This window comes from Mucilaginibacter sp. RCC_168, from assembly GCF_041355315.1.
In the GTDB taxonomy this organism is placed as follows: Bacteria; Bacteroidota; Bacteroidia; order Sphingobacteriales; family Sphingobacteriaceae; genus Mucilaginibacter.
On record NZ_JBFUPN010000001.1, the window covers coordinates 57,672 to 173,014 of the forward strand.

At 42.3% G+C, this 115,343-nt stretch carries 98 protein-coding genes and 1 riboswitch (2 of these 99 cut by a window edge); of the genes, 35 read left to right on the forward strand and 63 right to left on the reverse strand.

Translation table 11 applies throughout. The annotated features are described in order from the left end of the window. From AB6735_RS00245 to rpsT, 10 genes are all read right to left on the reverse strand, one after another. Nucleotides 1–1,655: the 5' portion of a carboxypeptidase regulatory-like domain-containing protein gene (locus AB6735_RS00245; RefSeq protein WP_370993789.1), read on the reverse strand. It extends 1,657 nt beyond the left edge of the window; the window shows 1,655 of its 3,312 coding nt (coding positions 1–1,655); its start codon is at nt 1,653–1,655; the stop codon falls past the left edge of the window. 102 nt (nt 1,656–1,757) lie between these two features. After that, nucleotides 1,758–2,300, reverse strand: a complete 543-nt coding sequence (locus AB6735_RS00250; protein WP_370993790.1) for a DUF962 domain-containing protein — start codon at nt 2,298–2,300, stop codon at nt 1,758–1,760. A gap of 207 nt (nt 2,301–2,507) precedes the next feature. Then, nucleotides 2,508–4,073, reverse strand: a complete 1,566-nt coding sequence (rny, locus tag AB6735_RS00255; protein WP_370993791.1) for a ribonuclease Y — start codon at nt 4,071–4,073, stop codon at nt 2,508–2,510. Nucleotides 4,074–4,307: 234 nt separating this feature from the next. Further along, the gene (locus AB6735_RS00260) at nt 4,308–4,598 is read right to left on the reverse strand and encodes a cell division protein ZapA (RefSeq protein ID WP_172336454.1); all 291 of its coding nucleotides are present in this window, start codon (nt 4,596–4,598) and stop codon (nt 4,308–4,310) included. A gap of 20 nt (nt 4,599–4,618) precedes the next feature. Further along, nucleotides 4,619–4,909: a hypothetical protein gene (locus AB6735_RS00265; protein ID WP_090473158.1), complete on the reverse strand. Its 291-nt coding sequence runs from the start codon at nt 4,907–4,909 to the stop codon at nt 4,619–4,621. 142 nt (nt 4,910–5,051) lie between these two features. Then, a complete protein-coding gene (pheT, locus tag AB6735_RS00270; protein ID WP_370993792.1) occupies nt 5,052–7,451 on the reverse strand; it encodes a phenylalanine--tRNA ligase subunit beta in 2,400 nt (799 codons plus the stop codon). A 124-nt stretch (nt 7,452–7,575) separates the two neighbouring features. Continuing rightward, nucleotides 7,576–8,244, reverse strand: coding sequence for an SGNH/GDSL hydrolase family protein (locus AB6735_RS00275; RefSeq protein ID WP_370993793.1), 669 nt, complete (start codon nt 8,242–8,244; stop codon nt 7,576–7,578). Between the two features lie 107 nt (nt 8,245–8,351). Continuing rightward, entirely contained in the window at nt 8,352–9,050 is a 699-nt protein-coding gene (radC, locus tag AB6735_RS00280) for a DNA repair protein RadC (RefSeq protein WP_370993794.1), read from the reverse strand. 59 nt (nt 9,051–9,109) lie between these two features. Further along, nucleotides 9,110–9,517, reverse strand: a complete 408-nt coding sequence (locus AB6735_RS00285; protein WP_370993796.1) for a hypothetical protein — start codon at nt 9,515–9,517, stop codon at nt 9,110–9,112. Nucleotides 9,518–9,718: 201 nt separating this feature from the next. Next, on the reverse strand, nt 9,719–9,973 hold the full coding sequence (gene rpsT, locus AB6735_RS00290; protein WP_090529771.1) for a 30S ribosomal protein S20: 255 nt from the start codon (nt 9,971–9,973) through the stop codon (nt 9,719–9,721). 115 nt (nt 9,974–10,088) lie between these two features. Between rpsT and AB6735_RS00295 the strand changes: the two genes are divergently transcribed. Together AB6735_RS00295 and AB6735_RS00300 are read left to right on the forward strand one after the other, a co-directional pair. Next, the gene (locus AB6735_RS00295; protein ID WP_370993798.1) at nt 10,089–10,295 is read left to right on the forward strand and encodes a hypothetical protein; all 207 of its coding nucleotides are present in this window, start codon (nt 10,089–10,091) and stop codon (nt 10,293–10,295) included. A 98-nt stretch (nt 10,296–10,393) separates the two neighbouring features. Further along, nucleotides 10,394–11,359 (forward strand): zinc dependent phospholipase C family protein, encoded by a 966-nt coding sequence (locus tag AB6735_RS00300; RefSeq protein ID WP_370993799.1) that lies wholly within the window; start codon nt 10,394–10,396, stop codon nt 11,357–11,359. A 155-nt stretch (nt 11,360–11,514) separates the two neighbouring features. Here the strand turns inward: AB6735_RS00300 and AB6735_RS00305 are convergent, their stop codons facing one another. The 11 genes from AB6735_RS00305 to AB6735_RS00355 form a co-directional block, all read right to left on the reverse strand. Continuing rightward, nucleotides 11,515–12,168, reverse strand: coding sequence for a VTT domain-containing protein (locus AB6735_RS00305; RefSeq protein WP_370993800.1), 654 nt, complete (start codon nt 12,166–12,168; stop codon nt 11,515–11,517). Nucleotides 12,169–12,314: 146 nt separating this feature from the next. Then, a complete protein-coding gene (locus AB6735_RS00310) occupies nt 12,315–13,061 on the reverse strand; it encodes a DUF4397 domain-containing protein (protein ID WP_370993801.1) in 747 nt (248 codons plus the stop codon). Between the two features lie 10 nt (nt 13,062–13,071). Further along, complete coding sequence (locus tag AB6735_RS00315; protein ID WP_370993802.1) at nt 13,072–13,776, reverse strand: DUF4397 domain-containing protein; 705 nt, start codon at nt 13,774–13,776, stop codon at nt 13,072–13,074. A 190-nt stretch (nt 13,777–13,966) separates the two neighbouring features. Then, on the reverse strand, nt 13,967–15,091 hold the full coding sequence (dnaN, locus tag AB6735_RS00320) for a DNA polymerase III subunit beta (RefSeq protein WP_076374842.1): 1,125 nt from the start codon (nt 15,089–15,091) through the stop codon (nt 13,967–13,969). A gap of 145 nt (nt 15,092–15,236) precedes the next feature. Further along, nucleotides 15,237–17,633 carry a gliding motility-associated ABC transporter substrate-binding protein GldG gene (gldG, locus tag AB6735_RS00325; protein ID WP_370993803.1) on the reverse strand — a complete coding sequence of 799 codons (2,397 nt, stop codon included), beginning with the start codon at nt 17,631–17,633 and terminating at the stop codon, nt 15,237–15,239. A 189-nt stretch (nt 17,634–17,822) separates the two neighbouring features. Continuing rightward, nucleotides 17,823–18,179 carry a nuclear transport factor 2 family protein gene (locus AB6735_RS00330; protein WP_370993804.1) on the reverse strand — a complete coding sequence of 119 codons (357 nt, stop codon included), beginning with the start codon at nt 18,177–18,179 and terminating at the stop codon, nt 17,823–17,825. Nucleotides 18,180–18,456: 277 nt separating this feature from the next. After that, nucleotides 18,457–18,963 (reverse strand): outer membrane beta-barrel protein, encoded by a 507-nt coding sequence (locus tag AB6735_RS00335; protein ID WP_370993805.1) that lies wholly within the window; start codon nt 18,961–18,963, stop codon nt 18,457–18,459. Between the two features lie 188 nt (nt 18,964–19,151). After that, on the reverse strand, nt 19,152–19,688 hold the full coding sequence (locus AB6735_RS00340; protein WP_370993806.1) for a hypothetical protein: 537 nt from the start codon (nt 19,686–19,688) through the stop codon (nt 19,152–19,154). A gap of 168 nt (nt 19,689–19,856) precedes the next feature. After that, the gene (locus tag AB6735_RS00345) at nt 19,857–20,378 is read right to left on the reverse strand and encodes a hypothetical protein (protein WP_370993807.1); all 522 of its coding nucleotides are present in this window, start codon (nt 20,376–20,378) and stop codon (nt 19,857–19,859) included. Between the two features lie 342 nt (nt 20,379–20,720). Continuing rightward, nucleotides 20,721–21,431: an ATP-binding cassette domain-containing protein gene (locus AB6735_RS00350; RefSeq protein ID WP_370993808.1), complete on the reverse strand. Its 711-nt coding sequence runs from the start codon at nt 21,429–21,431 to the stop codon at nt 20,721–20,723. A gap of 95 nt (nt 21,432–21,526) precedes the next feature. Continuing rightward, nucleotides 21,527–22,192, reverse strand: coding sequence for a flavodoxin reductase (locus AB6735_RS00355; RefSeq protein WP_370993809.1), 666 nt, complete (start codon nt 22,190–22,192; stop codon nt 21,527–21,529). Between the two features lie 149 nt (nt 22,193–22,341). Here AB6735_RS00355 and AB6735_RS00360 point away from each other — a divergent pair, with 149 nt between their 5' ends. Both AB6735_RS00360 and AB6735_RS00365 read left to right on the forward strand, forming a co-directional pair. Then, nucleotides 22,342–23,823 carry a glycine--tRNA ligase gene (locus tag AB6735_RS00360; RefSeq protein WP_370993810.1) on the forward strand — a complete coding sequence of 494 codons (1,482 nt, stop codon included), beginning with the start codon at nt 22,342–22,344 and terminating at the stop codon, nt 23,821–23,823. Nucleotides 23,824–24,173: 350 nt separating this feature from the next. Next, nucleotides 24,174–24,755 carry a hypothetical protein gene (locus AB6735_RS00365; protein WP_370993811.1) on the forward strand — a complete coding sequence of 194 codons (582 nt, stop codon included), beginning with the start codon at nt 24,174–24,176 and terminating at the stop codon, nt 24,753–24,755. 115 nt (nt 24,756–24,870) lie between these two features. Here the strand turns inward: AB6735_RS00365 and AB6735_RS00370 are convergent, their stop codons facing one another. The 4 genes from AB6735_RS00370 to AB6735_RS00385 form a co-directional block, all read right to left on the reverse strand. After that, complete coding sequence (locus AB6735_RS00370; RefSeq protein WP_370993812.1) at nt 24,871–26,208, reverse strand: M16 family metallopeptidase; 1,338 nt, start codon at nt 26,206–26,208, stop codon at nt 24,871–24,873. Between the two features lie 14 nt (nt 26,209–26,222). Continuing rightward, the gene (locus tag AB6735_RS00375; protein ID WP_370993813.1) at nt 26,223–27,602 is read right to left on the reverse strand and encodes a M16 family metallopeptidase; all 1,380 of its coding nucleotides are present in this window, start codon (nt 27,600–27,602) and stop codon (nt 26,223–26,225) included. Nucleotides 27,603–27,754: 152 nt separating this feature from the next. Then, entirely contained in the window at nt 27,755–28,450 is a 696-nt protein-coding gene (locus AB6735_RS00380) for a hypothetical protein (RefSeq protein WP_370993814.1), read from the reverse strand. 140 nt (nt 28,451–28,590) lie between these two features. Beyond that, entirely contained in the window at nt 28,591–30,435 is a 1,845-nt protein-coding gene (locus tag AB6735_RS00385; RefSeq protein WP_370993816.1) for a UbiD family decarboxylase, read from the reverse strand. 191 nt (nt 30,436–30,626) lie between these two features. Here AB6735_RS00385 and AB6735_RS00390 point away from each other — a divergent pair, with 191 nt between their 5' ends. The 3 genes from AB6735_RS00390 to AB6735_RS00400 all read left to right on the forward strand — a co-directional run bounded on the left by AB6735_RS00390 (nt 30,627) and on the right by AB6735_RS00400 (nt 32,230). Then, on the forward strand, nt 30,627–31,463 hold the full coding sequence (locus tag AB6735_RS00390; protein ID WP_370994048.1) for a sulfite exporter TauE/SafE family protein: 837 nt from the start codon (nt 30,627–30,629) through the stop codon (nt 31,461–31,463). Nucleotides 31,464–31,574: 111 nt separating this feature from the next. Further along, a complete protein-coding gene (locus tag AB6735_RS00395) occupies nt 31,575–31,955 on the forward strand; it encodes a DUF1634 domain-containing protein (protein WP_370993817.1) in 381 nt (126 codons plus the stop codon). A 59-nt stretch (nt 31,956–32,014) separates the two neighbouring features. Then, a complete protein-coding gene (locus AB6735_RS00400; RefSeq protein WP_370993819.1) occupies nt 32,015–32,230 on the forward strand; it encodes a KTSC domain-containing protein in 216 nt (71 codons plus the stop codon). 3 nt (nt 32,231–32,233) lie between these two features. Here AB6735_RS00400 and AB6735_RS00405 read toward each other — a convergent pair whose 3' ends face one another. Then, the gene (locus AB6735_RS00405; RefSeq protein ID WP_370993821.1) at nt 32,234–34,687 is read right to left on the reverse strand and encodes an outer membrane beta-barrel protein; all 2,454 of its coding nucleotides are present in this window, start codon (nt 34,685–34,687) and stop codon (nt 32,234–32,236) included. A gap of 268 nt (nt 34,688–34,955) precedes the next feature. Here AB6735_RS00405 and AB6735_RS00410 point away from each other — a divergent pair, with 268 nt between their 5' ends. Then, nucleotides 34,956–36,275, forward strand: a complete 1,320-nt coding sequence (locus AB6735_RS00410; RefSeq protein WP_370993822.1) for a serine aminopeptidase domain-containing protein — start codon at nt 34,956–34,958, stop codon at nt 36,273–36,275. Nucleotides 36,276–36,693: 418 nt separating this feature from the next. On the opposite strand, the gene AB6735_RS00415 is transcribed toward AB6735_RS00410, so the two are convergent. Beyond that, on the reverse strand, nt 36,694–37,173 hold the full coding sequence (locus AB6735_RS00415; RefSeq protein ID WP_370993824.1) for a DinB family protein: 480 nt from the start codon (nt 37,171–37,173) through the stop codon (nt 36,694–36,696). A 272-nt stretch (nt 37,174–37,445) separates the two neighbouring features. Here AB6735_RS00415 and AB6735_RS00420 point away from each other — a divergent pair, with 272 nt between their 5' ends. Beyond that, nucleotides 37,446–39,239 carry a DUF885 domain-containing protein gene (locus AB6735_RS00420; protein ID WP_370993825.1) on the forward strand — a complete coding sequence of 598 codons (1,794 nt, stop codon included), beginning with the start codon at nt 37,446–37,448 and terminating at the stop codon, nt 39,237–39,239. Nucleotides 39,240–39,494: 255 nt separating this feature from the next. Here the strand turns inward: AB6735_RS00420 and AB6735_RS00425 are convergent, their stop codons facing one another. Continuing rightward, nucleotides 39,495–39,752 (reverse strand): hypothetical protein, encoded by a 258-nt coding sequence (locus AB6735_RS00425; RefSeq protein ID WP_370993827.1) that lies wholly within the window; start codon nt 39,750–39,752, stop codon nt 39,495–39,497. Nucleotides 39,753–39,906: 154 nt separating this feature from the next. Here AB6735_RS00425 and AB6735_RS00430 point away from each other — a divergent pair, with 154 nt between their 5' ends. Continuing rightward, nucleotides 39,907–40,827 carry a DUF6263 family protein gene (locus tag AB6735_RS00430; RefSeq protein WP_370993828.1) on the forward strand — a complete coding sequence of 307 codons (921 nt, stop codon included), beginning with the start codon at nt 39,907–39,909 and terminating at the stop codon, nt 40,825–40,827. A 477-nt stretch (nt 40,828–41,304) separates the two neighbouring features. On the opposite strand, the gene AB6735_RS00435 is transcribed toward AB6735_RS00430, so the two are convergent. Then, nucleotides 41,305–41,664, reverse strand: coding sequence for a hypothetical protein (locus tag AB6735_RS00435; RefSeq protein WP_370993830.1), 360 nt, complete (start codon nt 41,662–41,664; stop codon nt 41,305–41,307). An 8-nt stretch (nt 41,665–41,672) separates the two neighbouring features. After that, on the reverse strand, nt 41,673–42,290 hold the full coding sequence (locus AB6735_RS00440) for a TNT domain-containing protein (protein WP_370993831.1): 618 nt from the start codon (nt 42,288–42,290) through the stop codon (nt 41,673–41,675). Between the two features lie 478 nt (nt 42,291–42,768). Here AB6735_RS00440 and ligA point away from each other — a divergent pair, with 478 nt between their 5' ends. The 3 genes from ligA (at nt 42,769) to dapA (ending at nt 48,400) form a co-directional block, all read left to right on the forward strand. Beyond that, complete coding sequence (gene ligA, locus AB6735_RS00445) at nt 42,769–44,784, forward strand: NAD-dependent DNA ligase LigA (protein WP_370993833.1); 2,016 nt, start codon at nt 42,769–42,771, stop codon at nt 44,782–44,784. Nucleotides 44,785–44,911: 127 nt separating this feature from the next. Further along, nucleotides 44,912–47,368 carry a DUF5686 and carboxypeptidase regulatory-like domain-containing protein gene (locus AB6735_RS00450; protein WP_370993835.1) on the forward strand — a complete coding sequence of 819 codons (2,457 nt, stop codon included), beginning with the start codon at nt 44,912–44,914 and terminating at the stop codon, nt 47,366–47,368. Between the two features lie 153 nt (nt 47,369–47,521). Then, on the forward strand, nt 47,522–48,400 hold the full coding sequence (gene dapA / locus AB6735_RS00455; RefSeq protein ID WP_370993836.1) for a 4-hydroxy-tetrahydrodipicolinate synthase: 879 nt from the start codon (nt 47,522–47,524) through the stop codon (nt 48,398–48,400). 77 nt (nt 48,401–48,477) lie between these two features. Here the strand turns inward: dapA and AB6735_RS00460 are convergent, their stop codons facing one another. From AB6735_RS00460 to AB6735_RS00470, 3 genes are all read right to left on the reverse strand, one after another. Further along, entirely contained in the window at nt 48,478–48,657 is a 180-nt protein-coding gene (locus tag AB6735_RS00460; RefSeq protein WP_022830046.1) for a histone H1-like protein, read from the reverse strand. Nucleotides 48,658–48,967: 310 nt separating this feature from the next. Beyond that, nucleotides 48,968–50,401, reverse strand: coding sequence for a glycoside hydrolase family 125 protein (locus AB6735_RS00465; protein ID WP_370993838.1), 1,434 nt, complete (start codon nt 50,399–50,401; stop codon nt 48,968–48,970). A gap of 250 nt (nt 50,402–50,651) precedes the next feature. Further along, on the reverse strand, nt 50,652–52,388 hold the full coding sequence (locus AB6735_RS00470; RefSeq protein WP_370993840.1) for a phospho-sugar mutase: 1,737 nt from the start codon (nt 52,386–52,388) through the stop codon (nt 50,652–50,654). Between the two features lie 155 nt (nt 52,389–52,543). Here AB6735_RS00470 and AB6735_RS00475 point away from each other — a divergent pair, with 155 nt between their 5' ends. After that, nucleotides 52,544–53,071, forward strand: a complete 528-nt coding sequence (locus AB6735_RS00475; RefSeq protein WP_370993841.1) for a hypothetical protein — start codon at nt 52,544–52,546, stop codon at nt 53,069–53,071. A gap of 20 nt (nt 53,072–53,091) precedes the next feature. Here AB6735_RS00475 and AB6735_RS00480 read toward each other — a convergent pair whose 3' ends face one another. Further along, on the reverse strand, nt 53,092–53,871 hold the full coding sequence (locus tag AB6735_RS00480) for a heparin lyase I family protein (protein ID WP_370993842.1): 780 nt from the start codon (nt 53,869–53,871) through the stop codon (nt 53,092–53,094). A gap of 173 nt (nt 53,872–54,044) precedes the next feature. Between AB6735_RS00480 and AB6735_RS00485 the strand changes: the two genes are divergently transcribed. After that, complete coding sequence (locus AB6735_RS00485; RefSeq protein ID WP_370993843.1) at nt 54,045–55,097, forward strand: LacI family DNA-binding transcriptional regulator; 1,053 nt, start codon at nt 54,045–54,047, stop codon at nt 55,095–55,097. A gap of 55 nt (nt 55,098–55,152) precedes the next feature. Here the strand turns inward: AB6735_RS00485 and AB6735_RS00490 are convergent, their stop codons facing one another. The 18 genes from AB6735_RS00490 to AB6735_RS00575 form a co-directional block, all read right to left on the reverse strand. Next, nucleotides 55,153–56,397, reverse strand: coding sequence for an aminotransferase class I/II-fold pyridoxal phosphate-dependent enzyme (locus AB6735_RS00490; RefSeq protein WP_370993844.1), 1,245 nt, complete (start codon nt 56,395–56,397; stop codon nt 55,153–55,155). Between the two features lie 259 nt (nt 56,398–56,656). Next, a complete protein-coding gene (ftsZ, locus tag AB6735_RS00495; protein ID WP_370993845.1) occupies nt 56,657–58,264 on the reverse strand; it encodes a cell division protein FtsZ in 1,608 nt (535 codons plus the stop codon). A gap of 216 nt (nt 58,265–58,480) precedes the next feature. Continuing rightward, on the reverse strand, nt 58,481–59,821 hold the full coding sequence (gene ftsA / locus AB6735_RS00500; protein ID WP_090473201.1) for a cell division protein FtsA: 1,341 nt from the start codon (nt 59,819–59,821) through the stop codon (nt 58,481–58,483). A gap of 4 nt (nt 59,822–59,825) precedes the next feature. Beyond that, nucleotides 59,826–60,692 (reverse strand): cell division protein FtsQ/DivIB, encoded by an 867-nt coding sequence (locus tag AB6735_RS00505; protein ID WP_370993846.1) that lies wholly within the window; start codon nt 60,690–60,692, stop codon nt 59,826–59,828. Next, a complete protein-coding gene (murC, locus tag AB6735_RS00510) occupies nt 60,685–62,043 on the reverse strand; it encodes a UDP-N-acetylmuramate--L-alanine ligase (protein ID WP_370993847.1) in 1,359 nt (452 codons plus the stop codon). Before murC ends, AB6735_RS00505 begins: the two co-directional genes overlap by 8 nt. Nucleotides 62,044–62,098: 55 nt before the next feature. After that, nucleotides 62,099–63,208, reverse strand: coding sequence for an undecaprenyldiphospho-muramoylpentapeptide beta-N-acetylglucosaminyltransferase (murG, locus tag AB6735_RS00515; RefSeq protein WP_370993848.1), 1,110 nt, complete (start codon nt 63,206–63,208; stop codon nt 62,099–62,101). 187 nt (nt 63,209–63,395) lie between these two features. Next, a complete protein-coding gene (locus tag AB6735_RS00520; RefSeq protein ID WP_370993849.1) occupies nt 63,396–64,541 on the reverse strand; it encodes an FtsW/RodA/SpoVE family cell cycle protein in 1,146 nt (381 codons plus the stop codon). A 115-nt stretch (nt 64,542–64,656) separates the two neighbouring features. Next, nucleotides 64,657–64,998, reverse strand: a complete 342-nt coding sequence (locus AB6735_RS00525) for a four helix bundle protein (protein ID WP_370993850.1) — start codon at nt 64,996–64,998, stop codon at nt 64,657–64,659. A 64-nt stretch (nt 64,999–65,062) separates the two neighbouring features. Continuing rightward, nucleotides 65,063–66,445 carry a UDP-N-acetylmuramoyl-L-alanine--D-glutamate ligase gene (murD, locus tag AB6735_RS00530; protein ID WP_370993851.1) on the reverse strand — a complete coding sequence of 461 codons (1,383 nt, stop codon included), beginning with the start codon at nt 66,443–66,445 and terminating at the stop codon, nt 65,063–65,065. A 77-nt stretch (nt 66,446–66,522) separates the two neighbouring features. Beyond that, complete coding sequence (gene mraY, locus AB6735_RS00535) at nt 66,523–67,764, reverse strand: phospho-N-acetylmuramoyl-pentapeptide-transferase (RefSeq protein ID WP_370993852.1); 1,242 nt, start codon at nt 67,762–67,764, stop codon at nt 66,523–66,525. Nucleotides 67,765–67,979: 215 nt separating this feature from the next. Continuing rightward, the gene (locus tag AB6735_RS00540; RefSeq protein ID WP_370993853.1) at nt 67,980–69,440 is read right to left on the reverse strand and encodes a UDP-N-acetylmuramoyl-L-alanyl-D-glutamate--2,6-diaminopimelate ligase; all 1,461 of its coding nucleotides are present in this window, start codon (nt 69,438–69,440) and stop codon (nt 67,980–67,982) included. Beyond that, on the reverse strand, nt 69,437–71,548 hold the full coding sequence (locus AB6735_RS00545) for a penicillin-binding protein (protein ID WP_370993854.1): 2,112 nt from the start codon (nt 71,546–71,548) through the stop codon (nt 69,437–69,439). Before AB6735_RS00545 ends, AB6735_RS00540 begins: the two co-directional genes overlap by 4 nt. Next, complete coding sequence (locus AB6735_RS00550; RefSeq protein WP_370993855.1) at nt 71,538–71,951, reverse strand: FtsL-like putative cell division protein; 414 nt, start codon at nt 71,949–71,951, stop codon at nt 71,538–71,540. Before AB6735_RS00550 ends, AB6735_RS00545 begins: the two co-directional genes overlap by 11 nt. Continuing rightward, nucleotides 71,948–72,850 carry a 16S rRNA (cytosine(1402)-N(4))-methyltransferase RsmH gene (gene rsmH, locus AB6735_RS00555; RefSeq protein ID WP_370993856.1) on the reverse strand — a complete coding sequence of 301 codons (903 nt, stop codon included), beginning with the start codon at nt 72,848–72,850 and terminating at the stop codon, nt 71,948–71,950. Before rsmH ends, AB6735_RS00550 begins: the two co-directional genes overlap by 4 nt. Beyond that, entirely contained in the window at nt 72,843–73,307 is a 465-nt protein-coding gene (locus AB6735_RS00560; protein WP_370993857.1) for a division/cell wall cluster transcriptional repressor MraZ, read from the reverse strand. The genes rsmH and AB6735_RS00560 overlap by 8 nt, the downstream gene beginning before the upstream one ends. A gap of 218 nt (nt 73,308–73,525) precedes the next feature. Beyond that, nucleotides 73,526–75,184, reverse strand: a complete 1,659-nt coding sequence (locus tag AB6735_RS00565) for a vitamin K epoxide reductase family protein (RefSeq protein ID WP_370993858.1) — start codon at nt 75,182–75,184, stop codon at nt 73,526–73,528. A 513-nt stretch (nt 75,185–75,697) separates the two neighbouring features. Beyond that, nucleotides 75,698–76,915 carry a PepSY-associated TM helix domain-containing protein gene (locus AB6735_RS00570; protein WP_370993860.1) on the reverse strand — a complete coding sequence of 406 codons (1,218 nt, stop codon included), beginning with the start codon at nt 76,913–76,915 and terminating at the stop codon, nt 75,698–75,700. A gap of 73 nt (nt 76,916–76,988) precedes the next feature. Continuing rightward, nucleotides 76,989–79,472 (reverse strand): TonB-dependent siderophore receptor, encoded by a 2,484-nt coding sequence (locus AB6735_RS00575; protein WP_370993861.1) that lies wholly within the window; start codon nt 79,470–79,472, stop codon nt 76,989–76,991. A gap of 185 nt (nt 79,473–79,657) precedes the next feature. Here AB6735_RS00575 and AB6735_RS00580 point away from each other — a divergent pair, with 185 nt between their 5' ends. Beyond that, nucleotides 79,658–80,971, forward strand: a complete 1,314-nt coding sequence (locus AB6735_RS00580; protein WP_370993862.1) for a polysaccharide deacetylase family protein — start codon at nt 79,658–79,660, stop codon at nt 80,969–80,971. Here AB6735_RS00580 and AB6735_RS00585 read toward each other — a convergent pair whose 3' ends face one another. From AB6735_RS00585 to thiD, 5 genes are all read right to left on the reverse strand, one after another. After that, the gene (locus AB6735_RS00585) at nt 80,972–81,394 is read right to left on the reverse strand and encodes a hypothetical protein (protein WP_370993863.1); all 423 of its coding nucleotides are present in this window, start codon (nt 81,392–81,394) and stop codon (nt 80,972–80,974) included. A gap of 51 nt (nt 81,395–81,445) precedes the next feature. After that, a complete protein-coding gene (locus tag AB6735_RS00590) occupies nt 81,446–81,901 on the reverse strand; it encodes a DUF2314 domain-containing protein (protein ID WP_370993864.1) in 456 nt (151 codons plus the stop codon). A 131-nt stretch (nt 81,902–82,032) separates the two neighbouring features. Further along, nucleotides 82,033–82,371: a cupin domain-containing protein gene (locus tag AB6735_RS00595; RefSeq protein WP_370993865.1), complete on the reverse strand. Its 339-nt coding sequence runs from the start codon at nt 82,369–82,371 to the stop codon at nt 82,033–82,035. Nucleotides 82,372–83,221: 850 nt separating this feature from the next. Continuing rightward, nucleotides 83,222–85,075, reverse strand: coding sequence for a CocE/NonD family hydrolase (locus AB6735_RS00600; RefSeq protein ID WP_370993866.1), 1,854 nt, complete (start codon nt 85,073–85,075; stop codon nt 83,222–83,224). 508 nt (nt 85,076–85,583) lie between these two features. Continuing rightward, the gene (gene thiD, locus AB6735_RS00605; RefSeq protein WP_370993867.1) at nt 85,584–86,426 is read right to left on the reverse strand and encodes a bifunctional hydroxymethylpyrimidine kinase/phosphomethylpyrimidine kinase; all 843 of its coding nucleotides are present in this window, start codon (nt 86,424–86,426) and stop codon (nt 85,584–85,586) included. Between the two features lie 55 nt (nt 86,427–86,481). Next, nucleotides 86,482–86,574: riboswitch (TPP riboswitch) on the reverse strand. A 411-nt stretch (nt 86,575–86,985) separates the two neighbouring features. On the opposite strand from thiD, the gene AB6735_RS00610 reads away from it, so the two are divergent. The 3 genes from AB6735_RS00610 to AB6735_RS00620 all read left to right on the forward strand — a co-directional run bounded on the left by AB6735_RS00610 (nt 86,986) and on the right by AB6735_RS00620 (nt 91,386). Further along, on the forward strand, nt 86,986–88,215 hold the full coding sequence (locus AB6735_RS00610; RefSeq protein WP_370993868.1) for an endo-beta-N-acetylglucosaminidase H: 1,230 nt from the start codon (nt 86,986–86,988) through the stop codon (nt 88,213–88,215). A 141-nt stretch (nt 88,216–88,356) separates the two neighbouring features. Beyond that, nucleotides 88,357–89,688, forward strand: coding sequence for a glycoside hydrolase family 18 (locus AB6735_RS00615; protein WP_370993869.1), 1,332 nt, complete (start codon nt 88,357–88,359; stop codon nt 89,686–89,688). A gap of 384 nt (nt 89,689–90,072) precedes the next feature. Beyond that, the gene (locus tag AB6735_RS00620) at nt 90,073–91,386 is read left to right on the forward strand and encodes a hypothetical protein (RefSeq protein WP_370993870.1); all 1,314 of its coding nucleotides are present in this window, start codon (nt 90,073–90,075) and stop codon (nt 91,384–91,386) included. A gap of 320 nt (nt 91,387–91,706) precedes the next feature. On the opposite strand, the gene AB6735_RS00625 is transcribed toward AB6735_RS00620, so the two are convergent. The 6 genes from AB6735_RS00625 to AB6735_RS00650 form a co-directional block, all read right to left on the reverse strand. After that, nucleotides 91,707–92,246: a hypothetical protein gene (locus tag AB6735_RS00625; protein WP_370993871.1), complete on the reverse strand. Its 540-nt coding sequence runs from the start codon at nt 92,244–92,246 to the stop codon at nt 91,707–91,709. Between the two features lie 91 nt (nt 92,247–92,337). After that, complete coding sequence (gene pgk / locus AB6735_RS00630) at nt 92,338–93,528, reverse strand: phosphoglycerate kinase (RefSeq protein WP_370993872.1); 1,191 nt, start codon at nt 93,526–93,528, stop codon at nt 92,338–92,340. 101 nt (nt 93,529–93,629) lie between these two features. Further along, nucleotides 93,630–94,064 (reverse strand): GNAT family N-acetyltransferase, encoded by a 435-nt coding sequence (locus AB6735_RS00635; protein WP_370993873.1) that lies wholly within the window; start codon nt 94,062–94,064, stop codon nt 93,630–93,632. A 141-nt stretch (nt 94,065–94,205) separates the two neighbouring features. After that, on the reverse strand, nt 94,206–95,246 hold the full coding sequence (gap, locus tag AB6735_RS00640) for a type I glyceraldehyde-3-phosphate dehydrogenase (RefSeq protein ID WP_370993874.1): 1,041 nt from the start codon (nt 95,244–95,246) through the stop codon (nt 94,206–94,208). A 126-nt stretch (nt 95,247–95,372) separates the two neighbouring features. Further along, nucleotides 95,373–96,476 (reverse strand): MraY family glycosyltransferase, encoded by a 1,104-nt coding sequence (locus AB6735_RS00645; protein ID WP_370993876.1) that lies wholly within the window; start codon nt 96,474–96,476, stop codon nt 95,373–95,375. Between the two features lie 98 nt (nt 96,477–96,574). After that, entirely contained in the window at nt 96,575–97,312 is a 738-nt protein-coding gene (locus AB6735_RS00650) for a glycosyltransferase family 2 protein (RefSeq protein WP_370993877.1), read from the reverse strand. Between the two features lie 103 nt (nt 97,313–97,415). On the opposite strand from AB6735_RS00650, the gene AB6735_RS00655 reads away from it, so the two are divergent. The 16 genes from AB6735_RS00655 to AB6735_RS00730 form a co-directional block, all read left to right on the forward strand. Continuing rightward, entirely contained in the window at nt 97,416–98,204 is a 789-nt protein-coding gene (locus AB6735_RS00655) for a polysaccharide biosynthesis/export family protein (RefSeq protein WP_370993878.1), read from the forward strand. Beyond that, a complete protein-coding gene (locus AB6735_RS00660) occupies nt 98,204–100,627 on the forward strand; it encodes a GumC family protein (RefSeq protein WP_370993879.1) in 2,424 nt (807 codons plus the stop codon). Before AB6735_RS00655 ends, AB6735_RS00660 begins: the two co-directional genes overlap by 1 nt. A 14-nt stretch (nt 100,628–100,641) precedes the next feature. After that, nucleotides 100,642–101,157, forward strand: coding sequence for a UpxY family transcription antiterminator (locus AB6735_RS00665; protein WP_370993880.1), 516 nt, complete (start codon nt 100,642–100,644; stop codon nt 101,155–101,157). 441 nt (nt 101,158–101,598) lie between these two features. Next, nucleotides 101,599–103,386 carry an asparagine synthase (glutamine-hydrolyzing) gene (gene asnB / locus AB6735_RS00670; protein ID WP_370993881.1) on the forward strand — a complete coding sequence of 596 codons (1,788 nt, stop codon included), beginning with the start codon at nt 101,599–101,601 and terminating at the stop codon, nt 103,384–103,386. After that, a complete protein-coding gene (locus AB6735_RS00675; RefSeq protein WP_370993882.1) occupies nt 103,379–104,500 on the forward strand; it encodes a glycosyltransferase family 4 protein in 1,122 nt (373 codons plus the stop codon). Before asnB ends, AB6735_RS00675 begins: the two co-directional genes overlap by 8 nt. Nucleotides 104,501–104,502: 2 nt before the next feature. Further along, nucleotides 104,503–105,360: an ABC transporter permease gene (locus AB6735_RS00680; RefSeq protein WP_370993883.1), complete on the forward strand. Its 858-nt coding sequence runs from the start codon at nt 104,503–104,505 to the stop codon at nt 105,358–105,360. Beyond that, nucleotides 105,360–106,622 (forward strand): ABC transporter ATP-binding protein, encoded by a 1,263-nt coding sequence (locus AB6735_RS00685; RefSeq protein WP_370993884.1) that lies wholly within the window; start codon nt 105,360–105,362, stop codon nt 106,620–106,622. Before AB6735_RS00680 ends, AB6735_RS00685 begins: the two co-directional genes overlap by 1 nt. 25 nt (nt 106,623–106,647) lie before the next feature. Beyond that, complete coding sequence (locus tag AB6735_RS00690) at nt 106,648–107,385, forward strand: hypothetical protein (RefSeq protein WP_370993885.1); 738 nt, start codon at nt 106,648–106,650, stop codon at nt 107,383–107,385. An 11-nt stretch (nt 107,386–107,396) separates the two neighbouring features. Next, complete coding sequence (locus tag AB6735_RS00695) at nt 107,397–107,963, forward strand: hypothetical protein (RefSeq protein WP_370993886.1); 567 nt, start codon at nt 107,397–107,399, stop codon at nt 107,961–107,963. Then, the gene (locus tag AB6735_RS00700; protein ID WP_370993887.1) at nt 107,960–108,835 is read left to right on the forward strand and encodes a glycosyltransferase family 2 protein; all 876 of its coding nucleotides are present in this window, start codon (nt 107,960–107,962) and stop codon (nt 108,833–108,835) included. The genes AB6735_RS00695 and AB6735_RS00700 overlap by 4 nt, the downstream gene beginning before the upstream one ends. 8 nt (nt 108,836–108,843) lie before the next feature. Beyond that, nucleotides 108,844–109,767 carry a glycosyltransferase family 2 protein gene (locus AB6735_RS00705; protein WP_370993888.1) on the forward strand — a complete coding sequence of 308 codons (924 nt, stop codon included), beginning with the start codon at nt 108,844–108,846 and terminating at the stop codon, nt 109,765–109,767. 111 nt (nt 109,768–109,878) lie between these two features. Then, nucleotides 109,879–111,267 (forward strand): MBOAT family protein, encoded by a 1,389-nt coding sequence (locus tag AB6735_RS00710; RefSeq protein ID WP_370993889.1) that lies wholly within the window; start codon nt 109,879–109,881, stop codon nt 111,265–111,267. Beyond that, nucleotides 111,267–112,421, forward strand: coding sequence for a hypothetical protein (locus AB6735_RS00715; protein ID WP_370993890.1), 1,155 nt, complete (start codon nt 111,267–111,269; stop codon nt 112,419–112,421). Before AB6735_RS00710 ends, AB6735_RS00715 begins: the two co-directional genes overlap by 1 nt. Before the next feature lie 18 nt (nt 112,422–112,439). Beyond that, nucleotides 112,440–113,654, forward strand: coding sequence for a glycosyltransferase family 4 protein (locus AB6735_RS00720; protein WP_370993891.1), 1,215 nt, complete (start codon nt 112,440–112,442; stop codon nt 113,652–113,654). Continuing rightward, on the forward strand, nt 113,654–114,565 hold the full coding sequence (locus tag AB6735_RS00725) for a glycosyltransferase (protein ID WP_370993892.1): 912 nt from the start codon (nt 113,654–113,656) through the stop codon (nt 114,563–114,565). Before AB6735_RS00720 ends, AB6735_RS00725 begins: the two co-directional genes overlap by 1 nt. After that, nucleotides 114,565–115,343: the 5' portion of a hypothetical protein gene (locus AB6735_RS00730; protein ID WP_370993893.1), read on the forward strand. The gene runs 139 nt beyond the window's last position; only the first 779 of its 918 coding nucleotides appear in the window; its start codon is at nt 114,565–114,567; the stop codon falls past the right edge of the window. Before AB6735_RS00725 ends, AB6735_RS00730 begins: the two co-directional genes overlap by 1 nt.

Here is a 115,343-nt window from a genome sequence, read left to right on the forward strand (position 1 = left end):
GCCAAAATATAATCACGGGTATTATTAGTGTAATTAAAGTTTGTACGTACACGTGCAGGATTGTTATTAATAAAATCCTCTATGCTGTTATAAGCTACACGGCCATTCCATGAGTTTACAAAGTTATAGGTAATGTTATAAAACTCATTATGTGTACCAAAGGTAAAAGTGTGCTTACCTTTTGTCCAGGTTAAGTTATCGGTAAACTCAGCAGTTTTCTGGTGCATATCAAAAATAGCAGCCTCACGGTCGGTACCCATAAATATGGTGGTACCAGGTTTACGACCAGTGATCTCGATCTGTGGTAATGACGGATCTGAGTTAGGATCACGGTAATCATGTACGTTTGAATAACCCAATACCAGGCTATTGCTCACACTGTTGGAGAATCTCGATTTTAACTCGGCCACTGTTGACGTGGAGTTGTTATGTGAAGTATAGTCGATACCGCTAAAACGGAAGTTTTGCTGATCGCGCTCCAGGTTAGTCGCTTTTGAAATAATAGTATTGTTACGAATGGTTAACTGGTTATGATCATCAATGTTCCAGTCCAAACGGTTAAAGAACTTGTTGGAGTTTGAGAAAATAGTGGTATTGTTATATGTACCAGGATCAATTCCACCTGTATATGCTTTAAATGCAGCGACAAGCTTATCACCATCCGCCTGACTTAATATATTAGGCGAGCCATTGTGATCAAGACCTCTGATCACAGGATCTTGTCTGCGGGCAATCTCTTCATTAGTGAAGAAGAATAATTTGTTTTTGATGATCGGGAAACCTAAACGGATACCTGTTTGGTAATCATGAAAATCAGATAATTTTGAACCATCACCGCCGGCAGCAGCAGCAGCATTGTTGGCGCCTACCATAAATGAGCCACGGCCAAAACCGTAAACCGAGCCGGTAAAATCGTTAGTACCGCTGCGGGTTACGGCGTTGATACTACCACCCAATACGTTACCAATTTTAATATCATAAGGAGCAACCAACACCTGGATATCCTGTATCGCATCTAATGATACCGGGCTGGTACGGGTACTGCTACCTACTTGCCCCGAAGCGTTGTTCTGACCACCTAATGATGGGCTGAAACCAATCGCGTCATTATTGATAGCACCATCCAGCGTTACGTTATTGTAACGGTAGTTGGTACCCTGGAATGAGTTGTTATTACTTTGAGGCGTATTCCTGGTCAGATCCTGCAAACTGCGGTTAATAGAAGGTTGCGTACGGATCTGGTTTTGGTTGATGCGGGTGCCCGCACCTGTTTTGGTGCCACCTGCTGAACCTGTAACCTTTACTTCCTTTAAGGTAGTTGTTTCATCGGCAAGGGCGAAGTTCAGGGTAGTACTACCCAAGCTCAGGGTAATATTTGTTCTTTCGTCTTTTTTAAATCCAACAAAAGAGGCCGAAATGGTATAAGGACCACCTGGGTTAATGTTGGTGATAGTGAAACGACCGTCGGAGTTAGTTTGGGCGCCGTAACGTGTTCCAGTACTGGTACTCAGCACAGTTACAGTTACGCCAGGCAGGGTAACGCCTTTTTGGTCGGTAACTTTTCCGCTTACTACCGAGGTTGTAATTTGCGCCTTGGCAACATTAGCAACCCCAATAATCAGCACTGATAAAAGGATAAAGTAAAGCTTTTTCATTTGTGTGTTTTTAAAACACAAAGGTTCAGCTACAATATTAACAGCATGTTAACACAGGATTATATTTAATCCTTTTTGTTAACATTAAGTAAAAGTTGTTTATCAATACTTAACAGATAACTTTTTAAGTACCAGATGGAGCAGGTAAATGGGACCGATAAGCAGGAATTTAATATCATCTAAAAATGATGGCTTTTTCCCTTCAATTTTATGTCCGATAAACTGCCCTATCCAGGATATAAAGAAGATAATGAGCGAAACCAGCCATAAGGCGGGGCCACCGGCCTGGTGCCAATGTTCCAACTGGATAATGCCATAACTAAAGCCAAATAAAATCAATAGCATAATGTAGGACAGTACCGGCGATAGTTTCAGATAATAGTAAATACTGAAGGCGATTAAAAAGGATGCCCAGTTAAATACGCCATTATAAGTGCCCAGGAATTTAAGGTAAGGGAACGGAATTGACCATACCAACCCCAGCAAGCTGAACACGATAAGCGGGATACAGATAAAATGGATAGCCTCATTGGTTTTATTATGATGACTTTCGGCGTATTTGGCAAAATAAATATCAACCGGGCGGATGGGGTTAGCATCGCCGGCGCCATGTTGCGAAGTATTTGATATATTACTGGAGGCCATAATTTAATCTAATATACGGGGAAAAGAGTCAAGAGTCAAGATTGGAGCAAGGATTTTTGGAACAAGGAACAAAGATTTTAGGAACAAGAACAATTGGAACAAAGAACAAAGATTTTGGGAACAAGGACCGAGATAAAAGCAACAAGGAGTAAGAATTCTTATTCCTTACTCCTTGTTCCTTGCTCCAAAAATCTTCGATCTCTTCCCCTACTTAGCAAATGCTACCGAGCGGGTTTCCCTGATCACGGTAACTTTGATCTGGCCTGGATAGGTCATTTCGGTTTGGATACGGTTTGAGATATCCGCTGCCAGTACTTCAGACTGTGCATCAGTTATCTTTTCGCTTTCAACCACCACACGCAGCTCACGACCGGCCTGTATAGCGAATGTTTTTTCGACACCTGGGTACGAAAGAGCTAATTCTTCCAGTTCTTTCAAACGTTTGATATAGCTTTCAACCACCTCGCGGCGTGCACCCGGACGTGCCCCGGATATCGCGTCACATGCCTGAATGATAGGTGATAACATTGAAGTCATTTCAATTTCATCGTGGTGAGCGCCTATAGCGTTGCAAACCTCAGGATGCTCTTTATACTTTTCGGCCAGTTGCATACCCAAAATAGCGTGTGGCAGCTCCGGGTTATCATCAGGTACTTTACCTATATCATGTAACAAGCCTGCACGTTTAGCCATTTTTACATTCAGGCCAAGTTCGGCAGCCATAGTGGCACAGAAGTTAGCCACCTCACGTGAGTGCTGTAACAGGTTTTGCCCATATGATGAGCGGTAACGCATCCGCCCCACCATCCGGATCAGTTCCGGGTGTAAACCATGGATACCCAGGTCTATTACTGTGCGCTCGCCTATTTCTACTATTTCTTCTTCAATTTGTTTTTTAGTTTTAGCAACCACCTCTTCAATACGCGCCGGGTGTATACGACCGTCGGTTACCAGGCGGTGCATAGCCAAACGGGCAATCTCACGCCTTACCGGGTCAAAGCCCGAAAGAATAATGGCTTCCGGCGTATCATCAACAATGATCTCGATACCGGTTGCTGCTTCCAGCGCGCGGATGTTCCTGCCTTCGCGACCAATGATGCGGCCCTTGATCTCGTCGTTCTCAATGTTAAATATCGATACCGTATTTTCAATAGCGCTTTCGGTAGCGGTACGCTGTATGGTTTGAATAACTATCTTTTTAGCTTCTTTGGTTGCAGTTAGTTTCGCCTCGTCAACAATGTCTTTGATCTGGATCATCGCTTTGGTACGGGCTTCTTCGCGCAAGGTATCTACCAATTGGTTACGTGCATCATCGGCTGATAAACCGGCAATGGTTTCCAGTTGCTGTACGTGAGCGTTTTTCAGTACTTCAACTTCTTCCTGTTTTTTAACAACAATTTCTGTTTGTTTTTCCAGGTTTTTACGGATGTTGTCCAGCTCACTTTCCTTGCGGTTCATGTTTTCCAGGCGCTGGTTTAGCGACTGTTCTTTTTGTTTCACACCGTTTTCGCGCTGGTTTATGGCGTTGTTCTTGTTAGTTACTTCCTGCTCATGCTCAGCCTTCATTTGTAAAAACTTCTCTTTGGCTTCCAGCAGTTTATTCTTCTTCAATATCTCGGCATTGTTTTCGGCATCCTTCAGGATCTTTTTCACTTTATTTTGGGCCGATGCCTCCTGGTCTTTAAATAGCTTCCGTAGCAGGAAGCGACCGATAACTATGCCCAGGCCAACGCCGAGCAATAGTCCGATTATTCCGTATAGTAATATGTCCATCTTCTTTTAGGGTGTAAGGTTATATAAATAAAAAAACCGCAACTAACTTTTAAGTATCATGTATTTAAAAACTTCATTTCGGATATTGGGGATCATGGTTACGTTAATACTATTCGAGTAACGCATGCCTCTTTGATCCGCTTAATATTGAAGCGTTAAGTTTTTAATAGTGAAACCTAAAATTTAACTGCGGTTAAATCTTAATTGTGCTCTGTATTTATGTAAGAACGTTAATTACTTTGAGAAAAATTCAGTCAGCAAATGATCCAACTGGTAAACCTTTTCGGCAATATCGGTATCTTCAACGGTGACCTTCTTTTCGGCTTTTAATGATGATGTAGCATAATGCAACACCGCCATCGAAAGCAGATCCTGCTTATCCCGTACCGCGTAGTTTTCCTGATATTCCTTTATCCGGTCATTGATCAGTTTAGCCGCCCTGCGTATTATTTCTTCTTCCTCCATGTTTACCTTTAAAGGGTAAACTCTGTCAGCAATATTTATTTTTATTGAGATTTCTCCCATTGAGCTTTTCACTTTTTGTGTTATTTTTTCAATAACACAATACACTTATCTATTTCCTGCACAAAGTCGTTAATTTTTTGCTTTATATCAAGACTTTTTTCATTTGTTTCTGAAAATGATTTTGCAAGCTTCAATACACGAAGCTTTTCTTCCAGCTCCTTTGTCTTGTTTTTGCTGGCATCAAGGGCCACTGTTAAAGCCTCGCTTTCCAGTTTTAACAGATCGTTTTCCTCCTGTAAAGCAGCGCAAAGCTCAATTAACCGTTCGGTTTTATCTACAATCTTATTTAACTGTTCTGCTACTGAGGCCATGTATATGTTAAACTCTAAATCCTAATTTCTAAACTCTAATTTCTAAAACCCAATTTCTAAATCCGAAACTCTAATTCTAAAAGTGAGATTCACGTTTATGCTTTTTATTTTAGAGTTTAGAAATTAGGATTTAGAGGTTTCTTTATTTCCTGATCTCTGCTCCGGCTTCTTTACCTAAGTTATAAATTAATTTTTGCATAATGGCATCAATCGCTTTGTCGGTAAGGGTCTTTTCGATGTCCTGAATGATGAAACTTAATGCGTATGATTTTTTACCGGCCGGCAGTTTATCTCCTTCGTAAACGTCAAATACACTAACTTCTTTTAACAGCTTGCGTTCGGTTCTCAGGGCAATTTGTTTTAACTGACCAAAAGTAACGGCTTTGTCTATCAGCATCGACAGGTCGCGCCTTACCGCCGGGAATTTAGAAACCTCCTGGTAAACGATCTTGTTTTTGCGCACTGCAGATAAAATCAGGTCGAAATTAAAGTCAGCATAAAACACTTCCTTATCTACATCAACCTTTTTCAAAGCTTCGCCGGCAACCGCGCCAAACTTAACCAGCTGTTTGCCGTTCAGCATATATTGCAGGCCATAAGCCATTTTTTTGCAGGTAGCATCTTCTACCGCATAACCGGTTATATTCAGGCGCTCCAAAATGCCATCAACAATAGCTTTCAGATTGTAGAAAGATACCGGCTTTGGTTTTTGGTTCCATTGCTCGGCAGTAGTTGCACCGGTTAAAAATACCGAGAAACGTTGTACCTCGTTATATTTATCATCCTTCACACTGTAAACCTTGCCAAACTCATAAAACTTCAAATCAGCAGCACGGCGGTTCTGGTTATAAGCAATGGCTTCCAAACCTGAGTACAGCATGGTTTGGCGCATTACATCTAGGTCGCTGCTTAGCGGGTTCAATATTTTTACGGCAGTATCCAGATTATCTGAATAAGCCGATTTGGTTAGGGAGTTTGATAGTATCTCGTTAAAACCATTGGCAGTAAGCAAGTCCGACAGTTGGTTTTGTACCGTATCCTTCTCGGCCCGTTGCGAATTATTTAACGATGCCCTGATCTGAGTTGGTATTTCGATATTGTTGTATCCGTAAATACGCAGTATCTCCTCTACCACATCCACCTCGCGGGTAACATCTACACGATACGGAGGTACCTGTAACGAAAGCGTTTCTTCCGTTTCATTAACCACCTTAATATCCAATGCCTCAATAATGGCCTTGATCTCGGGGTGCGGGATAGCTTTACCTATCAGCCTGTGGATGTTTTTATAGCTTACATCAAAAGCAAACGGCGCAACAGGTGCAGGGTAATGATCAAAAATCTCTGACGATACTTCACCACCCGCAACTTCCTGTATCAGCAAGGAGGCGCGTTTCAAGGCAAAAACGGTCATATCCGGATCAGTACCTCGTTCAAACCGGAAAGATGCGTCGGTTTTTAGGCCATGTCTTTTAGCCGTTTTACGTACCGATACCGAATTGAAATAAGCGCTCTCCAAAAAAATGCTGGTGGTTGATGCTTTAACACCCGAAGTGATACCGCCAAATACACCGGCAATACACATAGGTTCTTCGGCGTTGCCTATCATCAGGTCGTTTTCTGATAGCTTGCGGTCTACATCGTCCAGTGTTTTAAAAATGGTTCCCTCCGGATAGTTTTTCACCAGTACTTTGTTGCCTTTTATTTCGTCGGCATCAAACGCATGCAGCGGCTGCCCCAATTCATGCAGTACATAATTGGTAACATCCACAATATTATTGATAGAGCGGATGCCGATAACTGCCAACCGTTCCTTTAGCCATTTCGGTGATTCCTTTACCGTAAGGCCGGTCATGGTTAAGCCAGAATACCGCGGACTTGCCTGTTCGTTCTGTACCACAACCTCAACCGTTCTGCTGGTATTGTCAATTTTAAACGCGCTTACATCCGGCCGGGTAATAGTGAGCTTTAAAAAAGCGGCAATGTCACGGGCTGTACCCAGGTGCGAGGCGGCATCTGCACGGTTAGGTGTTAAACCTATCTCGTACATATAATCGTCGTTCACCTTAAAATAGTCTTTAGCCAAAGTACCAACCGGGGCATCGGCATCCAATACCATAATACCATCATGACTGGTGCCTAATCCTATTTCGTCCTCGGCACAGATCATCCCTTCGGATACTTCGCCGCGTATTTTTGATTTCTTGATCGCAAACGGCTCACCGGTTACCGGGTATACGGTAGTACCAACCACAGCTACTACCACTTTTTGCCCGGCCGCAACATTAGCAGCGCCGCAAACAATTTGCAGGTCTTCCGGGCCGCCTACATCAACTTTAGTTACGTGCAAGTGGTCGGAGTTGGCATGATCGGTACATTCTTTAACGTAACCGATCACCAGGCCTTCCAGTCCGCCGGGGATAGCTTGTACTTTTTCCAGGCTCTCAACCTCCAAACCGGTACCGGTAAGGATAATAGAGATTTCCTGTGGGGTTTTATCTGTATTTATAAATTCTTTAAGCCAGTTATATGAGATTTTCATTATTCAGCAATGATAATCGGCAAAGATATAAAGATTTCGGATGCCGGATTTGGGATTTGGGATTTAATTGTATTTTTTGATATGGGTAAATCACCACTATTCCATATTATGCCGGTCAATAGGTTTACAGGCCAGCGCTGAGTATATTTATCCGCTCATATATTTTCTTTGCAACCAGGTTATAGCCCGCATTATTTAAATGCAGATTATCAGAGCGTAAAGTATGGGGTGTTACGTCATTATTAAAATTCGCAATATCGAAGGGATCCTTCGTATTATATTCTGACACCAAGTAGCTTCGTATATCAATAAAATGGTCACCATAGGTAGCTGCCAGATCGGCATTTAATTCTTTAATAACATTATAATAGTTAGATCCTTTAATCTCTGTTTCCCTATCCGCGTTCAAAATACTTAATACCAAATAATGTTTATGTCTGAGCCTGGTAACCATAACATCAATGTCATCCTTTACCTTTTGGGGGTTTAAATAATTATTTCTTCCAGCCCAAATAACCACCGGGTATTTATAAAGTTTAGGCGCGCCCACCATACGATCACGTATGCCTGTACTCGTTTCCCCGCTAACCCCCTCATTAAGTACTTTTATTGATGATAGTTGCTGCAATATCATGGGGTAATTATTACCGCCTGTGCTTCCTGCGCCCTGGGTTAAACTATCGCCCCAGGTAATAATACCTTTCCCGATTTCAGCGTCAGGTATTTCTTGGGTTTTACTGCAACCACTTAGTATCAATAGCGTAGATAACAGCACACTTGTAATCAGTTTCATTGAGTTAAGGCAGGTATCCTTTTAAATGTCGCGCCTTTACGGAAGCTAACAAGATACACACGTTAAATATAATAAAACCCCGTCATCAATCAGCCAAAATCCTAAATCTAAATCACTCCTTCATCCCCAAAGCTGTAATAACCATTATCAGTTATAATCAAATGATCAAGCACATTGATATCCAGCAGGCGACCGGCAGCACTTATTTTTTTAGTGAGATCGATATCCTGGTGACTGGGTTTCAGATTGCCCGATGGATGATTATGAACTAATATGATACCACTGGCCTGTTGCTGCAGGGCCATGTAAAAGATGATCTTGGGATCAGCTACCGTGGCTGATAATCCGCCTTTGCTTACCAGTTCTTTAGCCAGCACCTTTTGTGAGCGACCAACCAGCAGGATCCAGAATTCTTCGTGGTTCAGATCCATCAAGTGGCGGCGCATAATATTATAGGCATCGCGGCTGCTGTTGATATATTCAATGGCTTTGGTTTCGGTATCGTTGCGGCGGCGACCGATCTCCAGCGCAGCAATAATGGAGATAGCTTTGGCCTCTCCTATCCCCTTAAATTTGGAAAGTTCGCTGATAGAAGCTTTACCCAGCTTGTTCAGGTCGTTTTCATAATGGTGCAGGATGCGTTTGCTTAATTCAACGGCAGTTTCGGTACGGCTGCCGGATCCGATCAGGATGGCGATCAGTTCGGCATCGGTCAGCGCACGGCGACCCTGGGTGCTCAGTTTTTCGCGCGGACGGTCTTCCTCGGCCCATGATTTAATGCTGATCTTTTCGTTGTAGTTTTCCACGGTATTAATGTATGGAAAAAAAATACCAAACAAAAAAGAGGTAGTATCTCTGTTTGAATTTATTTTACTTTTTCATAGGACGTAGTTGTTACAATAAAAACTCCTCTTTTTTTATCAATCGTAATGGCCACTTGTATTGTTTCTTTAGAATCTATCCAGGTATTATCATTTATTTTTTTGTAAGAATCAGTTGTCATCTTTCCTATAATTGAAGGCATATATTGTAAAGGCAAAACACTTATAGATTTATAACATAGATTATTCTTATACTCGAAAATTGCTTGCATACCTTGTGCAAAGACCAAGGTATCGCAATTGTCTCCTACTAATAATTTAAATTTGGGATTTGATCGGATGATATTTCGAATTTCCTCTCTCGATTTTCCGATAGTATTTTGCGCTCTCAAAAAAAAAGGAGCTAATGTTATAGTTAATAAGATAAGTAATTTTTTGATTGTGATTTTCATAATAAAAAGCCACTGGTTAGGTGGCTTAAATATATGAATAAGTTAGCCTTTTAGTCTGCTAACCTTACAATATAGCTTGTGGCCGCCTGCGAGAGATTGCTTCGTACCGCGCAATGACGCGTGTAATAATGATTTTCAAACCAAACAAAAAAGGGTCATACTATTCAGTACAACCCTTTTTATATATTTTTAGTTAAGCGATTAGCTTAAGCCATTAACAAATTTAGTAAGCTTTGATTTATTGTTCGAAGCTTTGTTTTTGTGAATAACATTCTTTTTAGCTAAACGGTCTAACATAGAGATCACTTTACCTAACAGTGCGCTTGCATCAGCTTTAGTAGTAGTGTTTCTTAATTTCTTAATAGCGTTCCTGGTTGTTTTAGCCTGGTACCTGTTACGCAGACGCTTCGCAGCGTTTGCCCTGATTCTTTTTAAAGACGATTTATGATTTGCCATTGTATAGCTTTGTTATTCTTTTTTCTATTTATTTTAAGGACTGCAAATATATGCTGATAAATTTAAATATGCAAGTGCTTTTTTATTAAAGTTTTAAAGCTTTATTTAACCAATAGTGCTGACTGAATTATTTAAGCCACGCGATGAACCTTTTGAGCTCAAAGTATTTGAAAACATGCAGGTATTTAATTTTGAGGGATTAAAACGCCGCCTGCTTTCCTCGCCATACATGCCAACCAAAGATGATACTGGATATGAGCCTATGATCAATGATCTGCAAACGCTTTTTAACAGTTATCAACAGGATGGAAGATCACTATAAATTATGACACCAGGTTTACGGGGGGAGATTGTAATAGCTAATAAAACTCAAAACTTACTACTCAAAACTTCAAAACTAAACGCCATATTTATGCCTTCATGAAGCGGCGCATTATTTTAGGTTTATCAGGCATTGGTTTAATACTGCTGTGTTCGTCATGGGGTTTCTTTGCGCATTACCGCATTAACAGGCTGGCCGTTTTTACACTCCCTAAAGGCATGGCTGGTTTTTATAAGGCCAACATCGGTTACATTACAGAACATGCCGTAAGCGCCGACAAACGCCGCTATGTAGACTCTACCGAGATCCCACATCATTTTTTTGATGCCGACCATTATGGCAAAAAGCCTTTTGCTGCTATGCCCCGCCGATGGGCCGACGCTGCGGCCAAATATTCTGCCGATACGTTGGACAAATATGGCACTGTTCCCTGGACCATTCAATACCAATATTATAAACTGGTAAGGGCATTTAAGGCCCATGACACCACGGCCATACTCAACATATCAGCCAACTTAGGTCACTACGTTGCCGATGCCCATGTGCCGCTTCACCTTACCTTAAATTATGATGGGCAATTGACCGATCAGATTGGCATACATGGCTTGTGGGAAACCCGCCTGCCGGAGTTGTTTATCAAACAATACCATCTATTTGCTGGTCGGACCCGTTATATTGATAACCCGCTTACCGAGGCATTTAAAATTTGCCAGGTATCCTTCAAAAGCGTCGATTCGGTATTGCGGTTTGAACGGATAATCAACAAAAATTTCCCGCCGGATAAAAAGTACAGCCTGGGGATGCGAGGTAAAAGAAAGCTTAATGATTACTCTGTTGCCTACAGCCATGCTTATCAGAAAATGCTGAAAGGCATGGTAGAGCGACAAATGCGGGCATCGATACTTTCTGTTGGAAGTTTCTGGTATTCGGCCTGGGTAGATGCCGGGCAGCCTGACCTGAACAAACTGATAGCGCAACCGCTAAGCCCGGAAGACCGTATTAATCTACAGCACGAAGAGGCGATGTACAAAGCTGGGAAATGTGTTTATCAAGCACCTCAATAAGTCACAATACTTGTCCGCTATTCGAAGTCTCTGACTTCGAATGATTATGCTCGTAGTCTTCAGACTACAGAAAACGATCCGGTAGTTACAAACTACCGGCATAGTGGTTCGAAGTCAGAGACTTCGAACAGCGCAGCTCGAAACTTATTCAGGCGTTATACCAACACTTTTTTGCTTCTCCTGCTTTTTATAGCCGCATAAATCGGCGGAATTATAGATATTAGGATAATAGCGACACCAACTAATGAAAAATGTTTCGCAAAGAATTCCACCTTACCCAACCATAAGCCTGCAAAAAGAAAAAGGATTATCCAGGATGCTCCTCCAATGATGTTATACAAACTATATTTTAGGAAAGGCATACGACCTACACCTGCAACAAAAGGTGCAATGGTACGAATGATTGGCATAAACCTACTAAAGATCACAGCCTTTGCACCATGCTTATCAAAAAAGGCTTTAGTTTTTAAATAATAGTCTAACTTAAGTATCTTATTGTTTTCCTTAAAAACCTTCGGTCCTAAATAGTTACCTAACAAATAATTAACCGTATTCCCTAAAAAAGCAGCAATTATTAATATGATGGTTAAAAGGTATATTTCAAGTCCGGATTTTCCACCTGCAATAAGCGCTCCGGCGGCAAACAGCAGCGAGTCGCCGGGTAAAAAGGGAGTAACCACAAAACCGGTTTCGGCAAAAATGATCGCGAACAGTATAAGATAGGTCCAGCCCCGGTAATCACTGGTGATCTGGCTCAGATGCACATCAATATGCAGTATAAAGTCGATAATGCTTTTTATTACTTCCACGGTATTTCAAATTTTGGCTAAAAATAGGAATATAAATCAGAATCAGGTATCAAGTAGTTAGTATCAAGTATCACGACTTCTTAAACACAATAGTTCGCATTTGTAAAAAATCTTGATACTTGATACTAACTACTTGATACTTACCCTTAACGATTAGTCTTAAGCAGTAAATTATTAGTAAGTACAGCCGCTCCAAATGCAACAGAGTCTGTACGGCCTACTATTCCCTGTGTATAGATAGTATACGCACGGCCATCCTGTATGGTAACGTTGGGCAACTGGAATTGAACATTATCCTGCGAGGCATTTAGGTTAATAGTAAAGTTATAATTACCCACCGGCAATTGAACATATTTTGATACCGAATCAAAGGCGATGTTTGTCCACAGCTTTGCACTGGTACCATTAGCTTTCAAATCAAGCGGGGCTGATGTCGGCGAGCAGTGCACAAACCGTACTATGCCCCGGCCTAATGGAGGAACAGTTGCCGTATCCAATAGCAAAATGGATTTTTTTATAGAACTATCGCTTTTAAAACCCGTAATAAACAAAGTATATTTTGAATTAGCTTTCAGCGTGCTATTAATAGTAATCAGATTTACCGGGGCCAGTGTTGCCGAACGCAACTGCAACGGCGGCGTTAGTGTTGATATAAAAAAATAACCTGAACCGGTTGGGTAGGTATAGGCTGTTGTACTCTCCTTGATAAAATTGAGATATAAATTTACCGGCTGTATGTCCGGACTTAAATTAATAATCTGTAACTGCGTATTCAAGCCGGTAGGATTAGCATTGGCGCCTTTGCCACATGATGATATAAATGGCAGCAGCAAAGTACCAGCGGTGATCAAAAGTAAGGAAACCAGGAAGCTGCTTTTATTAGGTTTAGTCATTAATTTTAATTTACTGATTAACTATTAAACTGGTGCTAATTGCCTGGTTGCCACCGGAACCTATAGTACCATAACCAACTACTGTATAAATTCTGCCGGTACTAACTGTCACCGTGTCCTTTCTGGCGGTGCTTATGTCAGACCCGGCCTGGTAAACACTTAAAATAAGCGAGCCTGTTGTACTTGGCGTAACATTCAAAAAATCAGTTGTTGTTTTATAAGCTATGTTACTAAACTGGGGAGTGCTTACCTGGGTAACAGGGGTTACAAAAGCAAGCACGAGAGGCCCGGCATCCGGCGAAGCATTTACAAACCTGAGCTTGGCAACTTTGCTATCGGCAACTTCTGTATCGTTAGTAAAAAAAATACTCTCCGGTGTTTGTCCGCTCACATATAATGAATATACTTTTCCCGAATCAAGCGTAAGCGGTAAAGTAAATAACGGATTAGGTGTTGAAGGGCTTGCTAACTTAATCTGATAGTTTTGCAGGCCTGCTTTTACCGTTAAATTACCCAGCGTACCGCCAGGGAAGTAGCTTGAAGTATTATTGATCCGGGTACCATTCTGGTAAAAATTAATTATATTGTTTGACGCGTTGATCACATTAACACTGGTAGTAGGCAGATACGTAGGCCTGTCATTATTTTTTTTACAGGATGCCCAGCACATCGCCGATGCTATAATAAAAGTAAAAGCTTTGATCCTGATATTCATACGAGCAAATTAGTGATTTAGTGAATTAGCGATTTAGTGAGTAAAGATATCCCAATCATTAATTCACTAAATCACTAACTAAAAATCAATCTATATAACTGCATCCCGCCATTTTTGTTATCCATGGCGAACAAAAAAGTCCGGTTTTTAAAGCCGGACTTAGTTTTGGATTTATAATTTAAGTTTACACTTAAGCATAACTATTAAGCATCACCGGCATCACCAGCATCAGCACATCTTCATTCTCATCGCCACCTTGTGGTAACAATAATCCGGCACGGTTTGGTGTCGACATTTCCAAAGATACTTCTTCGCAACTTAAATTCTTCAACATTTCTATTAAAAAACGTGCGTTGAAGCCAATTTCTATGTCCTCGCCCTCGTACTGGCAGCTTAAACGCTCATGTGCTTCGTTGGCAAAGTCAATATCTTCTGATGATATATTAAGCTCGCTGCCGCTTATTTTAAGCCTTACCTGGTGAGTGGTTTTGTTGGCATAAATAGCCACACGGTTCAATGAACCCAGGAAGGTAAGCCTGTCGATACTTAATTTATTTGGGTTTACCTGAGGTATAACTGCCTCATAATCAGGGTATCGCTCATCAATTAAACGGCATACCAGGTTAATATTGCCAAACTTAAAGAACGCGCTGGTAGAATTATACTCTACCGATACATTCACATCATCAGTTGGCAATGACGATTTTAACAAGGTTAACGCTTTTTTCGGCAATATAAAGGAGGTGGTGCTTGCTGCTTTGGCATCCTTACGACGGTAACGCACCAATTTATGCGCATCGGTAGCTACAAAGGTAAGGTGCTGGGTGCTTAACTGGCAGTATACACCGGTCATAGCCGGCCGCAACTCGTCATTACTTACCGCGAAGATGGTTTTGTTGATCGCTTCGGCTAAAACAGATGCAGGCAGGTTCACCGATGATGCGTTCTCCACTACCGGTATCTTTGGAAAATCTTCGCCATTTTCACCGCTCAGTTTGTACTTTCCGTCGCCCGCGTTTATTTCAATAGCAAACGTGGTATCATCTACAGAAAAAGCTACCGGTTGCTCCGGTAACGACTTTAGGGTCTCTAATAATATACGCGATGGTATGGCAATGCGGCCATTTTCTTTAGCCTCAACAGCCAATGACGTGGTCATGCTGGTTTGCAGATCGGTTGCAGAAATGGTTAAGTTTCCATCCTTTATCTCGAACAAAAAGTTTTCCAGTATAGGCAAAACAGTGCTATTGCTTAAAGCCCCGCTTACAGCCTGCAGTTGTTTGAGTAATGTTGATGTAGAAACAATAAATCTCATATGGGTGTATTTAATCAATCAAAAATATAAAATTTATGCCTCACCTAAATCCTCTCCAAAGGAGAGGACATTAACTTCTCTCTTTTTCACCCTCTCCTTTGGAGAGGGTAGGGTGAGGCTAAAAGTGTTACCAAAAATATAAAATTTAATGCGCATACTTCCGTTTACGGATGTAATGTTGAAAAATAGCACATATTAACACTAAAAGCAAAGGGCCAACCGTATTTACCAGCTGCCAGTACATTTTTTCGTTACGGATACGGGCGCGGTTAAGCAGGCGTATCTGGATCTCTTTGGTGCGCAGCGCTATCAGGCCCGAATCGTCGGTCATATAATCGGCAATATTCAGCAGCAAATTTTTATTGCCATAGGTTTGCTGGGTATAATGATCATAGCCTAATGGATATGGCGAGCCATCGCTGCCTACCTGGTTTTTCAAAATATCGCCATCGCTGATCACGATCATTTTAGTAGGCTCGCTTTCAGATTGTATAGTTACCTGCTCGGTTAATCCTTCGGGTAGCGGCCGGTTGCGCCAGTCGGATACAAATTTACCTTCAAGCAACACCCCTACCGTTTTTTGCGGGCTCTGAAAATCTTTAGGATTCGGTTCCTGCTCCAAAGCCTGTAACGACAGCATGTGCGGCGCGCTCATCTTTTTGTTATAAGGCGACGAAGTAAGCAGGATTGTTTTTTTAACGTCTTTGGTATCCAGCAGATCAATAGTACTGGCAAACTCACTGCTGATACCATCCAGGTTTTTCACTATTGGATGTTTAGACAGTGGAATAAATATGGGGTAAAACAACCAGGGCAGCATTTGTATCTGTGCCTGCCCGCCTACGCTGCCGGTACTCACCGGTATCTGCGAGCAGTTCATATCAGCAATCAGGTCGTAATTGATCCGCACACCGTAACGGAAAAGCTGATCGTCAAGATTAAGTTGCTTGGCAAAGGCCAGTTGTTCGCCGCCATGCCCGCGCAGGCTATCCAGTTCGGCGCTTACCTGGTCTATCGTCCACAGCACACGGCCGCCATGCATAATGTATTGGTCGAGCTTAAATTTTTCCAGTTCGGTAAACTTTTTATCGGGCTTGGGTATCACCAGCAGTTTTATTTTTTTAAGGCTGTCAAATGCGATGTTATTCAAATTTACACGCCCAACCGTAAAACCATCTTCTAAATCCTTCCTTGCATAATGGAGCTGAAGGTCGCTAAGTTCATGATGTCCTTCAGTAAAACCAATCTGGGGCTTACCCCCGCTGGTTGCTTTTTTAATGGCTGAGGAAAAGGCGTACTCCAGGTTTTGGATGGAGTTATTCAACACTTCATCGGGCGAAAGCCCTATGCGGCTCAGTAATAATTTCACGGCGATCTCTTTCCCGTTGACCGATACCAGCGCGCCCGGGAAGATCAGCTTTTGCGATACGCCGTCGTCAGTCTTTACGCTCAGATTGGTGGGTTCGATGCCTTTGGCTTCCAGGTTTTGGATAGCCTCATTTTGCTGATCGCCGGATAGATTTTTCAGGGGATCAACAAACTCAAACTGCAACTTGCGGTGACTGTAGGCCTGCAGATCGTTCAGCATATCGCGCGTAGCACCCTGCAGCCGTTTAAAACCGCCTGGTAAATTACCTCCTTGCAAATACACCGTAACTTTTACCGGTTGCTGTAAACCATCCATAATTTGCCTGCTGATGGGCGAAAGCGTATAACGTTTTTCGGTTGTAAAATCAAAACGGGTAAAAGTAATGTTTCCAAGAACAGCCACAACCAATAAGGCGGCGAGGCATCCAATCATGGTAGCCGAAAGCAGTTTCTTTTTACGCTGACGGATGATCACGAAAAGGGTAAGCCAGATAAATATACCGGTTACTACGATAAAATAAGCCAGATCGCGTGTATCCAGCACGCCTCGGCCTACGGACTGATAATACTCGGTAATACCCAGGTTTTGCAAACCAAGATCTTGTAACGACAATAGCTGACTCAACGAATCAAATCCACTGTAAAAAAAGAAACACAGGAAAACCGCCACAGTGAAAGCGATGATCTGGTTTTTGGTAATAGATGACGCGAACAGCCCGATAGCAGCGAACGCCGCACCCAATAAAAATAAACCTATATAAGAGCCAATAACCGCCCCGGTATCAATATTGCCCTGTGGCGTACCCAGTGTACTTACCGAAAAATAATAAACCAGCGTAGGCAGCAAAGCGAAAAGCACCAGCAGTACACTGGCCAGGTATTTTCCCAATACAATTTGCCAGTCGGTAAGCGGGCGGGTGAAGAGCAGCTCAAAAGTACCTTCCTTGCGTTCCTCGGCCAATGATCGCATGGTGATGGCCGGTATCAGGAACATGAACAGGTATGGCGCGGTACTGAACAGGCTTTCGAGCCCGGCATAGCCGTAATCTAAAATGCTCGAATCTGGGAATACCCATAAAAACAAACCCAGCACCAATAAAAATACACCAATGGTAACATAGGCCACCAATGAGCTGAGGTAAGAAACGATTTCTTTTTTAAGGATACTAAGCACTTTCTTGATCGGGTGTTGAGCGCCGAAATTACAATATTATTGGGCTAAAGCAAAGGGGCAGTTGCGTAATATGTCTGAATCAGAATTTACAGAATTAAAGAATTCACAGGATGAACATTGTTTGTTCTGAACCGGGATTAATGAATTTTATTTTGCTAATCCTTTAATTCTGATTCAGACAGTTTTGCCTTATTCTTTTTTATCAACTATGTATGATGTAACTATTTTCACCTGATCATTTTCCAGCTCGTAAAAATCGGCATAGTACATATTTATTTCTTCGCCGCTTTTGCCTTTGCATTGTATAAAGCCATCAACGGCGGCTTTATTACCATCAACAATGATATGATCGCGGGTTGATGAAACGATCTTGATATCTTCCATCGCGCCTAAAAATTTTTCTACTTCATCCTTCCCATTGCTAACCGTGATATTTGAACCTTTCATTGTCCATATTACGTCATCGGCAAAAAGGCTTAATATTTTATCTACGTCATTATTATCGAAAGCATCGATAACCTGTAGCACAATTTCTTTAGTTGTCATGATCATTTGATTTTGTTCATAACAAAGTTAGCCCTTATACAAAGCGGGCGGAGGGGCTCAAACTGACATTATCAGGGTGTTTTACGACAATTGATATACTGTTCCTGTACCCTTTATTGACTTATTTACTTCAACAAAACCAATGGGGAATTTTCTTAAAGTGGGTTTATATATAAACCATCATTAGTACACGCAATCAGCGTGCAGATGTTTTTCTAAAACAAAACAAAAAGTCCTGAAATGTTAGCTATTTCAGGACTCTTTTTCAATCTTGCTCTTACCGGAAACGATAAGCCAAACGCAACCCCGCCTGGCCAAGCGTACCATCTTTTGCCCATCCTTCGTAACGGAGGCCAAGCTCAAAACCTTCTCTAAAGCTATAGCCAATACCCGGCGAATAGGCAAAGGCGGTGCCGCTGACATCTCCGGTATAAAACGCGGCGCCTATTTGGCCTTCAGCAAAAAAGTTCCTGTCAAAGTAATATTTAATACCTACTTTTAAAGGAATGGCATTGATGGCAGGGCCACCGAAATCGCTGTATGCTCCTTTTGGCTGGAAAGAGTTATAACCACCTGATATGGTAAACCAGGTACTTCGCTCAATCGGAAGTTCATATTTAAGCGAGGCGCCTAATACCGAACCAAAAAAGTGATGGGCATCGCCTGTAGGTAAACCGGCTTCAAAACCGATACTGAATATTCCGTTGCTTCTGCCTCTGGATTGCGCAAAGCTTTGCATGGCTGTAACTCCAATAATGAATAAGGCTAATAGAATTTTTTTCATGATTTTTTTAGTTTGTGTGATTTCTATCAATACAGTCATGTAAACATATTGTTTGCCCCATGTTAAATAGTTGCAGCGCTTACCCGCCATAATACTCCAAATAAAGCCTATATTCTTTAGCGCCAATGCAAAAAAAGCCCGGAAATATTATTTCCGGGCTCTCCTTAAATTTTAATTGTTATTTTTTATTAGAAACGGTATGCTAAGCGCAAACCAAGCTGACCGATTGTGCCGTTGTTTGACCAGGCCTCGTAACGAACGCCTGCTTCAAAACCACCGGCAAAAGTATAACCAATGCCTGGCGAATAAACGAATAAGGTACTACTGCCACTGTTGGTACCAAAGGCCGCACCCACCTGTGCTTCACCAAAAAAGTGCCCGTCAAAATAGTATTTGGCGCCCACTTTTACAGGTATTATACCGGCAGTGCCGCCGTCACTATGAAATTGGTAACTGAAATTCGGATCGTTATAGGAGTAGTCGAAACTCTTAACGTGCAGGCTGCTATAACCGGCCGATGCTGTAATAAATAAATTATCGGCAACAGGATACTCATATTTGAGCGAACCGCCGATAATATAATCAGCATAGTTGTGAACATCGCCCACGGGCAAGCCACCCTCCAAACCAATACTAAATTTACCGCCACCTCCTGAATGGGTTTGTGCGAAAGTTGTGCAAGCTGTGCCTGCGATAATTGCTAAGGCTAATAGGATTTTTTTCATAAAATAATTTTGTAATAAGATTAATTCGGGCTTGTTTTTTTACCCGCTGTCGGTTTGTTTGACGCACACAACTGCTCAACGTTTAATACGCTAAAAAATATTTTCAATAGAAAAGCCCGGAGATAATATCCCCGGGCTTTACATCAATTTTAATTGTTAATTTTCGGATTAGAAACGGTAAGCTAAGCGCAAAGCAACCTGACTAATTGTACCATTGTGTGACCAACCTTCATAACGAACACCTGCCTCAAAGCCTCCATCAAAGGTATAACCAACACCTGGAGAGTATGCAAATGCAGTACCACCGCCGCTTTCTGTAGAAAATACAGCACCTAATTGGCCTTCAGCAAAAAAGCCATTTTCGATATAATACTTAATACCAGCTTTTACCGGAATAAAACCTTCACCGGATTTATTAACACCTAATGCTTTTAAGGCATCTTTAAATTCGCTTTTATATAAAAAGCGGGTATAACCTCCTGAAATTGTAAAAAGTGTACCTGTCGCAATAGGAAGTTCATATTTAAGAGACCCACCTATAGCGAAAGAAGATATATCTTTCGTACTACCAAGTGGAAGACCGGCGTCAACGCCGATACTGAATTTGCCGCTGTCGCCAGATTTGGTTTGCGCGAAGGTTGTGAATGCTGTGCCAGCAATAATAGCTAAGGCTAATAGAACTTTTTTCATAATTTATTAGATTGATGTTTGTTTGTTAACACAACGTTAATAGGATTTTCCTATAACGCAGTTTTTTATTGAGAATATAGACGCAGCTCTTGAGCAAACGTTACAAACTCTTTTAAATATTTTATTAAATACGTGATTTTAGCATATTAATCAATAGAATAATATGGAATACACACCCAGGGCGGCGGTGCTCTTGTATCGGCTTAATTAGTAAAATAATGTAATAATCAATAGAATAATATAGGTACTCACCTTGGGCGGCAGGGAGTTAGTATCAATTTTATTCGTCAATAAAGTAATTAGGCGGCACAAAAATAAAAGTTTATTTCAAAATAAAAAATATTAATTATCGCCGGTAAGTGATATAAATATTTGCTCCAGTGTATTATCCTTATTTTTTTGGCGGAGGGCCTGTAAGGTATCATTGGCCACAATTTTACCTTTATTAATAATAATTACTTTATTACATACGGCTTCTACCTCCTGCATAATATGGGTGGAGAGGATGATGGTTTTGGTTTTTCCCAGCTCCAGAATCAACTGCCGGATACCGATCAGTTGGTTAGGATCAAGTCCGGAGGTGGGCTCGTCCAGTATCAGTACATCAGGATTGTGGAGTATGGCTTGTGCCAGTCCCACCCTTTGGCGGTACCCTTTTGAAAGCTGACCTATTTTTTTATGCTGCTCGGGGCCCAGGCCTGTTTGTTCAATAATAGCGGCTATTCGTTTTTCGGGCTCGTGTACCTTATGAATACCGGCTATAAAGCCTAATGACTCCTTTACGTACATATCCAGATACAGCGGGTTGCTTTCGGGCAGATAACCAATACGCTTACGCACTTCCAGCGGCTGAGCGATGACATCAAAGCCACAAACCGATGCCGTACCCGATGTTTGCGGGATAAAACACGTGAGGATCTTCATGGTGGTGGATTTTCCCGCACCATTAGGGCCCAAAAAGCCCAGCACACCCGGCCCGGCACTAAAACTGATATTATCAACCGCTTTTTGCGTTCCGTAAACTTTTAACAAGGACTCAACCCGGATACTCATGGCGTAAAAATAGATTTTAGATGTGAGATTTGAGATATGAGATTTTGGTTTCTTGTCTTGATTCTTGTTTCTTGACTCTTGTCTCTCTCTTTAATCTATTTCTCAAACACAAGCGCATCGGCTTTGGCGCCTAACTTTTCTAATATACCGGTTATTTCCTGTACCATGGGGTCGGGGCCGCAAACATAAAAGTGTTTGCTGAAATCTTTGATCTCTGCTTTCAAAAAATCTTCGTTAATGCGGCGCTGATCGTGCACGCTATCTTTTTGATTGGTTATGGTAAACAATGCGTTTTCGCCCAGCATGCTTTTCAGTTCATCGGCCAGGATAATATCCTGATCAGTTTTGTTTGAGAAGAAAAGTTTGTTATCGCCTATGGCGCCTTGTTGATGAAGGTTTCTCAATATGGCTATAAATGGCGTAATACCGGCGCCACCGGCAATAAAATATCCCGGACCTTTATATTCAATAGCGCCCCAGGCCTCGCGCAATATCAGTTCGTCGCCCACTTCCAGTTCGCCCAGGTGATTAGTAACGCCGGGATGATCGCTGTATATTTTAATGGTGAATTCCAGGAAATGCTCACCGGTAAGGCAAGTAAATGTGAACGGGTTTTTCTGATTCTCCCAGGCCGGTTGATTGATGGATAGTTCTGTTGCCTGCCCGGGTGTAAATGTAAAACCATCGGGCTTTTCTACAATAAACTGTTTCACGTTGTGGGTAACGTTATGAATATCCAATATTCTAACAATTTGTTCCATAGCTATGGTCAATTAATTGGTAATAGTATAATGAAATAAGTGATGCTTTGGTTTTTAATTCAAGTAATTTAGCAAATTGATACGTATCATTTTAAGGTTTTTACCTTTCGCTTTCAGCTTTCTCCCTAAATTGTATCTTTGCAGCTATTATGAGCAAATCAACCGACGAACTTTTTAAAAATGTTATATCGCACGCCAAAGAATATGGCTTTGTTTTCCCTTCAAGCGAGATTTATGATGGCCTGAGCGCTGTTTACGATTACGGCCAGTTTGGCGCCGAATTGAAGAACAACATCAAAACCTACTGGTGGAAAGCTATGGTGCAGATGAATGATAACATTGTGGGTATTGATTCGGCCATATTTATGCACCCTAAAATATGGAAAGCCAGCGGGCACGTTGATGGTTTCAGCGACCCGATGATCGACAATAAAGATTCAAAAAAACGTTATCGTGCCGACCAGTTGCTGGAAGATAAGATAGATCGTTATGATAAGGATGGCAAAACCGACAAAGCTGAACAGTTACAGCATGATATGGATGAGGCCCTTAAAAATGAAGACCTGCCACGTTTGAAAGAGCTGATCATTGAGCATGAAATTGCGTGTCCGGTAAGTGGTACCCGCAACTGGACGGATGTTCGTCAGTTTAACCTGATGTTCAGTACCCAGATGGGCGCTGTTGCCGATGATGCTGATGTAGTTTACCTGCGCCCGGAAACCGCTCAGGGTATATTTGTAAACTACCTTAACGTACAAAAATCGGGCAGGATGAAAATCCCCTTTGGTATAGCTCAAATTGGTAAAGCTTTCCGTAACGAGGTGATTGCCCGCCAGTTCATTATCCGCATGCGTGAGTTTGAGCAAATGGAAATGCAATATTTTGTACGTCCTGGCACACAAAAGGAGTGGTTTAACCAGTGGAAAGAAACACGCCTGAAATGGCACCTGGCCCTGGGTACCGACGCCGCTAAATACCGTTACCATGAGCATACCAAGCTTGCTCATTATGCCGATGCCGCTTATGATATCGAGTTCGAATTCCCCTTCGGCTTTAAAGAGGTGGAAGGCATCCATAGCCGTACTGATTTTGACCTGAGCCAACATGAGAAATTCTCGGGCAAAAAAATGCAATATTTTGATCCTGAAGTTGATCCTGAAACTGGCAAACCATATGGTAATTATGTACCTTATGTAATTGAAACATCGATAGGCTTAGACAGGATGTTCCTGCTTACGATGATCAACGCCTACGAGGAAGAAGATTTGAGCACTGAAGAGAAACAGGATAGCCGTACCGTATTGCACCTGCACCCTTGCCTGGCACCGGTTAAAGCCGCTATTTTCCCACTCACCAAGAAAGATGGTCTGCCAGAGAAAGCCCGTGAGATCATGGATAAACTGAAGATCGACTTCAACATACAGTACGAGGAAAAAGACGCTATTGGCAAACGCTACCGCCGTCAGGATGCTATTGGTACACCTTTCTGTATCACGGTAGATCATCAGACCCTGGAAGATAACACAGTAACCATCCGCCACCGCGACAGCATGGAGCAGGAACGCGTACCTGCCGACCAGCTTGACAAGATCATCGGCGACCTGGTTAGCTGGAGAAATTTATTGAAATAAGATATTATTAATTTATTAATAACCACGAAAGCCCGCCCATGAGCGGGCTTTCGTGGTTATTAAACTGCATTATTTATTTATTCTCCAAAACGTAAACTACAGTATTATGCGTCCTGCTTATTTAATAACTGTATATCTATTAACATACATCGCAATTTATATTAATATACATATTAATGTAAATCCACTCCACTATTAAAGGGTTAAACTATCACATAACCACTTTATTATCAATATATTTCGAGCAAAAATGGTGCGTTTTTATGTATAAATATTTCCAATGGCACAGCTATTGTTAATAATTTCTTATTAAAATCAACCTGAAGTTAAAAAACTTAAAAAACAGCACTATGAAAAAGTTTACATTATTAGCCGTATTGGCATTTATTGGATTCGCCTTTACAGCAAGCGCGCAAATACAGCAAGGAAATGTTTTGATGGGTGGCGATATCGGCAACTTTTCCCTGGGCTTAAACGGCTCTAAAAATTTCACCATGGATATTACACCCAAAGCTGCATGGTTTATTAAAGACAACGTTGCCCTGGGTGCCTATGCTAAATTAAATCTTGCTACAGCTAAAGGAGCCGGTACGGATGTTGGATACGGAGTAGGTGCATTAGGCCGTTACTACACCGGATCTGATGTTGAGGTATTAAAACACGGTCGTTTTTTTGGTGAAGCTACTGTTGGGCTTGGCGGTTTCAATCCAAGTGGCCCGGGTGGTTCAACCAATGGCCTTGACTTTAGCTTTGGCCCGGGCTTTGCCTATTTCATTACGCCAAGTATCGGTTTAGAAACCTTACTGAAATACAACGGCACAGCTGGTTTTGGCAGCTTAGGCTATCAGAACAAACTGACTTTAGATTTTGGTTTCCAGATTTACCTGCCAGGCCAAAGCACCCTAAACAAAGTAAAAAGGGACGTAAAATAAAATGGTGAGTGGTGAATAGTGAGTGGTGAATAGTTGTATATTGTACATCTTGTATTCTTCATTACTCACTATTCGCCACTCACCATTCACCACTCACCATTCACCAAACTTATTCTTAATGACTTACCGGATTATCACCTTTATTTAAGGTACCATTGATATATAATACCTGGTTCACCTTTTTAGGATCGCCTTGATAAACCCAAACAATGTTATTAATATACTTACGGAAAGCATCGCTCACCTCCTCTGGTGTCAGTTTTTTAACATCATCAACCAGGGTTAACGATCTTCTCCAGTTGTTAAACAACACTTCGTTAGAGGCCATAGAAAATGCCTGTGCGCTATTGGTTTCGTTTTTATAATAAAAACTTGTAAGATAAGTAATTTTCATATTGGCAACTTCATCGGGTTTAAAACCTTCTGTTTTTATCTTATCAACCAATTTGTCAAACACGGCTATATATTTATCAGGTTGGGTGGTTGATACCGAGAACCTGGCTGTAGATGTTTGTCCAACACTAAACCAGGCCTGCGGCGCGTATGATAAACCATTATTAGTACGCACATCTAAAAAATGGCGATTGGCAAATATCCGCATAGCCACATTAAACGCGTCAAAATCAGGCGCGCCGGGCTGTGGGCCGCTGGTGATACCTTCTACATAGTTGGTAGCCAGATCGCGTGATTCGGCGTTGAATGAGTTTTTGTATACACGGAAAAATGATTTCTTAAACTCAAACGGAGGACCTTGTTTTATACCAGCCAACATCGCTTTTACTTTTGATTCAATAACTGCTTTATCCAGATCGGCCACAACCACAATAACCAGGCGCGAGCGTGTCAATATGGACTGATAATAAGCCTTGGTTTCTTCGGGAGTTAACTTAGATACGATATCTACCGTACCGGCCGGGTCTTTCGCATAATCACGATTAGCAAATGCCGTTTTATTGGCTAATTTATCAATCGCGTTATCCGGCTGAGAGTCAGCCTGTTTAATGTTATTGATCGCATCCTGTTTAATGCGGGCAAACTCCTTAGCATCAAAACGAGGTTGTGTTAATGCCTCCACATACAAAGGCCAAACGATGTCAAAATCACTTTTAATACAGTTCATCCGCATGATAGAGTAATTTTTGTTACTGCTGCCATCAACAGTAGCGCTCACTTTATCCAACTGATCTTTAAAAGCGTTTTTATCATGTTTAATGGTTCCGCATTCTGTAAGCGCTGACATGGCCATGGCTTCAATACCCATTTTATCGGCTTTGTAGTTTTGCACGCCACCTTTTATAATAGTTTGGATCTCTACAATATCATTGCCGCTTGGCTGCACAATTACCTTTACACCATCAACCGTGGTTTCGTAAGCTTTATTTTGCGCCTGTGCTGTTTTTATATTTCCTATCGCCGCTGCAATCAGCAGGGTGAATACATATTTCTTCATCATGATAAGATTTTAATTTACTTAGCTACAAAAAATGAAGCTACATTTTGTTGTTTACTTAACTCTGGTGCTATAATAATACCCGCTGCATATGGTTTACCTGCTATATAAGTGCTCACATATTTTTGAATATCGGCACGGGTTACTTTCTGGTAATTATTATCCAGGTCGGTATAATAATCAAGCGAGGTGCTGCACCACTGGTAACTCATCTGGCTTGCCAGCGTAGATGGTTTTTCTTTCCGGTGAATGCTGTTTCTCAATAAAATAGCTTTGGCATCATTTAACTGCTCATCGGTAAAATAATCTGATTTTACCCACTGGTTAACCTGGCTAAGCAATTCATCATAGCACTCTTTTAATTTACCGGGATTGGGCACCACAAAAATATCAATAGGGCCCACAAACCGACTGGTAGTATATCCCAAAGAAGCAGAGCTGGCCAGTCCTTTATCGATCAGTGATTGTTGAAATTTAGAAGAGTTTAAACCTATGATGGTCGAAAACACATCGGCAGCAATTGTTGAAGCAGAATCGGTTAAGTAAGAAGGCCCCTGCCATGAAAGCTGCATATAAGGTGTTTGCGCTATAGTACTTTCTTTGATAAAATACTCGCTTTTGGTTAAGGGCTTAAATGGCGGTATAGGATATTTCTCATGCGGATTAAAGCCACTGCTGGCCCAATCGCCAAATATGCTTTCGGCCAGGGCAAACGCGGCTTCATGCTTTACATCACCGCAGATAGTTACCAAACTGTTATTCGGGAAATAATATTTGTCTTTAATCACCATCATCTTCTCTGGTGTGGCGGTATTGATCACTTCATGGATCCCGATAGGATTTTTACGGGTGATCAGGTCGCCCCAAAGTTTTTGCTGGATACCATACCAAAGCTGGAAACCCGGATCGCTCTCGGCACGCTGAAACTCGCCGTCAACAACGGGACGTTCCTTTTTCATATCCTCCTCGCGGTATATCGGGAAGCGGATGGCCGCGTTCATAAATTTTAAGCCGGCTTTAAGGCTATCCCTGTCAAACGTAAAGAAGTAATTAACCCGTTCCACATCCGTAGTACCATTCCAAATGGCGCCCAGTTGTTGCGTACGTTTTAAAAAGGCCTCCTGGTTTGGATAATCCTTGTTGGCCTTAAAAAACATGTGCTCAAAAAGGTGTGATAAACCGCTAAATTCGGGACCTTCGGTATAGGCTCCGTTTTTTACAGCAATTTCAATGGTAGCCAGCGGCACCTTGCTGTTTTCAATAACTACTACTTCCAGGCCGTTTGGAAGTTTTTTCCAGAAATAACCTTCCGGCAATCGGGGTTGCGCAATCGCGCAGCAAACGCTAAAAACCCCAGCAACAATAAGTGCTAAAATTTTGGTAAAGTTTCGGGTCATATACTATATGTATTTTATACCTATAAATATATTCAGTAAAATCTACAAAAAGTAAAGATTATCAATATTTAACCGTGCTTTTAACTGTGCCTTAATCTTAAAGTGACTTTCGCATATATATTCCCCAGTTAAACAGCTTTAAGCCGAAAATATTAAATACCCGACTTGATACTGTTGTAGGGCAGGCCCAGATCGTCAATGGAATATTGGGTGAGTATGCTGTCTTTTAAAGTGATATAGTCGCCCCGGTGGGTCACGATGAGTTTTTCTATGCCATCCTTATTTTCACGCATGGGCACTGTTGCGGAAACCACCTTCCCGGTACGATCAAATTCAATAATGTAGACTTCTTTTTTGGGATCGTTGACCTCTGTAAAAGGAACTATCAATGTTTGATTATTATCATCGATAAACTTTCCCAGGATATTTTTTCCCTGGATCTCTTTAGGGTCGAGCTCCAGTAAATGTTTAGCTTCCTGTGCGGATAAGCCTTTAATATTTAAGCGCACCACGGCACCTTCTGGATCTTTCAGGGTATCCTGCATAGTGGTTGCAGAAGCATTGGGGTATTTGGCAATAGCGTAAAAATTATCTGGCCCTGTATTTTTATCATTATGCCCAGGCAACATGTAGCAAAGTTGCAAATTATTCAATGTTGAGCTGTCTGCTTTAATTTTAGCGGCAATATTGAGCAGATCTGCCTGACTTAAACGCGTGCCAATATTAACAGTAAGCTTACTGGCGGTATCACTTTTAACTACTCTTGATATGGTATAATGCGGTACGTCTCGTTTTTTACAGCCAAAAGCGGCCAGCGCGATTATTAAACAAAGCAGGGTGTTTTTCATAAGGGGCAAAGTTAACCGTTGATTTTGGTGATTACGTTGATTCCGCTGATTTTTTTCTGAATCATGATTTTTAGGATTAAGGGATTTCATGATTGTCAACTGCTGTTTTTTTTTAGTCATTGCTCTTTGCTCCAAAAACCTTAAATAATTCCATACAATGGCCCGCCTTTTTCACCCATTTTATCAATTAGTTTTTCTGCTTCGGGGTCTTTTTCCAGCACGGGGGCATGATGTGGTTTGATGCGGGCATCAATAATGAGCGGACCTGTGCAACCCCAATGTTTATGCTCGGTGAAACTGCCTATACCATAGATATCATGCGAGGGATTGCTGCGGGTAAAGGTTACCCAAACAAAATTGTTCACATTTTCGGCTGCAAAAGCGACGTCATCACAAAGGACGATCAAGGGCAGGCCACTAAGCTCTTCTTCCTCCTCTTTTAACCTGTATTCGATGATGCTTACTATGTTATCGATATCTTTATGGTTTACATGTTTGGGTACTTCTACCATCAACACGCCCGGTATGGCCATTTTGTAATTGTTAACGGGCCTTGGCAAATCAAACCAGGATGGCAGCTCTGTCCATAGTTCGCGTTTGATATCCCCGGCTACGGTGATGGCTACTTTACTGCCCGAGTTTAATCCGCTGCCACTATAATCCAGGGTATCAATGGTGGTACGGGTATAAAAATGCAGATCGCGGCTTAGATCTATGCGCTGCAGTATATGGTTTAAAAACGCATTGATATTATTGACATCCAATGCGGGATTATCTTCCTTTGCGGCAATCAGCAGGTATTTGGCCAGGCTTAACTGGCTTTTACCCAGGATATGATTGGCAATGGTTAATATCTCCTGTGGCTTGCGCTCCTTAATATAGGGTGTATAACGCTCGCTGCCGATAGCAAATAATAGTGGGTGCACACCAGCAGCATCAACGGCATTAACGGCGTGCAGACCAGGTATTTCTTTTGGAATAGCTGCACCGCTGATCTCATGGATCAATGCCCCAAAACTGGTATCCTCCTGCGGAGGGCGCCCTACAACTGTGAATGACCATATCGCGTCCTTACGGTGATATACGTTGTGAACCTTGAGCAATGGGAATGGATGAACCAGGCTGTAATAACCCAGATGGTCGCCAAAAGGACCTTCAGGTTTGTTGTCATGGGGCATTACCGTTCCGGTGATCACGAAATCGGCATCTGATGAGATACAGAAACCTTCATCATCATAAAAATAACGGAACCGGCGGTTGCCCAGGGCACCCGCAAAAGTCATTTCTGATAATCCTTCGGGCAGCGGCATCACCGCGGCTACAGGGTGCGATGGCGGGCCACCTATAAATATACTTACTTTTAAAGGTTGTCCTTTTGCGTTAGCTTTGGTTTGATGCACACCTATACCCCGATGGATCTGATAATGTAACCCGATCTCCTCATTAAGGATATAATCGTTACCGGCCAGCTGTATGCGGTACATACCCAGGTTGGCATTCATGATCCCCGGCTTATCCGGGTCTTCGGTATATACCTGTGGCATGGTTACAAAGGGGCCGCCATCCATAGGCCAGTTCACTATCTGGGGGATATCATTTATTTTGCAGCGACCGAAATTAACGGGCGCCCCGGCGCGTTTTTTCATGGGCAGGGCCGATAAAGCGGTAAGGGCCACGTTGGTATATTGAAATGGATGTTTGATGGCTTTTAAAGGGTCGTTCTTGAGCTCGACCAGGGTTTTGATCTTCTCCAGCGTATCCCGGAATATAAACTTAGAGCGTTCAAGCGTGCCGAATAAATTGGATACTGCCGGGAACTTACTGCCTTTTACTTTTTCAAACAGTACGGCCGGCCCCTGATTTTCGAATACCCGCAAATGGATAGCTGCCATTTGCAAATACGGATCAACTTCCTCCTTAATACGTACCAGGTGACCATTTTTCTCCAGATCGGCAATACAGGCCTGTAAACTTTTGTAACCCATGCTACGAAAGTAGCAATAATTGATTTATTCGTCCACCTGGTTCATTGGCTCATTAGTTCATTGGTCTCTTTTATAGACCAAGAAACCTTATCAAACTTGATACCAATGAACAATAACACTAATGAACCAATGAACTAACCCACCAATGAACATTTTTTTGCTACTTTCGCAATTCAAGTTGGCTGCAAATGATGTCGGTAATTGTATTAACGCTTATCCTTTTTATCGGCGCGTATTTCGCGGGTTTATTAGGTTCATTAACCGGCTTGGGTGGCGGCTTTGTTATTATTCCGCTGCTTACCCTGGTGCTTCATGTTGATATACATTACGCTATTGGCGCTTCACTGGTATCGGTAATCGCCACTTCGTCCGGTTCGGCCGCGGCTTATGTTAAAGAGGGTATCACCAACATCAGGTTGGGCATGTTTCTGGAAATTGCCACAACAGCCGGGGCTATGGTTGGCGCATTGATTGCGGTTTATATCCCCACCAACTTTATCGCTATCCTGTTCGGTATTATTCTGATCACATCGGCCATTATGTCCTTACGCAAAAAAGCCGAATTGATAAACCAGGAAAAGAACCTGCTGGCAGAAAAGCTGAAGCTCAACAGCAGCTTTCCTACAGCTGATGGCCCCGTAAACTATACCGTAAAAAATGTAGGCGGCGGCTTTTTTATGATGTGTTTTGCGGGGGTAATATCGGGACTGTTGGGTATAGGCTCGGGAGCTTTAAAAGTATTGGCTATGGATACCATCATGCGCATACCTTTTAAAGTATCAACCACTACCAGTAATTTTATGATAGGCGTTACAGCCGCCGCAAGTGCCGTTGTTTATTTACAGCGCGGGTACATTGATCCGGGTCTGTCAATGCCTGTAGCTATTGGCGTACTATTGGGCGCTTTAAGCGGATCAAAAATATTGGTGCACACCAACTCATCGGGCTGGTTACGCTGGGTGTTTGCGGTTGTGGTAAGCTTTTTGGCCGTGCAGATGATATATAACGGGCTAATGGGGAAAATATAATTTAGTTTATTGGTTCATTGGTCTTTAATAACCGGATAAGTAAAATACCATGAATTACCAATGATACTAATGAACAAGTGATACCGATGAACTAATGACACAAATGAACAAATGAGCAAGTTTAGAGATACCGACATGCAGGCCGTCATCGGCTGGATATTACGCGTAGGTGTGCTCCTGTCTATGAGTATTATTTTCATCGGGGGTATCATATATCTTTACAGGCATGGCCAAATTCCTGCGGATTACCGTACATTTAAAGGGGTGCCCGATTTTGTACATAACACCCGGGGTATACTTAACGGCATCATTACCTTTAGGGGCCGGGCTATTATACAGGCGGGTATTATTTTACTGATTGCTACTCCTATTATCAGGGTAATATTTTCGGCCATAGGTTTTGTACTCGAAAAAGACTACCTGTATACAGGTATTACCTTATTGGTTCTGCTCATTATTTTGGCCAGCATGCTTAGCGGCCATGCCGGTTAATATTGTACAAACAACAATTAATTAAAACTTTTTTCCGCCTGCATATATTATTATATATTATGCAACGGCATGTAGTTGAATCAACAGCATTAAATAGCCTGGGCTATGATCCCTCAGCTAAAATTTTAGAAGTAGAGTTTAGGGACAGCGGTGGTGTATGGCAGTATTTCGGATTTCCGATGACCGCCTATCAAAAATTCATCAATGCTGACTCCCTGGGCAATTACTTCGTCACTAAAATTAAAGGTAAATATCCAGAATTACGTGTCAGATAGCGGTTAGTTGCTATTACCCGTACGACGTTGTTCATCATCGCTGCCGGTATTATGCTTACTGGCCGATTTAACAGAGGTTTTACCGAAACGGTAAGTAAAGTTAATCATCACCCTGCGGGTTTCCCTTTTATCGATAGCGGTAAAATCAACATTTTGATACTGTACCTTATATCGAAATTTGTCGCTGTTAAAAATATCAATAACGCTTAGTTTTAAATTACCACGTTTGTTTAATACCTGTTTCCCTATGCCCGCGTTTACCCTGTATTGTTGCTTAAGCTCATTTATACCATAAAGTGTCGGCGTTTCATACATGCCCGACAGTTCTGCCGTAATAGTACTGCTCATCTTAAATTCCTGCGAAGTATTAAAAATAATATCCTGCATTCCCCGGTTGAAATTACCATATATGGCATAGGCTTTATAACGCTGATACATGGCTTCTAAGTTAAAACTACCACCCCACCAGTTATTAAATTGAACAGGGGCATAAAATGTTAGACCGTAAACGAATATCCTGCCAAAATTCCGCTTTGTTGTTATATTAACTTTTGACGAATCGTTTTGCTCATATATCGGGAAGTCATACGCATCATTGGTTATATTATAATACAAAGTGGTTATAAATTTATCGTTATAGGTATGTGCTAATTGTATGGAATTAGTATAATCCGGCTTTAGTTTAGGATTACCTGAATTATAATCGTACAGGTCGGTATAGGATAAAAACGGATTGATAGACTGATAATCCGGCCGTTCGATACCCCGGTTATAGCTTAGGTTCAGCGCATTTTTCTTATCCAGCTCATAACTAACCTGCATTTGCGGAAACAGGTTAAAATAGTCATTTTTATTGGTCACTCTATTGGTTTGATCCATTGGTATCGAAGTACCTGTGGTGTTTGTTTTTTCGGCCCTTAAGCCGGCGGTTATATCAAACTTTCCTATTTTACCCACATAATTTAAATACGCCGCGCTCACAATTTCGGTATAGATAAAACGGTTGGTATAATTTGGATCGGCTTGATAGGCATTATTTATCAGCGGGCCAAATATTAAATTATTATCACTTTGAACATGATTATATTTTACACCAGCCTCCAATCTGGAGGTTTTTGAAATCGGGTTCACATAATCCATCTTCGCTGTCCATATATGGATATCAGAAGGAGAAAGATTTTCCAGCTGCAGCGAATCACGATATTTTACGCCGGCTGGGGTATAAAAATTATTGGTTATATACTCGTTTGAGTGACGATGATAAGTTGAATAATTCACATCGGCCGACAATTTTTTGCCGCTCTTATCCAGCGTATTATTATAATTGATATTGTAATTTATAAAACTATTCCCCCTGTCAAGTGCCGATTGGGCAATGATCACCGAGTCGAGCTGCTTTTGGTTAGATATTTTTAAATCATTATTCTTCAAAAAATGATCTTTCCGTACAATCCCGCTCACCAGCACGCCTATGGTTTGTTTGGACGATATCGCATAATCAGCCCCAAATCTAAAATTATGATTTTGAGTTTTCTGGATATTATTATAATCAACATTATAATTACTTAAAACATTGTTATAAATAATATTCCGGTTAGTGTTAAGGTACCTGCTGGTTTTATTATCATCAAAGGTATAATTGCCAAAAATATTAAGCTTGGCACTGCGGTTGTTAAAAGTGATACCTGCCCGGCTTTTGTAATATTTGCCGTATCCGCCACCCAGGTTAATAGTGCCGTTGGTGCCAATATTGGTTCCTTTTTTGGAAATGATATTGATAACACCACCTCCTGAGGCATCATATTTTGCCGATGTGCTGGTAATCATCTCTATTTGGTCAATAGTACTGCTTTGCATGCTGCGCAACAAATTTACCAGATCATCGCCGGTTAAGTTGGTCGGTTTGCCATCAATAGTTATCAAAGCGGCTTGTCTGCCGCTGATCATCAGGGTTTCATTAGTGCTGTTTACATGTACGCCAGGCGACTGCCGGAGGATATCATAGGCTGAGTTTCCTTCGGCGGTGAGGCTATTCTGAACGTTCAGAACTATCTTACCAGGTTTTACTTCGATATAAGGTTTTTTAGCAACCACTTTAACCTCTTGCAGCTGATTGCTTATCCGCTTTAAAACTATATTTTCGGCTACAATATTTTGCCCTTCTAATACTTTGTATGAGCTGGAATAAACTTTACTACAACCTATGCTGGTGGCTAAAAGCAGATAGGTATCCGGGGAGATATTAGCGAATCCAAACTTACCTGCTGCATCCGCCAGGGCGGACCGTACCACTGATGAATCGGCAGCTTTCAATAAAACAACGGTAGCAGCCTCGGCGGCGTCCTTGTTTTCCATCAGAACTTTGCCCAGTATTGCCGAAGGTTTTGTTTGCGCGAAAGAAAAAAAACATATCCCGATCAAAAATATCGAGAACAAGCCTCCAAATAAAACCTTCATTAATAAGTAGTGTAGAAATTTCCTATAACCGAGACCTGATATTGTACTGCAATATAGTAAAATATATTAAATCATATAAATTACTTATTGGCGATTTTACGATACTTAAATAATAAATGTTGCTGATATCTTAATTTTTATAATTTAGTAACAAACCTGCAAGCAATATCTTTTTTAGGTGAACATCTGTACCTAATAAGTTAAAAACAATCAATTTTTATTTAATTTCGACCCACCAGACCACCATACTGTTTTGATTACCATAAACATGAAGAAAGTAAGCTTTTTTATCCTGATCATTTGTTTTTTTACGATCGGTACTATAGCGGCGGCCCAGCCGGCACCCGCTAATTATGCCATTGCCTTAAGCAAGTTTAAACGGTTGTACAACGCCGGTCAGCCTGATAGCATATTTAGTATGTTTAGCTCCGAAATGAAGACAGCTTTGCCCGCAGAGCAGTTTAAGGCTACTACCCTGCAGTTAAAATCACAGCTTGGCAACCTTACCGATGCCGATTTTGTTAAGTATGAAGCGCCGCTGGCCTATTATAAAGCTACTTTTCAGAAAGGCACCTTTTTGTTGAACCTTTCCGTAAATTCACAAACCCAGTTTACCGGTTTGCTTTTAAAGCCCTATCAGGCCCCTGCTACTGAAACCGCTAAGGTAACATCAACTCCAACTTTACCTACCGACCCATCTGTAACAGAATCGCCGGTAACGCTAAAAACTTTTTCGGGCTCTATTTCAGGCACATTGGCTATGCCAAAAAACGCTGCCGATAAAATACCGGTTGTGTTGATTATAGCCGGCTCGGGCCCAACAGACCGCGACGGCAACAGTCCAAAGCTGGGTTTAACTTGTAACGCCTATAAAATGATTGCAAATGAACTGGGTAAGAACGGTTTTGCCTCCCTGCGTTATGATAAACGCCTGGTTGGCCAAAGTGTAAGCTCGACCAAAGAGAATGAGCTACGCTTTGAGGATTATGTTGATGATGCCGTAGGCTTGATCAACATGCTCAACGACGATCAGCGTTTTTCAAAGATCATTATCCTGGGTCATAGCGAAGGATCATTAGTAGGCATGATGGCAGCTAACGGCCAGCCTGTCAAAGCTTTTATTTCTGTAGCCGGAGCAGGCGACTCGGCCGATAAGATCATGACCGAGCAGATGAAATCAAAAGGCGCCCTGATATCCGATGGCTTTAATCGCATGCTGGATAGTTTGAAAAGAGGCAAAACAACTGACAATATCGACCCTTCCCTTTATCCGTATGCCCGGCCAAGCATACAGAAATACTTGATGTCGTGGTTTAGGTATAACCCTATCCGTGAGATCAAAAAGATAAAAATACCTATCCTGATTGTTCAGGGGACAACCGATTTACAGGTAACCGTGGCCGATGCCGAAAAACTAAAAAAAGCCAAATCAGACGCTGTACTGGACATTATCCCGGGAATGAACCACGTGCTGAAAGATGCCCCGGCCGATAAGGAAAAAAACACAGCTACTTACAACGAGCCAGAACTGCCCCTGAAACCCGAATTTGTAACAGCCCTCATTAGCTTTTTAAATAAGCAGAAGTAAAATGTTAAAGTAATCGGCACCAAAACTTTCTAAACCTTAAATTTTAACAATTTCGAAACAAAAACAGGCAAAAAAACGCTTGAAAATTGATCCAAAACATCAATTTTAACACTTTTTAACAAATTCAAACACGGTTTTGATGTGTTTTAAAAACTTTAAAAAGTATTAAATAACTAATTACAAAACCGCCTGTTCTTGACCCGGTTTTTGCTCTTAAACAAACAGCCCGGTTCTCCAATAAAAGAGAGCCGGGCTGTTTGTTTATAAATTTGAGAAGAGGCAGAAATCTCAATAATATCGAATAATGAATTTCGAATGCCTAACATCGAAGATCCATTTTCATCTCTCCTACTTCATCATTCGATATTCAACATGCATAATTCGATATTCCAGTTCCCCCTTCAGGGGGTTAGGGGCTTCACCATGCGCCAAGCAGCCTTCTGATCATAATAATTTCGGCCACATGATAAGCGTTATGATCGGCAACCTGTAAAGCCTCCCGCAGGATAGTTTGCCCATCGCCATGTGGTATTTTACTATACAGATCACCGTTTTTTATTAAGCCGGCCAGTTCCTCCCGGTCAAGTTCTATTTGTTTTACCGATTGGTTCCAGGCTTCATCGCTTTGCGGCGCTGTTTCTTTGGGCCAGTAATCATTGGGCCAGTTGGGCGACTCATGGCTGCTATCCTTACTAAACTCCAGCATATCCCATTGCGCAATACGGATATGCTCCACCAGTTGCCAAATACTATAAGGCAGTTTATCGGGTTTGGCTCCTCTCAAATCGGTGGGTAAATCTTTCAGCGCACGTTTCAGGTCGGCATGGGCATTGCCCCCGTTCAGCAGATGCAGCAGTTCATCAATTAATATCTGGTGTTCTTTATCTGTTGCGTTCATTATAATTACTGAATTATTGAATTAGTGAATTAGTGATTGGGGGAACAGGAATTTCTTTTTAGAGCAAGGATTTTTGGAACAAGGAGCAAGGATTTCTTTATTCCTGTAGTCTTTGTTCTTTGCTCTTTCTGTCCTTGTTCCAAAAGTCCAAAAGTCTTTGCTCCTTGTTCCAAAAATCTTTGTTCCAGGAAAAGTAACAAATTAATCTATGGTTTGATTTATATGCCTTAAATGTTTTAAGTTTATCCTGCATTATTAAATCATTTTATCCCGTGATCATCAAAAATATATTCGTAAGGCTGGCCCTGGCCGTTATTGTTTTCCTTGTTGCCTTTACCGGCTGTAAAAAAGATATGGGCGGCGGTGGCAGCGGCGCGCTATTAGGTAAGGACGACGCGGCTTTTATTACTTATGAAAACTCCTTCCTGGAGCATTTATGGAAACTGAACCCCGACTGGGCAACTTCTGTAGGCTATCATAAGTACGATAGCTTATTGTACATTCCCAGCGAGCAAAGCCGGAGCAAAATGCTGGAGTTTGTTAAATTCCAGATAGATTCTTTGAGTCGTTTTGAGGTGAACACGCTTAATGAAAGCAACCGGATTGATTATAAAATAATGCAAAACCAACTGGATTACACCCAATGGCAAATTGAACGCCTGAAATCACACGAGTGGAATCCGGCTACTTATAATGTTATTGGCACCTTTGCTTATATGCTTAATGAGCATTATGCACCTCTTACCAAACGTTTGCGCAACTTTTATCAGCGCCTGGCTAATGTACCCGCCTATTACAAAGAAGCCCAGAAACAAATTAAAAACCCGGTTACCGAGCTTACCACGCTGGCCATTGACCAAAACCTGGGCGGACTAAGCGTGATTGAAAAGGATTTTGACGATTCGCTCAAAAAGACCGACATTCCCAAGGCTGAAAAAAAACAAATGACCGATAGAGCCGCGCTTGCTGTACAAGCCATTAAAGGTTATGCCGATTGGCTCAAGGCTTTGAAAAATGATCACCCACGCAATTTCCGTTTGGGAAAAGATCTGTATGAAGATAAATTTAAGTACGAAAATGTATCGGCCAGCAATGCGCAGCAAACCTTTAACGCGGCTATACAGCGCAAAAAATACGTACACGGTCAAATGGCTAAAATAAGCCGCGACCTGTGGCCTAAATATTTTGGCAGTAAAGCCATGCCTGGCGATACGCTAACCCTCATCAGAGCTATGATTGATACCTTATCGGCCAAACACGTGAAGCCGGATGAATTTCAGTCGGCCATTGTACAGCTGATCCCCAAGTTAAAAGATTTTGTAAAAACCAAAGACCTGGTAACGCTCGATCCTACCAAACCGCTTATTATCCGTAAAGAGCCGGGCTATATGGCCGGCGTAGCAGGCGCTTCCATGAGCGGCCCTGGCCCATATGATAAAAATGGCAATTCTTATTTTAATGTAGGCAGCCTGGCTGGCTGGAGTCCCGAAAAGGCCGAAAGCTACCTGCGCGAGTATAACCAGTATATCCTCCAGATATTATGCATCCATGAGGCTGTGCCGGGGCATTATGTACAGGGTGTTTATGCCAATAAAGCACCCAGCATTATCAAATCGGTATTTAGCAATGGTCCTTTAAATGAAGGTTGGGCGGTATACTCCGAAGAGATGATGCTGGATAACGGCTATGGCAACAACGAACCGGAAATGAGGCTGATGTGGTATAAATGGAACCTGCGCTCGGTTTGTAACACCATACTGGATTACAGTGTGCATAGCGGCGACATGACCAGAGATCAGGCCATCAAACTATTAACCGCAGAAGCGTTTCAGCAACAGGCCGAAGCTGAAGGTAAATGGAAAAGGGTAAGTGTGAGCAGTGTGCAGCTAACCAGCTACTATACCGGCTACAAGGAGATCATTGACCTGCGCGATGCCTACAAGATAAAAATGGGAGATAAATATAAACTGAAAGACTTTAACGAGAAACTTTTAAGCTACGGCGGCGCGCCTATTAAGTTTATCAAGGAGGCCATGCTGGCCAAACCCGCGGCGAGTAAGAATTGATTTTAGTCGGGAAGACGGAAAGTCAGGAAGTCGGAAAAGAGAAAAACCTTGCAATTACATGAGCTCGAAAATCAAAAAACTCGGAAGATGAGAAAACTCTCAAAACTTCCGAGCTTTTCAACACTTTCGGACTTCCTGACTTTCCGACTTCCGGACTACCCCGCCAAAAAAAGAGATAGCCCATGAATAATAAAAACTCATGGACTATGAACCATAAGCCATCACCCATGAACTATCAAATTCTTTTATGCTTTACTATGCGTAATGATTTTCGTAATGATGTATAATCTGATACTCCAGTTGGGCTAATACATTATCTTCCAGTTTACCCTGGCAGCAAACCACATTGTGCTTGCTATTGTCCAGATCAACTTCTGCAATAACTTTACCCTGATCAACCACGCGGAATCGTCCTGCTTCATTTGGTAAAACGGCTACAATGCGTTCATCATCCTTAAAATTGATCAACACATGAAACTGGTGCTGTGGTATAAATGCTATTTGCTGTAACATAAAAACCCCCTTTCCGTTGTTAAAATATACTAATGAAATATAAAGAGCATTGATTACTATAAAGTTAACGAAATTACTTTTAAATAATTGTTATGTTTTGCTGCATTTTTTGATGCAGATTTTTGTAATAACTTTAACCTGCAATAAATACACTATGAAATATCTTTTTAGTCTGCTTTTCATCGCCAGCATCAGCCTGTCGTCACAAGCGCAAAAATTAAAACTTGCCCTGCACCTGGTTAAGGGTAATACCTATAATATGGTTACCCATACCACATCGGCCATCAAGCAAACCATTAACGGGCAGGAGAATAATATTGAGATCACCATTACAGGCAGCACCTCGTTTAAGGTATTAAATGGCAATGATTCCCTGTACTATATGGAGGTTAATTATAAAAGCCTGGGCTTAAAAATGCAGCTCCCCAACGGCCCGGTAAGCTATGATTCGCAAAAGAAGGACCCGAACGATTTTATGTCGGGGATTCTGGCCGGCCTGGTAAACAAACCCTTTACAGCTACATTTACCAAAAGCGGCAGAGTTAAATCGGTGGAGAATGTAGAGAACATGATCTCGTCGGTACTGGATAGTTTTCCGCAGGTACAGGGACCACAGAAAGATCAGATCAAAAACCAGTTCCTGCAGTCGTTTGGCGCCAAAGCTATCAAAGGGAGCATTGAACTGGCCACGGCGGTTTTCCCGGAAACACCGGTGTCCAAAAACGACAAGTGGACAATCAACACCAGTCTGGAAAGCGCCATGTCGGCAAAAACAAGTACCGTTTACCAGTTAACCGATATCAGCCCCACCAGCTATGTGATCCATGGCGAAGGTACACTGGCCACCGACGCCTCTGCCGACTTTAAGCAGGTGAGCAATATGCCCATGAAATATAACATGACCGGCACCATGACCGCGGACATTAAGGCTGATAAAGTTACCGGCTGGATCAGCGAATCCAAAAGCAAACAAGTGATCAGCGGTACGGTGGATATTAAAGATAATCCAAAAGTGCCCGGGGGTGTTAGTTTCCCGATGAGTGTGGTGAATGAATCGGTAACTACGGATAAGTAATAAGCTTTTCTTTATAAATGGATGTCATGCTGATCTAGTCGAAACATAGTGGGTCTAGGCGACCAATGCATGGTGAATTAAAACGCGGGCTAAGACTCACCCCGTCTGCGCTTCGCTGGACGACCCTCTCTGCCGCTTTGCGGCAAAGAGGGTAACTCAGTATGACAAACAAGTACTAAGCCCTTCAATCTCCCTCTATGCGGCGAAGCCGGAGAGAGGGATGTCGAGCGAAGCGATGACAGGGTGAGTCGATTCTCTTGCTCCCGCGAGATTAGCGTAGCGTATCTCGTGGGCAACATGTTTAAAGCCTCCGGCTTTAGTTCAGCTGAAAGCTGAAGCGTGCATACCACGGACTGGAAGCCTGCAGCAGCGGAGGCTGTCATGCTGAGCCCGTCGAAGCATGGTGGGCAGGCCTCTACGCACGATCCTTCGACAAGCTCAGGATGACAGGCCGTTTTTTCTTGGGTCACGAGATACCTATTTAACTACCCACACGCCTTCCAGATACAGCTTATACCGTGTTGGCTGAAATTCGCCGTAGGCAAAAACAACTATCGTTTTACCTGTTTTGTAAAAATATAGTTTCAGGTTATCGCTGCCGCGATATTGATGCAAAAAGCCACTATCGGGTGTAAACCCTCCGGTTTTTACGATAGATTCAAAATCATCATCGCCAATAACGCCGCGCAGATCCTCAAAATCATGTTTAACAGCTTCATCAAATGCAATAGCGCCTTCAAAGTCTGTTTTAATGTTCGGTTTAAAGGAGCGGGATATAACGTCCTGCTCAGCTCCGTCAAAGATCAGTGATCCTATCTTCTCCTGTTTTGTGATCATGGTTGATGTTATTTAGTTTTTTTCTCCTCTGCTATATAACCTTCTTTTTTAAGGTCATTAATAATATACGGCGTTTCGTATTGGATACCTAAACCGGGTTTACCAAACCAGGGAATAATGGTGCCCCGCCTTACATTGGGTATAGGTTTCAGGATCTTATAAACACGGTAAGGCGAATTTAGTGTTTTATCGGGTAAAGCGCGCTGCGGAAAAGGCACACCGGTTTTGGATACAAATGTACCACGGTCCTGGAATACGCTGTCGGCATCAAAATAACCGCCGTAACGGTCAATTTCTATACCAGCGGGCAAGGTTACTATCTTCAAATCTACTGCGCCACGGTTTGGCGGCCAGCCGCCGTTCAGGTTGTTAGCGGTAAAAAACTGTTCCAGTTGGGCCCATTTTTCTTGTTTCCAAAGTCTCCAGGCAGTATCGGCCAAAGGTTTCTTGGTACTATCAGCAAAGTCCGATACCGATTTTACAAAGTCGGCATAGGCAATGCCCCTTACCAGGCCATTGTTTTGGTGACCTTTAGCATGATGCGGGTGATGTTTTTTGGATACCTGTGCCTGTGCAAAGAAAGGTATCAGCAAAACTGCGAGCAGCAGTAGTCTAATTTGTTTCATTTTTGTTTTGGTTTAAGTTGACTAATAATTAAATATTTAATAAATATTACACAAAACGAAACTAAATATTTATTATTAAGCAACAATTGAACTTTTTATTCATTTTTATATTTGGCCAAAACAGCGTTTATAGTTTGTAAGTAATATTGTCGCGCGGTGGACTCACCCCGTCTGCGCTACGCTGGACGACCCTCTCTACCGCTTTGCGGCAAAGAGGGTTACTTACCCATACGTCATTGCGAGGTACGAAGCAATCCCCGATTTGCAGAGCCACTCAGTATAGCATAGAGATTGCTTCGTACCTCGCAATGACGTTACTTTTTGATATTTTGTTGCCCCCTCTTTCCGCCGCAGGCGAAGAGAGGGATGTCGAGCGCAGCGATGACAGGGTGAGTCGACTGCCGCCCGACAATTTGAATTACATCCAGTTTTATAGTTTGTAAACTATGGAATAAAGTAATTTCTTAACTTCGCATCTATGTCACCAGCGGAAGCCAAAAACCAGATCAAGGCCTTAACAACCGAATTAAAACAGCACAACTACAACTACTATGTGCTGGCCATGCCTACCATTGCCGATTTTGATTTTGATAAGAAATTAGAACAGCTCAATAAGCTGGAAAAAGAATTTCCGGAGTTTGCCGATCCGGATTCGCCGACGCAAAAAGTTGGCGGCGATATTACCAAGGAGTTTGTGACTTACAGGCACCGCTGGCCCATGCTGTCATTAGGCAATACCTACAATGAACAGGAATTGCTTGATTTTGATCAGCGCATCCGCAAGGCCATTGGCGATAACTTTGAGTATGTATGCGAGCTGAAATTTGATGGCCTGTCTATGAGTTTAACTTATGAAGACGGCAAGCTGGTACGTGCCGTTACCCGAGGCGACGGCGTGCAGGGCGATGAAGTAACTGCCAACATACGCACCATTAACACCATACCCAAACGTCTGCATGAAGGTGCCGGATATCCCAGCTACTTTGATATACGCGGCGAGGTTTTTATGCACCGCAAAGCCTTTGAACGCCTCAATAACGAACGCTTAGAGAACGGAGAGGTTGCATATGCTAACCCCCGCAACTTTGCCTCGGGCACCGTTAAAATGCAGGATTCGGCCGAGGTAGCTAAACGTCCGCTGGATTGTTTCCTGTATTTTCTGTATACCGAAAAACCCGTGTTTAAAACTCACTGGGAAAGCTTGCAGGCTGTTAAAAGCTGGGGTTTTCATACCAACGAACATAGCCGCCTTTGTAGTAATATTGACGAAGTATTTGAATTTATAGCCAAATGGGATAAGGACCGGTTTGGCCTGAGCTATGATACCGATGGTATAGTGATCAAGGTAAATAATTATTCCCAGCAACAGGAGTTGGGCTTTACGGCCAAATCGCCGCGCTGGGCCATAGCCTATAAATTTAAAGCCGAACGGGTGGAAACCGAACTGCTGAGCGTAAGTTACCAGGTTGGCCGTACGGGCGCTGTTACACCGGTAGCCAATTTAAAGCCGGTATTGCTGGCCGGCACCACGGTTAAACGCGCCACACTGCACAACGCCAACGAGATCATCCGTTTGGACCTGCACGAAGGAGATACCGTTTTTGTGGAAAAAGGCGGAGAGATCATCCCGAAGATCATCAGCGTAAATCCCGAAAAAAGGGCGCAGAACGCTGTGCCCGTAGTATACCGCACCACCTGCCCGGCCTGCAATACCCCGCTGGAACGCAAAGAAGGCGAAGCTGCTTTTTACTGCCCCAATGATGAAGGCTGCCCTCCGCAAATTGTGGGTAAAATGCAGCACTTTATCGGTCGCAAGGCTATGGATATTGACGGCCTGGGTGATGAGACCATCGAAACCCTGTATTCGCGCGGGTTCATCAGCCATATCAGCGATATTTATAAGCTGCATGAGCATGCAGATGAATTAAAACAGATGGACCGCTTTGGCGACAAATCCATCACCAACATGCTGGAAGGTATCGAGAAGTCGAAACAAATGCCTTTTGAAAAAGTGCTGTTTGGCCTGGGGATCCGTTACATTGGCGAAACCGTTGCTAAAAAACTGGCCGTCCATTTTAAATCTATCGACGGACTGATGGCCGCCACCCAGGAAGAACTGGTTACCGCCGATGAAATTGGCGAGCGCATAGCCCAAAGCCTGATTGATTATTTCGCGGATGAAAAACACCGGGAAGAAATTGAAAAATTAAAAGCGCTGGGTCTGCAATTTGTTGCCGACATTAAAGAAGTAAAACTGGCCAGTGAAAAATTAAGCGGGCAAAGCTTTATCATATCCGGTGTATTCGAAAAATATTCGCGCGATGAGCTGAAGGATCTGATAGAGCAAAACGGCGGTAAAATACTGAGCAGCATATCGGCCAAGCTCAGCTACGTAGTTGCCGGTGATAACATGGGCCCCGCAAAGCTGGAGAAGGCGCAAAAGCTAAATATCCCTATCATCGGTGATGAGGAGTTACTGTCGATGATTGGTTAGATATGAGATTTGAGATTGCCGGTTAAAACACCGGCATTTCTATTTTTAATCAATTTCACATTATTTAACAAAACTGTGTTGTAACATTTAGTAATTAAGTTTCATCTTAGTACAAACTACCTGCTAAATGAAACATGCCTTACTATTTGCCCTGTTTTTATCATGGGGCGCACCTCTATTTGCCCAGCAATTTACCATCAGCGGCAAAATAACCGACGAGCAAAACAAACCCGTTCCCTTCGCATCCATCTATGTTAAAAATACATCCAAGGGCACTTCGGCCAATAGCGAAGGGGTGTATCAGCTGCAATTAAGCGCCGGTAACTACGAGCTGCAATATAAAGCAGTAGGCTATGGTCAGCAAAGCCGGCAGGTGGGTCTTAGTGGTAACCAGGTGATCAATATCTCGCTCCAAACCGAAACCTATCAGCTTAAAGCTATCTCTATACATGCTGGCGGCGAAGACCCTGCTTATGCCATCATCCGCAAGGCCATCAAAAAACGTAAAACTTATTTGACAGAAGTTAATGCTTACACCTGCGATATTTATATTAAAGGTTTGCAAAAGTTATTGGCCGCGCCCAAAAAGTTCCTGGGTTTTGATGTGCAGAAAGCTACTAACGAGGCTGGTCTCGACTCCAACCGTACAGGCATTGTTTATCTGTCAGAATCGGAATCAAAATATAGTTTTATGCGTCCCAACAAGGTACATGAGGTGCAGGTATCCTCCAAAGTATCGGGACAAAACCGGGCGTTCAGCTTTAACCGTGCATCGGATATGGCGGTTAATTTTTATGAGAATTTTGAAACCTGGGATGGCTTGAGCAACCGCCCGCTGGTATCGCCCATTGCCGATAATGCCCTGTTCTATTACAACTACAAATGGATGGGTATTTCTGTTGAGAACGGCGAAACCATCAACAAGATCCAGGTAACGCCCAAACGCGCGCATGACCCTTGCTTTGAGGGCTACATTTATATACTGGATGATAGCTGGCGCTTATCGGCCCTGCAATTGTTCATTACCAAAAAGGCCAACATCAACCTGGTTGATACCCTTAAAGTAAACCAGCAATTTTACCCTGTGAACAACAATACCGCCTGGATGCCAGCCAGTATTAAATTTGAATTTACAGGAGGTTTACTGGGCTTTAAAGTTGGCGGTTATTATATTTCGATATATAAAAATTACGACCTGGAGCCCAGCTTTGCCAAAACCAATTTCGCCGAAGTTTTGCGGATAGACAAAGGCACCAACAAAGATTCGACCTATTGGAATGAGCAGCGCCCTATCCCCCTAACCAACGAAGAAAAGACCGACTATATCAATAAGGATAAACTGGCCCGCAAACGCGAGTCGAAACAATACCTCGATTCGTTGGATAAGGCCAATAATGAGGTAAAACCCCTGGGGATATTGCTCACCGGCGTGGATGTCCGAAACCGGTATAAAAAGGAGAATTTCCATTATGATGGCCTATTAGGTTCGGCGCTTTATAATACGGTAGAAGGTCTCGCTATCAACTACGGCGTGTCATATACCAAAGTAATCGACACACTTAATAACCGTTCGCTGCTATTGGATAGTCATATCCGTTACGGTTTTTCGAATCATCTGCTCAATGGCACTGTGGGAGCAGCCATGCCTGTAGGCCAGCGGTTTACCCTTGGTATCCGCGGCGGATCTGACATTACCGACCTGAACAATCAGCAGCCGGTATCTACCCTTGTTAATTCGCTGTATACTTTGTTTGAGCGGCAAAACTATCAGAAGCTGTATCAAAAACAATTTGTATCGGCTTCACTGTCCGGTCGCGTTGTGGGCGGATGGCTGGCGAGCGCCACGGCAGAGTGGGCCAATCGCAAATCACTGGCCAACAGTACTACGTATAGTTTCTTTAGTCCGCAAAACCATCAGTTCACCTCCAACAATCCTTTGAACCCGGCACTGGATATTCCGCTGTTCCCGGAAAATCAATCGTTCAAAATAGCATTACGCACCAGCTATAATTTTAGCGATCAGTATGAAACCTATCCATCGGGCCGGCGGTATCTACCATCAAAATACCCTACTATCGGTATAAACTACACCAAAGGCATAAAAAATGTACTGGGATCTGATGTAGATTATGACCTGTTAAGCGCCGACATATCCAAATCAAACATCGATATGGGTTTCTATGGTAAAACCTCCTTTTTTATAGGCGCAGGTAAATTCCTGAATGCCAACAAACTATACTTCCCTGATTATAAACACTTTGACGGCAACCAGTTATTGGCCTACACTCCCGGCATCAACCGGTTCCTGCTGCTGGATTATTACAACTTCAGCACACCCGATAAATATGCTGAAGGTCACCTGGAGCACAATTTCATGGGCTTTATCACCAACAAGATCCCCCTCATCCGCAAATTGAAGCTGCAGGAAATTGTGGATGTAAATTACCTGTACACCCCTACGCTTAAAAATTATACCGAGCTTGGTTTCGGTCTGCAATATCTAAATATCAGGCTGATGTATGGCAAATCATTCAACAGCGGCAGCAACACCAATTCGGCTATCAGGCTGGGGGTTTCTTTTTAGTATCAAGTAGCTAGTATCAAGTATCAAGACTTTAATATAAAGCAGAGAGGTGCTAACCTTATATCAAAATGCTAAAGCCGGTCAGAGTATCTTGATACTTGATACTAGCTACTTGATACTAAAACGCTATATTAGCGTCCTTTAATTTTACTCATGAATATATTTTACGGAACAGGGGTAGCCATGGTGACCCCTTTTCAGGCGGATGGTCAAGTTGACTACGAGGGTTTAAGAAACCTTATTGAACATTTGATTGATGGCGGGGTGCAATACCTGGTATCATTAGGTACAACCGGCGAAAGCGCCACATTGAATGCCGACGAGCGAAAGCAGGTTTGGGCATTTACAGCGGAGGTTGTCAAGAAGCGCGTAAATCTGGTTGCCGGTATAGGCGGTAATAATACTCATGAGGTAGTTGAGCAAGTCAAAGAATTTGATGTTACCGGTTACGATGCCATATTATCATCAAGTCCGCACTATAACAAACCTACCCAGGAGGGTATCTATCAGCACTACAAAGCGATAGCACAGGTTGCGCCACTGCCGGTAATTTTATATAATGTACCCAGCCGTACCGGCAGCACTATAGCAGCCGAAACAACCGTACGCCTGGCCCGCGATTTTAAAAACATCATCGGCATCAAAGAGGCTTCGGGTAATTTCGACCTGTTTAACCATCTGATGCGCGATAAGCCGGAGGAGTTTTTAGTAATATCAGGCGACGATCCGGTTACGCTGCCTATGATGGCGATGGGTGCCGTTGGTGTGATATCGGTTATTGGTAATGCTTTGCCTAAACCACTGTCGGCCATGATCAGTTTATTGCTTAATAACGATTACAAAGCTGCGCAAAAAATAAACGCCAGCCTGGTTGAGTTTACCCGCTTAATGTTTGTGGAAGGTAATCCCGCAGGTGCCAAAAACGCCCTGAAACATCTGGGCGTTTGTGACGAGCATTTGCGCCTGCCATTGGTACCGGTAAGCAGCAAGATAGCCGACGCCATTAAACTGGAAACAGACAAGCTTTCCTGAAAACAAGCAAATAATCTTCAACAAAAAAGCCCGGTTATCATATAACCGGGTTTTTTATTGGAATAAGAAAAATCCTACTAAGCTTCTTTATTTTTAGCTTCCTGTACTTCCAGACGGATAGCCTGTGCCAGGTTTTTAAGATCTTGCATGCCTTTACGAACACGTGTTCCGGCAGCGCTGTTTCCTTTGTTGTAGAATTTGTCGGCGTCGGCCTCCAATGAAGCTACAAGCTCTTTTACTTCAGTAAATTTTTTCATTTAATTACTCCTTTTAAAATTATTGAGGTTTATTGTTTTAACTAAAGCTAATCTATAATGTTTTTTTTTAATTAAAAACTTTTAAAGCAAAAAAATACTGCCTTAAAAGTGGTTTTTTTCCACATTTTAAAGGATTAATGGATATTTAAGTGAACATTTATTATATTAAAAACAAAAGATAATAAAATATTTTCGATAATAATTTCAATATAAATATTTAATACAAAAAATTATTTTATATAATAATATTTTATATGATTTTAGTTGAAAAAATTCGTATTTAAATACAAATCATATATTAAAAATCGTATTAAATGATTTTCTGCAATATATCCGGATAATGCTGGTGTGTTTTGATGATCAATTCTCCAAATAAAGTGTTAGCCCAGGCAAACCATTTACGGGTAAAATCATCGGCATTATCCTTATTGAACGACTCATGCATAAAGCCCGTGCCTGCATGCGTCGTCTTTAATAACCGCAAACATTCGGTGATCTCATCTTTATGGGTAGAGGTTAAGCCACGCATAATAATAGCCATAGGCCATATATAACCTATCCCAACGTGCGGACCGCCAATGCCTTCTGCTACTTTGCCTTTAAAGAAGTAAGGATTGTTTTGGCTTAACACAAACTTACGGGTATTTTGGTACAGCAGGTCGGTAACCGGCAAAGAATCCAGGTAAGGCAATGCCAGTAAACTGGGCACGTTGGAATCGTCCATAAATAACTGATTACCGTAACCATCAACCTCAAAGGCTAATATTTTACCATACTCCGGATGCTGGGCTACAGCGTATTTTTTAAGTGCAACTTCAACTTCGGCAGCAAGGGCACGGCAGGCGGCAGATGTTCCGCTGTCGTTACCGATGGTGGCATACATTTCGGCCATTTGGTTTAAACTGGTAACAGCGAAATAATTTGACGGTATCAGAAATGGATAAATGGTGGCATCATCAGATGGGCGGAAGATAGAACAGATCAACCCTACAGGTTTAACCGGGTTACCATAACCCCTGTTAGGCGCGGTATCGCTGGCAACTTCGGTTTTTCGTTGGAAATGATAAGGACCTTTACCTTCCTTACGCTGCTGCTCCTTAAAGGTTTTCAGGATGATCTTACCGGCTTTTTGCCAGCTTTCATCAAAAAAGCTGCTGTCGCCGCTGATCTTCCAGTAATTATAAGCCAATCGTACCGGGTAACAAAGGGAGTCGATCTCCCATTTGCGCTCGTGCAGTTCCGGCTTCATATCGGTATTGTCGGTATCCCACTCGCTGCCGGTTGGCCCCTGGTTAAAGGCATTGGCATAGGGATCTATCTGCACACACTTAGCCTGACGGCTCAATACGCCCTGTATCAGCTTTTTAAGCGCTGTGTCGGTCTTGATCAGTGGCAAATATGGCCAAACCTGTGCGGATGAATCGCGCATCCACATGGCGTTAATATCGCCGGTAATTACAAAGGTATCGGACTTACCACCGGCTTCGGAATAGTTTACGGTAGTATCCAGGGTATTGGGATAGCAGTTTTCAAACAGCCAGGCCAGTTCGGGATCTTTAATATCTTTTTTCACCTTTTGAATAAGGGCCTCAACCGCCTTACTGGTAAATTTACGATCGGCCAGTTTAGGGCGTTTACTTTCAAACGCGGGCAAAGTGCTGGCAAATAATGAAGGTGTAACACCCAGGGTAATACCCGCGGCGGCTACGCCGTTCAGTTTGATAAAATGTCTTCTGGTGAGCATAAAGATTTTTTAATGGTAGCCGTAAAAATATAAAAGCCTTTGGTTATCCGAAAGACATTGGGATTTTATTTTAAAAGGTTTTAGCAACATCCCCCTCTACGTCATTGTGAGCGATAGCGTGGCAATCCCCGATAAGCAGAGCCGCTCTGTATTTTAGGGATTGCCACGCTATCGCTCGCAATGACGCGTTTGATAGAAACAACAAAGGCGCCTGTCGGCGCCTTTGTTGTTTCATATGTTTTTACCAGGATTAAACTCCCAGATCTTTCATAATGGTATCGATCTTTGCTTCCAGTTGCTGGTCGGTTTCATGGTAAGCAGCTTTGCTGGCCAGCTTTCCATTTACGCTGCAATAGAACTTGATCTTAGGTTCGGTACCTGATGGACGGGCAGATATAATGCTTCCGTCTTCGGTGATGAATTGCAATACATCTGATTTTGGCAATTCCAGCGCTTTGGTGGTATTGCTGTTCAAATCAGTTTCTATGCCTTTTTCATAATCTTTCAGGGTGATCACCTTTGATCCGCCTAAGGTAGCCGGCGGATTGTTCCTGAATTTATCCATCATCGCCACAATTTCTTCGGCACCGGTTTTACCTTTTTTGGTGATCGAGATCAGTTTTTCTTTATAGAAACCATACTGGATATAGGTATCAATAAGAGCTTCAAACAAACTGCTTCCCTGATCTTTATAAAAGGCGGTCATTTCGGCAATAAACGCGCTGGATACAATGGCATCCTTATCACGTACCAGCTCCCCTATCAGGTAGCCATAGCTTTCTTCGCCGCCACCAATAAAGGTTTCCTTGCCTTGTAATTTGGTCATCAGCTCGCCAATATATTTAAACCCTGTAAGTGTATTATAATAGGTCACATTTTTGGCTTTGGCAATCGCCTCAATCAGGTTGGAGGTTACAATGGTTTTAACGATGTACTCCTTGCCGGTAAGCTTGCCTTTATCCTGCCATGCGGTCAGCAAGTAATTGATGAGCAAACTGCCGGTTTGGTTACCGTTAAGCAGTATAAATTCGTTCTGATCATTTTTTACGGCGATACCTACACGGTCAGCATCCGGATCGGTTGCCAGTACCAGGTCGGCATCGGTTTCCTGGGCCTTTTTCAGCGCCAGTGTTAATGCTTCCTTTTCTTCAGGATTTGGATATACTACGGTTGGGAAATTACCATCTGGCGTGGTTTGTTCATCAACCAGTATCACATTTTCAAAACCAAAAAGCTGTAATGCTTTAGGTGTCAATGTGATACCCGTACCATGGATTGGCGAGTATACAATTTTAAGATCCTTTTGTCTTTTAATGGCTTCTGGCGATACAGAAAGCTTCACAATTTCGGCCAGGTACAGATCATCTATATCCTTACCTATTGTTTCTATATTTTCTTCAACGCGGTTAAATTTAACCTCATCAATACTTTTTATAGCTGCTACTTCGTCCATTACGGCTTTATCATGTGGGGCAACCAACTGTCCGCCGTCATCACCGTAAGCTTTATAACCATTGTATTCTTTTGGATTGTGCGACGCGGTAAGCATTACTCCACTTTTGCAACCCAGGTGGCGTACCGCGAAGGAAAGCTCAGGCGTTGGGCGTAAGGCTTCAAAATAATATACGTGGATACCATTTGCCGAAAAAACCTCGGCTGTAGTAGAAGCCAAAAGATCGGCATTGTTACGACTATCATGCGCGATGGCTACTTTAATTTTTTCGCCAGGATAAGTTTTTTTAAGATAGTTGGCCAGTCCCTGAGTGGCAGTACCGATGGTGTACTTATTAACACGGTTTGAGCCCGGGCCCATAATACCGCGAAGACCACCTGTTCCGAATTCCAGGTCTTTATAAAATGAATCTGTTAATTCTGTATATGCCTTATCATCCAGTAATTTTTGTATCTGTTGTTTAACATCAGCATCGTAGCTGCCTTGAAGCCATGTATTTACTTTTTGTAGTACGGAGGGGTCTAATTCTTGCATGTGTACCTATATTAATGGATAATTTGTTAAAATCAGTTTCATAACAAATATGGTAATAAAATGTGTGCGTGCAATTGAACAATAAAATATTTTGCTTTGATTTTTGTTGTTGTAAAACAATTATATTTAAACATTAAGCCTACACTACTACCTGCATGAAGAAATTTTCACTCTTGTTGCTGATATTACAATCTTCCTGTATCGACCCAAACACACCATCCGCAATAAATGGCAAATCGGTTAATACGGCAATTATTCAAACTTGTATCGATTCGTTGTATAGAGAATACTTAGTCAATATGAGTCCGACATATCCATATCATATTACTAAAGTAGTATTAAACAAATCAAAATATTTTAATGGAGATCAAAAATTCAACTGGGGCAAATACCCCATCACCTATAAGTTTGTACCTGATAGCCTGATGGATAAAGCCTATGAATATGATACCTTCTCAAATGTTGAAATGCCCTATATGTTAAAAGCAGACAGTATAACTGTTGGTGATAATAAGGCATACGCAAAAATACTGATGACAGGCGTTGGATCACAAGCCGAGTTTTATCTATCATATAAAAATGATCATTGGATCATAGAGAAAACGCTTGAGGTGGATTATAAGCTGACTCCAGGGCCAAATATCATTCGGGATACGGATAACCACAAAAAGAAGCCCCGCTAAACCAGGGCTTCTTTTTGTGGTTATGGAGCTACATCTGCATAACTTGTACCAATCCGTATCTTTTTAACAATATGGGTTGCTTGTGAAGCATCGCCGCCATATACACCCCATTTTGGATCGCAGTAGTCGCTGTCGAAGGTACGGCAGTAGTAACGCTGACTACTATTAGTAAACGTTTGTTTTACCCCGTTATACCATAGTTCAATATAGCCATCGGTGGCGCTATCTGATGACTTTATGCGTAAGACAAAGGATTGCCAGGTACTTACAGCAAGGGGGATTGACCAGGGAACGCTGGCCACGTGATTAATATCAAAGTATTGCAGCTCCAGATTCCCATTATTGGTGCGCAGCATTAAAGGATGATTAGCTGTAGTACTGGTAGGATATGATTTCCACTGGAATACAGCATCCGTTTTTAACGAGGCAGGCATATACAGTTTGTCTGTCCAGCCGATGTAAAACTCGGAGCCAATTTGTGCCTGGTAGTTTTTGGCACCATGACCTTCGGTACGGTGACTGCCTGCCGGTTTGGTAAATTGCCAGCAAAGGGTGTTGGTTTCATCATTCACGGTTGTCATGGCACCTGAGCCCTCAATATTCACGTCCTTCCATACATTGCTTGAGCCGAGAGATGCATCACCGTTAAATAACAGCGACATGGTGGACAATTTTCCATTGGTTTGTGCAGCAACATCTCCATTACCTGTGGAATTGGTTTTTACATCTTTGGTGCATTGAGATAGCAGTAGCACGCAACCTGCCCCCAAGGCAGTTGCCATTAGTTGAATTTTTCTCATTCTTCTTTAGTTTATAGATGGTTTATAATATATTTACGCAACCGGTTGTGTAAATATATAAAATTAATTCACAAAAGAATTTTTATTACAATTTATTGTGTGTCAGAAAGATTACTTATAGCGGGAATAATGATAAATTAGATGATTTTCCGGAATACACGTACAAAGTAAGCATGAGCATAGAGGATCGTTATAAATTAAATAAGGAAATTACTTTAATTGACATAGCAAACGAATTAAACGTTTCTAAAAGTACGGTATCACGGGCGCTGCAGAACCATCACTCCATTGGTGCGGCTACTAAGAAAGCTGTACAGGAACTGGCCGAAAAATATAATTACCAGCCCAATGCCATTGCTGCCAGCTTATTTAAAAAATCAACCAAAACCATAGGGGTAATCGTCCCTATCTTATCGCATTACTTTTTTTCGACGGTAATAGCCGGGATTGAGGATGTGGCCTATAAAGCAGGTTATAAAGTGATCATTTGCCAATCGCACGAGTTATATGAAAGAGAGGTGATCGTATCCAAAACATTATTATCGGCCAAAGTAGATGGACTGATCGTGTCCGTTTCAAAAGAAACCGTCAACATGGATCATTTTCAGTCGTTTTTGAACAAGGATATTCCCCTGATTTTCTTCGATCGATTGCCCGCCGGTATTCAAAGCAACAGCGTATCGGTTGATGATTATGAGGGTGCTTTTAAAATAGTAGAGCACTTGATTGAGCAGGGTTGCAAAAGGATAGCTCACTTTACCGGGCCATTAAATATTGCACTGGCACAAAACCGATTACAGGGATACAAAGACGCTTTGAAAAAGCATCATATCCCCATAAATAACGAGTTGATCTATGAATGTGGTTTTGAAAGAACCCAGGGAATAGCCACGACGGAAAAAATGTTCACTGACCAGGTTTCCATCGATGCCATATTTGCGGTTTGTGATCCGGTGGCTATCGGTGTGATGCTTACCTTAAAGCAAAAGGGAATAAAAATACCTCGTGATATCGCGGTTGTTGGTTTTAACGACGATCCTACCGCTACAGTGATTGATCCTCCCCTAACAACTGTTGCACAACCAGCATTTGAAATTGGCGTGGCCGCAGCTGATATTTTCTTAAAACAGGCTACTGATCCTGGCAGCGGATATATAAAAGAAATATTAAAAACGAATTTGGCTATCAGGCAATCCAGTCTTTGGAAAGATAAAGACAACATTTAAACTCATGAAAAAAGCCCCGGTAAACCAGGGCTTTTTTATTTTATATCATGAAGACTTAAGCAATTTCCAGCTTATCCTCCTTGTAGTAACCTGATTTTAGTTTCTCGGCCATTTCGCTGTAGGCGTCGAGGGTACGCTGTACATCCTCTAAAGAATGGGCAGCGGTTGGTATGATACGCAGCACGATCAATCCTTTAGGGATCACCGGGTAAATTACGATAGAGCAGAAGATGCCATAGTTTTCGCGCAGGTCGCGGGTAAGGGCAGTAGCCTCATACAAGTCGCCCTTTAAAAACACCGGAGTAACCATAGTATTGCTGGCGCCCAGGTCAAAACCACGCTCTTTTAAACCCTTTTGGAGGGTTGAGGCAATGAGCCATAGCTTTTCGCGTAACTCGGGTTTTGATTTTAATAGTTCAAAGCGCTTTTTTAAGCCTATTACCATTGGCATTGGCAATGCCTTGGCAAAAGTTTGTGACCGCATATTATAACGCAAGAAATGAACTATCTGCTCATCGGCAGCTACAAAAGCGCCAATGCCAGCCATTGATTTGGCAAAAGTGGCGAAGTAAACATCAACACCATCAATACAGCCTTGTTCTTCGTGCGTACCGGCACCGGTTTTACCCATGGTTCCAAAACCATGCGCGTCATCAACCAATAAACGAAAATCGTATTTCTTTTTAAGTTCTATAATTTCTTTCAACTTGCCCTGAACGCCCGACATGCCAAAAACGCCTTCGGTGATCAGTAAGATACCGCCACCGGTTTGTTCGGCCAGGCGGGTAGCACGTTCCAGTTGTTTTTCGCAGCTTTCCACATCGTTATGCTGATAAACAAAACGTTTGCCCATATGCAGGCGCACACCGTCAATGATACAAGCGTGCGATTCGGCATCATAAACAATAACATCGTTCCTGTCAACCAGCGCATCTATAATGGATACCATACCCTGGTAACCATAGTTCAATAAAAAGGCAGCTTCTTTACCTACAAAAGATGCCAGGTTGTTTTCCAGCTCTTCGTGATGGATGGAATTACCAGACATCATACGCGCTCCCATAGGGTAAGCCATACCATAATCGGCAGCGGCTTTTGCGTCGGCTTCCCTTACTTCGGGGTGATTGGCCAAACCTAGGTAATTGTTCAGGCTCCAGATCAAATGTTCTTTGCCGTTAAATTGCATATGCGGGCCAATCTCTCCTTCCAGCTTAGGAAATGTAAAATAACTGTGCGACCATTTTTGGTGCTGACCGATGGGGCCGCCAGAGTTTTTTGTTATTTTATCAAATAGATCCAAAATAGTATGCTTTTGTAGATAGTATTTTAAAATACAAATATAGCTGTTTATTCGGCTCGCAGCAATAGCTATAACTTTTTAGAATAGGTTATAACTGAGTGGAAGGAGCAAGGATTATTGGAACAAGAATAAGGACAGGAATCGCATTTGTTTTAAACAAGAACAGGAAAGTTATCTGAAGATTTTTCTTGTGATAACTTTCCTGTCTTTATTGTTGTGGTTTTCAGTCCTTGCTCCTTTATCTCTTTATCCTTGCTCCTCAATCAGCATTATCATGCAGGAAAGAGTTATTCTTGCGGATCTCGGTATTACCCTCGTTATCCGGCATCAGGCTGAACCTGGAGATCTGGCTTTCGTCAGATTGCGGGGTTTCCTGCAGCGCTATTTCCTTGCGTTTGTAGGCTGGTACATTTTCCAGCTCCTGTATGTTACCGCTACGCAGTTTCATGCTCAGGTCCTTCAACCTCATGATACGCTCGCGCGATTTTTTCAGCTGCTCTTCGATGGATTCATTTGTTTTATGATCATCGGCACCTACTACAGGTTCCGGTTCTGGAGCGGGAACTGGTGGCTCGGGCATTCTTTCTTCTTTAACAGGCGCGTATGATTCCGGCTCACTCATTTTAAAGGTGAAGCCCGCGGTATCCGGTTCGTTATCTTCCTCCGCTTCCTCTTCATCCAGGTTATACCTCATCACCACTTCTTCTTTTTCTTCAGAACGACCCGCGGCAAACATATCAAACAAGCCTGTTTGTTTTGGCTCATCCTTTGGTTTAATATAAGGCTCGGCAGTAGCGGTGGCTTTATTAACCGGGTTGATAAATTCATTTACCGGTTTTACCAAAGGTTTAGCCTCAGGCTCCAGCATAGAAATGATCTTTTTGTTACTGTTCTCTTTTTCGCGCTCATCCTTGGTTTGGAAACCGGTAGCTATGATGGTAACCGATAGTTGGTCGCCCAGGTTATCGTCCACGCAATTACCCCATATCAGGTCGGCAGCTAAACCGGCTTCTTCCTGTATGTAATCGGTAATGATGCTCACCTCATCCATGGTTACTTCATGTATACCAGAGCTGATGTTGAGCAATATATATCGTGCGCCTTCAATCTCATTATCTTTTAACAACGGTGATGCCAACGCGCCTTCAACCGCTTTTAAAGCACGGTTCTCGCCTTCGGCAGAGCAGCTGCCCATGATGGATACACCGCTATCTTTCATTACGGTGCGTACATCCTTAAAATCAACGTTGATATAACCTGGTAAGGTTATGATCTCGGCTATGCCTTTAGCGGCAGTTGTTAATATATTATCGGCCTGTGCAAAAGCAGAGCTCATGGTTAAGTTGCCGAAGATCTGGCGTAACCTGTCGTTTGATATCACCAGGAACGAATCGACATATTTTTTCAGCTCTTCCAAACCGGCGTCGGCCTGCATTTTACGGCGTTTCCCTTCAAATGAAAACGGGGTGGTAATAATACCTACCGTTAATATATCCATTTCGCGGGCCGCTTTGGCAATGATAGGGCTTGCGCCTGTACCGGTACCACCGCCCATACCAGCTGTAATAAACAACATTTTGGTATTTACACCCAGCATCTGCTTAATATCGTCGATATTCTCAATAGCTGAGTTTTTGCCCACCTCGGGTATTGAACCGGCACCCATCCCTTCAGTAAGACTTGCGCCCAACTGTACCTTGTTAGGTATAGGACTTAACTCCAGCGCCTGGGCATCAGTGTTGCAAATTATAAAGTCAACACCGGTAATTCCCTGCCTGTACATATGGTTCACCGCGTTACCGCCGCCACCGCCAACACCAATTACTTTGATGATTGACGATTTTTCTTTTAACATCTCAAACTGCATAATCTTCGTTTTCAGCTATATGTGATTCAACCAATATTTAGATTTTACCATCGTAATAATAGTACTTTTTCCACAAAGGTTTTCCACAATTGTCAATAATGTGGAAAAGTTGCTTTATGTGTAAAACTTTGGTATCAAGTAGCTCGTATCAAGTATCAAGACAAACGATTTTCAAAGATCTTGATACTTGATACTAACTACTTGATACTATAAAACCTATTTCAAAAAATCCTCATCATTTATGTCATCCTTTATAAACGTGATGCTTTTTTTCAGCAACCTGTCAAACAAACCGCCTTCTTTTTTGGGCTCGTATTTTGGTTTTTCTGTTCTTGTATCTGTTGCAGGCGCCGCGGTCATGTACTCCGTTTTCTGGATACCTTTTATCAGCAAGCCAATGCCTGTTGCAAAGGTCGGGCTCTGCAGCTCCTCATAAATATTTTTTGGCAGCACTTCGTTTTTGGCCAGGTGCTCGGTAGGGTAACCCACACGACAATCCAGCCCGGTAACAAACTCCACCAGTTGACGTAAGTGCTTCAGCTGAGCGCCACCACCGGTTATTACAATACCGGCTATCAGTTTTTTCTCGTAACCTGATGATTTAATCTCGTAGTATACATGCTCTACAATTTCTTCCATGCGGGCCTGTATCACGTAGGCCAGGTTTTTTACAGAGATCTCTTTGGGCTCGCGGCCACGTAAACCGGGTACACAAACAATTTCGTTCTCTTTATTTTCATCAGCCAGGGCCGATCCAAACCTTACTTTTAACTGCTCGGCTATGTTACGCATTACCGAACAACCCTCGCGGATATCTTCGGTTACGCTGTTACCACCAAATGGGATCACCGCGGTATGACGGATAATACCTTCGTGGAATATGGCCACGTCGGTAGTACCACCACCAATATCTACCAGCACTACACCTGCTTCTTTTTCCTCTTCGCTCAATACCGATTCGGAAGAAGCTAATGGCTCCAGGATCAGATCCTGGCTATCCAGACTGGCCTTATTAACACATTTCACAATATTTTTAATAGCCGTTACCTGGCCGGATATGATGTGGAAGTTTGCTTCCAGGCGCACACCTGCCATGCCAATCGGGTCTTTAATACCAGGCTCGTTATCTACCGTAAACTCCTGCGGCAACACATGGATGATCTCCTCGCCCGGAGGCATCACCAGGTTGTACATATCTTCAATGAGTTTATCGATATCCTTACGGCCTATTTCTGATTGCAGGTCACGACGGGTTATCAATCCCCGGTGCTGCAGGCTTTTAATATGCTGACCTGCAATACCCACAAATACCACTTTGATATCTACATTGGATTGAGCCCCGGCCACATCAACCGCCTGGGAGATCCCCTGTACTGTTTTATCAATATTTGATACCATACCACGGGTAACACCCGCAGATTCGGCCTTGCCAATTCCTAATACCTCAATCTTCCCGTTCTTGCTCCTGCGCCCAACAATGGCGCATATTTTAGTCGTCCCGATATCCAATCCTACTACAATTGGCGAACTTTTGTCTTGAGTTGAGCTTTTGTCCATATTCCTAATTTATTTGAGATGTATCCTTTTCCATTTTTGCAGAATCGGGCTTCAGGCTTTTGGCCTTGCTTGCTTTGATCGAATCTGCTTTCATATTTTCATTTTTAATACCAACCACCTGGCCGGAGTATTTTATATTTATAGTGCTGTATTTATCCCAGCCCACCTTTGGCAGTACCTGTTTATAAAACGCTATCAGGTTTGCAAATTTCACCTGCAGCGAATCGGCATTACCGATCAATATTCTTTGGCTCCCTACACGCGGGATCAGTTCAATTTCATGGTCTTTATTTACATACAGCTGTGCTATCTGCGCGTCCCATAAGGAGTCCTTGCGGATATAATCGGCGGTCAGGAACAAGTCCTTGGCCAATTTGGTATGCAAGGAGTCCACATGGTTGGTAAATAGCTCGTCTATAAAACCATTGGCCACCAGCACCCTGGCGGTAAAGTTTGGCGACAACGGGATCTTTAAACCATGCTGATCAACATAAAAATCCATATCATAATGGTTCATGATACGCAGTATTGGCTGGCGCTGACTTACTTCGACACGTAACACACCATCCATCTCCGTATAAACCTTGGCAAATTCAATAAATGGATTCGCCCTGAGCTTATTTTCCAGGTCCTGTATATCTATTCCTTCCAGTTTGCGCCCTATTAGTGTATGACTGCTGGTTTGCAAGATCTGGTCTACCTCCTGCTTATCAATAAAATACTGACTGCCGGGGATATTCACTTTTACAACCGTGCAAATAACACCGGCCTTTTTTATTTCAATAAAACTCATGAGCGCGATGAGGCCACCCAGGCAAACCACCCAGGCAGATATGATCAACACACGTCTCCAAATGAGTTTTCTATTCATTGCTTAATATTTCTTTTAAAGCGTTTACCAAAGTATCAATATCGCCGGCGCCTACGGTCAGTAATAATTCTGGCTTTTCATGGGCTACAGCATCCAGCGCTTCCTGTTTGCTCAGTTTCCGTTTATTTTGCAGCTCCATCCTGTTCAGCAGCATTTCTGAATTAACGCCCTCAATAGGCAATTCACGTGCCGGATAAATATCCAGCATGATCAATTCGTCAACCATATCCAGCACCTCGGCAAAGCCTTCGGCAAAATCACGTGTGCGGGTATATAAATGGGGCTGAAAAATGGTGGTCAATTTTTTTTCAGGATACAGTTTTTTTACTGAGGATATGCATGCCCTTAATTCCTCAGGGTGATGCGCATAATCATCAATATAAATATGCTGTGGTGTTTTTACAATATATTCAAACCGGCGTTTAACACCCCTGAATGATCCAAGCGCGCTTTTTATAGCCTCTGTATCGACACCCAACCGCAAAACAGCCTCAATAGCCGCAACCGCGTTTTCCACATTATGCGTGCCGGCTATACCCATCCTGATGTTTGGAATAGTAACATCAGCATTGATAAAATCGAAATAAAAATCGCCGTTCTCGATACGTACGTTAGCCGCATGCGCATCAGCAGTAGCATCACTAAGCGCGTAGGTATAACCGGTATCCAAAGGCAATCCTTTTTTGTGCACCAGTGTGCCGCCGCTTTTGATCTGCGAGGCAAACAGCTGGAACGATTCGGTTAAATGAGCATGATCACCATAAATATCCAGGTGATCGGCATCCATTGAAGTAATGATGGCCACATCCGGAAACAGGGTAAGGAACGAACGATCGTACTCATCGGCCTCTACCACCATTACATTATTTTTACCATACAGCACATTGCTTTGGTAGTTGGATGATATACCACCCAAAAATGCCGAGCAATCGTTACCAGAATCTTTCAGGATATGCGCCACCATGGTTGATGTGGTAGTTTTACCGTGCGTGCCGGCTACCGCTATGGTAAAGGAGCTTTTACTGATCAAACCCAAAACCTGTGAGCGTTTGAACAACTCAAATCCTTTATTTTTAAAATAGTTTAATATAACCGAATCCTTAGGAACGGCCGGCGTATAAATAATCAAGGTATCATTGCTGAGTTGCTGAAAACTCATCGGGATCCAATCGGCCCGGTCATCAAAAATGATCCGTATACCTTCGTTGTGCAAATCGTTAGTCAGGTCCGTCGACGTTTTATCATAACCACAAACAACACACCCTAAATGATGGAAATAACGAGCCAGGCCGCTCATCCCGATGCCGCCTATACCTATAAGGTAAACTCTTTTGATGTTATGCAGTTCCATTGTTTTAATTTTAAAAAAGGCCCTCCTCTTTTTGGGGAGAAGGAGGACCATAATTTTAATTGTTGTTGTTTATTGTTATTTTTAATAATTCGTGTGCTATAACCTCATCAGCATCTGGCATAGCCATTTTGCCAATATTAGTACTAAGTTTCTTTTGTAAATTTCTGTCGTTTAATAATTCAATTGCTTTATCAACCAGCTTTTCTTCGGCATCCCTGTCGGCCAGAAAAACTGCCGCATCTTCCTCTACCAGTGCCAGCGCGTTTTTAGTCTGATGATCTTCGGCCACATTAGGCGAAGGCACCAGGATCACCGGCTTTTTAACCATGCACAATTCGGCAATGGTACCTGCGCCGGCGCGTGATATAATGATATCGGCAGCGGCATAAGCCAAATCCATACGGGTTAAAAACTCCCTGATCTTCACATCAGGGTGATGGTCTTCACCTAATTTTTCAATGATCTGTTTATAATAGAACTTGCCGGTTTGCCATATTACCTGCACATCGGCAGCAATCAATTTATCTAAACCAAGGGCTATGCTGTTATTTAGCGTACGTGCACCAAGGCTTCCACCGGTTATTAATACTGTTTTTTTAAATGCCGAAAGCTTAAACAGCTCCAGTGCTTGCATATGTTTACCGGCCACGTTCACCGAATCGCGACGGATGGGATTACCCGTTTTAATAATTTTTTCGGCAGGAAAAAACTTATCCATGCCATCAAAAGCCACACATATTTTCTGAGCGTTTTTACCCAGCCACTTATTGGTGATACCTGCATAGGAGTTTTGCTCCTGTATGAGGTAGGGTATATTTTTCAGCGAAGCAGCATACAATAACGGCCCCGAAGCATAGCCTCCAACACCAACCGCCGCGTCGGGTTTAAAATCCTTAATAATTTTAAGCGCCCGGCGCACACTGTTCATTAGTTTTATAGGGAACATCACGTTTTTCCAAAGTGATTTACGTTGTATCCCCTGAATATCCAGACCAATGATCTTATAACCGGCTGCCGGAACTTTTTCCATCTCCATGCGCCCGTTAGCGCCTACAAACAATATCTCGATAGCCGGATCAATATTTTTTAAAGCATTGGCAATAGCAATAGCCGGGAAGATATGTCCTCCTGTTCCGCCACCACTGATGATTATTCTTTTTGCCATTTTTTTAAACTCTAAAAACTAAATTCTAAATAGTAAATTCTAAATCCTAAACTCTAAAAACTAAATCCTAAAAACTAAATTCTAAACTCTAAAAACTAAATCCTAAAAACTAAATTCTAAACTCTAAAAACTAAATCCTAAAACCGTAACTCACTAATTCACTAAATCAATAATTCACTAATTAACCTTATGCCGTCCTGATCTCTCCTACCACTACTTTTTTGGGTTCCTCAATATCACGGCTAACGGATAATATGATACCAAACGCCACACTGGTAAATAATATCGATGTACCACCCATACTCACAAATGGTAAAGGCACCCCGGTTACAGGACCCAAACCTACAGCCACCGCCATATTTGCAAATGCCTGTATAGTTAAGCTAAAACTTAAGCCGCAGGCCAATAACGCTCCAAATGCCTTTGGAGCCTTCGTCACAATTTTTATGCATCTGTATAGTAAAAACAAGTAAATGCCTATTAAGGCAAACCCGCCTACAAGTCCATACTCCTCAATAATAATGGCGTATATTTCGTCGGAGTAGGACTCTGGCAGATAATTTCTTTCGGTGCTGTTACCCGGGCCTTTGCCAAATATTCCGCCGCTCGCGATAGCTATCTTGGCATGATCTGATTGGAACGACTTATCGGGCTTAGCCTGTTCGGGATGCAGGAACGTACTTACACGGGTAGCGTACATGTGCCTACGTGGCCCTAAGAACAAAACACCCATTAATAATATAAACCCTGCCGCACAAACCACCGCTATTTGTTTAATGCTGATACGACCGATGATCAACAGTAAAATACTTACCCCAAACAGCATCAACGCTGTTGAAAGGTTGGCCAGCGCTATAAGTATAAATACCAGGCAAACAGAACCCATAATAGGCAGGAAGGATTCTTTAACATCCTTAATATTTTCCTGCTTGCGCGATAGTGTACGCGCCAGGTAGGTGATCAAGGCCAGCTTAGCCAAATCGGATGTCTGGAAGCTGAGGCCTATCACCGGGATATTGATCCACCGACTGGCGTTATTGATGTGGCTACCAAACAGCAAAGTGTATAGTAACAAAGGTATGGTCACAATCATCATGATCTTGGAGATACCGGCATAGTAACGATAGTCGAGCTTATGCGAGATATACATCAGTGCAATACCCCCTATCACCATAGCCAGGTGTTTCATCAGGATCGACTCGACCCCAACGCCACGTTTATAAGCCAGCGTACCGGTTGAACTGTATACCGCCAACAGGGATATAACAGAAAGCAATATGACTATAAGCCATATCCAGCGGTCGCCTTTTGTATTACTGAGTATCCTGTGCATATGATTCATGTATGTGCAGATGTGCAGATTTCAAATGTGCAGATGTGCGGATGTGCATATTTGCAGATTTTAGATGTGCTGATCGCTGTTTATCTTTTGTTGTTATTTCTTTAAATTAATTAGTTGATGAAATTATCTTTCCTAAAACTTTAACTATTGACTGTATATCGCCAAGCATTCCCTCTTCAAATGGGTAACTGTCTGCTTGCTGACATAACCTTAACCAGTATCTTGTTTCTTCGGCTTCCTTATACGCTATCTTACACTTATGTTTAAAATCAACTTTGCTCTGCGCTCCTTGTGCCTCACAAACATTTGCTCCTATTGATGTACCGCTTCTAAAAAGCTGATTTGCCATATTAAACTTCTTTTCAGTTTCCAGCTTTTCTGTAAAGCTTATTATCTTCAAAGAAAACTTAAATGTCAGATCAACTATCAGATTAGGTTTTTCATCCATATTTATTTAATTCATTCAATTTTTTTCATCTGCACATCTAAAATCTGCACATCTGCACATCTACCTACAATTCCCTTACCGCGGCTTTAAATTGATTACCTCGATCTTCGTAATTTTTAAACAGATCAAAACTGGCGCATGCCGGTGATAACAATACGGTATCGCCTTTTTCGGCCAGGTGAAACGCCACCTGCGCGGCCTCCTGCGCCGAGCCTGTGTTCACGATCACTTCCACATCATCTTCAAAAGCATCATGGATACGTTTGTTATCCTTGCCTAAACACACAATAGCTTTTACCTTCTGCTTTACCAGTTGTTTCAACATGCTATAGTCATTGCCCTTGTCAACACCACCAAGGATCAACACTACATCAGTTGTCATGCTTTCCAATGCATACCAAGTTGAATTTACGTTGGTAGCTTTAGAGTCATTAATAAAGCTGATACCGGATATTTTACCAACCGACTCCAGTCTGTGCTCGATATTTTTAAAGCTGCCCATACTCTCCCTCATCGATTCATTGCGCAATTCGAGCACTTTTGCAACAATACCTGATGCCATGGAGTTGTAAATGTTGTGCTTACCCTGCAGGGCTAATTCTTTAATTGACATTTGAAAATGTTCTTGTTGTGTGTTGATGACAATATTGTCGTTTTCGAGATATGCTCCCGGTTTAATCGTAGTTTCAATTGAAAAGGGTAACTGCTGCGCTTCAAACGTACGCCCGGCCATTCCTTTAATGGTTTCCGGATCATCGGCGCAATAAATAAAATAATCGGCCGAGGTTTGATTTTGCGTAACACGGAATTTTGATGCCGCGTAGTTTTCCAGCTTGTAATCATACCTGTCTAAATGATCAGGCGTAATATTGAGCAAAACAGCAATGTCAACCTTAAACCTGTACATATCATCCAGCATAAAGCTGCTTAGCTCCAACACATAATATTCAAATTTCTCCGTAGCCACCTGGTAAGCAAAACTTTTACCAATATTGCCCGCCAAACCCACATTTAATCCCGCGTTTTTAAGGATGTGGTAAGTTAAGCTGGTGGTAGTAGTTTTCCCATTTGAGCCTGTGATGCCGATAATCTTTGCATCGCAATACCTGCCTGCAAATTCTATCTCTGAAATAACAGGGATGCCTTTTTCACGTAACTTTTTAACAATAGGCGCTTTCTCCGGTATCCCCGGACTTTTAATCACTTCAACTGCACCTAATATTTCTGCCTCGGTATGCTGGTTTTCTTCAAAGCGGATCTTCCAGTCCTGCAGCTGCTTTTTATAGTTATCGGCAATAGCCCCAAAATCCGAAACAAAAACATCATAACCCTGCTGCTGGGCAAGGTATGCCGCACCCACACCACTTTCGCCTGCGCCGAGCACAACAACTCCCCCCGCCCCCTGAAGGGGGTGCTTTTGATTGGCTATGTTTTTGTTATCGTTCATTTCTTGTCTTATTCTTCTCTTTCTTTACTTTATTTCTTCGATCTCTACTATTGTTCCCCCTTCAGGGGGTTAGGGGGTTATCTCAGCTTCAATGTTATAATGGTTATAATAGCCAGCAGGATCCCAATGATCCAGAAGCGGGTTACGATCTTGGCTTCATGGAACCCTTTTTTCTGGTAATGGTGATGCAACGGCGCCATTAAAAATATTCGTCTGCCTTCGCCCGATCTTTTCTTGGTGTATTTGAACCAGCCAACCTGCATAATAACCGATATATTCTCGATCAGGAATACACCGCACAGCACCGGGAGTAATAGTTCCTTGCGTATCACAATCGCAAAAACAGCTATGATGCCACCAATGGCCAAACTACCCGTATCGCCCATAAACACTTGCGCCGGATAGGAGTTGTACCATAAAAAGCCTACGCAAGCCCCCACAAAAGCACCGGCAAATATTACCAGCTCGCCTGAGTTGGGTAAAAACATAATGTTCAGGTAATCGGCCATAGCGATGTTACCCGAAACATAAGCCAGTATAGCCAGCGTAATACCTATAATAGCCGAGGTACCTGTTGCCAAGCCATCGATACCATCGGTAATATTTGCCCCGTTTGATATAAAAGTGATGATCAATATGACAAAGAACAGGAACACCACCAACCCGTATTGCTCATAACCGGGTCCCAGGAATTTCAATACTTTGGCATAGTCAAACTCGTTGTTCTTATAAAAAGGCATGGTGGTTTTTGTCGACCGAACATCCTGCGTATAAACCGGCACATCCCGTTTCATGTGGAACTCAACCGGGGCATCAACCTTTACGGGTAGCTTTACTTCCTGCCTGATCACAATGTCGGTATTGAAATACATTGTCCACCCGATAATGAGCGAAAGCCCTACCTGTCCGATGATCTTAAACCTGCCTGCCAGGCCCTCTTTATTTTTTCTGAAAACTTTAATATAATCATCCAGAAAACCAATAGCTCCCAGCCACACCGTGGTGATCAGCATCAGGACAATATATACGTTACCCAATTTGGCAAACAGTAACGTTGGGATCAGGATGCCTAATAAAATAATGATACCACCCATGGTAGGCGTACCCGATTTTTGCATTTGCCCTTCCAAACCCAGGTTCCGCACCGTTTCGCCCACTTGTTTAAAACGTAGATAATCAATCAGCCTGCGACCATAAACCGTGGTGATCAGCAACGATGTTATTACAGCCATAGCCGTACGGAAAGTGATATACTGAAATACCCCTGCCCCCGGAATACTGTAGTTTTTACTTAGATATGTAAATAAATAATATAACATCCTTTTTTCAATATGCAGATGTGCAGATTTCAAATGTGCAAATGATGTATTTGCAGATTTTAGATATGCATACTTGCGGTTTTATGGCTTGATTACTTTTACTTTGTTTATTATATTAATTGGTTGATGAAATTATCTTCCCTATTTTTTCATTATTTCAATCCATTCATTTTTTCATTCTCATCTGCACATTTGCACATCTGAAATCTGCACATCTATGACATTAATTTAAACTGCTCTTCCAACTCTTCCATGTCATCGAAGTGATTTTTCACTCCTTTTATTTCCTGGTATTTTTCGTGTCCTTTGCCAGCAACCAGTATAATATCACCTGGATTGGCCAGCATACATGCAGTTTTAATGGCTTCCCGCCGATCAACTATGCTCACCGTGTGTCTTTTGAAAGCCGGGTCGACCCCCTCGTCCATATCTTTGATGATCTGTCCAGGATCTTCCGACCGCGGATTATCAGCAGTCATTATTACTTTATCACTCCATTCGCTGGCTACCCGAGCCATGATAGGGCGTTTGGTTTTGTCCCTGTCGCCGCCACAACCAATTACGGTGATCACTTTTTCGTTACCCTTGCGGATATCATGAATAGTGCTTAACACATTTTGCACGGCATCAGGTGTGTGGGCATAATCAACAATACCTATCACCTTATTGGGTGCTACTATATATTCAAATCGACCTTCGGCGCCGGTCAGTTTGCTTAAACTTGTTAATACTTTGGCCTTGTCCTGATCAAGCAGCATGGCTGTGGCATAAACAGCCAGCAGGTTGTAAGCGTTAAACGTGCCTACCATTTTAAACCAAACCTCTTCGTTATCAATATGCAGTAGTAAGCCATCAAATTGATTTTCCAGGATACGGGCCTTATAATCGGCCATGGATTTTAATCCGTAACTTTTTTTGTGGGCCTGGGTGTTTTGCAGCATCACGTTCCCATTTTTATCATCACTGTTGGTCAACGCGAAGGCTGCTTTCGGCAAGCCATCAAAAAACGCTTTTTTAGCTTTCAGATAACTGTCGAACGTTTTATGATAATCTAAATGATCATGCGTAAGATTGGTGAATATCCCACCCGAAAACACCAGATTGGCAATACGGTGCTGCGCTATAGCGTGCGAACTTACTTCCATAAAACAATAATCACACCCCTGCTCTACCATCTCGGCCAGTAAGCTATTCAGCTCAATAGGATCTGGAGTGGTATGGGTTGATGGGATCACGGTATCATTGATCTGATTTTCGACAGTTGACAGTAATCCGCATTTATAGCCCAGATCGCGAAACAACTGGTATAACAAAGTAGCTACGGTAGTTTTGCCGTTGGTACCGGTTACTCCCACCAGTTTAAGCTGTTCAGACGGACGGCCATAAAAATTGGCTGCAACAATACTTAAAGCTTTGCCAGAATCGGCTACCATCAAAAAGTCAACCTCTGCAACAGTACGTGCGGGCAGATCTTCACAAATAACAGCTATGGCGCCGCTTTTAATAGCCTGATCAATATAGTCATGGCCATCAACCAGCGTGCCTTTTACAGCAACAAACAATGAACCGGGCTCAACTTTGCGCGAATCAAAGGTTACAGACGTAATTTCCACATCAGCGCTTCCCTGCAATTCAGTAAAAGCCAATCCTTCCAATATATCACTTAAATACCTCATTGTAATTCAATTGTTATTCGTGATCCTTTGGGTATGAGGCTGCCGCCGGTAACCGATTGTGTGGTTACCACGCCGCTGCCGCGTACCGTTACTTTATAACCCGCGTTACCCAATACATACAGGGCATCGCTCAGACCCATACCTGTTACAGCCGGCACAGTGCCATTTTTATATTTTACTTCCTCAAAAGGGATCCCATTACTGGTATCAACACCATTTGCATCGGCATTTGCCGAAGCATACAGTGGCTTTACACCCAATTTGGTATAAACCTTTTTTAATGCTTTTAAATTACCCTGTTTTACTTTTGGCATACTGGTATTACCTACCAAGTGCGTTGCCGGGCTTTGATTTATTTCCATATCATTGGCATAAACCCTATCGGCCACTTCCCTGAAAACCGGACCTGCCACCAGGGCTGCCAGGTAATTACCTTTTGTTGGGTTATTGATCACCACAATCATCGAATATTTAGGACGATCGGCCGGGAAATAACCGCAAAATGAAGCCTGGTATGTTTTATGGGCAGTATAACCTTTCCGGCCGTCGGCTATTTGCGCCGTACCGGTTTTACCAGCAACGCTGTAAAGCTTGTTTTTAATTACATTTTTACCCGTACCATTAAGTACTACACCCTCTAACATACCCTTCAATTTACCTATGGTAACATCTGAGCATACCTGCTCATTAATAACCCGTGCCTGGAATTGCTCAATAGGATTACCCAGGCGGCGTATTTCGCGTACAAAAATGGGCGCTATCAGCTTACCGTTATTAGGTACCGAGTTATAAAAAGCCAGCATCTGCAATGGCGTTAAATTCATTTCGTAACCATAAGCCATTTCGGGCAGGGTGTAATTTTTGTTCCAGCTGCGGTTTGACGGATTTTTGATCACCGGCTTACCTTCGCCAGGTATTTGCAGCTGTAGCTTTTCATTTAAGTGATAGCTGTACAGCTTATTGATATACTCCCATGGATTACCACTATAGTACCTGGTAACCAGCTTAGCTGCCGCTACGTTTGATGATTCTTCAAACGCCCGTTTAACACTCATTTCATAATTATCATGCTCGGTATCGGTAATGGTTGGCCCCTTCGGGAATTTATACTTACCGCCTTCAGCATTAACAATGGTACTGGTATCTATCTTATGCTGATCAAGCAAGGTCATGTATGATGCCAGTTTAAAGGTTGAACCCGGGTCAATAGCGTTACTGATAGCATAGTTCATCCGTTCTTCGTAATCACCATTTTTGGTACGGGTAAAGTTGGCTATAGCCCGCACCTCGCCTGTGGCTACTTCCATTAATACCACACAACCATGATCGGCCTCGCTTTTGATCAACTGTTTCATTAAAGCATCCTGCGCTACATCCTGAAAATTCACGTTGATAGTTGATATGATATCGGCGCCATCTTTAGCGGCTATCTCTTCATCATCATCAACAGGCATCCACGTTCCACCGGGAATGCGCTGCATTAACCTGCGGCCATTCTCGCCATTGATATAAGACGAATAGGCCCCCTCCAGGCCTACAGCATTTTTAACATTCTCATTTTTATATCCAATAGTACGAGCAGCCAGCGAGTGAAACGGTCGTATACGCTTGTTTTGCTGCAGCACAATCAAACAGTTTCTGGTCTTCCTTTTTTTGAAGATCGGGAACTCTTTGATCTTTTTCAGCTCCTGATAACTCACCCTTCGCCTTAGCAGCTGGTAACGCGAACCTTCCTTGCGAGCATCACGAAATATCCTGGAATATTCACGGGCAGGTCTGTCGTTATACATTTTTGACAGATTCACAGCCAGCTGATCAATATTATCATTAAACACACTGTCCTCGGCAATACCGCCGGCCAGCATATCCATATGCAGCTCATACTCCGGAACAGAGGTAGCTAAAAGACTACCATCTACAGAAAAAATATTACCACGGGCGGCCTCAACGGTTTGATATTGCGCCGAAAGACTGGCCGCCATATCTTTCCATTTTTTGCCCTGTACAAATTGCACGCGGCATAACTGCACTACTACAGCAAAAGCAAACAGCAATATCAGCCCGAAAGCGATATATACCCGCAACAGAATGTTGGTTCTAATTCCCATCCTGATCCTCCTCCTTTACTGTTATTTTTTGCGGTGGCTCCACAGACTGCCTTACCCCCAGGGTATCGGCACGTTTAGCTACTTCTGTTAATGTACTTTTAAAGGCCATATCGGCTTTGGCCGTTTTATAATCCCAGCTACGTTCTTTTACCTCTTTGCTGATATCATCAATGTCACGTATCGTTTTTTCGGCAAGGTGCATATTGCCAATGTACATCATGCCTAAAAAGGCTATATACATCACAAACGGCAGGGCACCGGTGGCTTTTTCTTTTGAGATAAAGCCTTTGGTAAAAAATTGGGTAAAAAAATTATCAGGAATTTCCCGTGCAGGTTTTTCCTCCACGATAATATCCTGTTCCAATTCCTCTTCCTGAATTTCTGTACGTAAACGATTAGTCATTTTTTTACAGCTATCCTTAATTTAGCGCTCCTTGCCCTGTTATTATTCTTTATTTCTTCGTCTGACGCGATTATAGCCCCGCGGCTTACCGCATCAAGCGGCTTATTGTTATTACCATAAAAGTCTTTCTCCACCTCTCCGCTGAATTTGCCTTTAGCGATGAAGTTTTTCACCAGCCTGTCTTCCAGTGAATGGTATGACATCACCACCAACCTGCCGCCAACAGCTAATACTTCTGCCGATTGAACCAAAAATTCCTTCAATGCTTCCAGTTCCTGGTTAACCTCAATCCGTAATGCCTGGAACACCTGTGCCAGGTATTTATTTTCCTTACCCCGGGGGATCCGGTTACTGATCGCATTTTTCAGATCGGCAATGGTTACTATCGGCGCATTTAAACGGGCTGTCGCGATGGTTTCGGCCAGCGACTTTGCGTTTTGTATTTCGCCGTAAATACCAAAAATGCGGTGCAGCTCGGCAACGGTGTAATTATTAACTACATCCTTAGCAGTGAGCTCACCCAATTGATTCATGCGCATATCCAGCTCAGCATCAAACCTGATCGAGAAACCCCGTTCAGCCTGATCAAACTGATAGGACGAAACACCCAGATCGGCCAGTATCCCGTCAACCGGGATAGCGCCATGCAAACGGCAAAAGTTTTTTAGATAGCGAAAGTTTTGATCAACAAACACAAAACGCTTATCATCAATTAAATTCTGCTGTGCATCGGCATCCTGATCAAAAGCCAGCAAAGTACCTTCGGGCCCCAGGTGCTTTAATATTTCACGCGAGTGACCGCCACCACCAAAAGTAACATCCACATAAGTGCCGTCCTTTTTAATGGCAAGCCCCTCAATACATTCATTGAGCATAACCGGTACATGGTACTCACTCATCACCCCTCCTTGCTTTATTACCCATAACCCTTTGCGCCAGCGCGCTAAAGTTTTGCGGCTCATTGGAGAACGCGGCTTTATGCGCCCCGGCATCCCAAACCTCAATTTTATTTAACTGACAGGCCAGTACCACATCATTTTTTATACCTGCATAATCCAGCAAAAACTTTGGCAACAACACCCTGCCGGCAGCATCAAGGGCAAGCTCTGTAGCGCCACGGGTGAAATATCTGATAAACTCTATGTTATCTTCCTCGTATTCGTTAAGTTTGCTCAGTTCATCAAGCCGTTTGTCCCACTCTGTTTTAGTATAAATAACCAGGTAATTTTTGAATCCGCGATTGATCACCAGGCCTTCAGTTTCAGCTTCAGGAAGCTTTTTTTTGAGGCCAGCAGGTATCATCATCCTTGATTTAGGATCCAGCTTACATTCAAATTCACCGGTTAAATAGGACATTTTGAGACTATGGCATGATTCAATGAGTAAAAGTAAGGTACTTTTACCACTTTCTACCACTTTCTACCACCAAAAAGTTTTCAACATTTTTGGAGGGTATTTCGCTATACCTATAAAAACAAAAAAATCCGGCAGGCGCCGGATTCTAAAAATTAGTTGTTTTTATTGCGAATCTCTACAACATCTGGGCATTCAAAATCATCATTGAATATTCATTCTTACACGGCAAAAAAATATTTTAAATCAACCACGCTATATATAGAAGGTAATTGATAGTATACTGTTTCATTGCCCTCACTTGGCATGGAAACAAAAAAAGTGGGTGTAAATTCTATTCCTGTGGTATCGCACCAGTTTTTCATGGCCTCTACCTTAGCATTTTGCTGTTTCAATTCTCCATTCATCGGGTATTTAGCGGCAAACACCTCATAGTCTTTCTTTTCGGCCAGGTACCAGTCATCCAAAGCTCGTTTTACAATAGATTCTTCATTTTTTTCAGCGATAGCTAACAAATGTTTTACAGGCGGAGCCTTCATATCCTCGTCGCTATTTGTGGCTGTAAATAAGATCTGTATCCGTACATCCGGATTATTCTCCAGCAGGTCTTCCATGGGCTGATGTGCTTTAGCACAAGGGCCGCAATAAGGGTTACAAACTTTAATCAGTTTATAAGCACCGTTAGGGTTACCCAAAGTTATCCCAAGATCACCAGGGACATTAGTCAGCATCTTTTGCTTTTGAAGTAATGCTTCAAATATTTCCTGGTTATGTTTTAGCTTTTGTAATTCGTTACTGGTTCGTTTACTCTCTTTAGCTTTTTGAAAAGCCGGTATTAACAAAGTGACAACTATAAATGGAATAACAAGCGCAGTTACTGTTGAGATGATCAATCCAGGTTCAATGGCACTAAGCGATAACAAAGTATGCCAGCCACCTGTAAGTGTAGCTGCCAGTTGCAAAACCAATAACCCTTGCACACATAAGCATAACACACACCATTGTTTGGCTATACGCCATTGATAATAAATGGAGAATACTACATAAGGTACAGCTATTACATTTAACCAGGATGCTACAAACAAAACAGCCGGATTGGTGACGCCCGAAAACAGCAACAACAATAATATGCCCATGAAATAACTAAAACCTATTGCGCTCCAGCTGATGCCTGCAATTTTTGCAGCTTTAGATTGTAATATAGCTCCACAGTTTACCTTTTTACCTGCACTGCAAATCTGCTGTAATACGGGATTATGCTGATCAAGTTCATACCAAAGTAATAATGCCCCCGTAATAGCTCCCGCAAGGGTTAATAGAGAAAAAGCAAAGGGAAGCAAGGCCGTTGTTCCTGATTGCACTAAGGCCATTAACCCGGCAATAATTGCTATAACTGGGATGCAAAACGCACTCAGATATTGGATGATATTTTTTCTGTTTTCTTCTTTTATCTTTTTGTTGTAATCCTTCTCACCCGCATCATCTTTGGCCTCGGCCAATAATGCCACTCCCGACCACCTCTTTAAGAAATCTTCTTTAGCAAGTGAGGTCCATTGATTTTTTTCCTGTTCAAAGAAGTGGATGGTATTTTTGCTTACCTCTCTTACAACAGTAAAAAATTCGGCTCCTCCCTTCACTCCTTTTACCTGGGTAATAAAGGGACAGGGGAGCTCTTCTAATTTCTGAGGGTCAACCCTTATCCCCATATTTTCAACACCATGATTGTTTAACACATCACTTATGCTCAACAGGCTCGGATAATCCGGATGTTCTTCTATTTCCCGGGTTAGTGTTGTTGCGGTGACTTTAACATGCAACAGGTCGAGCAAGCGTTTTGCAGCTTCCGGACCATTGGTTTTAGATTCAAAAATAGAAAGCATAATAAGCGTATGTTAATGGTTTTAGGCTTGATTAGTTAATAAACATTTATATATCCAACTGCTTAGAATAAGAAATTATGTAAATCTTATTTCATTTATGTTAATTATTAAAAAGAGCGCCTCTATAACAGAGAAATATCAATTTTTTATAATTTCAACCCAATAGCCATCTCCGTGCTTTACTTTAAAACAAGCATTTCCCAGCTTACATTTCATCAAACAATTGGTCTGAAAACATATATGGAAAGTTCATTAAAAAAAATATAATAAAAAAGATATCTTACTATTTATTCTTAAATAATATGATACAATAACTAAACCTAAAATATTGGTCAAATACCAGAGTTTGCTTATTTAATAATGCAGGGTTCAACCTGTCTGGGAAACAGGCGCGCTTATATTTAGCAACAGACGCAGAATGCTGCTGCTCATCCAAAGAGTATTCTTTTATAAAGGAATTACTAATCGTTCGCTATTGTAAAAATCAGATCAGGCAAATAAATGCATAGCCGATTAAGCCGTGACCAGGGTCTTTGCGCGGGGTTTCTTTTTTCTGGTACGGTTTAGCCACATCATTACGCCGGTTACCGGGAATATGAGCGATAATGCACAAACAACGAAACTGATTATTTGAGTTGGCAAACCATACACTGCCCCGGTATGCACCGGTTTCACAAATGCTCTAACACGCTGTCCCAAACTTTTTGAAGCGAATGTAAGAGAGCCAGCCAGGCGGCCGCTGTATTGATCGACATAATAAATATCTGACACTGTTTCGACCAGTTCATTTGGCCAAACGGTAACGGAGTATGTGCCGGAAGAATCACGGGGCAGACGAACACTGTAATAATCGGCAGTGGCTATTGTTTTACCCATACCTGTTAAAACCGCATCGGCAGATAAGGCGACGGCATCGGCTTTATATACAGACAGGGGCTGTTTAGGCAGCTCCTTACCCACTACTTTTGAACCGGTTAACGCGAACAAGGTGGCATTAGCCCATTTAAAGGTCATAACCAGGCCGGTTAGCACCACCACAATTAAAAACACAGAGGTATAAAATCCGGTAACTATATGCAGGTCATGTGTTAATCTTTTGGCACTGCCATCCCATTTAATTTTGAGGCGATGCTTCATGATCTTCTTTGTTTTAGGCCACCACAACACTACCCCGGTAATTAATATAAACAGGAAAAAAAGCGTAGATAAAGATACTATCCAATCACCAACGCTATTTTTAGCACCCAACAAATACCGGTGAAACATCTCGACCTTATACATAAAGGTTTGGCGACGGTTATATTGCCCAATCACCTGCCCGGTGTAGGGATTTACAAAAAGCGTGAGATTAGATCGCTCATCTGCCTTTGGTTTCTTAGGATCATGGCTCTCTGCTTTTTTCCCTTTGTCGGTTTCCGGCACAGGCGCCCCATCGTTTCTTTTGTTCTTCTTTTCCGGCACTATTACCGCTATTTCTATAGCGCGCTCCGGGTTATTATAAACCATAACCGATGAAAGCTTCGCCTTAGGCACTTGTTTTAAAGCTCCTGGTATCAGATACGTCAAAGCCATCCTTGTTCCTGCTGGTTTTACATAATAACGCTGCGGATTAAGCGTATGCTGTATCTCCTTTTCAAAAACCAGCATAGTACCGGTAAAGCACGAGCAAAAAATGATAATACCAGCCGCCAGGCTCAGGTAAAGATGTATTGTGCGAAAAAAAACCTTCATAGCTGCTGTATCTGCAAAAACCGGTATGCAAAAGCATAGCCGGTTTTTGTGTTTTTATTGTGGTTTAAAAATTTTAAAACTTATAAGCCAATGTGGTTAAAAACTGTCGCGGTGGTATAGGATTTATGCTATAGTTTTCATGTACATTGTAATTAAGCACATTACCTATGTTTGATATTTTACCAATGATGGATAATTTTTTATACGTGTATCCAACTGAGGCATCAACCGTAGTAAATCCGGAAACATTGACCAGTCTTGATCTGGGTTGTGTTGAGGTTGGTGTTTGTCCAACTGTATTGGCATTACCGGCAGTTCGATCGCCCAGGTAATAAACAGAAGCACCCACTTTAAAGCCTTTCAGATCGCCATTATAAAAAGTATAGAATAAGCTGGTATTTGCGGTATGCTTAGGTACATTCACCAGTGGTTGACCGGCTATATTGCTGCCTACCGCTGTTGGTGTTTTGGTATACCTGGCATTGGTGTAGCTATAACCTGCTAATATATCAAGCCCCTTTATCGGATGGCCCGCAATATCCAGTTCAACCCCATCACTTTTGGTTTGCCCTGTTAATGTTTTGATATTGGTATTGGTATTAGGTGTAACGCCATCAGCCTGAAAAACTGCCGTTTGCGCCAGGTTATTATTCAGTATCCGGTAAGCCGTTACATTTACCGATAGGTTACCGTTCAGGAAATCGTTTTTAACACCGAATTCATATTGATCAAGCAGCGAAGGATCAAGCGGGTTGTTGTTAACATCTGTACCGGTATTTACAACAAACGAATTGGAATAGCTGGCAAATAAAGCAGTATTGGTTAATGGCTTATAAACTATGCCAACCCTTGGCGAAAATGCTTTATCTTCTTTACCGGCTGCAGGTTGTGCTAAAGCTGGGCTTGTGTTATAATAAGTGCTAACCGTTGTAGGTGATATATATTGATATGACCAACGTAAACCTGCCAATACCTTTACTTTTTCTGACAAGCTGATCAAATCATTAAAATAAGCGCCAAAACGGTTTGTAAGGGTTAAAACATTATAAAAAGGGTTCATGGTTGGCTTATCTGTACGCTGGGTGTATTTGGAAGGATCAAGAATGTTGATCTTATCATAAACCGCGTTTTGAAGTACATTATTCTGATCGAGATAACTTGATACCTTATTTACACTGGCCACATAGGTATAGTTGGTATTTCTGTACCAGTCGGCGTCAACCCCTACTAAAATATTATGTTTGATAGCGCCTGTATTGAACTGGCCTGTTATATTAAACTGGGCAGTATAATAATCTTCCAGTGTTTTAGCACGATTTAAGGTACGCGCCCAGTCGCCGGTAAGCGTATCTGGCAGTACACGTTCTGTGGTTTGATACTGACGATCAAAATGTTGGTAAGAGAATCCACCGCTCAGCTGCCATAAACTATTGATCTGGTGATTAATAGTGGCCGTGGCTGTTGTTTGTTTGGTGTTGCCGGTTGACCACAAAGCCCCCAGATAACGGTTACGCGGCACTTTGGCTATTACATTATTAATTTGCCCGGTTCCGAAATCAGGTGTAAAATCATAATTCAGGTAATCGCCTTCAACAATGATGTTGGTTTTATCGCTGATCTTATACAGAAACGAAGGGTTGATGTATTCCCGTTCTGATTTTACGTTATCGCGAAAGCTCTTTGCATTTTCATAGGTTCCGTTTACACGATATGCCAATTTAGATGATATTGGGCCATAAACATCAAACGCTGGCTTATACAGGTCATAGCTGCCATAGGTCATAGATACCTGGCCTCCCTGTTCAAACTTTGGTTTTTTGGTAACCAGATTTAAGATACCACCCGGCGCAACGTTGCCATAAAGTAAAGCAGCGCTTCCTTTTAGAACCTCTACCCGTTCAAGTGAGCTGATCTCGGGCATTACACCTGAATTGATACGAAAGCCGTTTTTAAACATGTTGGTGCTTGAAAAATTGTATCCACGCGCTCCAAAGGTTTCCTGAGTATTGCCACGGGCGCTGTATAAATAAACACCATTGATGTTTTTTGTAACGTCGCTTAACCGTAATGATTGTTGCTGATCGAGCACATCGCGCCCTATAACAGTAACACTTTGCGGCAGGTCCATAGGTGATACATTCATTTTACCCACGCTCAGCTTTTTACTGTTGATGGTTTTTGTTGAAGACACCACAACCTCATCAAGCTGCGCCGAACTTTCACTCAGTATAAAATTAACAGTAGTAGTTTGTCTGGCAACCACCTCTACTGTTTTCTCTTCACTTTTAGCGCCTACATATGAGGTTATTAATAAGTAAGTACCCGGTTTTATATTGGTAAAAACAAATGAGCCATCCCCAATTGTCATAACGCTTTTGTTTAAACCTTTAATAGCCACATTAACAAATGCTGCCGGTAAACCATCGCTTGTTTTTACAAATCCGGATATTTTTCCGTTAATGCCCTCATCGTCAGCTTTTGCTGTTAAAACAGTTACCAATAAAACTAATAGAAGAATAGAAACTTTTTGCAGGGTATTGTGTAAGTGTCTTGCCATTTAATTTAGATTAAGTCTAATTAAGCGCAAAAATAACAACGCAATCCTAATTTGCAAACATTATTTAGAATTAGTTTAAATTAATAAGAAGATGATCGTCGCATCATTAACTATTTTGTTACAAAAGCATTATTACAAAGCATCATTGTATAAGTATGTTATATTAGCTACATAAACCTTTTATGATGAAAAAACTGTTTTTGCCGGTTATTACCATCTTGCTTTCAGGTACATTAGTAAAGGCCCAGCCGGGTAAAACTCAAATAACTAAGTGGCAATATGGCCGTAATGGCGCGGTATCCATTACCTGGGACGATGGCTCCATTAACCAGTTCAAAGTAGCATTACCTATCCTCAACAGGCTGCAGTTACCCGCCACGTTTTTTATCATCACCGGGCAAATACCGGGTTCACAATACCATGGTAAATTCATTGGCCGCCCGGTAAAAGATATCATCAAAGAAACAGCTACCATACCTACCAATAAGGATAACTTTTTTGAGCGGGCCTCGGCAGCAGGTTATCTGGGGCTTGTCGGTCCGCTTGATTATCATTATAAAGCCGGATCATTAGTAGATGCCGGTAAAACCGAAGCCGCCTATAAAGCCATTGATGAATGCTATACTAAAGTTCGCAATGGTGAATTTAAACCCGGCGTACAGCACAACGACGAATACAAAGATGCGCATGGCACTACCTGGGCACAAATTAAAGCTTATGCGGCGCAAGGTCATGAATTTGCCAGCCACATGGTAACCCACCCACGCCTGGCCGCCCTTGATGAAACCAATTTAATGTACGAAGCCGAAAAAAGCCGGCTGGATGTTTTAAATCATTTAGGCCTTGCATACACCTTTAGTGCAGAAGGGCCGTTTGGCACCGAGAACGAACGTGCCGTAGCTTACCTGGCCAGGGTTTATCCTGCCCTTCGCAATCGTATGCCCGAACCCTGGCTCAAAGAAATAAGCCGTGGTAATAAGGATACTCCCGGCAATACCAATAAGGAATATGTACAATACCAGCGCGGTGCAACTACCAAAACCCCATTGCCCATGATGAAGGCCTGGGTAGATACCACCATGAACAGGAAAGATACCTGGCTGGTACTCACCCATCACGGCGTTGACGGTATAGGCTGGGAAGCCCTGCCCCACCAGGAGCTTGACGAATATTTTACCTATATTAAAAATCATCAGGATAAACTTTGGGTAGCCACTTTTGGCGATGTAACCAAGTACATGCGCGAAAGGCAAAGCGCCAAAGTACAAAGCAGTTTAAAAGGCAATAAGGTAACCGTGAGCATCAGCCACCCGCTCAGCAAAGTTTTTTATAATATCCCGCTTACACTTAAAACTTATGTACCCGCTGGTTGGAAAACTGTAAACGCTGTACAAGGCACTAAAAAACAATCGCTTAAAGTAGCTACAGATAGCAATGGTTCTTATGTATTGTACCAGGCCTATCCAAATACCTCACCGGTAACCTTGGCAGGAGTTTGATCAGTCAAACACTATCTTTTCCGGTCCTGATACCTTTTTTATGTGGCAATTGCAGCCTCCGGCTATGGTGATAATTGCACTCAGCGTTTGATGAGTAGCGGCATTAGTAGCCATTATTTTTATATCATCTCCTTCAGTCGAAAAATCCTTGATATTATCGTCTGTAGCTAACAATTTAAAGCCTGCCACAAAATCGATATTAGGAGGATACTTTACCGGCGACAATGGCTTATTGGTACGCAGGTTAATAGCCGAAAAATTGGTGATAGCCGGGTAGGTATTTTGTTTATCAGTAATAACAATTCCCAGGTAAGCGTATTCCAGGGTACAGGTTTGTACACCGCAGCCATTTTTTTGTTTGTTTCCTTTGCAGGCTGTAAAGCCTGCAATAACTAATAGCAGGAAAGATACTTTCTTTATCATAATCAGGGTTTTATACTCATTACGACAGGAAAGTTATAAATGCTACAAATGCTATTGCTTGCTGTTCAGATATTTCTCTGAAAACTCACCCGTTATTTTTTTGGTTCGTAAATTATGAACAGCCCAATCTTCCACATCGGTTTGATTAATGCTGATCTTATCACCAAGCTTAATACTTTTAAGCGTAAAAGGCGAATCAATAAATATCGCCTTAAAAACGCCATTGCTATAACCAACCACTTCAGACCACATATGCTCATGGTTATTGCCTTCTACAAAGTCGGATTTTACTACAAACCGGTATCCCTCTTTGTCGCTTCCGTGCTTTTGCAGGCTATCTATAAACTGGGGCAAATATTTTTGAGCAGTACGTTTTAAAGCCAGAAACCGGGCATCATCTTTTGGTAACGGTACGGATTTATACAACACATTATTTTCAACCTTGGTTTGCTGACCATAGGCACCGGTTATAACAAACAGCGACAAAATAAACAGTAGATTTTTCATGCAATTCACTGATAAAGTTCGGATCTCCAGGTTTTAACCCCAAATCTATAGTTTAGTACAAATCTTGCATTATACCACAACTGTTATTTTTTATGCGGGTTATACAAATTCATTTGATCGTCCATGTATCCCTATCCCATTATGGTTTCTGTTTGCTTATGCTCGATGGTGAGGTTCACGGATCTTTCGCCGCCGGGGCGGGTGCGGTGACGCATGTTTTTGGGCACGGTTAACAATTGCCCGGGTTGCAATTCGATAGTGCCGGTCTCCAGATCGATCAACAGGGTACCTTCCAGTACCAGGAAGGTTTCGTCGGAGTTGGGGTGCAGATGCCAGAAATAAGGTTCGGTCATGATCCCGATCCGCACGATATGATCATTCACACTGCTCAGGATAGTATTGAAATAATCCTCCGGGTGCTCTGCCGAGATCACTTTGGGATCGATAACCGTTGGTTGTAAAGGTTTCATAAAAGCTTGGTTATTGTATCATACTTCAGGGGTTGTGGACATAGCTCATCAGAAGTACAGGAAAAACAATCCAGGGAGCAAAATAGTTTAAGAAAGCGACTTATCGTTTTCATCCATACATAGTTTTGAGTGCTGTGGTGATACACCGACCATAGGCGAAAGATACTCCGGAGGAGTAAAAGCTTTGTAGAAAAAGGCAACTATAAAGCATGCCGTAGGTATGCAACTATAAGTGTTCGAAAGATTGTTGTTTCGGCTAAAGCCAGGAACTGTTTCCATTATCCGTCCCATAAATGGGACGGCAATGAATAGAGGACATATTAACTTATCTTTCATTGCCGTTAGTTTTAACCAACGGATTTTAAATGATCAGCCATTGGCTTTAGCCTAAAAAACAATCAATTCGTTATTTTTAGTATTTCGAACACTTATGGTATGCAACCTGAGTACAGTACCTACGGCACTGATTGGGAGCCGTTTTTTTTCTACAAAGCTTAACCCCTATGGGCAATGTCATTATTTAAGGATACTCCGTAGGAGTAAAAGCTTTGTAGAAAGCAAAAATAAGTATTCAGCATGCCGTAGGTATGCAGCCTGAGTGCAGTACCTACCGCACTGAATTGGATTGCCTTTTTTCTACAAAGCTTTAACCCCTTTGGGGTTTGCAAAATTCCTTAACTTAATGACATTGACCTATGGGGTTTACAAACATCCTCAACTTAAGGACGTAATCCCTTCCTATGGAAGGAATCGCACTATTCCTTGCTTTTATTTCCTCACTATACCAGGTGCCGAATGATAGAACATTTCGATGTTCAACATTCAGCATCCGGTGTTCAACATTCAAACCCTATTCTATTACCCTTACCTTTAAAAAACTGCTGCCGGTATAAACCCTGTTGGTCGCTTTTTTAAAGTCGGTATCTTTTGCTTTCATAATATCCTGAAATTGTTGGGTATTCCTGTCGATAAGCGGGAACCAGGTGCTTTGTACCTGCACCATTAAACGGTGACCTTTTTTAAACGTATGCAGTATATCCTGTAGTTCAAAGTTCACGGGGCTAACCTGTCCGGGTACAAATGGCTCAGGTTTATCAAAGCCATTGCGGAACTTGCCTCGCATAGCCTCGCTCCGTACCATTTGCTGATAGCCAGATAAGTAAACCTCTTTACCTGTCCACTTATTGTTTTTGGCCGAATCGGGATAAACATCAATTACCTTAACCACCCAATCGGCATCGGTACCTGTAGTTGATACCTTTAAATTGGCCCATATATTACCGGCAATGGTGATGTCTTTATCCAGCACTTCGGTTTGATAGGTCAGTACATCCGGTCTCCGCGCGGCAAAACGCTGATCGCCGGTCATATATTCCCGTTTCATATCCATGGTAATATCATTGGTAAAAGGCACCGGTTTGTTAGGGTCGGATACAAACTCGTCAAAACTGCTTTCTGCTACTGAATCGAAGGACAGTTTACCTCCCGGCAGCAGATATAAGTTCTTTTCGGTAGCCTCTTTTGCCGGCCAGGTGTTGTAGTTTTTCCATTGATTGGGACCCGTTTCAAATACAGATACCGGCGCCAGGTTCAGGTCGGTACCTTTGAGGTAGTGACTAAAAAAGGCGAACTCTATCTTTTCGCGATAGAAAGGCCCGGTTGGCGCGCCAAAGTCAACATCGCCTAAATGGTCGCCATCACCCCGGGCCCAGCCGCCATGCACCCAGGGGCCCATAGCAAAGTAAACCGGTGTTTTTGGGTTTTCCCTCACCAATGTTTTGTAGGTATTGATAGCTCCGTACAGATCCTCGGCATCGTACCAGCCACCGGTAACCAGTACAGCGGTTTTAATATTGTGCAGATGGGTTAATACGTTGCGGTCCTTCCAATGCTGATCATAGTTGGGATGATCCAGCATTTCGTTCCACAGGCGGATGGTATCTTTATAAAATTTATCGTTGGTGTTTTTTACCGAACCCATTTTCAGGAAGAAATCATAGCCATCTTCGGTACCAAAATCAAATCCCGGAGCCCGGCGCTGGGTGGGTTTATCATCCTGGCGGTTGGTAAAAAACGAATAGAAACCAAAATTGGCTACCAGCATAAAGGCGCCGTTATGAAAGGCATCATCGCGGTATAGATCGGCAATAGGGGCCTGCGGCGATGCTGCTACCAATGCCGGGTGACGGCTCAGCAATGCCGTAGTGGTATAAAAACCAGGGTATGATATTCCCCATACGCCTACTTTACCATTATTGTTGGGTATGTTTTTAAGCAGCCAGTTAATGGTATCATACGTATCGGTGCCTTCGTCAACATCATTCTTGGTTTTGTGCACCTCTTTTTCAGGGGTCATTTCCTCATAAATACCCTCGCTCATCCAACGGCCGCGAACATCCTGATAAACAAAAATAAATCCATCATGCGCAAATACCGACGATGGGCCCAGGCTGCCTTTATACAGGTCGGTTCCATAGGGCGCAACGCTGTATGGCGTGCGGTCCATCATGATGGGATATTTTTTGGATTGGTCTTTGGGTACGTATACCGAAGTAAACAGCTTTTTACCATCGCGCATGGGTATCTGGTATTCGTATTTTTGATAATTGGCCTTAATGTATTCAGCATCAGGCGGTGAGGTTTGCGCGTAAACGCTGATAGCTGTTACGGCCAGCCACAAACAGATAAATAAAGTTTTTTTCATTTAATTAGTCAATCAAGCCCTAAATGTACCTGAATAAAATAAAAGAGGCAACTGGTGTGTTAAGTCGTAAGTTTTAAGTAGGCAGTTTTGAGTTTAAAAGATTACACGAATCCTATAAACCAAAAAAGCCCTTAGCATTGTTAAGGACCTGGGGAATAATACTGAGAGGTTTAACAGATTCCTCTATCTCGATTTTACGCGATATGGCAAGCGTAAAATCCATTGAGGTTTTGAGGTTTAAATGGGGCTTTATTTGCCTTTTTCTACAGGTGATAGCCAGGGTTACGCAAATGATAAGAATCGAACGCGCGGTATCGACTCACCCGACATCGCTGCGCTTGTCACCCCTCTCTCCGCTGCGCGCATAGAGGGGGTTGCTTTCTTTTTTTCTTTACCCTCTTTACGGCAAAGCCACAGAGAGGGTGGTCGAGCGAAGCGTAGACTGGGTGAGTAGACTATGCACTATGTTATTATTCTTCAATGTCCGATTTATAACTTTTCATAGCTATTAACTTTCCTCCGGGTTTATGAAGAGTTTTTGCGGATTAAAGAAATGATTTAAAGGGCCATTTCCTTTGCCCGTTCGCACATCCTTTCCAGCAAGTATGGCCTGGTGTACGTACTCCTGCGCAAGTACTACCGCATCGGCCAATGATTTCTTCCGGGCTATGTAACAGGCCATAGCCGATGACAGGGCACATCCGGTGCCCCGGGTATTTTGGGTGTCTATTTTTTCAAAGCTGTATTCCTGCACTTTACCGTCGTTTGTAAAATATAAGGAGGTTAATTGCGTAGCATCCAGGTGACCGCCTTTTAATAATACTGAGCGTGCTCCCATCCCCATTAGTTTTTTACCGGCAATCCACATATCATCCAGGGTATGTACAGGCATCCCGGTTAAAACAGCGGCTTCATCCAGATTGGGGGTGATAACCGCGGCCAGCGGAAACATTTTTTTAATGATTGCCTCCACAGTACTATCCTCCAGAAGTCGATGACCGCTGGTTGACACCATCACCGGGTCAAATACCACCGGAACCTCCGGGTAATGCAGCAGGGTATTTACTATGGCTTCAAGCACATCAGTTGTATGTACCATACCTATTTTAATGGCATCCGGAAAAATATCATCCAATATAGCCTGTAGTTGCGCTCGCACCACTTCGGCCGGGATAGCGTGAATAGACCTCACCCCACAAGTATTTTGCACCGGGAGCGCAGTGAGCACCGAAGTGGCGTAGCATCCCAGCGCCGAAATAGTTTTGATATCGCCCTGGATACCGGCCCCACCGCTGCCATCGAACCCCGCAATCGTTAAAACGGATGGATAGCTAAAGGTTTTTTTATTCATGGTTTACAATTTCATAAAAACATGGCTTCGGGGCGCAGGACTGAGCGCTACAGACAGGTATGTCCCGACTTTTCCCTACGCCGGTATCAGCCGGATCAGGTTCAAAGGGTTTATCTCAATTCTGTACAGAATACCCCTAAAGCCATGGCAAATGTAGCTTTTTCTTGTTCATTTATGCGGATATATCATTATCAGGTATATTATAGAAAACATATCAAAATAAAAATATTAACTTGTAGAATAAAATTTTAAATCCTTGTAGGCAATCCCTGATTATTATTTGTCTATATCACTATAAACCAATTAAATCATCACGCATATAAACCTATAATATATGCTCAATACATTTATTAAAAATTGTAAATTATATAATATTTACAAGTTATATAACTATGCATACTATGCTGCTAAATCGTTTAATACTATCTCTCCCCTATTAATTTATGCTCATTAATTTATTTGCCGATACCTATAAAAAAACATCAGATGCCTATGGATAAAACACTGCTTTTGAGCTTACAACCTATCAAAAATTTATAAACCAATTTAAAAACCGACAATGAGAAAAACGTCCAATTCAATTACCAAAGCATCTATTGCTTTATTAGGCTTTTCGCTGCTGTTTACAGCAGCCTGTAAAAAAGATCTGTCACCCACACCCCAAGCCAATAACGCTTCATCAAAATTAAGTACCAGCGCCATTGGCGTTAGCGGCCCCAAAGGCGTTTGTTATGTGGAAGTGAACAATAACGATATCCTTAACGTAGGTAATTATAAGCTTTCAACCGGGGAGCAGCTTTTTGATATCGGCATTATATTCGCGGCCAATATCAATTACAATACCACTACCCAAAAAGCCGAACTATTTTTTAATCCGCAGGTAACCACTGTATTAAATAACGCGGCCACCAAGATCCAGCCTTTACAGGCTAAAGGGATCAAAGTGCTACTCTCTATACTGGGTAATCATCAGGGTGCGGGTATAACTAATTTTCCGAGCCAGCAGGCCGCCCAGGATTTTGCGCAGTTATTGGCCAATGCCGTAACCACTTATGGACTTGACGGTATTGACTTTGACGATGAATATGCCGACTACGGCACCAACGGAACCGGTCAGCCAAATTCAAGCTCATTTGTGTATCTGGTAACCGCCTTGCGCCAGCTGATGCCTACCAAGATCATTTCCTTTTATTTTTATGGCCCGGCAGCTTCCCGCTTGAGCTTTAACGGGGTAACCGTAGGCTCAAAAGTTGATTACAGCTGGAATGCCATTTACGGCAGCTATTCTGTACCAAATGTACCTGGATTAGCGGCCAGCAACCTTGGGCCTGCTGCTATCGATATCCAAAGTACCAGCGCATCAACCGCGGCATCCTTAGCTACACAAACCGTTAATAACAATTATGGCATCTATCTGTATTACAATTTACCAAATACCGATGTACACACTTACCTGAGCAGTGTTTCCAATGCCTTATATGGTAAAGCAACGGTTTACGGCAGCGGTACTACACCAGCTACGGGTGTTACTTTTTACCAGGATATCAATTATACCGGCACTGCTACCAGCACCATAGCCAAAGGCAACTACACCTTATCGCAGTTGCAGGCCCTGGGTTTTGTGAACGACTGGGCATCGTCGGTAAAAATTCCTACGGGATGGACGGTGACTATGTACAGCAACGATAATTTTGCCGGTACTTCCTGGACGCTAACCTCCAACACCACCAATTTCACCACTCTTTCGCCCAACGCTAACGATGTGGTAAGTTCTGTTAAAATTCAATAATTAAAAAAGAATCAAGAGTTAAGAGTCAAGAATCAAGACAGAAAAAAAATAAGAATCAAGAGTAAAAAAATGATCATCGATCAATTGCGCTCCCTTCCTGATTCTTGACTCTTAATTCTTGACTCTATAAAAAAACCTATTATGAAAAAAAATACTTTTTTAATGAGCGTAGGATTGCCTATACTCTGCCTGTTTACCCTTGCCGCTACGCAATCCTGCAAAAAAGATAATGGAAACGCCGCCGAAAAATTACAAGCGGAAGGTGCATCTAAAAACGGATTAACAACCCTGTCGACAACTTCCAATGCCGACCTGATCGCTTACAAAAACAGCGTACATAAAATATTTGTAGGCTTTTTGGTTGGCGATGGCGCCGATCCTGCTGCCAGTTTCAACCCGGCCAATGCACCGGACAGTACCGATTTCCTGGAGTTTTTTGCCGGCAATGATGCCACAAGGTCACACTGGCGTGCAGCCCAGGCCAAGGGAACCCGGATCGTGGTATGTCATTTTTTGGGGGATGCCTATTTTGATGGCTCATCCAAGGATCCGGCTACGCCAACTTCAACCGCTACCGTTGCCACTTCAACAAGCACTTATGACCATTGGTCGCAGGCGATGTATAACCAGCATATTGTAGCCGATTCTTTGGATGGTATAGATCTGGATATTGAATCAGGTACCATCGACAATAAAAATGTAACCAGCAGCAGTTATCCCAATTTATTAAAATCAGTAGCCAAATGGTTCGGACCGAACTCTACGTCGGCAGTTACACTAAGTATGGGCAAAAAACCCGTGTTTTTTTATGATACCGACGGCTCCCTGGATAATAATAGTTTAACCGGCACCAAAAGCAATTATGACTATATATTATTCCAGTCCTATACTACCGGAAGCCATTTCTGGAGCAGCAGTTCCTTCCCACTATTCTCTGTAGCTTCTACTTATGGATCGGATAAAACTATTTTACTGGTTAACGGCGATAGCTTTAAACATGCCGATGGTACCGAAGACCAATCAGGCGGCGATGCTAAAGCAACATCAGATCTGTACAGTTATGCCACTAATTGGGCCAAAACCAACAAGGTTGCCGGTGTTGGAGCATATCGTATGAGTCGCGATTATAACCACACTCCTCCGTTCATCGTTTCAAGGAACGCTATCCAACTGATGAATGGTACAGGCGGTGGAGGTACTACAACCGGTGTCACTTTTTATCAAAATACCAATTACGGCGGTACAGCTACCAGTCTTATCCCTAAAGGCACCTATACCCTGGCACAATTACAGGCCAAAGGCTTTATAGATAACTGGGCATCGTCGGTAAAAGTACCATCGGGTTGGACGGTGATCATGTATACCAACGATAACTTTGGCGGTACCTCATGGACACGCACGGCCAACACGCCCGATTTCACCACCTTATCGCCAAATGCCAATGATAAAGTAACCTCTGTTAAAATTCAGTAAATAGTAAAACCCATACCCGGTTTATTATGCCGGGTATGGTTAGTTAATCTTATTCAAAACCCTCTTTTGGGAGTAATAGCCCATGAAAAGGCAGCGTTGAAACCTACAAGGTTAAAAACAAGTCGCAGAGCCGACTCACCCGGTCTACGCTGCGCTGGACCACCCTCTCTACGGCTTTGCCGCAAAGAGGGTAAACCCCTCTATGCGCGAAGCGGAGAGAGGGGTGACGAGCGCAGCGATGTCGGGGTGAGTCTATAGGTGCCAAATTTTCGCCTTATGTCTTTTCATGGGTTATTACTCTTTTGGGAGGGTTCCTGGGTAACCTATTGCCATTTTTTTAAAAAACCAAATCCATAAATTATAAACCATTAAAAAGCCCTCATTATGAAAAAAAACCTCTTCTCTTTTAAAGCCGGCATCTTGTTGATCGGTCTTTCAGCTTTATTCGCTATGCAAGCCTGTAAAAAGGATAGCGGAAGCGCGGCTTCAAAACTACAAACAGCAGGCGCGTCTAAAAACAGCCTGACCACCCTGTCGGCAGCTTCAGACAGCGCTTTGGTTGCCTACAAAAAAACAAAGCACGAAATTACCGCGGGCTTTTACAGGTCATATGGCTCGCCAACCGGTGGCGGTACCGATATTTCGGGAATGGTCAATTTGCCTGATAGTCTGGACATTGCCATTGCTTTCGGATTTAGCAATAGTTCCTCTGCCACCGAAAAAACACAAATGAAAAACACTGTTATACCAACATTACATACCAAAGGCACCAGGGTGATACTTACCGGTAACCTGGATATCCCCTCGGGTGTACCGCACACCACAGCGGGATACCAGACAACCGCTAAACTGATCATGGATAGCCTGGTTAACAAATATGGTTTTGACGGATTTGACATTGATGTGGAAAGCAATCCTTCGGGCACTACACTCACCGATATGACCGGGGTTTATACCGCGCTTTCGGCTTATTTGGGTCCAAAATCCGGAACCGGCAAACTGCTTACTTTTGATACCAACCAGACCGGCACCAATAGTCTTTTCAGGAATGTTTATACGATGATAGATTATGTGTGGCTGCAGGCTTATGGCAGAGGAACGTCCGGATTTCAAAGTACATGGAACACGTTCTCCGCTTACATTACTTCGGATAAATTTGTACCCGGGTTTTCTTTCTATGAAGAAAACGGCTATCCAAGCAATTACTGGGATGATGTTACTTACCTGGAAAACGGTACCGGTCGTGCTTATGATTATGCCGGTTGGGAGCCAACAACAGGTAAAAAAGGTGGCGTGTTTGGTTATGCTATTGACCGCGACGCGCCGCTTACTTCTATGCATGACAATACCAACCGCATTCCGGATTACAAGGTAACCAAAGATCTGATCAAAATCATGAACCCAACCGGCGGCGGTGGTGGCGCTACAACAGGCGTAGTTTTTTATCAAAACTCCAGCTATGGCGGCACGGCCACTCAAAAAATAGCTAAGGGGAATTACACCTTAGCGCAATTACAGGCCAAAGGCTTTGTGAACGACTGGGCATCGTCGGTACAAATACCTTCCGGCTGGACGGTCATCATGTATTCCAACGATAATTTTAGCGGTACATCCTGGACGTTGACAGCAAATAACAGTTGGTTTGGCGCACTGTCGCCAAGTGCCAATGATGTGGTGTCGTCGGTTAAAATTCAATAACCCCCTCTAAATCTCCCCCATAAGGGGGAGACTTCAAAAAAAATGCTTTAAAGCCCTCTCCTTTGGAGAGGGTTGGGTGAGGCTCTTGCTTCGTACCTCGCACTGACGCGTTTTGTGTGATTTATCCCAAAAAGCCTCCCGATAATATCTGGAGGCTTTTTCTATTTAAGTAAGTATTCTTAATGTCACCGCAGGGTCTCTCAGAGAGAACACTGCGTTTTGAATTGCAGCAAGACTAACCTCAGGGTCCCTTGCAGGTTTAAGTTAACCCACAAATTCACTAACTTAAACTTGCAGGAGACCTTGAGGGGACATTAAATCTATTTCCACTTCCACTCCAGTTGCTTATTGATTACGATATTCGGGTTATTAAAGATCGCGATAAGATCAGTAATAAAAGATGGGCTATTAATAGCAGCTTTAGATAAAATTATTGATGATCCGGACCGGGTTTTTATAAAATAGTGAGAGGATATTTCATTAATCTCTACAACTTCATTAGTACTAAATTTACTTTCACTAGTTGCATCTTTGGTTTCGATAAAGTCTGGTTGAAAGTTAATTTCACACGCTACACCAACCTTATATTGATAATTATCTGATACATGCTTTTTGTAACGCTTTTTATATTCATAACTCTGATAAGAAGGGTAAAAAATGAAGCATATAATCCCGAAAGCAAAAAAGTAATAGGCATAAAACTTATTATTATTAATAAAAAGCATTCCTAAGACCAAAAAACAAATTGAAATTATCAACCACGATTTGCGGCGATTTGATTGTATTTTTTTACTCCTGGATGCCGTATATAAATAGTAAGTCAGGTAATCATCTTCAGTTAAAGCCAGCGTTTTAATCATTTTTGTTGTATATTTTTGAAAAGCGATATAAAAATAAAAAGTTCAGCCTATCCAGCTGAACTTTTTATTTATTCGTAATAATAAATTTTATTTATTCGTTGATCGCTTTTACGCCCGGTAACTCTTTACCTTCCATATATTCCAGCAAAGCACCGCCACCGGTTGATACATAACTAACCTCCTGGGTCAGGTTAAATTTAGCGACAGCTGCTGCTGAATCGCCACCACCTATCAGGGAGAAAGCACCGTTTTCAGTTGCTTTAACTACCGCTTCGGCAATAGCTTTGGTACCTACTAAAAATGTTTCCATTTCAAAAACACCCATTGGGCCATTCCATAAAATGGTTTTTGATTCTTCAACCACTTTGCTGAATATAGCAACGGTTTCCGGACCGATATCCAGGCCCATCCAGTTGTCGGGAATTTCGCCGGTTTTGGCAACGCCGGTTTTGGCATCGTTAGCAAAAGCATCGGCAATAACGTTATCAACCGGTAAATACAATTTTACACCTTTGTCCTTTGCTTTTTGTTTCAGGCTGATGGCCAGGTCCAGTTTATCGGCTTCAACCAGTGAAGTACCAATATTACCACCATCTGCTTTAGCAAAGGTATAAGCCATACCACCGCCGATGATCAGGTTATCAACCTTATCCAGCAGTTTTTCGATCAGCTCAATTTTATCAGAAACTTTGGAACCACCCATAATAGCGGTGAAAGGCTTGGCAGCGCCATTCAATATCTTTTCGGCATTGTTCAATTCGGCAGCCATCAGGTAACCAAAATATTTGGCATCCGGGAAAAACTGCGCGATAACCGCTGTAGAAGCATGTGCGCGGTGAGCGGTACCAAAGGCATCGTTCACGTAGATATCGCCTAATTTGGAAAGCTTTTCGGCAAAAGCCACATCGCCTTTTTCCTCTTCTTTATAAAAACGTAGGTTCTCTAATAAAAGCACCTCGCCTTTTCCTAATTTTTGTGATTTTTCAAGGGCATCGGCGCCAATGCAGTCATCAGCAAATTGTACCTGCTGACCCAGCAGATCAGATAAATGCGCAACAACGTGTTTTAGAGAATCTTTTTCATTCGGACCATCTTTTGGTCGGCCCAGGTGCGACATCAGGATAACCTTACCGCCATCTTTTAAAATCTTTTTTATAGTTGGCAAAGCAGCCGTCATCCGGTTATCATCAGTAATATTGTAATCCCTATCCAGGGGCACATTAAAATCAACCCTGATCAGGGCTCTTTTGCCTGCAAAACTTATTTGATCTACTGTTTTCATATTAATTATATGGGTCATTTACTGTAAGGCGCGCAAATTCAGCATTTTATTCTTAATTCTTAACGAAAAAGTAAAAAAGGTGTTTGAAAACGGCCCAAACTTCATGCTATTTTAACATACATCACATAATGCGGCCCAATTCCGGGCACTTCAAACTCCGGCGAAATGATCTCGAAACCGGCATTGTGATAAAACGGAACCGCCTTTTTGCGCGCGTTGCACCAAACGTAGTTGGCCTTTTGTCCGCGCAGATAAACCAGGGCAAAATTAACCAGTTGATTGCCCAGTCCCTTGCCCCTGTATTTTTCGGTAGTGGCCATGCCCCTTAGCTGGTAAGCCTTGCCCGCAAAACCTTCATAATTTTGTGGATGGAACGACGCTATGCAAGCCAGCTCATCATTCTGAAAATAGCCTAAATGAAATGCGCCCTCTATTTTATCCGTCGGGAAAATACACTCTTCTAAAGTGAGCTTCCCTTCACGCAGCACTTCATTACGAATAGGCAACAGCTCTTCTACGGTTATAAATTTGATCATAATTTTTTATTAGAGTCAGGACATTGGGAGTAAGGAATAAGGATTTTTGGAACAAGGACCGAAAATAAGTATGTGTTGCACGTTCGTCACTATTCTCCTTGTTCTTTGCTCCCAATCCTTGCTCTTAAAGTCTTTGCTCCTTCATTCCTTGTTCCAAAAATCCTTATTCCTTGCTCCACTAATCTTTGTTCCTAAACCAGCTATTTCCTCTACCAGATCTGCCAAACGGCTGCTGTAGCCCATTTCGTTATCGTACCAGCCAACCACTTTCACCAGTCCCCCAACAATGGAGGTTAGTTGCGCGTCGAAAATACAGCTGTGCGGGTTATCCAGTATATCGGTGGAGACGATGGGATCTTCGGTGTATTCCAGTACATTTTTCATAGGGCCGTCGGCTGCCTGTTTAAAGGCTGCGTTAATTTCGGCAATAGTGGGTTGCTTTTTAAGACTGCAGGTAAAATCTGTCAGTGAGCCATTAAGCACCGGAACACGGATACCTGCACCACCCAGGCGGCCTTCCAGATGCGGAAATATGGCGGTAATAGCTTTTGCCGCACCGGTTGTAGTAGGTATAATAGAAGCCGAAGCTGCCCTTGCCCGGCGCAGATCTTTATGCGGGGCATCATGCAGGCTTTGGTCGCCGGTCATGGAGTGAACGGTGGTAATATAGCCATCAATAATTCCCCAGTTCTCATCCAGTATTTTCACCATAGCCGCCACATTATTGGTGGTACAGGATGCGTTGGATAATATGGATGAACGCAGATCGACCAGGCCATCATTTACAGCCAATACAACGGTGGGTACATTTTTATCAGTTGAGGGCGCCGAGATGATCACCTGTTTGGCGCCGGCGGCTAAATGCAGTTCGGCGCCCTGCCTGGAAGTAAATTTCCCGGTTGATTCAATCACCAGGTCAATATTCAGTGCTCCCCAGGGTAATGCCTGCGGATCACGCTCGGCAAATACTTTTATCTGCCGGCCATTGACATAAAGATTGCTGGCATCATGCTCAACCGTGCCTTTAAACCCGCGGTGAACCGAATCATATTTAAATAAATGAGCAAGGGTTTGGGTATCTGTGAGGTCATTGATAGCTACCACCTCGATACCGGGTTTAGCTAAAATATTTCTTAGAAAAATGCGGCCTATCCGGCCAAATCCATTTATAGCGATCTTCATTCTCTCTGTTTTAAAAACAGGTCAAAGTTAGTAATTAAGTCATTGGTACATTGAGTCATCAGGTCATTTAAATTACATAATACCCCCAATAACTACAAAGTAAATAACTTAGCGTCTTATTGAATTTTAAACAAATAAGTTACGTAAGGCCACCTGCTCACGCTCTTTGGAGCGGATGCAGAATGTAACTATCCAGTTAAAGATCATCGGGATCAGCAAAATCACCGAGATCAGGAAAGTGTTGCTCAGGTCGCTGAAAGTTAACACAAGACCAATGGCCCCCAGGTTAATGCCTGCCAGGCAAAGCGTGGCCTGTAAATGATTCAGCCCCAGCTTCAGCATCCGGTGGTGCATATGGTTCCGGTCGGCATCAAAGGGCGATCCCCCTTTTAATATCCTTAATGTAAATACCCGGAGGGTATCAAAAACAGGTCCTATCAATATGGCTACGGTAAGCGCGGGTGCGGTAAACAGTTGTGGTACACCCGCCACGCTGATCTTACTGATCTCGGTATATTTAATAGCCATTACCGCCGATACCAAACCGATCAGCAAAGCCCCTGTATCACCCATGAATATCTTGGCCGGGGTAATATTGTAGCGTAAAAAACCGGCTACCGCTCCTACCATGGCCAGGCAAATAGCGGTCAGCTCATATTGTTTTATTGACAGGAACATCAGCGCCAGCGTACCATTAACAATCAATCCCGTGGTGGCGGCAAGGCCATCTATTCCATCAATCAGATTAAAGGAATTCACGATCAGCATGATCAGCAGGATAGAGAAGATGGCGCTGGGCATATAAGGCAAATTAAAAATTCCGAAAATGCCGTACATGCTGGCGATGCGGATATCGCCCAGCAATACCAGGATGGCAGCCACAATAAACTGGATGAAAAATTTAGTGCTCGAGTTTACGCCCGAAAGATCATCCTTTAAACCCATGGCAAATAAAATGATACAGGCTATCAGCAGATAACTGATGGGCAGGTATTTGCCTATAACACTGAATAGCAGGGTAGTGATAATAAAACTGACAAATATGGCTACACCGCCCAAACGTGGGATGCCATGGTCATGCTGTTTGCGGAAATGGCCCACATCATCATATAAATGGCGGGCACGCGCCACATGTAAAATGGATGGTATAACTAACCAGGTTATAAGCGTTGACATTACAAGTATCAAAACCTGAAATCCAAAGTTGTTAGGATGCAAAAGTTCAGTCATGTAATTGCTTTAACAATGTTAGCGGGGACTATCTTATAAAAATCGAGTATATGATTTACTCTTTATACGGGTTTAAAAAATTTAAGTTTAAGTTGAAATTAAAGAAATTGAACTATTTTTCGGAGGGGCTTTAAAATCAGAGTAAGTAAGGGAAAAGGGAGTTTATTTTGACGCATGGCCAACAGATCAAATTGCCATGCCTTTATTCTGTTCCTTAAATTTTTGCTGCTGATGCCCCCGGCGCGCATGTTAACCATTACCTTTTTCAGATAAAAACTTTTAACCTGATGCAGGTACATTAACCGGAGCATCAACTCATAATCGGCTGCCGAACCATGACCAGGATTGTAAAAGCCAAATTGGTTAAATAAATTACGCCTGCAGTAAAAAGTAGGATGCGCGGGCATAAACCCCAGCTTAAAGGAATTGCGGTTGCATTTACCGGAGCGCCACTTACGGATAACTTGCTGGTGTTGATCAATTATATCCAAATCGCCGTACAATGTTTCTATATCATGTTGTGCAAATATCGCGGCCACCGATCGTAAAACATCCGCATCGGCAAAATGATCATCGGCATTTAATATGCCCACTACGTCGCCGGTAGCCCGGCTTATACCTTTATTCATGGCATCGTATATCCCATTATCCGGTTCTGAAACTAAAATATGGATAAATTTATGATACTCCCGGATAATTGAAAGTGTTTGGTCTGTTGAACCGCCGTCGATAATAATGTACTCCAGGTTGGGGTAGTTTTGGTTGATAACAGATTGGATACACTGCCTGATGGTATCCTGGGCATTATAAACTACTGTAACCAGGGAGAGCTTCAAAACGTACAAAGTGAGAAAAGAATTACCAATATATATACCCGCAAATTATGTATTTTTGAAATCAATCCCTAATTATATACTTATTTAGTTTCTACTCGTCTGTATGCGTTTTTTTACTTTTACTCTGTTCTTTCTCGGGATAATTTTTGTTTTAACATCTTGTTCCAGTAAACAATACCAATCGCTTTTTGAACAAAAAACCACTGTTGCAGATAGCAGCTCTGCGCAAAGACCCGCTGTAGCCATGGCTGCCTATCGCATACAACCACAGGATATACTGCAGATCAGGAATCTGCAAAACGTAAAGTATATTGTTGACGAGGCGCCGGCAAGCACCACTACTTCGGGCGGAGGTACCGGTACAAGCACCGGGCAAACTTTCCAGGTTGATGATGACGGCACCGTAGCCCTGCCGGTTATTGGTCATGTAGCGGTAGGGGGCCTTACCCGGCCCGAGGCGGCAAAGCTTATCGAAGGTCTTTACCGTAAAAGCCTGCTCAAGGACCCTATCATCGAACTAAAAATTGTAAACCTGAAGGTTACGCTGTTGGGCGAAATTAAAGGACAGGGAAATTATCCGCTAACCAAAGACAGGACTACCCTGGTGGAGATGATTGGCGCAGCCGGCGGTCTTACAGAGAAAGCCAACGAAACCAATATTCAAATTATAAGGGGCGACCAGGCGAATCCGCAGGTAACGACCATCAACCTCCGGAATATCCAGGCCATCAATGATCCGCGTGCTATTCTTCAAAATGGAGATATTATTTATATTGCCCAAAACAAACGTGCGGTCAGGAACGAGAATCTGCAAAACGTATCGGTGATCAGTCAGCCGGTTTTGCTTTTGCTCAACACGGCCTTAATTATTTTCACGCTTGCCCATCGCTAATGGAAGAAACAGAAAAAATTCAGCGAAAACTGCCCAGTCAGGAAATTGACTATTTTAAGATAGGCAAGATATTGCTGAGCCGCTGGTATTGGATAGCCGCTTCTGTGGGCATAGCGGTGCTTATATCATATACTTATCTGTGGTATACGCCTAAAACCTATTCATCATCGGGCACTTTAAAAATTGAAGAAAAAAAATCGGAGATCTCCGACCTGGTAAGCGTAATAACCGTTCCCGAACGCGGACCATCAAAAATACAAAGTATTACATCTGTGATACAAAGCCGCAACCTTATCTTAAGTGCCATAAAAAACCTGGATTACAGGATAAGTTTTTATGTTATGGGCCGGGTGCGTACCTCTGAGATCTATCCTTCAAAACCGTTGAACATTGAGCTCATCAGGTTTGATAGTTTAAATTTTTACCACGATCAGATAGGTTTTAAACCTTTAAACACGAAATCGTTTGAGTTGTCGTACAAAATGGCGGGTAAGGAAATTCAAAACATCTTTAACTATGATACACCCGTAAATATAGGGCATACCAGCTTCAGCATCAAGTATCCGGGGGCGCTGAGCAAGAATACGGTTTACCTGTTTAAATTCAATATTCCGGAAGACTATGTTTACCGGGTAAGGGGGGGCTTGTCCACTGGTGAAACCACAAAAAACTCCAATATTATCGGCCTGCAGGAAGTTGACTCCAATCCTCAGTTTGCCGCCGATATTATCAATAGTATCATGAACGAATATGTGGCTTTTGATCGTAATCAAAAAACTCAGTCGGCTTCACAAATGATCGATTTTATCGACAGCCAGCTGGCTTTTCTGTCAACCGAGGTTAAAGGTTCAGAAAACTCGATTGAAAAATACAAGCAAAAATCAAAGATCCTGGATGTAAGCTCGGCTTCAACAACTTCGGTCTCCAAAGCGGCCGATCTTGAGTCGAACAAATCCTTATTAAAAATACAGCTGATGGCCCTTGATCAGCTCAAAGACCAGATCACCAGGGAAAAGGATAATGTTAATTTAAATTTCACCACGGCAGGGGCAGACAATCACCTGTTACAAGCCATGGTCGAAAAGCTGGATGCTTTGATACAGGAAAGAAACGCGCTGTTAAAAACTTACAATACCGATTCGCAACCCATCCGCGACATCAACCAGCAGATATTACAAATAAAACTGAATGCGTTGAATAATATCAAAGCTTTGCGTTCGGGAGTTGAAAAAAACATCGCTTTTTTGGATAGTCAGCTTTCGCAGGTTAATCAAGCCATCATGACATTGCCCGCTGCTCAGCGCGACCTGGTGAGCCTGCAACGGGATTTTGAGATCAACGATAAAGTGTATTCATTTTTATCAGAAAAAAAACTGGAGGCACAAATAAGCAGGGCCGGTATACTGCCTGGAGCAACCATTATTGAACCGGCTCAGCCCAATTTTAACCCGGTATCGCCCGACGAGCATAATATTCACCGCTCGGCCATTATCCTGGGTTTGGTTATTGGTTTGAGTCTTATTGTTGTTGTCAGGATCATGAATCCTTACATCTACGATAAAGAAACCATCGAAAGCCTTACCTCGATACCTATATTGGGTATCATCCGAAAATTCCCGGAGCCTATTGATGAAAACAACAGGCAAATTTTAGCGCTTGTACGCCCAAAATCCATATTTGCAGAGTCGGTACGTTCGGTACGTACTAACTTAAGTTTCCTGGCATCCGAGAAAAAAAACAAGGTGATTTGTATTACTTCGGAAGTAGCCGGCGAAGGAAAATCATTTGTGGCCGTTAACCTGTCAAGCACGCTTTCATTGATCGACAAAAAAGTTATCCTTATTGGGGCCGACCTTCGCCGTTCCAAAATACATAAGATATTTAATGTGACCAACGACATCGGACTGAGCAATTATCTGGCCCACCAAAACGAACTTGATGATATCATTTTTCATTCCGAACAGGAAAATCTTGATTTTATAATCTCCGGGCCTGTTCCACCCAATCCCTCCGAACTGTTGCATAGCGAACGGATGAGCACTTTAATTGCCCAGTTAAAAGCCAGGTATGATATTGTGATGATAGATACCGCGCCAATAGGTTTGGTGTCTGATGCTATCCCGCTTATCCGGATGAGTGATATCAATGTTTTTGTGATACGGTCTGGGAGGTCAAAATTTTACGCGGCTACCGTGCCCCAGCGTGTAGCGCAGGAGTATCAGCTTGATAATACCGTAATAGTGCTCAACGCATATGAGGAAGAGCCCCTGCACTCCAGGTATTATACCACCAAATTTACAGGTGATAATTCTGGCGTGCACTACTATTATTATGCCGATTACAACGGCTATGAAGATTCGGGGTACTATTTGGATGATAACAAAACCAAATGGTGGAATGTGAGAAGATGGTTTAAATATTAAGCTTTTTAATAAATATGGGGCTGTTAACAAGTGAGGTAAAAAATAAATGGTATCCGGTTTATACACATGCAAAGGCCGAAAAAAAAGCATACGAAGCATTAACCAGTAAAGGAATTTTGACCTATTTACCCCTGCATCGGCAACTTAGGCAATGGAGCGACCGCAAAAAGTGGGTCGAGGAGCCCTTTATCAAATCATATATATTTGTTAACATCGCCGAACGCGCACAGGCAGATGTATTAATGACCAGGGGGATATCCCGTTTTCTATATTTTTCGGGCAAACCGGCCACCATGCCCGACAGCCAGATCAACGAACTAAAGTTATTGATGACAAGTTCAATCGATCTGGAAATTACGGAGGAGGATCTGCAGCCCGGGGAAAAAATTATTATAAAGGCGGGACCCTTAAAAGGAATGACCGGCGAGGTGGTAATATACCAGTCGCGAAAACAATTGATATTAAGACTTGAAAGCATAGGACGCTCCATTATTGTGCATGTTGCGGCTTCTTATATTGAGCGTTTTTAACCAAAACTATCATTTTTAATATTAAAGAAAATACAGGCGCTTTGGCGGCTTATATAATACCAGGAGGCCATTGTGCCTTAAATTACAATTAACTGTAAAGCAATAAGTTGCAAATAAAATTGTGACTTACGTGGCGAAGCTATGAAGATATGATTAAGATATATACAATAGCAGGATTATTAACTCAACATTTTATATACTTGCACAAAAAGAGCTATATGATGCAAATTGCATTTCCGGGAAGAAAGGGATGTGTTATTGTAAAGTGGAAAGATGTAATACAGAATTGATATACCTGCCTCCTTATTCACCAATTTGAACCTGATTGAATTATTACAAAATGAAGATCCAGCCCGCAAGCAAGCGCCAATCAAATTATTCGCTTTGATTTTTTAAACTTTTAAAAATAGTAGACAATACCCCATTTAAAATACCCCATCCATGTGCCGAATTGCAGGAATAATTGATAAAAATTTACCATCTGACGAAATAAACCAAAAAGTAAAAGCCATGTGCGATGTATTGCAACATGGCGGCCCTGATGATGAAGGCACGTTTTTCGACCACAAAAATAACCTGGGCTTTGGGCACCGGCGCCTATCCCTCATTGACCTGAGCAGCAACGGCCACCAACCCATGACCGATACCGGGCAAAAGGCCTGCATAAGTTTTAACGGCGAACTTTATAATTACCTGGAATTAAAAACAGAACTGTTAGCGCTGGGAGCACAATTCCGGTCGGCGACTGATACAGAGGTAATTTTATTAGCGTACCTGCAATGGGGAACCGCTGCCTTCGCCAAATTTCGGGGTATGTTTGCTTTTGCGTTGTACGATACTGTTAGCAATCTCGTTTACCTGGTACGTGACAGCGCGGGCATTAAACCCATATATTATTACGCCCGGAATGGGGTTTTATGTTTTGCCTCAGAAATAAGAGCTTTTAAGGCAGCTAATATCTCAACAGAAAAAGATCCCGATTGGCTGGTAAGGTTTTTGGCCTTTGGCCATATCCCTGAGCCATATACTACCTTAAAAAATGTCTTCAGTTTACCAAAAGGTCATTTTTTACGCTGGGATATTACCTCATCTGCCTATACCATCAATCCATATCATGGAACCCCTGCGCAAGAACAGATCACCGATGTAAACGAGGCCCGCTTACTGATCAAAGAAACGCTGATAAAAAGCGTAAACCGGCAATTAATAGCCGACGCCGCCATTGGTGTATTTTTAAGCGGAGGTATTGATTCCAGTTTGCTCACCCTGCTGGCAAATCTTAAAAAAGAACAGCAGCTTAAAACGGTATCCATCTTTTTTAATGAGCAAAATTATAACGAGCAAAACCATCAGCGTATAATTTTAGATAAGTTACAAGGTCAAAGCTTTTCGCACCTGGTACAGCAACATGATTTTAATACTTTTTTACCTCAGATCATTGCGGCCATGGATATGCCAACTATCGACGGTATCAATAGCTGGTTTATTAGTAAATACGCCCATGAAGATGGTTTAAAAGCAGTACTATCGGGTATTGGCGGCGATGAACTTTTTGGCGGCTACCCTTCTTTCAAGCGGATAAAGTACTTAAAGTATCTAAGGAAAATTAGTCCATCCCTGTTTTCGGCAATAACCGGCTTCTTGCCTGATCAATATAAAAAACTTACATTTTTAGCTAATGACCATTATTTAGCCGACTATCTTTTGTTGAGAGGTTTTCTCTCGCCTATCGAGATCGCTAAAATTCTGGATACCGACAGTAAACAAGTCAGGGACATTCTTTTTGACACAGGCTATTCCTCCTGTCCAAAAAATTATAATCAAGAACACGCGTCATGGCTCGAAACCAATTTGTATATGCAAAATCAGTTACTCAGGGATACCGATGTGATGAGCATGAGTCATGGGCTGGAAGTTAGGGTGCCTTTTTTAGACGAGGACTTTACCAATACGGTAAGCCGCATTGATCCATCCATCCGGTTTGACAACAATCAACCCAAAAAGCTACTGATTGATAGCTTTGGAGATCTGCTGCCGACGCAGATATGGGACCGGCCCAAAATGGGCTTTTCCTTCCCGCTGCAGCAATGGATGGCGGCTCATCCCGAAATAAGTAACAGTGCGGCCTATAAAGGAAAGGCAGCTCAGGCAATGATTCAAAAGTTTAAGAACAAGGGCGTACACTGGTCAAAAGCATTTGCACTTTATCAGATACAGGCGCATGTCTAAAAAGGTACTGCTACTTACTTTACAAATATTTAGCACCACCGGTGGTATCCAAAAAATGACCCGTACCTTAGGCTATACCTTAAACCAGATAGCCCTTGCCAATAACTGGAACTTTGAATTATGGTCGGCCTATGACCGTGCCCAGGATCTGATGCCGGAGTACCTGCCTTCTTCAAATTTCAAGGGATTTGGCATTAACAAATTAAACTTTGCCTTAAAGGTTATTAGTAAAAAGTTTACGCTAAAAGATATTATCATACTGAGTCATATTAATCTGGCTGCCATTGGTTTGCTTATCAAGGCGGTGAACCCCAAATGCAAGGTATGGTTAGTGGCTCATGGTATTGAGGTATGGCGGCCTCTTTCATTCATCAAAAAACTTTTCCTTAAAAATTGCGACAAAGTGATCTGCGTAAGCAATTATACCCGGCAGCAAATACTTGACCGTCACCATATTGACAAGAACATTTGTATAGTACTGAACAATGCTATTGACCCTTTGATGCCATTGCCGGTCACCTTTTCAAAGCCCGCGAGTTTGCTTGATCGTTATCAGCTTAACAATAGCCATCCTATCATATTTACCTTAACCCGCTTAACCTCTACAGAAAAATACAAGGGCCATGAACTGGTGATTGAAGCCATAGGAAAATTGAAAAATAAATACCCCGGCATCAAATATATTCTGTCTGGAAAATACGATGAGTTGGAGGATGTGAGGATCCATAAATTAATAAGCGATCATGATGTAAGCGATCAGATCATATTAACAGGCTTTATTGATGAAACCGAGCTCACAGATCATTTTTTACTGGCCGATCTGTTTGTTTTACCCAGTAAAAAAGAAGGCTTCGGCATTGTGTTTATTGAAGCTTTGGCTTGCGGCCTTCCTGTTATTTGCGGTAATGCCGATGGAAGTATTGATGCCATACGTAACGGAGAGCTGGGCAAATCGGTTAACACAGATGATGCTGCCGAGTTATACAATTGCATGAACGAATCGTTAGCACAACCGCTAACAAGTACCGACCGGGAGCAATTGCAAAAACGCAGTTTACACCACTTTAATCAACCCGATTATGCCCGTAAACTGCAGGAATTATTAACCGAATAAGTATGTCGGAAAACGAAGACTGGGACATTCAAATAACCGCGCAAAATAACATTTTCGACTTAAAGTTTAAAGATGTATGGCACTACCGCGACCTGCTCTTGTTACTGGTACGGCGCGATTTTGTTTCCTTTTATAAACAGACTATCTTGGGTCCTATTTGGTTTTTTATACAGCCGGCTATTACTATTCTGTTTTACACCCTGGTTTTTGGTAACCTTGCCGGTATACCCGTTGATGGCCTGCCAAAGCCCCTGTTTTACCTGGCGGGGATCATTATATGGAATTATTTTTCTGAATGCCTTACTAAAACATCCACCGTTTTCAGAGATAACTCAGCCCTGCTGGGTAAAGTTTATTTTCCCCGGTTAATTATGCCGTTGAGCATTGTATTATCAAACCTTATCAGGTTTGGTGTACAGTTTTTGCTTTTCCTGATGCTTTATGTCGTCTATCTTTTTAAAGGTACAGTAATTGTTCCGAATGCTTTTTTATTGTTACTGCCTTTACTCATCATCATGATAGCGGCTTTGGGTTTAGGCTTCGGGATGATCATATCGGCAGTAACAACCAAATACCGCGACCTGGCTTTTATCGTATCATTCGGAGTACCCTTACTCATGTACACCACCACAGTAATTTTCCCGCTATCCGTAGCTCAAGCCAAATACCCGACTTATAGCTGGCTGGTAAAATTTAACCCAGTAACGGCTATCATAGAAACTTTCAGATATGGCTTTATGGGTCGCGGAAGTTTTAGCTGGGAAATGATGGGCTACAGCCTGGCAACTACTATTATTATTCTGCTGCTGGGCACTGTTGTATTTAACAGGGTTGAAAAAACGTTTGTGGATACCGTATAATGAGCACCGTAATTAAAGTTGAAAATTTATCAAAAGCCTACCAGCTTGGCGATTTTGGTACCGGCACCATCTCCCGCGACCTGGAACGCTATTGGGCCAGGATACGCGGTAAAGAAGATCCTTTTTTAAAAGTTGGCGAAACCAATGACCGCACAGCCAAAGGCGAAAGTGATGTGGTGTGGAGCTTACGCGATATTAATTTTGATATTGAACAAGGCGATGCAGTAGGCATTATCGGTCGTAACGGGGCGGGTAAAAGCACCTTGCTGAAAATACTAAGCCGGGTTACCTCGCCTACTACCGGCTCCGTAAAAGTAAAAGGGCGCATAGCAAGCTTGCTTGAAGTAGGTACCGGCTTTCATCCGGAATTAACCGGAAAGGAAAATATTTTTTTAAACGGCGCTATCCTGGGGATGCGCAAGGTCGAGATTAAGCGAAAGTTTGATGAGATCGTGGACTTCTCGGGCGTGGAGCGCTATATAGATACACCGGTAAAACGGTATTCATCGGGCATGTATGTACGCCTGGCCTTCGCGGTGGCAGCCCACCTCGAGTCGGAGATCATGATTGTTGATGAAGTATTAGCCGTGGGCGATGCCGAATTTCAGAAAAAATGCCTGGGTAAAATGGATGCCGTGAGCAGAGGCGAAGGCCGAACCGTTTTGTTTGTTTCGCACAATTTGGGAGCGGTTCAAAAACTATGCAATAAGGGAATTTTACTCAGCAACGGACAAATTACATTTAACGGATCCTGTAAAGATGCCGTCTATAATTACGGCCAAAGCGGTATCAAAACGGATACGGATTTTCTGAACAGGATAAATTATTCTTCTGATAAGGTTAAAATAAACAATATACTTTTTAACAATAGCTCTGTCAACAGCATTGTTTTAAACCCGGAAAATAACTTTTCATTTGAAATAAGAATTGAGCTGTCGTTACAAACCGATATGCCGATGGATATTGAATGCCGCTTTGTAGACCGGGATTTAACCCCCCTTGCTTTTTATAGTCCCGGTCATCATGACGGAGTTAAGATTCAAAACAAGGGAGAAGTATCGCTATCCTATAAAATAACTTTCCCCAATAATTTGAATAAGGTAGATCTGGATATGAACTTGTATCTGACCTACCCAGGTGTAGAAATATACGCGTTCTGTGAAAAAGCTTTAAGCATTGAATATGCCGGATACAGCATGACCAGCGGTCATGTTTTTGAATATGAAAAGGGGGCCGGATTGATCTTCCTTCCACCTCATTAATTACCTGCACAGGGGTTTCCTGAACTTGAAGACAAAATATATATCATATTCCTTATGGGGTGATAATACACTGTATACCACCGGCATGATCAGAAATATGGAACAGGCCGCCGTACTATACCCGGACTGGCAAATCGTTGTATATTTTGATGATACGGTTCCTCCGGAGATCATCCATACTATTAAAGAAAAAGGGGCAATTACCATAAACAGAACAGGAGATATTTACGGCATGTTCTGGCGTTTTTACGCGGCTGATATGGATGGTTGTACCCATATTATTTTCAGGGATTGCGATTCGCGTTTAACCATGCGTGAAAAGCTGGCAGTTGATGAATGGGTTAACAGTGACAACATGATCCATATTATGCGAGATCATCCGCACCATCGCTCCATAGATGAAAACAATGCTTTTCATATTTTAGGAGGCTTGTGGGGAATTAAGGGCGGCATAGTCCAAATGCAATCAATGATCAGCAATTTTGCAGAAAAAAACAATTTGGTTTATGGGAGCGATCAGTTTTTTTTAAATGAGATCTATTCCAGGTTCAAAAACTCCTGTACTGTACACGATGAGTTCTTTGAAAAAAAACCTTTCCCCATTAAAAGAAAAGGCTTTGAATTTATCGGAGAGCGGATCGGCATCAACGAACAGCCTTACAACAATGACCGGCAGGCTATAAAAGAGTTTTACCTCCAAAAAAAACTGATCTTTAGAATAAAAAAAAGACTCTCTTCTTTTTTCCGGTCATTTTATCGATAAAGCATTTAAACTTGAATAAATTAAGATCTGCCAAACATTTTCTAACCGGAAAAACACGGACATTTATATTAGCTATTGCCCAACTAATGCCGCGGAGTCACCGATCAGGTTTTTGGTTGCGGGTGGGTCACAAGGCCTGGAAATTAGCTGGTATTAAAGCAGCGCATCCTGTTTTTATTGATAAAGGCTTTAAGTGTATCAATCCTACAAATATTGCTTTGGGCAGATATGTTTCTTTAGGGCACGATAATCATATCTGGGCCTTTGATACCGTAAACATTGGCGACTATACCCAAACCGCAAAAGATTTGCTGATCATATCCGGATCGCATGAGGTAAATTCCTTATCTCCCAAAAACAACCAACAGGTGGTGATCGGGGCTGGTTGTTGGATCGGGGCACGGGTAACCATTCTTGGAGGTGTTACCATCGGCAAAGGAGTTGTGATAGGCGCATGTTCGGTGGTCAATAAAAATATCCCTGATTTTGCGGTGGTGGCCGGTAACCCGGCCAAAATATTAAGATACAGGGAGCCTGATGATGAACAATGGAATCCTTTTATCAAGTATCAGATTTGACACAGGCCAAAATATCTGTTATTACCCCATCTTATAACCAGGGCAGGTTTATTGAACAAACTATCCTTTCGGTTATCGGGCAGCAATACACTAATCTTGAATATATCATTATTGATGGAGGAAGCAGCGACGAGACCCTGGATATGATCAGGAAATACGAAAAGCATATCACTTACTGGGTTAGCGAAAAAGATACGGGCCAAAGTAACGCTATCAATAAAGGATTTGCGCAAGCTACGGGTGATATTTTATGCTGGCTAAATTCTGACGATTATTATTTGCCGGGCGCGTTGCTGGAAGTAAACCGGGCATTATCCAATGAGCGGGCCGAATTATTGTTCGGCAATTGTATCCATCTAAATGAGGCTACCCACTTGGTCCATGGCAGTTCTTTTGATCCTTTAAAAAACTGGGACATTAAACATGGTGATTATATTGTACAACCCAGTAGTTTTTGGACCAGGAAGGCTTTTGAAAAAACCGGGAAGCTCCGGGAAGATCTGCACTTTGGTTTCGACTGGGAGTGGTTTGCCCGCGCACAGACCAGCGGTGTAAATTTTATTCCTTCGGAAAAATACTTTTCGGTTTACCGGCTGCACAACGATCAAAAATCAAACGATAATAATGTTGACCGGTTTAAGGAACTCCTATTGATTGAAAGGGAATTGAACCCATCCAAATTTGAGTTTATTGACCATTACCTTAACAATCATCTGAACGGTATCAACCAAATCTATAACATCAGCGCAAAGCAACCATTCAAACTTTTAGAGTACCGGCTCTTGAAAACTTTTCATCCAACTTTAATAAAACTAATAGATAGGGTTAGTTTGAAAAAGTATATAGAATACGTTTATCAGCGTCAAAAATAAAACCATAAATGCTGCTGCCTAACCTGCTTCATTATCGTGCCAAATTAGAAAAAAGCGGAGTCCAATATCCATTGCAAACGGTGCCGTTTACCAAACAAGGCTTATTGAAAACTTTACCTCAACCAGAGACCCATAAAACAGGTTGGCCCTGGACGGAGGAAGCCCCACCAGCTCAGTATGATGAAAAGACTGCATGGCCAAAGCTCAGCATTGTTACACCCTCCTTTAACCAGGGGCACTTTCTGGAAGAAACCATCAGGGCAGTTCTCCTGCAAAATTACCCCAACCTGGAGTACATCGTAATTGACGGTGGCAGCACAGATGGCAGCCTTGAAATACTGGAAAAATATTCGCCCTGGATTAGTTATTGGCAAAGCAAAAAAGACGAGGGACAATCAAATGCCATAAACCTGGGTTTCAGCCTGGCAAGCGGCAGCTACTACGCCTGGATAAACAGTGATGATTATTACCTGAAAAATACCTTCCATTTGGTTGCACATACATTTTTAAAAAGCTCCACGGATTTTATTTATGGATATGCCTTTAATAAGAAGAACGATGAGTTAGAATTAGTGACTGTTCCTCCCCTTTACGATTACTTTATCAAAATACCATCTTTATCACAACCCGCTTGCTTTTGGAGCATGGGTATCAATGAGCCGGTTTGGGAAGAGATGCATTGCGCACTTGATTATGAACTTTGGTTAAGACTGGTGAAAGGCCATAAACGCAAACGGATCAGGCAGCCGCTGGCCATTGTCAATGTTCATGATGATGCCAAGACACATGATGCCGCTATAAAAATTAAATGGCAGGAAGATCACTTAAAAATGTGGTCGGCCGAAGGACATGGACCAGTACCGGAATGGAAACGAATAGTTTTCCTGAACCGCATCAGGTTAAAATTATATAAATTATTGAAGATCATCTAATTTGGAGTATCAAGTAGTTAGTATCAAGTATCACGACTTTGAAGATTTTGTCTTATATATAACAAAAGGGTGTCTTGATACTTGATACTAACTGCTTGATACTAACATCAAATGTTATTTAACTCTCTCCTGTTCCTGATCTTTTTCCTGGTGGTAATCAGCGCGTACTATTTGCTCGCGCCAAAATTACGCTGGGTATGGCTTTTATTAGCCAGCTGCTACTTTTACATGTATTTTAAACCGGTATATATTTTAATTATACTGTTTACCATTGTAGTTGATTACATAGCGGGTTTATTAATTGAAAAGGCACAGGGCAGCAATAAAAAGTTTTTTTTACTGGCAAGCATAGTAGCTAACATAGGCGTACTGGCCGTATTTAAGTATTTCGATTTTTTCGCAGGTAACTTCAATTTCCTGAGCCATGGCTTTAACGGTCCGCAGATACCCTTACTGCATATTTTATTACCCATCGGTTTATCGTTTCACACCTTTCAGGCCATGAGTTATACCATTGAGGTTTACCGTGGCAATCAAAAGGCCGAAAAGCATTTTGGCATTTACGCATTATATGTTCTTTTTTATCCGCAAATGGTTGCCGGACCCATTGAAAGGCCTCAGCATATTTTGCCGCAGCTGCACCGTATCAACAAGTTCAATACTACAGGCTTTATTACCGGTATATTTTTAATCATGATCGGTCTGTTTAAAAAAATGGTAATCGCCGACCGTTTGGGGTTGTTTGTTGACCCGGTATTTAACACCCCCCACGGCCATTCGGCATTTGATCTTTTGGTAGCGGTTTACTTTTTCGCGTTCCAGATCTATTGTGATTTTAGCGGGTACTCAGACATAGCCGTAGGTGCAGCATTAACCTTAGGCATTGAACTCATGCGGAATTTTAACATGCCCTACCTCTCCAAAAACATCACGGAGTTTTGGCAGCGCTGGCATATCTCCTTATCTACCTGGTTTCGTGATTATGTTTACATCCCGCTTGGCGGCAGCAGGGTAAATTCTATGGTTACCTGTATTAACATACTCATTGTATTTATCATCAGTGGTTTGTGGCATGGCGCCAACTGGAAATACCTGGTATGGGGTTTGGTACACGGCTTGTTATTGATCGGTTATCAGCTATTGAAAAAACTCAAAGTTAATGTCAAAGGGTTTAGTTATCTTAAATGGATACTCACCTTTAACCTGGTTTGCCTGGCGTGGATATTTTTCAGGGCCAATACAGTTACCGATGGCTTTTTCATTCTGAACAAGATCTTTACTTTATCCCCCCTCCACTATACGGCAGCTTCTATTATGCCCCGGAACGAGATCTTCTATTGCATATTCATTATCCTGGCCCTGTTAGCCGGCGAGTGGTACCTGCAGCGGAAAGTACAGTGGTCAAAGCGGAGGATGCTGCTTACAACGGTCATCTTATTTATTGCCTGTTATTTCCTGGGTATATTTAATGAGGCCCAGTTTATTTATTTTCAGTTTTGATGAAAAAGATCACCGGCATATTGGTTTTAGTTTTTAGTACAATCGTACTACTAATGGCCATGAATCAGTCGTTCATTAACCGCATCAAACAGGATAGATATTTTGATCATTTAAATACCGACGATACGCCCAGATCATTATACCAACGTGTTTTTGTAAGATCGGACCGCTGGGCATATGGCGACCTTTACGGTTTATGCTATTTACCCCAATACCGGTTTAAGCTGGAGCCTTTTAAAAAATACAATTCTATAAACAGAGGTAATCCCCAAAATCGTATCCTCTACATCATAGGTGATAGCTTCCTGGCTGATAAAACGCTTACCAGCGCATTTGATGGTTTTGATAATGTTGTGTTCTTAGACAGGCGGTTTCCATTCGGCCCTATCCTGGTAGACAGTACCAAACAAAACTTCCTGATCATGGAGTTTGCAGAGCGTAACCTCAACGGCTATGACATCAACAAAACAGATGAAATACGATGGACGGAAAATGATATCAAGACCATTGGTTCGAGATCTGTGTTGCGCGGTTCGGGGGCGCTTTTAACTCCTCGCTCCCCGAACCGCGCAACACGCACCTCTTTAATAAACAGATTGGGAAAAATCATTTTCAATAAAGACCTAAGCCGCAACCTCGAGCTTTTATTATTTGACGATAAATTATTTACGCCGATAAAAGAACTAAAAGCCTTGCTCAACTATAATTTATTTGGCCGGGTAACCAAAGAAGTTGCTGTGAGTACCGACAAAAAAAGATTATTATTAAACATCACGGTTGATACCAGCGATATCCATTCGGCTTTCAGGTATAAATCCATCCAGCAAATTGATACTATAACAGCAAACCTTAAAGTGGCCAAAAACTACTACGAAGCCATTGGTTTTAAAAAAGTATTTCTAAGTATTATACCAAACCCGGTATCTATATATGATGAAAATCGGATGCCCTATAATCATCTGCTGGAACGGGTTGAGCATGAAACCAACATGCCTATCATCAGCATCTATAAAACTTATAAATTAGATAGACATAATCTATACTTTTTAAGTGATGCCCATTGGAATCCCCTGGGCTTTGACATCTGGGTAGCGCAGGTAAATAAAACTTTAAAAAGTGCCACTAAAAAATTCACTAATTCAGTAAATCAATAATTCACTAATTACCCCCGGATGACCATTGGTTTAATTACGCCCTATTACCCGGATAAACAAACTTTTAACAGTGGTATAGCTAATCATTTCTCCATTTTGGCCAATGCACTGGCAAAGCAGGGTCACCGGGTGGTGGTTTTGCATATACGGCCCTCCTATGGAGCAGGCGATCATATTCAGGAACAACAGCATAGTCCCTTAATTACCTTATTAACCTATCCCATAACTTTACCGGATTATTTCAATAAGCTTTTTAAAAACAAATGGGCCGTGCTTGATTTTCTGATCAAGCTACGATGCATGCTGGCTACTTTTAAAAACCTGGACAGGATCATTAAGGAGCATCAGCTTGATGTGATAGAAACAACCAATTATTACTCGCTGTGCTATTTTAACCTTTTAACAAGGAAACCGCCAATACCTATTGTGGTGAGAGTGAGCACCACGTTTTTACAGATCATGGAGGAGTACTACCCGTTTAAGTCACGGCTTCAAAAAAGGTTGGGACGCATGGAGATTGCGACGCTTAGAAAAAGTGATTACCTGGTTACCCATACCCATCATCACGCTGCCGAAATGGAACGGTTGTATGGTATTAGCGCCGGCAGTTTCCGGATCATTCCGCATGGTATACCTCTACCCGTTTTGTCGCCAGTTCAAATCTCCAATAATAATCAGATCGAAATATTATTTGTAGGCCGTTTTGAATACAGAAAGGGTATCGATCTATTATTAGCCGCAATTCCTTATGTATTGGAAAAATATAAAAAGGTGGTTTTTAAACTGATTGGTACCGATAAGGATAATTTTTACGAAAACACTTTTCGCGATAAGCATCCGGTTGATATTACGGACAAAGTAATGTTTTGCGGTTCAGTTGATCAAGAGAGTGCGAGCAGGGCCTATGCTGGCTGCGATATTTTTATAGCTCCCTCACGATACGAGTCGTTCGGGCTGATATATATTGAAGCCATGAGTTATGCAAAACCTGTTATAGGGCTTAAAGCAGGTGGAGCATTAGACATCATCAAAGATCACTACAATGGCTTATTAGCCGAACCGGAGGATGTATCAAGCCTTGTTCATCAACTCTCCATACTCATAGAAGATGCCGCTCTGCGAAAAGAATTAGGTACAAATGCACACAAAACAGTTGAAGATAAATTCTCAGACGAACAGCTTGCATCCAACTCAATCACATATTACCAGGAGGCGATCAACAAATTAACCTGATGGATATCTCGGTTATCATCTGTACTTATAATCCTAATTTAAAGAGGCTTCATCAAACGCTTTCGGCATTACAAAAACAATCGCTGGATCCCTTGTTGTGGGAACTTATTATAGTAGACAATAATTCATCCAATGGATTTGATGCTTACGTTGATCTTAGTTTTTTTCCCAATTCCAGGATCGTCAAAGAGGAGAAGCAAGGCCTTACATACGCCCGGCTTAAAGGTTTTGATGAAGCCCAAGGAGCGATCATTATAATGGTCGACGATGACAATATGCTCCAAAGTGATTATCTGGAAACATCTTTAAATATATTTAAAGATCATCCTCAAATAGGTGCTGCTGGCGGCAAATCGCTGCCGGAATTTGAATACGAAGCTCCTGTCTGGTTAACGGAGTTTTATGGCAACCTGGCCTTACGGGATCTGGGTAATGATACCATCATTGCCAAATGGAAAAACACTTATCCTGATGCTGCCCCTATAGGCGCGGGTATGGCCGTCAGAAAAGTTGCCATACAATCTTACATCGATGCCGTGACTACTGATAAAAGTATCATAACCGACCGCACCGATACTTCCTTAACATCGGGCGGGGATAATGAGATCAACATCCAGCTTTTAAAATCGGGCTGGGAATTGGGATATTTCCCGGAGCTGGTGCTTCATCACATTATATCAAAAGAAAGAATGCAGGCTGCGTACCTGGCCAGACTGCTCCGGGATACCAACAGATCATGGGTTCAATTGCTGGAAAAACACCACATCAACCCATGGAAAAAGATTAATAAACAAACACTGTTACTCAGAAAAATAAAAGCGTATCTGACTTATAAGGCCTGGAAAAACGAGGTTAATTTTATAAAATGGCAGGGAGCCTGCGGCATGCTGGAAGGACGGATAAAACTATAATGTTACAGCAAATTATTAATGCACTCTACCGCCATCCCTTATCCCGGCTGAAAAGGTACAGGCGTTTCGGTGGATATTTTAGTTATCAGGCCATGATGCGTGGCAGCCGGCAAATGATGAAAGCATCTTTGCAGCTACCTCCTGTTCAATGCCATGCACATGGCTTGCCAGTTTATTTTTTGACCGGTAAAAACTATCTCTATCAAACTTTATTTTGCATCCGGTCATTAGTAAAGTTCCGTAACCAAGAATTTCAGTTTATACTGGTTGATGACGGCAGTTTTGACAGCACTCTTGTTGCGCAAATTCAAAAACAGCTTCCTGGTTGTACCATTGTTATGCAGGATGAAGTAGATAAAAACCTACAGCAACGTTTACCTCAACGGCACTACCCTCATTTGCATCAAAAAAGGAAAGTATATCCGCATTTAAAAAAATTAACAGATATCCATACCCTTCCCGGTGCTGACTGGAAACTTGTATTGGATTCCGACATGCTATTTTGGGATACCCCTCACGAGATCATTCAGTGGCTAAAAAAACCGGATCGGCCTATACACATGGTAGACTGTGCAGAAAGCTATGGTTATTCTAAACAGCTTATGAAGCAACTGAGCGGTCACGCTATCCCTCCTTTACTTAATGTGGGGGCTATCGGATTAAACAGTACCGCGATCAACTGGTCCGCCCTGGATAATTGGGTATATGAATTGGAAGAAAAAGAGGGCTCGAGCTATTACCTGGAGCAGGCTTTAACCGCTATGCTCATCGGTGAGCA

What these genes read in the sequence shown, in the direction of transcription:
- AB6735_RS00665 (WP_370993880.1), top strand. Translation starts at nt 100,642, where the DNA reads ATGGGGCTGTTAACAAGTGAGGTAAAAAATAAATGGTATCCGGTTTAT.
- AB6735_RS00385 (WP_370993816.1), bottom strand. Translation starts at nt 30,435, where the DNA reads ATGGGTTACAAAAGTTTACAGGCCTGTATTGCCGATCTGGAGAAAAAT.
- AB6735_RS00250 (WP_370993790.1), bottom strand. Translation starts at nt 2,300, where the DNA reads ATGGCCTCCAGTAATATATCAAATACTTCGCAACATGGCGCCGGCGAT.
- AB6735_RS00620 (WP_370993870.1), top strand. Translation starts at nt 90,073, where the DNA reads ATGAAAAAAAACCTCTTCTCTTTTAAAGCCGGCATCTTGTTGATCGGT.
- AB6735_RS00685 (WP_370993884.1), top strand. Translation starts at nt 105,360, where the DNA reads ATGAGCACCGTAATTAAAGTTGAAAATTTATCAAAAGCCTACCAGCTT.
- asnB (WP_370993881.1), top strand. Translation starts at nt 101,599, where the DNA reads ATGTGCCGAATTGCAGGAATAATTGATAAAAATTTACCATCTGACGAA.
- AB6735_RS00675 (WP_370993882.1), top strand. Translation starts at nt 103,379, where the DNA reads ATGTCTAAAAAGGTACTGCTACTTACTTTACAAATATTTAGCACCACC.
- AB6735_RS00310 (WP_370993801.1), bottom strand. Translation starts at nt 13,061, where the DNA reads ATGACTAAACCTAATAAAAGCAGCTTCCTGGTTTCCTTACTTTTGATC.
- AB6735_RS00615 (WP_370993869.1), top strand. Translation starts at nt 88,357, where the DNA reads ATGAAAAAAAATACTTTTTTAATGAGCGTAGGATTGCCTATACTCTGC.
- AB6735_RS00440 (WP_370993831.1), bottom strand. Translation starts at nt 42,290, where the DNA reads ATGAAACAAATTAGACTACTGCTGCTCGCAGTTTTGCTGATACCTTTC.
- AB6735_RS00590 (WP_370993864.1), bottom strand. Translation starts at nt 81,901, where the DNA reads ATGAAAAATCTACTGTTTATTTTGTCGCTGTTTGTTATAACCGGTGCC.
- AB6735_RS00415 (WP_370993824.1), bottom strand. Translation starts at nt 37,173, where the DNA reads ATGAACGCAACAGATAAAGAACACCAGATATTAATTGATGAACTGCTG.
- AB6735_RS00610 (WP_370993868.1), top strand. Translation starts at nt 86,986, where the DNA reads ATGAGAAAAACGTCCAATTCAATTACCAAAGCATCTATTGCTTTATTA.
- thiD (WP_370993867.1), bottom strand. Translation starts at nt 86,426, where the DNA reads ATGAATAAAAAAACCTTTAGCTATCCATCCGTTTTAACGATTGCGGGG.
- AB6735_RS00660 (WP_370993879.1), top strand. Translation starts at nt 98,204, where the DNA reads ATGGAAGAAACAGAAAAAATTCAGCGAAAACTGCCCAGTCAGGAAATT.
- AB6735_RS00580 (WP_370993862.1), top strand. Translation starts at nt 79,658, where the DNA reads ATGAAAAAACTGTTTTTGCCGGTTATTACCATCTTGCTTTCAGGTACA.
- AB6735_RS00340 (WP_370993806.1), bottom strand. Translation starts at nt 19,688, where the DNA reads ATGAAAAAAATCCTATTAGCCTTAGCAATTATCGCAGGCACAGCTTGC.
- gap (WP_370993874.1), bottom strand. Translation starts at nt 95,246, where the DNA reads ATGAAGATCGCTATAAATGGATTTGGCCGGATAGGCCGCATTTTTCTA.
- murD (WP_370993851.1), bottom strand. Translation starts at nt 66,445, where the DNA reads ATGAACGATAACAAAAACATAGCCAATCAAAAGCACCCCCTTCAGGGG.
- AB6735_RS00545 (WP_370993854.1), bottom strand. Translation starts at nt 71,548, where the DNA reads ATGGGAATTAGAACCAACATTCTGTTGCGGGTATATATCGCTTTCGGG.
- AB6735_RS00380 (WP_370993814.1), bottom strand. Translation starts at nt 28,450, where the DNA reads ATGAAAAACACCCTGCTTTGTTTAATAATCGCGCTGGCCGCTTTTGGC.
- AB6735_RS00450 (WP_370993835.1), top strand. Translation starts at nt 44,912, where the DNA reads ATGAAACATGCCTTACTATTTGCCCTGTTTTTATCATGGGGCGCACCT.
- murC (WP_370993847.1), bottom strand. Translation starts at nt 62,043, where the DNA reads ATGGAACTGCATAACATCAAAAGAGTTTACCTTATAGGTATAGGCGGC.
- AB6735_RS00705 (WP_370993888.1), top strand. Translation starts at nt 108,844, where the DNA reads ATGCTGCTGCCTAACCTGCTTCATTATCGTGCCAAATTAGAAAAAAGC.
- AB6735_RS00355 (WP_370993809.1), bottom strand. Translation starts at nt 22,192, where the DNA reads ATGGAACAAATTGTTAGAATATTGGATATTCATAACGTTACCCACAAC.
- AB6735_RS00425 (WP_370993827.1), bottom strand. Translation starts at nt 39,752, where the DNA reads ATGTTACAGCAAATAGCATTTATACCACAGCACCAGTTTCATGTGTTG.
- AB6735_RS00465 (WP_370993838.1), bottom strand. Translation starts at nt 50,401, where the DNA reads ATGCTCACCAGAAGACATTTTATCAAACTGAACGGCGTAGCCGCCGCG.
- AB6735_RS00265 (WP_090473158.1), bottom strand. Translation starts at nt 4,909, where the DNA reads ATGGCCTCAGTAGCAGAACAGTTAAATAAGATTGTAGATAAAACCGAA.
- AB6735_RS00410 (WP_370993822.1), top strand. Translation starts at nt 34,956, where the DNA reads ATGAAGAAAGTAAGCTTTTTTATCCTGATCATTTGTTTTTTTACGATC.
- AB6735_RS00365 (WP_370993811.1), top strand. Translation starts at nt 24,174, where the DNA reads ATGAAAAAGTTTACATTATTAGCCGTATTGGCATTTATTGGATTCGCC.
- AB6735_RS00725 (WP_370993892.1), top strand. Translation starts at nt 113,654, where the DNA reads ATGGATATCTCGGTTATCATCTGTACTTATAATCCTAATTTAAAGAGG.
- AB6735_RS00600 (WP_370993866.1), bottom strand. Translation starts at nt 85,075, where the DNA reads ATGAAAAAAACTTTATTTATCTGTTTGTGGCTGGCCGTAACAGCTATC.
- AB6735_RS00390 (WP_370994048.1), top strand. Translation starts at nt 30,627, where the DNA reads ATGTCGGTAATTGTATTAACGCTTATCCTTTTTATCGGCGCGTATTTC.
- pgk (WP_370993872.1), bottom strand. Translation starts at nt 93,528, where the DNA reads ATGAAAACAGTAGATCAAATAAGTTTTGCAGGCAAAAGAGCCCTGATC.
- AB6735_RS00405 (WP_370993821.1), bottom strand. Translation starts at nt 34,687, where the DNA reads ATGAAGGTTTTATTTGGAGGCTTGTTCTCGATATTTTTGATCGGGATA.
- rsmH (WP_370993856.1), bottom strand. Translation starts at nt 72,850, where the DNA reads ATGAGTGAGTACCATGTACCGGTTATGCTCAATGAATGTATTGAGGGG.
- AB6735_RS00360 (WP_370993810.1), top strand. Translation starts at nt 22,342, where the DNA reads ATGAGCAAATCAACCGACGAACTTTTTAAAAATGTTATATCGCACGCC.
- AB6735_RS00300 (WP_370993799.1), top strand. Translation starts at nt 10,394, where the DNA reads ATGAAGCGGCGCATTATTTTAGGTTTATCAGGCATTGGTTTAATACTG.
- ftsZ (WP_370993845.1), bottom strand. Translation starts at nt 58,264, where the DNA reads ATGCAGTTTGAGATGTTAAAAGAAAAATCGTCAATCATCAAAGTAATT.
- AB6735_RS00505 (WP_370993846.1), bottom strand. Translation starts at nt 60,692, where the DNA reads ATGAATAGAAAACTCATTTGGAGACGTGTGTTGATCATATCTGCCTGG.
- pheT (WP_370993792.1), bottom strand. Translation starts at nt 7,451, where the DNA reads ATGAAAATCTCATATAACTGGCTTAAAGAATTTATAAATACAGATAAA.
- AB6735_RS00560 (WP_370993857.1), bottom strand. Translation starts at nt 73,307, where the DNA reads ATGTCCTATTTAACCGGTGAATTTGAATGTAAGCTGGATCCTAAATCA.
- AB6735_RS00710 (WP_370993889.1), top strand. Translation starts at nt 109,879, where the DNA reads ATGTTATTTAACTCTCTCCTGTTCCTGATCTTTTTCCTGGTGGTAATC.
- AB6735_RS00435 (WP_370993830.1), bottom strand. Translation starts at nt 41,664, where the DNA reads ATGATCACAAAACAGGAGAAGATAGGATCACTGATCTTTGACGGAGCT.
- AB6735_RS00475 (WP_370993841.1), top strand. Translation starts at nt 52,544, where the DNA reads ATGAAGAAATTTTCACTCTTGTTGCTGATATTACAATCTTCCTGTATC.
- AB6735_RS00715 (WP_370993890.1), top strand. Translation starts at nt 111,267, where the DNA reads ATGAAAAAGATCACCGGCATATTGGTTTTAGTTTTTAGTACAATCGTA.
- AB6735_RS00335 (WP_370993805.1), bottom strand. Translation starts at nt 18,963, where the DNA reads ATGAAAAAAATTCTATTAGCCTTATTCATTATTGGAGTTACAGCCATG.
- AB6735_RS00645 (WP_370993876.1), bottom strand. Translation starts at nt 96,476, where the DNA reads ATGACTGAACTTTTGCATCCTAACAACTTTGGATTTCAGGTTTTGATA.
- rny (WP_370993791.1), bottom strand. Translation starts at nt 4,073, where the DNA reads ATGGACATATTACTATACGGAATAATCGGACTATTGCTCGGCGTTGGC.
- AB6735_RS00330 (WP_370993804.1), bottom strand. Translation starts at nt 18,179, where the DNA reads ATGACAACTAAAGAAATTGTGCTACAGGTTATCGATGCTTTCGATAAT.
- AB6735_RS00585 (WP_370993863.1), bottom strand. Translation starts at nt 81,394, where the DNA reads ATGATAAAGAAAGTATCTTTCCTGCTATTAGTTATTGCAGGCTTTACA.
- AB6735_RS00595 (WP_370993865.1), bottom strand. Translation starts at nt 82,371, where the DNA reads ATGAAACCTTTACAACCAACGGTTATCGATCCCAAAGTGATCTCGGCA.
- AB6735_RS00570 (WP_370993860.1), bottom strand. Translation starts at nt 76,915, where the DNA reads ATGAAGGTTTTTTTTCGCACAATACATCTTTACCTGAGCCTGGCGGCT.
- AB6735_RS00480 (WP_370993842.1), bottom strand. Translation starts at nt 53,871, where the DNA reads ATGAGAAAAATTCAACTAATGGCAACTGCCTTGGGGGCAGGTTGCGTG.
- AB6735_RS00625 (WP_370993871.1), bottom strand. Translation starts at nt 92,246, where the DNA reads ATGATTAAAACGCTGGCTTTAACTGAAGATGATTACCTGACTTACTAT.
- mraY (WP_370993852.1), bottom strand. Translation starts at nt 67,764, where the DNA reads ATGTTATATTATTTATTTACATATCTAAGTAAAAACTACAGTATTCCG.
- AB6735_RS00540 (WP_370993853.1), bottom strand. Translation starts at nt 69,440, where the DNA reads ATGAGGTATTTAAGTGATATATTGGAAGGATTGGCTTTTACTGAATTG.
- AB6735_RS00345 (WP_370993807.1), bottom strand. Translation starts at nt 20,378, where the DNA reads ATGAAAAAAGTTCTATTAGCCTTAGCTATTATTGCTGGCACAGCATTC.
- dnaN (WP_076374842.1), bottom strand. Translation starts at nt 15,091, where the DNA reads ATGAGATTTATTGTTTCTACATCAACATTACTCAAACAACTGCAGGCT.
- AB6735_RS00550 (WP_370993855.1), bottom strand. Translation starts at nt 71,951, where the DNA reads ATGACTAATCGTTTACGTACAGAAATTCAGGAAGAGGAATTGGAACAG.
- AB6735_RS00575 (WP_370993861.1), bottom strand. Translation starts at nt 79,472, where the DNA reads ATGGCAAGACACTTACACAATACCCTGCAAAAAGTTTCTATTCTTCTA.
- rpsT (WP_090529771.1), bottom strand. Translation starts at nt 9,973, where the DNA reads ATGGCAAATCATAAATCGTCTTTAAAAAGAATCAGGGCAAACGCTGCG.
- AB6735_RS00470 (WP_370993840.1), bottom strand. Translation starts at nt 52,388, where the DNA reads ATGCAAGAATTAGACCCCTCCGTACTACAAAAAGTAAATACATGGCTT.
- AB6735_RS00460 (WP_022830046.1), bottom strand. Translation starts at nt 48,657, where the DNA reads ATGAAAAAATTTACTGAAGTAAAAGAGCTTGTAGCTTCATTGGAGGCC.
- AB6735_RS00525 (WP_370993850.1), bottom strand. Translation starts at nt 64,998, where the DNA reads ATGGATGAAAAACCTAATCTGATAGTTGATCTGACATTTAAGTTTTCT.
- dapA (WP_370993836.1), top strand. Translation starts at nt 47,522, where the DNA reads ATGAATATATTTTACGGAACAGGGGTAGCCATGGTGACCCCTTTTCAG.
- AB6735_RS00565 (WP_370993858.1), bottom strand. Translation starts at nt 75,184, where the DNA reads ATGCTTTCTATTTTTGAATCTAAAACCAATGGTCCGGAAGCTGCAAAA.
- AB6735_RS00275 (WP_370993793.1), bottom strand. Translation starts at nt 8,244, where the DNA reads ATGAAACTGATTACAAGTGTGCTGTTATCTACGCTATTGATACTAAGT.
- AB6735_RS00720 (WP_370993891.1), top strand. Translation starts at nt 112,440, where the DNA reads ATGACCATTGGTTTAATTACGCCCTATTACCCGGATAAACAAACTTTT.
- AB6735_RS00375 (WP_370993813.1), bottom strand. Translation starts at nt 27,602, where the DNA reads ATGACCCGAAACTTTACCAAAATTTTAGCACTTATTGTTGCTGGGGTT.
- AB6735_RS00680 (WP_370993883.1), top strand. Translation starts at nt 104,503, where the DNA reads ATGTCGGAAAACGAAGACTGGGACATTCAAATAACCGCGCAAAATAAC.
- AB6735_RS00370 (WP_370993812.1), bottom strand. Translation starts at nt 26,208, where the DNA reads ATGATGAAGAAATATGTATTCACCCTGCTGATTGCAGCGGCGATAGGA.
- AB6735_RS00430 (WP_370993828.1), top strand. Translation starts at nt 39,907, where the DNA reads ATGAAATATCTTTTTAGTCTGCTTTTCATCGCCAGCATCAGCCTGTCG.
- AB6735_RS00400 (WP_370993819.1), top strand. Translation starts at nt 32,015, where the DNA reads ATGCAACGGCATGTAGTTGAATCAACAGCATTAAATAGCCTGGGCTAT.
- AB6735_RS00260 (WP_172336454.1), bottom strand. Translation starts at nt 4,598, where the DNA reads ATGGGAGAAATCTCAATAAAAATAAATATTGCTGACAGAGTTTACCCT.
- murG (WP_370993848.1), bottom strand. Translation starts at nt 63,208, where the DNA reads ATGGCAAAAAGAATAATCATCAGTGGTGGCGGAACAGGAGGACATATC.
- AB6735_RS00635 (WP_370993873.1), bottom strand. Translation starts at nt 94,064, where the DNA reads ATGATCAAATTTATAACCGTAGAAGAGCTGTTGCCTATTCGTAATGAA.
- AB6735_RS00655 (WP_370993878.1), top strand. Translation starts at nt 97,416, where the DNA reads ATGCGTTTTTTTACTTTTACTCTGTTCTTTCTCGGGATAATTTTTGTT.
- AB6735_RS00485 (WP_370993843.1), top strand. Translation starts at nt 54,045, where the DNA reads ATGAGCATAGAGGATCGTTATAAATTAAATAAGGAAATTACTTTAATT.
- AB6735_RS00395 (WP_370993817.1), top strand. Translation starts at nt 31,575, where the DNA reads ATGAGCAAGTTTAGAGATACCGACATGCAGGCCGTCATCGGCTGGATA.
- AB6735_RS00285 (WP_370993796.1), bottom strand. Translation starts at nt 9,517, where the DNA reads ATGAAAATCACAATCAAAAAATTACTTATCTTATTAACTATAACATTA.
- ligA (WP_370993833.1), top strand. Translation starts at nt 42,769, where the DNA reads ATGTCACCAGCGGAAGCCAAAAACCAGATCAAGGCCTTAACAACCGAA.
- AB6735_RS00520 (WP_370993849.1), bottom strand. Translation starts at nt 64,541, where the DNA reads ATGCACAGGATACTCAGTAATACAAAAGGCGACCGCTGGATATGGCTT.
- AB6735_RS00350 (WP_370993808.1), bottom strand. Translation starts at nt 21,431, where the DNA reads ATGAGTATCCGGGTTGAGTCCTTGTTAAAAGTTTACGGAACGCAAAAA.
- ftsA (WP_090473201.1), bottom strand. Translation starts at nt 59,821, where the DNA reads ATGGACAAAAGCTCAACTCAAGACAAAAGTTCGCCAATTGTAGTAGGA.
- AB6735_RS00315 (WP_370993802.1), bottom strand. Translation starts at nt 13,776, where the DNA reads ATGAATATCAGGATCAAAGCTTTTACTTTTATTATAGCATCGGCGATG.